The 111,711-nt window shown below is 70.0% G+C and carries 102 protein-coding genes, 1 tRNA gene, 12 pseudogenes and 1 riboswitch (1 of these 116 only partly in view); of the genes and pseudogenes, 68 read left to right on the forward strand and 47 right to left on the reverse strand.

Translation table 11 applies throughout. From position 1 onward, the window contains the following. Positions 1–125 precede the first annotated feature (125 nt). Positions 126–555, reverse strand: a pseudogene (gene tpg, locus ACTWQI_RS17975) (telomere-protecting terminal protein Tpg); the annotation flags it as partial. A 4-nt stretch (positions 556–559) separates the two neighbouring features. Next, positions 560–1,520 (reverse strand): annotated as a pseudogene (locus ACTWQI_RS17980) (telomere-associated protein Tap); the annotation flags it as partial. A 464-nt stretch (positions 1,521–1,984) separates the two neighbouring features. Between ACTWQI_RS17980 and ACTWQI_RS17985 the strand changes: the two are divergent. Genes ACTWQI_RS17985 through ACTWQI_RS18005 form a run of 5 tightly spaced genes read left to right on the forward strand, consistent with a single transcriptional unit; the run spans position 1,985 to position 6,756 of the window. After that, positions 1,985–2,821: an ABC transporter ATP-binding protein gene (locus tag ACTWQI_RS17985; protein ID WP_443271617.1), complete on the forward strand. Its 837-nt coding sequence runs from the start codon at positions 1,985–1,987 to the stop codon at positions 2,819–2,821. Continuing rightward, the gene (locus ACTWQI_RS17990) at positions 2,818–3,537 is read left to right on the forward strand and encodes an ABC transporter ATP-binding protein (RefSeq protein WP_443271620.1); all 720 of its coding nucleotides are present in this window, start codon (positions 2,818–2,820) and stop codon (positions 3,535–3,537) included. The genes ACTWQI_RS17985 and ACTWQI_RS17990 overlap by 4 nt, the downstream gene beginning before the upstream one ends. After that, positions 3,537–4,412, forward strand: a complete 876-nt coding sequence (locus ACTWQI_RS17995; protein ID WP_443271622.1) for a branched-chain amino acid ABC transporter permease — start codon at positions 3,537–3,539, stop codon at positions 4,410–4,412. The genes ACTWQI_RS17990 and ACTWQI_RS17995 overlap by 1 nt, the downstream gene beginning before the upstream one ends. A gap of 5 nt (positions 4,413–4,417) precedes the next feature. Further along, complete coding sequence (locus ACTWQI_RS18000; protein WP_443271624.1) at positions 4,418–5,479, forward strand: branched-chain amino acid ABC transporter permease; 1,062 nt, start codon at positions 4,418–4,420, stop codon at positions 5,477–5,479. Next, positions 5,476–6,756 (forward strand): ABC transporter substrate-binding protein, encoded by a 1,281-nt coding sequence (locus ACTWQI_RS18005; protein WP_443271625.1) that lies wholly within the window; start codon positions 5,476–5,478, stop codon positions 6,754–6,756. The genes ACTWQI_RS18000 and ACTWQI_RS18005 overlap by 4 nt, the downstream gene beginning before the upstream one ends. A gap of 299 nt (positions 6,757–7,055) precedes the next feature. Here the strand turns inward: ACTWQI_RS18005 and ACTWQI_RS18010 are convergent, their stop codons facing one another. Together ACTWQI_RS18010 and ACTWQI_RS18015 are read right to left on the reverse strand one after the other, a co-directional pair. Further along, complete coding sequence (locus ACTWQI_RS18010) at positions 7,056–7,184, reverse strand: hypothetical protein (protein ID WP_443271920.1); 129 nt, start codon at positions 7,182–7,184, stop codon at positions 7,056–7,058. A 412-nt stretch (positions 7,185–7,596) separates the two neighbouring features. Then, positions 7,597–7,656, reverse strand: a pseudogene (locus ACTWQI_RS18015) (hypothetical protein); the annotation flags it as partial. Positions 7,657–7,960: 304 nt separating this feature from the next. On the opposite strand from ACTWQI_RS18015, the gene ACTWQI_RS18020 reads away from it, so the two are divergent. Beyond that, positions 7,961–8,167: a cold-shock protein gene (locus ACTWQI_RS18020; RefSeq protein ID WP_443271628.1), complete on the forward strand. Its 207-nt coding sequence runs from the start codon at positions 7,961–7,963 to the stop codon at positions 8,165–8,167. Between the two features lie 627 nt (positions 8,168–8,794). Here ACTWQI_RS18020 and tpg (ACTWQI_RS18025) read toward each other — a convergent pair. Then, entirely contained in the window at positions 8,795–9,376 is a 582-nt protein-coding gene (gene tpg / locus ACTWQI_RS18025) for a telomere-protecting terminal protein Tpg (protein ID WP_443271905.1), read from the reverse strand. A 305-nt stretch (positions 9,377–9,681) separates the two neighbouring features. Between tpg (ACTWQI_RS18025) and ACTWQI_RS18030 the strand changes: the two genes are divergently transcribed. Further along, positions 9,682–10,911, forward strand: coding sequence for a glycoside hydrolase family 88 protein (locus ACTWQI_RS18030; protein ID WP_443271630.1), 1,230 nt, complete (start codon positions 9,682–9,684; stop codon positions 10,909–10,911). Positions 10,912–11,247: 336 nt separating this feature from the next. Here ACTWQI_RS18030 and ACTWQI_RS18035 read toward each other — a convergent pair whose 3' ends face one another. Continuing rightward, positions 11,248–12,159, reverse strand: coding sequence for a glutaminase (locus tag ACTWQI_RS18035; protein WP_443271906.1), 912 nt, complete (start codon positions 12,157–12,159; stop codon positions 11,248–11,250). Between the two features lie 61 nt (positions 12,160–12,220). Here ACTWQI_RS18035 and ACTWQI_RS18040 point away from each other — a divergent pair. Continuing rightward, positions 12,221–12,607: pseudogene (locus tag ACTWQI_RS18040) on the forward strand (transposase); the annotation flags it as partial. 98 nt (positions 12,608–12,705) lie between these two features. After that, positions 12,706–12,975, forward strand: a pseudogene (locus tag ACTWQI_RS18045) (PH domain-containing protein); the annotation flags it as partial. 240 nt (positions 12,976–13,215) lie between these two features. Here ACTWQI_RS18045 and ACTWQI_RS18050 read toward each other — a convergent pair. Next, positions 13,216–13,290 (reverse strand) — tRNA-Trp (locus ACTWQI_RS18050). A 275-nt stretch (positions 13,291–13,565) separates the two neighbouring features. Between ACTWQI_RS18050 and ACTWQI_RS18055 the strand changes: the two genes are divergently transcribed. Together ACTWQI_RS18055 and ACTWQI_RS18060 are read left to right on the forward strand one after the other, a co-directional pair. Next, entirely contained in the window at positions 13,566–13,931 is a 366-nt protein-coding gene (locus tag ACTWQI_RS18055; RefSeq protein ID WP_443271631.1) for a hypothetical protein, read from the forward strand. Next, positions 13,928–14,602 carry a nucleotidyl transferase AbiEii/AbiGii toxin family protein gene (locus tag ACTWQI_RS18060; RefSeq protein WP_443271632.1) on the forward strand — a complete coding sequence of 225 codons (675 nt, stop codon included), beginning with the start codon at positions 13,928–13,930 and terminating at the stop codon, positions 14,600–14,602. The genes ACTWQI_RS18055 and ACTWQI_RS18060 overlap by 4 nt, the downstream gene beginning before the upstream one ends. 964 nt (positions 14,603–15,566) lie before the next feature. On the opposite strand, the gene ACTWQI_RS18065 is transcribed toward ACTWQI_RS18060, so the two are convergent. Continuing rightward, positions 15,567–15,788: a hypothetical protein gene (locus tag ACTWQI_RS18065; RefSeq protein ID WP_443271633.1), complete on the reverse strand. Its 222-nt coding sequence runs from the start codon at positions 15,786–15,788 to the stop codon at positions 15,567–15,569. 57 nt (positions 15,789–15,845) lie between these two features. On the opposite strand from ACTWQI_RS18065, the pseudogene ACTWQI_RS18070 reads away from it, so the two are divergent. The 3 genes and pseudogenes from ACTWQI_RS18070 to ACTWQI_RS18080 all read left to right on the forward strand — a co-directional run. Next, positions 15,846–16,475 (forward strand): annotated as a pseudogene (locus ACTWQI_RS18070) (transposase); the annotation flags it as partial. A 191-nt stretch (positions 16,476–16,666) separates the two neighbouring features. After that, a pseudogene (locus tag ACTWQI_RS18075) lies at positions 16,667–16,994 on the forward strand (transposase); the annotation flags it as partial. Positions 16,995–17,048: 54 nt separating this feature from the next. Next, entirely contained in the window at positions 17,049–17,486 is a 438-nt protein-coding gene (locus ACTWQI_RS18080; protein ID WP_443271907.1) for a VOC family protein, read from the forward strand. A 736-nt stretch (positions 17,487–18,222) separates the two neighbouring features. Here ACTWQI_RS18080 and ACTWQI_RS18085 read toward each other — a convergent pair. The 5 genes and pseudogenes from ACTWQI_RS18085 to ACTWQI_RS18105 all read right to left on the reverse strand — a co-directional run bounded on the left by ACTWQI_RS18085 (position 18,223) and on the right by ACTWQI_RS18105 (position 22,055). Then, the gene (locus ACTWQI_RS18085; RefSeq protein WP_443271634.1) at positions 18,223–18,768 is read right to left on the reverse strand and encodes a hypothetical protein; all 546 of its coding nucleotides are present in this window, start codon (positions 18,766–18,768) and stop codon (positions 18,223–18,225) included. After that, positions 18,765–19,166, reverse strand: a complete 402-nt coding sequence (locus ACTWQI_RS18090; RefSeq protein WP_443271635.1) for a DUF1761 domain-containing protein — start codon at positions 19,164–19,166, stop codon at positions 18,765–18,767. The genes ACTWQI_RS18085 and ACTWQI_RS18090 overlap by 4 nt, the downstream gene beginning before the upstream one ends. 61 nt (positions 19,167–19,227) lie before the next feature. After that, positions 19,228–20,316: pseudogene (locus tag ACTWQI_RS18095) on the reverse strand (IS256 family transposase); the annotation flags it as partial. A gap of 24 nt (positions 20,317–20,340) precedes the next feature. Further along, entirely contained in the window at positions 20,341–21,237 is an 897-nt protein-coding gene (locus ACTWQI_RS18100; protein WP_443271636.1) for an arginase family protein, read from the reverse strand. Positions 21,238–21,806: 569 nt separating this feature from the next. Next, entirely contained in the window at positions 21,807–22,055 is a 249-nt protein-coding gene (locus ACTWQI_RS18105) for a hypothetical protein (RefSeq protein WP_443271909.1), read from the reverse strand. Positions 22,056–22,545: 490 nt separating this feature from the next. Between ACTWQI_RS18105 and ACTWQI_RS18110 the strand changes: the two genes are divergently transcribed. Genes ACTWQI_RS18110 through ACTWQI_RS18125 form a run of 4 tightly spaced genes read left to right on the forward strand, consistent with a single transcriptional unit; the run spans position 22,546 to position 23,927 of the window. Beyond that, on the forward strand, positions 22,546–22,725 hold the full coding sequence (locus ACTWQI_RS18110) for a hypothetical protein (protein ID WP_443271637.1): 180 nt from the start codon (positions 22,546–22,548) through the stop codon (positions 22,723–22,725). 8 nt (positions 22,726–22,733) lie between these two features. Beyond that, a complete protein-coding gene (locus tag ACTWQI_RS18115) occupies positions 22,734–23,006 on the forward strand; it encodes a transposase (protein WP_443271639.1) in 273 nt (90 codons plus the stop codon). Then, positions 22,961–23,671 carry a transposase gene (locus ACTWQI_RS18120; protein ID WP_443271640.1) on the forward strand — a complete coding sequence of 237 codons (711 nt, stop codon included), beginning with the start codon at positions 22,961–22,963 and terminating at the stop codon, positions 23,669–23,671. The genes ACTWQI_RS18115 and ACTWQI_RS18120 overlap by 46 nt, the downstream gene beginning before the upstream one ends. Before the next feature lie 37 nt (positions 23,672–23,708). Then, a complete protein-coding gene (locus ACTWQI_RS18125) occupies positions 23,709–23,927 on the forward strand; it encodes a hypothetical protein (RefSeq protein WP_443271642.1) in 219 nt (72 codons plus the stop codon). Positions 23,928–24,111: 184 nt separating this feature from the next. On the opposite strand, the gene ACTWQI_RS18130 is transcribed toward ACTWQI_RS18125, so the two are convergent. Further along, the gene (locus tag ACTWQI_RS18130) at positions 24,112–24,642 is read right to left on the reverse strand and encodes a TerD family protein (protein ID WP_443271643.1); all 531 of its coding nucleotides are present in this window, start codon (positions 24,640–24,642) and stop codon (positions 24,112–24,114) included. Between the two features lie 406 nt (positions 24,643–25,048). Next, positions 25,049–25,918, reverse strand: a complete 870-nt coding sequence (locus ACTWQI_RS18135; RefSeq protein WP_443271645.1) for a hypothetical protein — start codon at positions 25,916–25,918, stop codon at positions 25,049–25,051. 370 nt (positions 25,919–26,288) lie between these two features. Between ACTWQI_RS18135 and ACTWQI_RS18140 the strand changes: the two genes are divergently transcribed. Then, a complete protein-coding gene (locus tag ACTWQI_RS18140; protein WP_443271646.1) occupies positions 26,289–27,395 on the forward strand; it encodes a baeRF2 domain-containing protein in 1,107 nt (368 codons plus the stop codon). 187 nt (positions 27,396–27,582) lie between these two features. Continuing rightward, positions 27,583–29,163, forward strand: a complete 1,581-nt coding sequence (locus tag ACTWQI_RS18145; protein WP_443271647.1) for a substrate-binding domain-containing protein — start codon at positions 27,583–27,585, stop codon at positions 29,161–29,163. 55 nt (positions 29,164–29,218) lie between these two features. Here the strand turns inward: ACTWQI_RS18145 and ACTWQI_RS18150 are convergent, their stop codons facing one another. Beyond that, a complete protein-coding gene (locus ACTWQI_RS18150) occupies positions 29,219–30,109 on the reverse strand; it encodes an ATP-dependent DNA ligase (protein WP_443271649.1) in 891 nt (296 codons plus the stop codon). Positions 30,110–30,290: 181 nt separating this feature from the next. Here ACTWQI_RS18150 and ACTWQI_RS18155 point away from each other — a divergent pair, with 181 nt between their 5' ends. Further along, on the forward strand, positions 30,291–31,706 hold the full coding sequence (locus tag ACTWQI_RS18155; protein WP_443271651.1) for an RtcB family protein: 1,416 nt from the start codon (positions 30,291–30,293) through the stop codon (positions 31,704–31,706). A gap of 26 nt (positions 31,707–31,732) precedes the next feature. On the opposite strand, the gene ACTWQI_RS18160 is transcribed toward ACTWQI_RS18155, so the two are convergent. Then, positions 31,733–32,167, reverse strand: coding sequence for an archease (locus ACTWQI_RS18160; RefSeq protein WP_443271653.1), 435 nt, complete (start codon positions 32,165–32,167; stop codon positions 31,733–31,735). A 259-nt stretch (positions 32,168–32,426) separates the two neighbouring features. Between ACTWQI_RS18160 and ACTWQI_RS18165 the strand changes: the two genes are divergently transcribed. Further along, on the forward strand, positions 32,427–34,196 hold the full coding sequence (locus ACTWQI_RS18165; RefSeq protein ID WP_443271655.1) for a CocE/NonD family hydrolase: 1,770 nt from the start codon (positions 32,427–32,429) through the stop codon (positions 34,194–34,196). Between the two features lie 132 nt (positions 34,197–34,328). Here ACTWQI_RS18165 and ACTWQI_RS18170 read toward each other — a convergent pair whose 3' ends face one another. Continuing rightward, positions 34,329–35,711, reverse strand: coding sequence for a UDP-N-acetylmuramoyl-tripeptide--D-alanyl-D-alanine ligase (locus tag ACTWQI_RS18170; protein ID WP_443271657.1), 1,383 nt, complete (start codon positions 35,709–35,711; stop codon positions 34,329–34,331). Between the two features lie 340 nt (positions 35,712–36,051). Here ACTWQI_RS18170 and ACTWQI_RS18175 point away from each other — a divergent pair, with 340 nt between their 5' ends. After that, entirely contained in the window at positions 36,052–37,254 is a 1,203-nt protein-coding gene (locus tag ACTWQI_RS18175; protein ID WP_443271659.1) for an RNA-guided endonuclease InsQ/TnpB family protein, read from the forward strand. Between the two features lie 59 nt (positions 37,255–37,313). On the opposite strand, the gene ACTWQI_RS18180 is transcribed toward ACTWQI_RS18175, so the two are convergent. Then, positions 37,314–37,769, reverse strand: coding sequence for a GNAT family N-acetyltransferase (locus ACTWQI_RS18180; RefSeq protein ID WP_443271661.1), 456 nt, complete (start codon positions 37,767–37,769; stop codon positions 37,314–37,316). Between the two features lie 357 nt (positions 37,770–38,126). Here ACTWQI_RS18180 and ACTWQI_RS18185 point away from each other — a divergent pair, with 357 nt between their 5' ends. The 4 genes and pseudogenes from ACTWQI_RS18185 to ACTWQI_RS18200 all read left to right on the forward strand — a co-directional run bounded on the left by ACTWQI_RS18185 (position 38,127) and on the right by ACTWQI_RS18200 (position 43,752). After that, positions 38,127–40,349 carry a family 2 encapsulin nanocompartment cargo protein terpene cyclase gene (locus ACTWQI_RS18185; RefSeq protein ID WP_443271663.1) on the forward strand — a complete coding sequence of 741 codons (2,223 nt, stop codon included), beginning with the start codon at positions 38,127–38,129 and terminating at the stop codon, positions 40,347–40,349. 180 nt (positions 40,350–40,529) lie between these two features. Beyond that, a pseudogene (locus tag ACTWQI_RS18190) lies at positions 40,530–40,664 on the forward strand (DUF7019 family protein); the annotation flags it as partial. A gap of 37 nt (positions 40,665–40,701) precedes the next feature. Then, positions 40,702–41,048 (forward strand): annotated as a pseudogene (locus ACTWQI_RS18195) (MerR family DNA-binding protein); the annotation flags it as partial. A gap of 262 nt (positions 41,049–41,310) precedes the next feature. Next, entirely contained in the window at positions 41,311–43,752 is a 2,442-nt protein-coding gene (locus ACTWQI_RS18200; RefSeq protein WP_443271665.1) for a SpoIIE family protein phosphatase, read from the forward strand. A 1,443-nt stretch (positions 43,753–45,195) separates the two neighbouring features. Here ACTWQI_RS18200 and ACTWQI_RS18205 read toward each other — a convergent pair. From ACTWQI_RS18205 to ACTWQI_RS18215, 3 genes and pseudogenes are all read right to left on the reverse strand, one after another. Then, complete coding sequence (locus ACTWQI_RS18205) at positions 45,196–45,561, reverse strand: hypothetical protein (RefSeq protein ID WP_443271666.1); 366 nt, start codon at positions 45,559–45,561, stop codon at positions 45,196–45,198. 172 nt (positions 45,562–45,733) lie between these two features. Beyond that, a pseudogene (locus tag ACTWQI_RS18210) lies at positions 45,734–46,439 on the reverse strand (IS5 family transposase); the annotation flags it as partial. Between the two features lie 225 nt (positions 46,440–46,664). Continuing rightward, positions 46,665–47,360, reverse strand: a complete 696-nt coding sequence (locus tag ACTWQI_RS18215) for a protein-L-isoaspartate(D-aspartate) O-methyltransferase (RefSeq protein WP_443271667.1) — start codon at positions 47,358–47,360, stop codon at positions 46,665–46,667. Positions 47,361–47,714: 354 nt separating this feature from the next. Between ACTWQI_RS18215 and ACTWQI_RS18220 the strand changes: the two genes are divergently transcribed. Both ACTWQI_RS18220 and ACTWQI_RS18225 read left to right on the forward strand, forming a co-directional pair. Continuing rightward, positions 47,715–48,284, forward strand: a complete 570-nt coding sequence (locus ACTWQI_RS18220) for a snapalysin family zinc-dependent metalloprotease (protein WP_443271668.1) — start codon at positions 47,715–47,717, stop codon at positions 48,282–48,284. 413 nt (positions 48,285–48,697) lie between these two features. Further along, a complete protein-coding gene (locus tag ACTWQI_RS18225; protein WP_443271670.1) occupies positions 48,698–48,913 on the forward strand; it encodes a hypothetical protein in 216 nt (71 codons plus the stop codon). 84 nt (positions 48,914–48,997) lie between these two features. On the opposite strand, the gene ACTWQI_RS18230 is transcribed toward ACTWQI_RS18225, so the two are convergent. Both ACTWQI_RS18230 and ACTWQI_RS18235 read right to left on the reverse strand, forming a co-directional pair. Continuing rightward, positions 48,998–49,558: a PP2C family protein-serine/threonine phosphatase gene (locus ACTWQI_RS18230; protein ID WP_443271671.1), complete on the reverse strand. Its 561-nt coding sequence runs from the start codon at positions 49,556–49,558 to the stop codon at positions 48,998–49,000. Continuing rightward, on the reverse strand, positions 49,558–50,748 hold the full coding sequence (locus ACTWQI_RS18235) for a PAS domain-containing protein (RefSeq protein ID WP_443271673.1): 1,191 nt from the start codon (positions 50,746–50,748) through the stop codon (positions 49,558–49,560). Before ACTWQI_RS18235 ends, ACTWQI_RS18230 begins: the two co-directional genes overlap by 1 nt. Before the next feature lie 329 nt (positions 50,749–51,077). On the opposite strand from ACTWQI_RS18235, the gene ACTWQI_RS18240 reads away from it, so the two are divergent. The 3 genes from ACTWQI_RS18240 (at position 51,078) to ACTWQI_RS18250 (ending at position 53,543) form a co-directional block, all read left to right on the forward strand. After that, a complete protein-coding gene (locus ACTWQI_RS18240) occupies positions 51,078–52,178 on the forward strand; it encodes a lytic murein transglycosylase (protein WP_443271675.1) in 1,101 nt (366 codons plus the stop codon). Between the two features lie 121 nt (positions 52,179–52,299). Further along, the gene (locus tag ACTWQI_RS18245) at positions 52,300–52,566 is read left to right on the forward strand and encodes a hypothetical protein (protein ID WP_443271676.1); all 267 of its coding nucleotides are present in this window, start codon (positions 52,300–52,302) and stop codon (positions 52,564–52,566) included. Between the two features lie 164 nt (positions 52,567–52,730). Further along, the gene (locus ACTWQI_RS18250; RefSeq protein WP_443271678.1) at positions 52,731–53,543 is read left to right on the forward strand and encodes an SAM-dependent methyltransferase; all 813 of its coding nucleotides are present in this window, start codon (positions 52,731–52,733) and stop codon (positions 53,541–53,543) included. Between the two features lie 69 nt (positions 53,544–53,612). Here the strand turns inward: ACTWQI_RS18250 and ACTWQI_RS18255 are convergent, their stop codons facing one another. Then, the gene (locus tag ACTWQI_RS18255; RefSeq protein ID WP_443271680.1) at positions 53,613–54,197 is read right to left on the reverse strand and encodes a TIGR03086 family metal-binding protein; all 585 of its coding nucleotides are present in this window, start codon (positions 54,195–54,197) and stop codon (positions 53,613–53,615) included. Positions 54,198–54,343: 146 nt separating this feature from the next. After that, positions 54,344–54,997: a TetR family transcriptional regulator gene (locus ACTWQI_RS18260; RefSeq protein WP_443271681.1), complete on the reverse strand. Its 654-nt coding sequence runs from the start codon at positions 54,995–54,997 to the stop codon at positions 54,344–54,346. A gap of 129 nt (positions 54,998–55,126) precedes the next feature. On the opposite strand from ACTWQI_RS18260, the gene ACTWQI_RS18265 reads away from it, so the two are divergent. Then, on the forward strand, positions 55,127–55,810 hold the full coding sequence (locus ACTWQI_RS18265) for a DUF5701 family protein (RefSeq protein ID WP_443271683.1): 684 nt from the start codon (positions 55,127–55,129) through the stop codon (positions 55,808–55,810). Positions 55,811–55,926: 116 nt separating this feature from the next. On the opposite strand, the gene ACTWQI_RS18270 is transcribed toward ACTWQI_RS18265, so the two are convergent. After that, positions 55,927–56,901, reverse strand: a complete 975-nt coding sequence (locus ACTWQI_RS18270) for an acetylxylan esterase (protein ID WP_443271685.1) — start codon at positions 56,899–56,901, stop codon at positions 55,927–55,929. A 289-nt stretch (positions 56,902–57,190) separates the two neighbouring features. On the opposite strand from ACTWQI_RS18270, the gene ACTWQI_RS18275 reads away from it, so the two are divergent. From ACTWQI_RS18275 to ACTWQI_RS18285, 3 genes are read left to right on the forward strand one after another with little or no spacing between them, the layout of a single operon-like run. After that, entirely contained in the window at positions 57,191–57,943 is a 753-nt protein-coding gene (locus ACTWQI_RS18275; protein ID WP_443271687.1) for a (Fe-S)-binding protein, read from the forward strand. Further along, complete coding sequence (locus tag ACTWQI_RS18280) at positions 57,940–59,415, forward strand: lactate utilization protein B (RefSeq protein ID WP_443271689.1); 1,476 nt, start codon at positions 57,940–57,942, stop codon at positions 59,413–59,415. The genes ACTWQI_RS18275 and ACTWQI_RS18280 overlap by 4 nt, the downstream gene beginning before the upstream one ends. After that, positions 59,412–60,065: a LutC/YkgG family protein gene (locus ACTWQI_RS18285; protein WP_443271691.1), complete on the forward strand. Its 654-nt coding sequence runs from the start codon at positions 59,412–59,414 to the stop codon at positions 60,063–60,065. The genes ACTWQI_RS18280 and ACTWQI_RS18285 overlap by 4 nt, the downstream gene beginning before the upstream one ends. 366 nt (positions 60,066–60,431) lie before the next feature. Here ACTWQI_RS18285 and ACTWQI_RS18290 read toward each other — a convergent pair whose 3' ends face one another. Beyond that, the gene (locus tag ACTWQI_RS18290) at positions 60,432–60,749 is read right to left on the reverse strand and encodes a hypothetical protein (RefSeq protein WP_443271693.1); all 318 of its coding nucleotides are present in this window, start codon (positions 60,747–60,749) and stop codon (positions 60,432–60,434) included. Positions 60,750–61,017: 268 nt separating this feature from the next. Here ACTWQI_RS18290 and ACTWQI_RS18295 point away from each other — a divergent pair, with 268 nt between their 5' ends. The 3 genes from ACTWQI_RS18295 to ACTWQI_RS18305 all read left to right on the forward strand — a co-directional run bounded on the left by ACTWQI_RS18295 (position 61,018) and on the right by ACTWQI_RS18305 (position 64,457). Further along, positions 61,018–61,215: a hypothetical protein gene (locus tag ACTWQI_RS18295; protein WP_443271695.1), complete on the forward strand. Its 198-nt coding sequence runs from the start codon at positions 61,018–61,020 to the stop codon at positions 61,213–61,215. A 192-nt stretch (positions 61,216–61,407) separates the two neighbouring features. Next, the gene (locus ACTWQI_RS18300) at positions 61,408–62,244 is read left to right on the forward strand and encodes an inositol monophosphatase family protein (protein WP_443271697.1); all 837 of its coding nucleotides are present in this window, start codon (positions 61,408–61,410) and stop codon (positions 62,242–62,244) included. A 176-nt stretch (positions 62,245–62,420) separates the two neighbouring features. Beyond that, on the forward strand, positions 62,421–64,457 hold the full coding sequence (locus tag ACTWQI_RS18305; protein ID WP_443271699.1) for an AMP-dependent synthetase/ligase: 2,037 nt from the start codon (positions 62,421–62,423) through the stop codon (positions 64,455–64,457). Between the two features lie 77 nt (positions 64,458–64,534). On the opposite strand, the gene ACTWQI_RS18310 is transcribed toward ACTWQI_RS18305, so the two are convergent. Both ACTWQI_RS18310 and ACTWQI_RS18315 read right to left on the reverse strand, forming a co-directional pair. Continuing rightward, complete coding sequence (locus tag ACTWQI_RS18310) at positions 64,535–65,833, reverse strand: pyridoxal phosphate-dependent aminotransferase (protein WP_443271701.1); 1,299 nt, start codon at positions 65,831–65,833, stop codon at positions 64,535–64,537. 66 nt (positions 65,834–65,899) lie between these two features. After that, complete coding sequence (locus ACTWQI_RS18315; RefSeq protein ID WP_443271702.1) at positions 65,900–66,799, reverse strand: lytic polysaccharide monooxygenase auxiliary activity family 9 protein; 900 nt, start codon at positions 66,797–66,799, stop codon at positions 65,900–65,902. Positions 66,800–67,201: 402 nt separating this feature from the next. Here ACTWQI_RS18315 and ACTWQI_RS18320 point away from each other — a divergent pair, with 402 nt between their 5' ends. Beyond that, on the forward strand, positions 67,202–67,459 hold the full coding sequence (locus ACTWQI_RS18320; RefSeq protein ID WP_443271704.1) for a hypothetical protein: 258 nt from the start codon (positions 67,202–67,204) through the stop codon (positions 67,457–67,459). A 315-nt stretch (positions 67,460–67,774) separates the two neighbouring features. Next, positions 67,775–69,106 (forward strand): alginate lyase family protein, encoded by a 1,332-nt coding sequence (locus tag ACTWQI_RS18325; protein ID WP_443271910.1) that lies wholly within the window; start codon positions 67,775–67,777, stop codon positions 69,104–69,106. A gap of 49 nt (positions 69,107–69,155) precedes the next feature. Here ACTWQI_RS18325 and ACTWQI_RS18330 read toward each other — a convergent pair whose 3' ends face one another. Next, the gene (locus tag ACTWQI_RS18330) at positions 69,156–70,124 is read right to left on the reverse strand and encodes a M23 family metallopeptidase (protein WP_443271705.1); all 969 of its coding nucleotides are present in this window, start codon (positions 70,122–70,124) and stop codon (positions 69,156–69,158) included. 288 nt (positions 70,125–70,412) lie between these two features. Here ACTWQI_RS18330 and ACTWQI_RS18335 point away from each other — a divergent pair, with 288 nt between their 5' ends. Further along, positions 70,413–70,910, forward strand: a complete 498-nt coding sequence (locus ACTWQI_RS18335; protein ID WP_443271707.1) for a cupin domain-containing protein — start codon at positions 70,413–70,415, stop codon at positions 70,908–70,910. A gap of 135 nt (positions 70,911–71,045) precedes the next feature. On the opposite strand, the gene ACTWQI_RS18340 is transcribed toward ACTWQI_RS18335, so the two are convergent. Further along, on the reverse strand, positions 71,046–72,179 hold the full coding sequence (locus ACTWQI_RS18340; RefSeq protein WP_443271709.1) for a transglycosylase family protein: 1,134 nt from the start codon (positions 72,177–72,179) through the stop codon (positions 71,046–71,048). Between the two features lie 3 nt (positions 72,180–72,182). After that, positions 72,183–72,360, reverse strand: a riboswitch (cyclic di-AMP (ydaO/yuaA leader). A 491-nt stretch (positions 72,361–72,851) separates the two neighbouring features. On the opposite strand from ACTWQI_RS18340, the gene ACTWQI_RS18345 reads away from it, so the two are divergent. After that, the gene (locus ACTWQI_RS18345; RefSeq protein WP_443271711.1) at positions 72,852–73,892 is read left to right on the forward strand and encodes a permease; all 1,041 of its coding nucleotides are present in this window, start codon (positions 72,852–72,854) and stop codon (positions 73,890–73,892) included. After that, on the forward strand, positions 73,889–74,638 hold the full coding sequence (locus ACTWQI_RS18350) for a TIGR03943 family putative permease subunit (RefSeq protein ID WP_443271714.1): 750 nt from the start codon (positions 73,889–73,891) through the stop codon (positions 74,636–74,638). The genes ACTWQI_RS18345 and ACTWQI_RS18350 overlap by 4 nt, the downstream gene beginning before the upstream one ends. Before the next feature lie 21 nt (positions 74,639–74,659). Here the strand turns inward: ACTWQI_RS18350 and ACTWQI_RS18355 are convergent, their stop codons facing one another. After that, positions 74,660–75,886 (reverse strand): acyl-CoA dehydrogenase family protein, encoded by a 1,227-nt coding sequence (locus ACTWQI_RS18355; RefSeq protein WP_443271716.1) that lies wholly within the window; start codon positions 75,884–75,886, stop codon positions 74,660–74,662. A gap of 146 nt (positions 75,887–76,032) precedes the next feature. Here ACTWQI_RS18355 and ACTWQI_RS18360 point away from each other — a divergent pair, with 146 nt between their 5' ends. Then, positions 76,033–76,677 (forward strand): TetR family transcriptional regulator, encoded by a 645-nt coding sequence (locus tag ACTWQI_RS18360; RefSeq protein WP_443271718.1) that lies wholly within the window; start codon positions 76,033–76,035, stop codon positions 76,675–76,677. 88 nt (positions 76,678–76,765) lie between these two features. On the opposite strand, the gene def is transcribed toward ACTWQI_RS18360, so the two are convergent. Beyond that, a complete protein-coding gene (gene def, locus ACTWQI_RS18365) occupies positions 76,766–77,335 on the reverse strand; it encodes a peptide deformylase (protein WP_443271720.1) in 570 nt (189 codons plus the stop codon). A 186-nt stretch (positions 77,336–77,521) separates the two neighbouring features. Between def and ACTWQI_RS18370 the strand changes: the two genes are divergently transcribed. The 6 genes from ACTWQI_RS18370 (at position 77,522) to ACTWQI_RS18395 (ending at position 82,866) form a co-directional block, all read left to right on the forward strand. After that, on the forward strand, positions 77,522–78,760 hold the full coding sequence (locus ACTWQI_RS18370; RefSeq protein ID WP_443271721.1) for a MurT ligase domain-containing protein: 1,239 nt from the start codon (positions 77,522–77,524) through the stop codon (positions 78,758–78,760). Between the two features lie 32 nt (positions 78,761–78,792). Further along, positions 78,793–79,521 (forward strand): type 1 glutamine amidotransferase, encoded by a 729-nt coding sequence (locus ACTWQI_RS18375; protein WP_443271723.1) that lies wholly within the window; start codon positions 78,793–78,795, stop codon positions 79,519–79,521. A gap of 130 nt (positions 79,522–79,651) precedes the next feature. After that, complete coding sequence (locus ACTWQI_RS18380) at positions 79,652–80,677, forward strand: 6-phosphofructokinase (protein ID WP_443271725.1); 1,026 nt, start codon at positions 79,652–79,654, stop codon at positions 80,675–80,677. Positions 80,678–80,783: 106 nt separating this feature from the next. Further along, the gene (locus ACTWQI_RS18385) at positions 80,784–81,734 is read left to right on the forward strand and encodes a cytochrome c oxidase assembly protein (RefSeq protein WP_443271726.1); all 951 of its coding nucleotides are present in this window, start codon (positions 80,784–80,786) and stop codon (positions 81,732–81,734) included. 97 nt (positions 81,735–81,831) lie between these two features. Next, positions 81,832–81,990 carry a hypothetical protein gene (locus tag ACTWQI_RS18390; RefSeq protein WP_443271728.1) on the forward strand — a complete coding sequence of 53 codons (159 nt, stop codon included), beginning with the start codon at positions 81,832–81,834 and terminating at the stop codon, positions 81,988–81,990. Positions 81,991–82,161: 171 nt separating this feature from the next. Next, positions 82,162–82,866 (forward strand): lysophospholipid acyltransferase family protein, encoded by a 705-nt coding sequence (locus ACTWQI_RS18395; protein WP_443271730.1) that lies wholly within the window; start codon positions 82,162–82,164, stop codon positions 82,864–82,866. Positions 82,867–82,964: 98 nt separating this feature from the next. Here the strand turns inward: ACTWQI_RS18395 and ACTWQI_RS18400 are convergent, their stop codons facing one another. From ACTWQI_RS18400 to ACTWQI_RS18435, 8 genes are all read right to left on the reverse strand, one after another. Next, entirely contained in the window at positions 82,965–84,599 is a 1,635-nt protein-coding gene (locus ACTWQI_RS18400) for an alpha/beta hydrolase (protein WP_443271732.1), read from the reverse strand. Between the two features lie 116 nt (positions 84,600–84,715). Next, a complete protein-coding gene (locus ACTWQI_RS18405; protein ID WP_443271734.1) occupies positions 84,716–85,489 on the reverse strand; it encodes an urease accessory protein UreD in 774 nt (257 codons plus the stop codon). Further along, entirely contained in the window at positions 85,486–86,181 is a 696-nt protein-coding gene (gene ureG / locus ACTWQI_RS18410) for an urease accessory protein UreG (protein ID WP_443271736.1), read from the reverse strand. Before ureG ends, ACTWQI_RS18405 begins: the two co-directional genes overlap by 4 nt. 79 nt (positions 86,182–86,260) lie before the next feature. Further along, positions 86,261–86,920 (reverse strand): urease accessory protein UreF, encoded by a 660-nt coding sequence (locus ACTWQI_RS18415; RefSeq protein ID WP_443271912.1) that lies wholly within the window; start codon positions 86,918–86,920, stop codon positions 86,261–86,263. 443 nt (positions 86,921–87,363) lie between these two features. Beyond that, complete coding sequence (locus ACTWQI_RS18420) at positions 87,364–89,085, reverse strand: urease subunit alpha (RefSeq protein WP_443271738.1); 1,722 nt, start codon at positions 89,083–89,085, stop codon at positions 87,364–87,366. After that, on the reverse strand, positions 89,078–89,428 hold the full coding sequence (locus ACTWQI_RS18425) for an urease subunit beta (protein WP_443271740.1): 351 nt from the start codon (positions 89,426–89,428) through the stop codon (positions 89,078–89,080). The genes ACTWQI_RS18420 and ACTWQI_RS18425 overlap by 8 nt, the downstream gene beginning before the upstream one ends. A 16-nt stretch (positions 89,429–89,444) precedes the next feature. Next, positions 89,445–89,747, reverse strand: coding sequence for an urease subunit gamma (locus ACTWQI_RS18430; RefSeq protein WP_443271742.1), 303 nt, complete (start codon positions 89,745–89,747; stop codon positions 89,445–89,447). A 354-nt stretch (positions 89,748–90,101) separates the two neighbouring features. Further along, on the reverse strand, positions 90,102–90,425 hold the full coding sequence (locus tag ACTWQI_RS18435; protein WP_443271744.1) for a type II toxin-antitoxin system Phd/YefM family antitoxin: 324 nt from the start codon (positions 90,423–90,425) through the stop codon (positions 90,102–90,104). A gap of 81 nt (positions 90,426–90,506) precedes the next feature. Here ACTWQI_RS18435 and ACTWQI_RS18440 point away from each other — a divergent pair, with 81 nt between their 5' ends. From ACTWQI_RS18440 to ACTWQI_RS18455, 4 genes and pseudogenes are all read left to right on the forward strand, one after another. Then, complete coding sequence (locus ACTWQI_RS18440) at positions 90,507–91,142, forward strand: ATP-dependent Clp protease proteolytic subunit (RefSeq protein ID WP_443271745.1); 636 nt, start codon at positions 90,507–90,509, stop codon at positions 91,140–91,142. A gap of 6 nt (positions 91,143–91,148) precedes the next feature. Further along, positions 91,149–91,457 carry a hypothetical protein gene (locus ACTWQI_RS18445; protein WP_443271747.1) on the forward strand — a complete coding sequence of 103 codons (309 nt, stop codon included), beginning with the start codon at positions 91,149–91,151 and terminating at the stop codon, positions 91,455–91,457. Between the two features lie 512 nt (positions 91,458–91,969). Further along, positions 91,970–92,089: pseudogene (locus ACTWQI_RS18450) on the forward strand (NlpC/P60 family protein); the annotation flags it as partial. A 135-nt stretch (positions 92,090–92,224) separates the two neighbouring features. Further along, positions 92,225–92,722: a C40 family peptidase gene (locus tag ACTWQI_RS18455; RefSeq protein WP_443271914.1), complete on the forward strand. Its 498-nt coding sequence runs from the start codon at positions 92,225–92,227 to the stop codon at positions 92,720–92,722. Between the two features lie 105 nt (positions 92,723–92,827). On the opposite strand, the gene ACTWQI_RS18460 is transcribed toward ACTWQI_RS18455, so the two are convergent. After that, entirely contained in the window at positions 92,828–93,250 is a 423-nt protein-coding gene (locus tag ACTWQI_RS18460; protein WP_443271749.1) for an ATP-binding protein, read from the reverse strand. Between the two features lie 292 nt (positions 93,251–93,542). Continuing rightward, positions 93,543–94,757, reverse strand: a complete 1,215-nt coding sequence (locus tag ACTWQI_RS18465) for an 8-amino-7-oxononanoate synthase (protein WP_443271751.1) — start codon at positions 94,755–94,757, stop codon at positions 93,543–93,545. Between the two features lie 146 nt (positions 94,758–94,903). Between ACTWQI_RS18465 and bioB the strand changes: the two genes are divergently transcribed. The 4 genes from bioB (at position 94,904) to ACTWQI_RS18485 (ending at position 99,005) form a co-directional block, all read left to right on the forward strand. Then, positions 94,904–96,109, forward strand: coding sequence for a biotin synthase BioB (gene bioB / locus ACTWQI_RS18470; protein WP_443271753.1), 1,206 nt, complete (start codon positions 94,904–94,906; stop codon positions 96,107–96,109). Then, the gene (locus ACTWQI_RS18475) at positions 96,102–97,406 is read left to right on the forward strand and encodes an adenosylmethionine--8-amino-7-oxononanoate transaminase (protein WP_443271755.1); all 1,305 of its coding nucleotides are present in this window, start codon (positions 96,102–96,104) and stop codon (positions 97,404–97,406) included. Before bioB ends, ACTWQI_RS18475 begins: the two co-directional genes overlap by 8 nt. A gap of 56 nt (positions 97,407–97,462) precedes the next feature. Beyond that, positions 97,463–98,200 (forward strand): dethiobiotin synthase, encoded by a 738-nt coding sequence (gene bioD / locus ACTWQI_RS18480; protein WP_443271757.1) that lies wholly within the window; start codon positions 97,463–97,465, stop codon positions 98,198–98,200. A gap of 130 nt (positions 98,201–98,330) precedes the next feature. After that, on the forward strand, positions 98,331–99,005 hold the full coding sequence (locus ACTWQI_RS18485; protein ID WP_443271759.1) for a class I SAM-dependent methyltransferase: 675 nt from the start codon (positions 98,331–98,333) through the stop codon (positions 99,003–99,005). A 36-nt stretch (positions 99,006–99,041) separates the two neighbouring features. Here the strand turns inward: ACTWQI_RS18485 and ACTWQI_RS18490 are convergent, their stop codons facing one another. Together ACTWQI_RS18490 and ACTWQI_RS18495 are read right to left on the reverse strand one after the other, a co-directional pair. After that, positions 99,042–99,413 carry a fic family toxin-antitoxin system, toxin component gene (locus ACTWQI_RS18490; protein WP_443271761.1) on the reverse strand — a complete coding sequence of 124 codons (372 nt, stop codon included), beginning with the start codon at positions 99,411–99,413 and terminating at the stop codon, positions 99,042–99,044. After that, positions 99,410–99,634: an antitoxin gene (locus ACTWQI_RS18495; protein WP_443271763.1), complete on the reverse strand. Its 225-nt coding sequence runs from the start codon at positions 99,632–99,634 to the stop codon at positions 99,410–99,412. Before ACTWQI_RS18495 ends, ACTWQI_RS18490 begins: the two co-directional genes overlap by 4 nt. Positions 99,635–99,815: 181 nt before the next feature. Here ACTWQI_RS18495 and ACTWQI_RS18500 point away from each other — a divergent pair, with 181 nt between their 5' ends. The 6 genes from ACTWQI_RS18500 to abc-f all read left to right on the forward strand — a co-directional run bounded on the left by ACTWQI_RS18500 (position 99,816) and on the right by abc-f (position 107,996). After that, positions 99,816–100,643, forward strand: a complete 828-nt coding sequence (locus ACTWQI_RS18500; protein ID WP_443271765.1) for an ABC transporter ATP-binding protein — start codon at positions 99,816–99,818, stop codon at positions 100,641–100,643. 6 nt (positions 100,644–100,649) lie between these two features. Next, positions 100,650–103,220 carry an ABC transporter permease gene (locus ACTWQI_RS18505; protein ID WP_443271766.1) on the forward strand — a complete coding sequence of 857 codons (2,571 nt, stop codon included), beginning with the start codon at positions 100,650–100,652 and terminating at the stop codon, positions 103,218–103,220. Positions 103,221–103,332: 112 nt separating this feature from the next. Next, complete coding sequence (locus ACTWQI_RS18510) at positions 103,333–103,767, forward strand: GNAT family N-acetyltransferase (RefSeq protein WP_443271768.1); 435 nt, start codon at positions 103,333–103,335, stop codon at positions 103,765–103,767. 191 nt (positions 103,768–103,958) lie between these two features. Continuing rightward, positions 103,959–105,314: a hemolysin family protein gene (locus ACTWQI_RS18515; RefSeq protein ID WP_443271770.1), complete on the forward strand. Its 1,356-nt coding sequence runs from the start codon at positions 103,959–103,961 to the stop codon at positions 105,312–105,314. Beyond that, entirely contained in the window at positions 105,311–106,333 is a 1,023-nt protein-coding gene (locus ACTWQI_RS18520; protein ID WP_443271772.1) for a hemolysin family protein, read from the forward strand. The genes ACTWQI_RS18515 and ACTWQI_RS18520 overlap by 4 nt, the downstream gene beginning before the upstream one ends. 34 nt (positions 106,334–106,367) lie before the next feature. Beyond that, positions 106,368–107,996: a ribosomal protection-like ABC-F family protein gene (gene abc-f / locus ACTWQI_RS18525; protein ID WP_443271774.1), complete on the forward strand. Its 1,629-nt coding sequence runs from the start codon at positions 106,368–106,370 to the stop codon at positions 107,994–107,996. Between the two features lie 64 nt (positions 107,997–108,060). Here abc-f and ACTWQI_RS18530 read toward each other — a convergent pair whose 3' ends face one another. Beyond that, entirely contained in the window at positions 108,061–108,519 is a 459-nt protein-coding gene (locus tag ACTWQI_RS18530; RefSeq protein ID WP_443271777.1) for an ATP-binding protein, read from the reverse strand. Between the two features lie 151 nt (positions 108,520–108,670). Here ACTWQI_RS18530 and ACTWQI_RS18535 point away from each other — a divergent pair, with 151 nt between their 5' ends. The 3 genes from ACTWQI_RS18535 to purB all read left to right on the forward strand — a co-directional run. Continuing rightward, entirely contained in the window at positions 108,671–109,312 is a 642-nt protein-coding gene (locus tag ACTWQI_RS18535; RefSeq protein WP_443271779.1) for a TetR/AcrR family transcriptional regulator, read from the forward strand. A gap of 102 nt (positions 109,313–109,414) precedes the next feature. Then, positions 109,415–110,185: an SGNH/GDSL hydrolase family protein gene (locus tag ACTWQI_RS18540; protein WP_443271781.1), complete on the forward strand. Its 771-nt coding sequence runs from the start codon at positions 109,415–109,417 to the stop codon at positions 110,183–110,185. Positions 110,186–110,328: 143 nt separating this feature from the next. Further along, positions 110,329–111,711, forward strand: the 5' portion of a protein-coding gene (purB, locus tag ACTWQI_RS18545) for an adenylosuccinate lyase (protein ID WP_443271783.1). The gene runs 51 nt beyond the window's last position; the window shows 1,383 of its 1,434 coding nt (coding positions 1–1,383); the start codon lies at positions 110,329–110,331; its stop codon lies off the right edge, out of view.

Here is a 111,711-nt window from a genome sequence, read left to right on the forward strand (position 1 = left end):
TCCCGTGTTCTTCGGCAAGTACGGCTCAAGCCGGGCCCACTCCCGATCCGACAGATCACCTCGCCCCACGCTGGCCGGAACGACACCAGCGCAGTTCGGTCACGCGACCCGTCGGACACGCCCTAGTCGCTGGCGCCCTGCTGCTGGGCCTGGAACAGGCGGCTGGCGTACTCCGGCGGCAGGTGAACGGTGAGCCTGCGCAGCCGGGGATCATCGGTCGTACCGATCGGCGCGGTGTAGCCGAACCGGGCCCGCGTTTCGATGGTGATGCCGGTGGTGGCGGCGGCCTGCCGGCAGCGTTGCCGTACCCGCGGCTGCCAGCGGCGACGGACTTCGGCCTCGATGCGGTCCGTGATGGGCTTGGGCGGGTTTTTGCGCGCGCCAGTGAGGTAGCGCTCGACCGAGCGCTGGGTCACGCCGAGCAGGTCGGCCACGGCCTTGGTGGTTATCAGCTTCTGGAGCAGGAATCCCACGCGCTTCTGGGTCGACTTGGGTGGCTCGCCGGGTGAAGAGCTCTTCGTCGGCGCGTTCGAGGGCGTCGTGGATGTCGGTCACGAGTTCACTCGCCTTCGTCCAGGACGGCGTCGCCGCCCTTGATGTGGCGTGCGGGGTTGTAGCCCTGCTCCATCAGGTCGACCGCCCAGGCCATCTCCTGGGCACCCTCGAGCTTGGCCAGGCCCGGGGTGGCGCCGAGGCGGAACGTGCCCGGGAGGGCCTTGCCCTCGTCGGTGAGCGGCAGGAAGTCCAGTGGGCTTGGGCCGGGCGACGGGTAGACGACGCAGTCGGACAGCACCGCCAGCGGATACAGACCCGTGGCCTTCGCGGTGTTGAGCATTTTGCGGTGCATGTTCACCCGGGCCTTGGAGATGACGGCGGCCCGGATGTCCGGCCGCCAGGTGGGGCGCTCCAAGCGGGCCAGCGCTCCCCGTCGCGGAAGCCCCGGCCCTGTGGGCGTTCGCGGAGCTTGCCGATGCCGCCCTTGACGGTCGACTTGATTGCCGAGAGCACGCAGGCCAGGCCCGGGTCGACGGTCTTGTGGTGCTCCATCGCGGTCAGGAACGCCGGCTCGTCGACGTCCTTGCCGACCGGAACGCCGTGGCCAGGTAGGCGCCCTTGAGCCGGTCGTGCCAGGGGTCCAGGTACGCGCCGGTCTCGTGGCGCAGGTATGCCTCGGTTGGGTGGACGTCGTAGCCGAGCTCCGCGGCATAGGCCATGGTCGGGGTCGCGTACCAGGCCAGGCCGGTGGGGCGCTGGCCGGATTGCGTGAATGGCGATGGCAGCCTGGGGTCGAGCTCGATGTGGGACAGGTCGACCAGCCAGCTGCCGGGGACCTTCTTGTCGAAGGTCGGGTGGTTGACGTGGACCGGCTCGCCCAGGCCGACGACCAGGCGGGCCGCGGCTGCGAGGAAGGCGGTGTTGATGTCGATGCCCACCGCGTGGGGCAGCAGGCACTCCTCGTCCGAGAGGAGCTTCACGTCGCGGACCCACTGGTAGGCCTCTTCGTCGAGGAACCCGCCCGTGGACCTCCGGGTGCTTGCGCCGCAGCACCGGTAGCGCGGGGAAGATGCCGAGGTAGCTGATCAGGGTCGTGGAGAGGGTAGGGCCACGCTCGGCGTCAGTGTGTGAGCTGCCGGAACGATGGAATTCTCGAATCGGGTCCCGGATCGATCCGGGACCTGATTTGTACCCGTGATCCACAGCGGAACCGACACTTCCGGCTCCGTTTCCTTCGCCCGTCTGCACCAATCCATGCAGATGAGATGAGTTGAGTTCACACCGGTATGCCAGCGTGTGGGCGTTCGGCCCCACTGTGCCGTCGATCGGTCCGTTGGGGATGCCTGGTAAGCACCGAGAGAGGAACGATGTCACGGCACGGCACGCAGAACTGTGGGAGTTACCACGGCCCACGGCCGACAGTGCTGCCTGTCGGAGCACCCTCGCCCCGAGAGAAACCGTGACTCCCCCGGAGGGAGTACCTCGGCCGGTGCACGGTGATTCCGCCGCTGCGGCCGATGGTCTCATGCTGCGTGGACTGACGGTCCGCTTCGGGGGCGTCGTCGCTCTGAGCGACGTCTCCTTCCACGTTCCGCCCCAGGGGGTGACCGGCTTGATCGGCCCCAACGGCTCCGGCAAGACGACACTGTTCAACGCCGTGTGCGGATTCGTACGGCCGGACAGCGGCTCCATGCTGTGGCGGGGTGTGCCGCTGCGCCCCAAACCCCACCGCCTGACCCGAATCGGCATCGCCAGGACACTCCAGGGCGTGGGGCTCTTCCACGGTCTGACCGTACTGGAGAACGTGATAGCTGCCGCGAATCACACCGCACGGACGGGCTTCTTTCCGGCACTGTGCGCGCTGCCGCGCAGCGACCGAGAGGAGACTCGGCTACGCACCGCGGCCTTAGCTGCCCTGGATCGCGTGGGCCTGGCCGATGACGCCGACAGGTCGCCGTCTGCGCTGCCCTTCGCGCTTCGTAAACGGGTCGCGTTGGCCCGGGCCCTCGCCGCGCAGCCGCGGCTGCTGCTGCTCGACGAGCCTGCTGGAGGTCTTGACGACGACGACATCGAGGACCTGGCGGCCCTACTGCGAAGCCTGCCTCAGCAGGGAACGGCGGTGATGGTGGTCGAGCATCACATGGATTTCGTCATGGAGGTCTGCGGCACGGTGGCCGTTCTGGATTTCGGCCGCCTGATCGCCCAAGGCAGCCCCCGGGAGATCCGCTCCTCGCAAGCAGTGGCCGACGCCTACCTCGGCACCATTGCCTCCAGGGCCACGGACCACATTGACCTGCGCGGCGAATCCGGCGAGGAGGGTGAATGAGCGAGGCACTGCTGACGGTGGACAGGCTCACCGCCGGCTACGGCGATGCGCCGGTGTTGCATGGGGTCTCACTGTCACTCGCGCCCGGCACCGTTACCGCGGTGCTCGGAGCCAACGGGGCGGGCAAGACGACACTGCTGCGTACGGTCTCAGGGCTGGTGCGTGCGGAAAGCGGGCGCATCATGCTCGGGGGCGAGGACATCACCCGAATGCCGGTGGAGCGGCTGGTGCGGCACGGGCTGGTACACGTGCCGGAAGGACGTGGGCTGATCGCCGAACTGACGGTGGACGAGAACCTGCGCCTCGGCGGACTGTGGCGGCGAGGTCACGCGGAGGCACGGCGCTCCCTGGAGGAGGTCTACAACCTCTTCCCGGCACTACCTGCCCGCCGCCGCCAACCCAGCCAGCAACTCTCCGGTGGTGAGCAGCAGATGCTGGCGCTGGGCAGGGCCCTCATGGCCCGACCGCGGCTGCTGCTGCTCGACGAACCCTCCTTGGGCCTCGCCCCCAGAGTGACGGCCGACTTCATGGGCCTGTTACGCCATCTGGTCGACAGTGCCGGCTTGACGGTGCTCGTGGTGGAACAGAACGTCAAGAGCGCGTTGTCCGTCGCGGATCGAGGTGTGGTGATCTCACTGGGACGGGTGGTCGTCGCCGCGGCCGCTGACAGGCTGCGCGGTGACAACGAGCTGCGCCACCACTTTCTGGGATTCTGATGAGTCGTTTTGTCTTCCTGACCTCGGAGGGCCTTATCCGTGGTTCGGTGTACGCGGCGTTCGCGTTGGCCCTGGTGCTGATCTGGCGCGGTACCCGGGTGGTGAACTTCGCCCAGGGAGCGATGGCCGTGGCCTGTGCGTATGTGGCGTACAGCGTGGTGACGAGGAGCGGCTCGTACTGGACCGGATTCATTGCCGCGCTGGCCACGGGCCTGCTGATGGGCGCCCTCGTGGAGCGGCTCGTCATCCGTCCGGTGGAGGAGGGCCCCCACCTCAACGCCGTCATCGTGTCCCTTGGTCTGGCCATGGCCGTCCAAGGCCTGATGGGCATCGTGTACGGCAACGAGACGCGTATGCTGCCGACCCCCTTCAGCCAGAACGCCTTCGCCGTCGGCGACGTCGCCCTGGGTTCCCCTTTCGACCTGTTCGTCCTCGGCGTGGTTCTGGCACTCATGGCCGGCCTGGCCTTGTTGTTCAGCACCTCCATCGGGCTGCGTATGCGAGCCTCGGCATTCGCCCCCGAGGTCTCCAGGTTGCTGGGAGTCAACGTCAGCCGGATGCGCACTCTCGGCTGGGCGCTGGCTGCCATGGTCGGAGCGCTCGCGGCGATGCTGGCCGTCCCCACCGGCCCTGGACTGCATCCCAGCGCGATGGATCTGGTCTTTGTCTCCGCGTTCACGGGCGCCGCCGCAGGAGGGCTCGACAGCCCGCCAGGCGCCGTGTTGGGAGGGTTGAGCCTCGGCCTGGTGCTCTCATATGTGACCGGCTTCCTCGACAGCGGCCTGGCCTCGCCGACCGTCCTCGTCCTGCTCGTCGCAGTGCTGCTGGCACGCCCCGCGGGCGTCTTCTCACCGAGGCGGGCGAGACGAGTATGAGACTCTTGCGCAGCACTCTCGTGCGGCATGCGCTGATCACCGCCGGTGCCGGGCTGCTCCTCTTCGCGCTCACCTTCGCGCTCGAGCCGTTCCGCGACTACCAGCTCGCCACGGCCGCCGCCTACCTGTGCGCGGCCGCCGGACTGACCGTGCTTACGGGGCTCAGCGGCCAGATCTCGCTCGGACACAGTGCATTGATGGCGACCGGGGCCTACACGGTGGCGCTGCTGCAGAATGCCCTGCACGCGCGGGGCCTGTCCGGAGCCTGGATGCTGCCAGTATCACTCGCCGCCGGGACGGTGACAGCGCTCGTCGCAGGCGCCGTCATCGGCATGGCGGCGGCACGGCTGCGCGGGCCATACCTGGCCGGGGCCACGTTGGCGTTGGCGACCGCCGTGCCCGGCGTAGCCACCACCTTCGACGGGGTTCTCCACGGTGATGAGGGTCTGCACGTCGAGGTGGATCCAGCTCCCGGGGACCTGCCACCGTCCCTGCCGTACGAACGCTGGCAGGCGTGGCTTGCGCTAACGGCCGCACTGCTGGTGATGCTGCTGCTCGCCAATGTGGTGCGCAGCCGCTACGGCAGGCTGATGCGGGCGGTGCGCGACGACGAGATCGCGGCCCAGCTCGCGGGCATCCATGTCGCCCGCACCCAGGTGCTGGCCTTCGTGCTGAGCGCGGGCTGTGCCGGGTTCGGCGGTGGAGTCCTTGCGATCCTGTCCCTGAGCGTCTCGCCCGGCGGTTTCTCGCTTGCCCTGTCGCTCGGCCTGCTGTTGGCCGTGGTCATCGGAGGCCTGGGAAGTCTGGCGGGCGCTGCACTTGGCTCGATCGTGCTGGTCGCTGTGCCGGAGGCCTTGGACACCATCACAGGTCAGCTCGGCCTCTCCCAGGAGATGACACGGCGTCTGGAGGGCAATCTGCCGTTCGCGGTCTACGGCCTCATCCTTGCTGTTCTCATGATCGCCGCACCAAGCGGCATCCAGGGTCTCTATCGGCGGCTGGCCGTTCCGCTGCTGACTCGTATTCGCCGCTGGGGTGGTAAATCGCTCCTCTCAAGAAAGGCATGATCACCACCATGAAGAGCCACTCTTTGCGCCGCAGGAGCAGCGTCGCCCTGGCCGCGCTGCTCACCGTCACCGCCGCCGCATGCGGCGGCGGTGACGGAAAAAAGCAGGCGCCCGGGGTCACGGACACCGAGATCCTCCTGGGTTCTCACCAGCCGCTGACCGGACCGTACTCGGCCGGGTACTCCAAGATCGCGCCGGCCACCAAGGCGTACTTCGAATATGTCAACGACCAAGGCGGCGTACACGGCCGCAAGATCAACTACAAGTACATCGACGACGCCTATAACCCCGCAACCACCCAGCAGGTGGTGCGCAAGCTCGTGCTGCAGGACAAGGTCTTCGCGATCGTCAATGGACTGGGAACCCCGACCCACGGCGGCGTGCTCGAATTCTTGAAGGCCAACGAGGTTCCTGATCTGTTCGTCTCCACAGGCAGCCGGAACTTCAACCAGCCCTCGAAGTACCCCCAGACGTTCCGATACAACCCGAGCTATGTTGCCGAGGGCAAGGTCCTTGCCAGATACATCAAACAGACCCATCCAGGCAAGAAGGTCTGCCACCTGGGCCAGAACGACGACTTCGGCCGAGACAGTCTGGCGGGTGCGCGAAAAGTACTCAACTCCAAAGAGCTGGTGAAGACCCAGCAGTATGCCCCAACTGTGCCCACCGTCGGCCCACAGATCGGCGCATTCAAAGCCGCGGACTGTCAGGTCGTCATGCTTGAAACCGTTCCCCCCTTCACCCTTCGGGCACTCACCGAGGCCGCGAAGCAAAACTACAAGCCGACCTGGGTCCTCTCGTACGTCAGTGGCGACTATGCGACACTGACGAACCAGCTCGGCGACCAGAAGAAGCTGCTGGACGGAATTGTCTACGCCGCATGGCTGCCCGATGTCACCAATCGCTCCGATCCCTGGGTTCGGCTGTTCCAGCGGATCAATGCCCAGTACAACAAGGGCGCATCGTTCGACGGCATCGTGGCCTACGGCATGTCCGTGGCCTACGACACCGTCCAGGTGCTACAACGCAACGGACGTGAGCTGACCCGCGAGTCGATCACCGCGACCATGGAGAAGGGCGGCTTCCGGGGGCCGGCCTTGGGACCGTACGGCTATTCCAAGACCAATCACGCCGGCCCGTCGGCTTTCCGAATCACCAGATTGACCGATGGCGACTCTCTGTCTCCGACGTATGTCACCGACGACGGCGACGGACCCATCACTGAGTACACCGGCCAACAGGCCGTTCCGCCCTCGAGTGGCATTCCGAAGGACTGAGAGTGCGGCGCGGCAGGTCTCGGCCTGGGGTCTCGGCCTGTCCTCGTGAGGATGCGCCTGTCGCGTTCCGGTGCCGTCTGCAGGGCGGGCCGTTCGCATAGAATGGCTGGTGCCGGCGGCAGCGTCCGGGTGCCGACCAGCCCTCGCGTCCTGCAATGTGGGCGACGTTCACCGCCTGCTGCCCGGCGCGTGTCGGCGGGCGGCGGTCAGGGGCCGAGACCATCAGGTCAGCGCCGGTCGCGCGGACACTCGTCGCCAACCGCGACTCGCTTACACGAATATCAGGCGGTCGATGGCTCTCACAGGCGCCGCACGCGCAGTACGGCGGTCAGCATCGGGAGGGTGAACTCGCCGTCGGCGGTCTCCGGTCTGCTCGCAAGGAATGCGCGGATCCGGCCGAGCGCGGCCTCGCGTTCCTGTTCCGGCATGACCAGCACCCCCGCGCGCGTCGCGAGGGTCGCGACGAGAGAGTCGGCGGTGCGGCGCTGCCCATGCGGGAACTCGGCTTGCTTCGGCGAGCCAACCGGGCGGCCACGCCGGTCTTTGGAAGGTGCATGTCGGCCGTCTCGTCGCGCCAGCTGGTGGGCGTGTCACGCGGGCCGATGGCCGCGCTCCCGCTGACCCGCGCGAGCCCTGCAACCCACTCGACCCGGTCGTCCATGACATTCCACAGACCGGCCAGGATGCCGCCGGGCGCGAGGACCCTGGCGATCTCGGGTCCCGCGACGGCCATGTCGAACCAGTGCATGGCATTGCCGGCCAGCACTGCATCGACGGACGCGCGTCCGGCAGCGGTATCACCTCGGCGCTACCCGGCAGGGCACGGACAGCGGGCAGCGCGCAGCACAGCTCGCTCAGCATCGCCGGGTCGGGCTCGACCGCGATGACGTCGGCGCCCATCGCGACCAGCGTGGCGGTTAGCTTGCCGGTTCCTGCGCCGAGGTCGAGCACGCGCGGGCCCGGCGCGGGCTCAAGCGCCCAGCGCACCGCGGCCTGCGCGTAATCCGGGCGGTGCTCGGCGTATGCGGCCGCCGCTGCGCCGAACGACGAGCTGTGAAGTAGCCGTTCGTCCTGATCCACGCAGTTACCTTAACTGTGACCAAACCGCGCTGCTACCCGCCTGCGCCACACCCATCGTCGCCGAGACCCCGTGTCCTTCAGACCATCGAAGGCCAGCGTTAGGGAAGTTGGAAAAGGCTCACTGATGGCAACAGGGAAGGTCAAGTGGTTCAACCCGGATAAGGGCTTCGGCTTCATCGAGCAGGACGACGGAGGCCCGGACGTGTTCGTCCACTTCTCCGCCATCCAGACCAGCGGCTTCAAGGAGCTGTACGAGGGGAACAGGGTCCAGTACGACGTCACCCAGGGGCCCAAGGGGCCCCAAGCGGAAAACGTCATCCCGCTGGAGTAGAACGCCACCTGGCAGCAGGTCAGATGTCATTTCTCCCGGATTCTCTGTCGCCACCACGCTGCCGCATGCCATGGACTCACGGTCGCGACCCATGGGTCGGGAAGGGTTCGACGGAGGAACTCCTCATCCAGCCGGGCAGCAATCCTGCGGAGGTCTTCCCGTGCTGCCGGAGGCAGCCTGCGGAGCGCGTCGTCGAGGGTGTCCCGGGCATCCGTCGGGTCACAGCAAGGGCAGTCGGCCCAAGGCACATACAGGTATCGGCCCGGTTGGCGGAGGAAGCGCTCGTATCGGCGAAGGGCCTCCGCGACAACACCGCGCCCAAGATGCTGGGCTTCGACCTGGGTGATAGCTGCCTGGGTTCGGCGGGGAATGCCTGGAATCTGGCGGACGGGACGAGCCGACCTGTGAGCTGGCCACCGCTGAGAGCGGATGGCGCCGGGCGGCCTACGCGCCATCGGCCTTTCGGGTCTGCTTCATAGTGCACATCATGCCAGGACTCAGGCATGCCGTCAGCGGGTGGGCCAGCCCCTCGCCCGCCCGAAGAGCAAGTGGGGCTGACAACCGGGACCAAGTTCCAACTAACGCGTCCCGCTGAACTCAGCTGCGGTCGAAACAGGTGCGCAGCCGTCAGCGATAGTCAAGTTCGATGTAGTCGATGCCGGTCAGGTCGACAATGAGTCCTCGGGCGCGGCGGCCGCGGTCTTTGAAGTACATCTCCTGCAGCCCCTCGGCGACGATCGCTTCGGGCTGCCGCTCGGTGGCGCCTGCGGCGTGCGCGTCGAAGAACCGCGCGGTGTAGTCCGGGGGAAGGTGTTCCGTGATCCGTCGCAGCCGGGGGTCATGGGTCGAGCCGGGCGCGGCGGTGAAGCCGAACTGCGCCCCGGTTTCTACGGCGATGCCAGTGGCGGTGGCAGCCTGCTGGCGGGCGCGTTGTCGTACGCGGGGCTGCCAGCGGCGGCGGACCTCGCCCTCGATCCGGACGGCGATGGGCTTCGGCGGGCTCTTGCGCTCGCCGGTGAGGTAGCGCTCCCCCGAGCGCTGACTGACCCCCAGGAGTTCGGCCACGGCCCGGGGGGTCTTCAGCTGCTTGACCAGAAACCGCACCCGCGCCTGAGTGGACTTGGGGAGGGGGCGGGTGAGTACCTGCTGCTCGGCCCTGCCCGGGCGGCGGGCACGTCCCCGCGGCTCTTCAACGAGGCTGTCATAGATCGGCGCGCCAGTCGGGGCTGCGGACGCCTGCCGCGGGCACACGGCTACGTCGTCGTTGGGCTTATGTGGCGCCCCTGCACATCTGCGACGAACCGACCTCGGCGCTCGACCCGAGGGCGAGGAGGCTATGCAGCGGCCTGCCGACCGTGTCCATCGGCGGGCGCCCGCCCACTCACACCCGCGGCGCCCACCGAGGTGGTTCATCTATATGAACAACACTCATGTGGGTGTACAGCTGCTTGATCACTGTGCAAAGCTCCCCCAACTCCCCAGCAACTTACCCCCACTTCGAATGGCAGGCACCTGTGAGCGTTTCCCGGCGAACTCTGCTGGCCACTGCGGCCGGTGCCGCGGCTGCGGCGACCACGAGCATCCCCACGGCACAGGCCGCGGAGGATGGTGCCGGCCGGGCGCCGGCTCTTCCGACGCTCCGCGCGGCGGCGGACTACGCCGTGGCGAAGCTCAGCGCCGTGGCGCCGGGCGTGAGCTCCTTTCCGGTCGGGACGAAGTTCGAGAAGTGGGTCTATTCCCAGAACGGCAACTGGGTCGGCGGATTCTGGCCGGGAACGCTGTGGATGGCGTGGCTCTACAGCGATGACGAACAATTCCGCACCCTGGCGCTCGCCTCTGCGCAGAAGCTCGCGCCCCGCCAGTACGACACCAGTACGCACGACCTCGGTTTCCTGTTCTACCCATCGTGGGTCACCGCATGGCGGCTCACCGGTGACGACACATGGCGAGCCGGCGCCGTGCGGGCGGCCGACTCACTGATCCAGCGGTACAACCCGCACGGCCACTTCATCCGCGCCTGGGGCGACCTGAACAATCCGCAGAACGCGGGCCGGGTCATCATCGACACGATGATGAATCTCGACCTCCTGGCGTTCGCGAGCCAGCAGACCGGGGACGAGAAGTACCTCGATATCGCCGTCGAGCACGCCAAGACCGCGCAACGGGTCTTCCCGCGCCCGGACGGGTCGACCCCGCACGTATTCGACTTCGACCCGGCCACCGGTGCGCCGATCGGCCCGAACACTGTGCAGGGCTACAGCCCCGCCTCGTGCTGGTCACGAGGACAGGCCTGGGGCGTGTACGGGTTCACCACAATCTACCGCCGGACCGGCAACCAGCAATTCCTCGCCACCGCACGGAAGCTCGCCGACTTCGCGCTCGACGCGCTCACGCCCGACCACGTCCCCGTATGGGACTACCGCGCACCGCAGCAGCCCCACGACATCAAGGACGCCTCGGCCGGGGCGATCATGGCGTGCGGTCTGCTCGACCTGTCCAATGCGACCGGCAGGACGGAGTACCGCAAGGTGGCGCTGAGGCTGCTCACCGCGCTCTCGCAGACCTGCCTGACGACGAAGTCGACCCGCGCCGAGGCGGTCGTGGCCCGCTGCACCCGCAATCGGCCGGCGGAGGACGGGATAGAGATCTCTCTCCCCTACGCCGACTACTACCTGCTCGAAGGCATCCTGCGCGTGCTGCAGCCGCAGGACGTGGACCGGGCCATCGACCTGTCCACCGTCTGACTGGCCTTCAGGGCTACTGGGCTTCGCCCAATTTCTCTTCGATCCAAGTGTGACAAAGTGCACGACGTCGCCGGCCTCGAACAGGTAGCTTCTGGCTGCGCCAACCAAGCCCTGGCTGCCCATTCCGGCGGCGAGCGTGTCCTGGGCGATGGCCTCGAACGGATCTGTCCCTCGGGCACGACGAGGAGTAGTCGAAAGCCCCATTTGACGAGTCGATGTCATGGAATCGCCGCCACACCCGCTACCCATCAGCGAGGATCGGCTGCTCATAGTCCACGAACCGCTTACCGGGTGCCTCGGCAAGCGCCTCTAAGGGCCCCGGCGCGGGGCCCGCCGTCAGAAGACGGACCAGTCCGAGCGTGTCGTGAACGCGTCGAGGGCGGCCATCGCTCCTATCGAGTTCCCGGCGGCGTCCAGCCCGGGGCTCCAGGCGCACAGGGCGCCGCGGCCCGGGACGATGGCCAGGATGCCGCCGCCGACGCCGCTCTTGCCGGGCAGACCTACCCGGTATGCGAACTCGCCCGCGGCGTCGTAGGTCCCGCAGGTCAGCAGGACCGCGTTGACCCGCTTCGCATCGCTGCGCGACAGCAGCCGCGTCCCGTCAGCGCGCAGGCCGTGCCGGGCGAGGAAGGTGCCGACGAGGGCCAGATCGCGGCAGCTGGCCGCCATGGCGCAGTGGGCGTAGTAGTGCTCCAGGACGGTTTCCACAGGATTATGGAGATTGCCGAAGTGAGCGATGAAGTGGGCCAGTGCCGCGTTGCGGTGCCCGTGATGGGCCTCCGAGTCGGCCACGGAGTCGTCGATGGAGACCCGCGGATTGCCGGACTCGGCCCGGAGGAAGTCCAGTACGGCGCCGCGCGCATCGCCGGTGAGCGTCTGCAGGGCGTCGGTGACGACGAGGGCGCCCGCGTTGATGAACGGATTGCGCGGGATGCCGTGCTCCGTCTCGAGCTGAATGAGCGAGTTGAACGGGTTCCCGGAGGGCTCGCGGCCGACCCGCTTCCACAGCTCGCCATCGCCGTGGGCGAGCGCGAGTGCGAGCGTGAAGAGCTTGGAGACGCTCTGGACGGAGAACTGCCGCACCCACTCGCCGACGCCGTGGACCTCGCCGGCCACGGTCGCCAGCGCCATGCCGAAGGCGCCCGGGTCGGCGGAGGCCAGAGCCGGGATGTAGTCGGCGACCCGGCCACGGCCGAGCACGGGGCGGGCGGCCTCCATGGCCTCGTCGAGCAGCTGCTGGTAGTTCATGTCCACGCGGCCATTGTGACCTGCGATGCGATGACCTCCACCCTCGCGTCCCACCCGCCGCCACCGACACCCGGGACGGCTGCCGTTGCCGGACCGGACAACTCTCGCCGGGGTCGTGTACGTCGTGCGCACCACAGTGGCCTGGCGGGACGTACCGGCCCACGTCATCGGCTGTTCGGACGTGACAAGCTGGCGGCGGCTGCGGGACTGGACCGAGGCCGGCGCCTGGCCCAGACTGCACGAGGTCCTGCTCGCCGAGCTCCGCAGAGAAGGCCTGCTGGGCATAGACGTTGCCGCGATCGACGGCTCCCACGTCCCCGAGCTCCTCCCGCAGCAGTCGACGAACTGGGCTTCACCTCGTATCCGGTCGGCAGCGTTGCGTGCCAGAAGGCTGCCGCACACTGCACAAGCACTTGCAGCCTGGATGAAGGCAGGATTCCGCGCATGACCAATGCCCGCCAAGTGACCTGCCGTCCCCTCTGGAAGCGCACCCTGTGGTTCTTCGTCGGACTCGGGGCGGCCGGGGCGAGCCTGGCCGCGGTGCGCATGGCGTACTGGGGCAAGCTCCTGGACGTGTGGCTGGACGTCGGCCTGCTTCTCGCCCTGGTGGGCATCGTGTCGCTCTACGGGGTCACCGCCCAGGTGAGCGCCGACGCGTACGGCCTGCACTCCCGGACGCTGCTGCGCCGCCGGAGTGTGCCGTGGCGCGACGTCGCCGACCTGCGCGTATACCTGCAGTACGGGCGCCACCGGGAGGAGATCCGTCGTGTCAGCCTGGTGCTGCGCAACGGACGCAAGCGGCTCCTGCCCCTGCCGCATGACAGCGGCGACCCGGACTTCGACGCGAAGCTGGACGCGCTCCGCGCGCTGCACCGCCGTTACGGAGCCCCGGAGTCGAGCCACGTCCCCGTCATCTCGTACCGCACCGCCGGGCGCGGCTCGGCCGTATCGCTGGGCCTGTGCGCGCTGCTGCTCGCGTGCGCGGGCGTGGCCGCGTGGTTCGTGCCGAACACCGCGTCGGAGAAACAGGCGTGGAGGTCGGCCACCGTGCACCGGCAGGGGCGGCAGGATTCGAACCTGCGGCGTGCGGGTTTGGAGTCCGCTGCTCTGGCCAGGCTGAGCTACGCCCCTTCGGTACAAATCACCCTGGCATGGTGGCCGGTGCTGCGCCATGGAATTTCCCGAGCCAGCCCGGAGCCAGCGTCTCATCCGGCTGTAACCGCCGCGGTGCTCAACGGTCAGTCGTCCTGGTTGGCCGCTGCCGAGAAGGGGAACACCCGATCAGCGCCGTCAGCGAGCAGGAGCACGCCCGCCGCCAGCAGACATTCACGCTGATCGGAACTGTGAGCGCCGTCGATGCCGCGTCTGCGGTACCGGAGCGGGCGCGACACGCGATAATGGGCAGCATGGCACCGCAGTCCTCACACGCTTCTCCGCCGCCTGCCGCCGAAGTGCTGCGGCAACGGTACGCGGGCCGCCTGCCCTCCTCTCTCGGAGACCTCCGCGGACCCCAGCACGGTCAGGTCCAGCTGCCCCTGCATGTCGCCTGGTCCGGGCTCCGTACCTACGACCTGGACCAGCCACGCCAGCGCATGAGCCTGTACCGCACCGTCCTGGCCGAAGGACAGCGCGACGACCTCGTCACCCTGCTCAACCAGGACCTCCTGCTCGCCCAGTGGCCCGTGCTGCGCACCCTGATCAGCAGGCACATTCGCCGTGTGTGGGAGGACGCCTTCCCCACACTCGCCAGCCGGACCTCCACCGCGGCGTGAACCTCACCGAGCTCCACCGGCGGCTCCTGGCCGACATCCTCGCAATCGGCAGCCCGTACCCACTGGTCATCACCGGCGGCTACGCAGTCCAAGCCCATGGACTGGTCGACCGCCTGAGCCAGGACCTCGACGTCGCCACCGAGAACCCGACCCCCATGACGGACATCGCCCACGACCTCGAGCAGGGCCTAACCCAACGCGGCTGGCACATCACCGTGATCAGCGTCGACCCAATCTCCGCCCGCCTGATGGCCACAGACCCCACAAGCGGAGAAGAGTGCGAGGTGGACATCCTCAAAGAGAACCTCTGGTCACCGCCGGAGGAAACAGAGTACGGCCCGGTCCTCGCTCTCGACGATGTCATCGGTACCAAGGTCCGCGCCCTGGCCGACCGAGGTGCGGTCAGGGACCTGATCGACGTGCACGCCGCCGTCGACCACCGCACCACCGCCGATCTCGAACGGCTCGGCGAACGGCACGGTCGCGACGAATTCCGCCTCGAAGACCTCCGCGACCGCCTTGCCGGCGCCGAGTGGTACGACAACGAGGAATTCACCGCCCACGGACTCACCGAGACCAAGATCGCAGACCTGAGAACCTGGGCCCAGCACTGGGCAAGCGAGATCGACCAACGGCTGGGACCACCAGACGAGGACCACCACGAAATCTGACCTCCGCGCCCCCAGCTCAAACGGAAGGCCTCCAGCGGAGGCCTTCCTGATCGCTCCTCGCGCACCCGGACTGATGAAGGCTGCCATGATCGGTGATGGGGCCACCGACGGAATGCGTTGACCAGCAGCTTTGCTGCTTCGTAGCTGTGATCATCCCGTGTTGACGTCGTCGGATTCCCAGGCTGTTCGGCTGGAGTCGGGGGGCTCCGCCGCGGCCTTGGAGTAACTCGTAACGCGGGAAGACAGGGGCTGATGGTCCCTGCGTTACGAGTTACCTCGCGACCGGCGACAACACGGAGGCACGATGGCCCGGTCCGACCGGAACGCCGGCGTCCGCGGTGTGACCTGGTGTCGGTGCGAGTGGCCGGCCTGCTCCAAGATCTGGTCGCGACCTGCGATGACCGGACCGGTGCCGAAGTTCTGCTCTGACGCGTGCAAGCAGGCCTGCTGGCGGCACCGGAAGAACTCGCTGGGTCCGGGGAACTGCCCGCCTTCGACCTCTATCAAGCAGAACGCCGCGGCTGGTGGACCCGGTGGGGCGCCCGACGGGCGGAGCGGCAGGCTAGATGGCGCGCTGAGCAAGCTCGGATGCGCCGAGAAGAGAAGAAATGGGAGGCCCAAGAGGCCGCGTGGGAAGCCGAGTGGCAGGCGTTCTGGGAAGCCCGAGGCCAGAGGGCGGCCTCTGGGACCAGGAGGTCGGTTCCCGAACCCGTCGCCCGTGTCTTCGCCTCGCCGACCTGGATGACGACGACACGATCACCCCGCGCGCTGCGTGGCGACAAGCCGTGCACTGGCATCATCCCGACAAGGGCGGCCAGCCGCACCTCATGCGAGAACTGCTCGACCTCAAGGCACTTCTCGAGAACACCCGGGTCTGGCGGGGCGCATAACAACCGCTGTCCCGTCTCATCGAATCTTGAGCGGTTGCATCCAATCCTGATCGGCGACAATCCAGTTCACGGGGTCAGAGTTTGTCCATTTGCGTGTACGGGCTAACGATTCGGGCCTGGCGTGAGCCGAAGTCGACGAGCATCGCGATGCCCTCCTCGACGCCGATGACCCTGCCCAGGCCGTACTGATCGTGTGAGACCCGGTCGCCTAGGGCAAAGTGCTTGGCGATCGGAACAACGGGGGCTTCGAAGGGGCTTGTGGACAGGTGGCGCCGGGGGGCGGATTGCTTCGTCATCGTGGAGCCAGTATGCGCCTCTGGGGCCCTGACCCAGTCAGGCGAGGATGGCAACCCCGCCTCGGCACCAAGCGCCTGGAGACCTGGCTCAGCAACCGCAGCGTCCGAAACGTCGGCCAGCTCGCCGAGACAGCCGTGCAGGCCGCCGATCGCCAGCACACCAGCCTGCCCGGGGAGAAGCTGACCGCCCAGCTGGTGCACACGCTGGCGAAGGAGGTGATGGCCCTCAACCAGCAGGTCGCCGAACTCGACAAGGCCATCGAGGCCCGGTTTCGCGACCACCACACCTTCGACGTGATCACCAGCATGCCAGGCCTGGGCACCATCCTCGGCGCCGAGTTCCTGGCCGCCACCGGCGGCGACATGAGCGTCTTTGGCACCCCCGACCGCCTCGCCGGTTTCGGCGGCGTCGCACCGGTCCCGCGCGACTCCGGCAAGATCAGCGGAAACCTGCGCCGCCCCCAGCGATACAACCGCAGACTCCAGCGCGTCTTCTACACGTCCGCGCTGTTCAGCATCCAAAAGTGCGACGAGTCCCGACGGTTCTACGATCGCAAACGAGCCGAGGGGAAGCGCCACACCCAGGCCGTCCTCGCCCTCACCCGCCGCCGCGTCAACGTCCTCTGGGCACTCCTACGCGAGGGGCGGTGCTACGAGCTCACGCCGCCCGCCGCTCTCGCAACTTGACAAACGGCATTAGCCTCGCACTTTCACGAGGCGGACTGTCCGACTAGTGGTCAAGAGAGCAGAAATGCCTCTGACCAGCGAGAATGAGGATTGCTGAGGTCCTTGTTCCCGCCACCGTCGGAGGCACTTTCCAGATGAAGAAGCGTATCGGGTCCTAGCCGCGTGTCCGCGTCAAGGGCGGCGGTCGCGGAGTGGTTTCGCAAGCCGGTGCGGTACTGCTGGTCGAGACAGTCCGCAAGACCGGTCTGGATGCGGCGCTATCCGCAACTCTGGCCCCGTGGCGGAAGCCCCGGGCCATACACGATCCCGGCAAGGTCCTCCTGGACGTCGCCCTGGCGGTCGCGCTCGGCGGTGACCGCCTCGCGGATGTCGCGATGCTGCGGTGCGAGCCGGCCGTCTTCGGCCCGGTCGCCTCCGACCCGACGGTCTCCCGCCTGATCGACGTCCTTACCGCCGGGCAAACACGCTCCGGACGCCGGTGGACAGGTCACGGTCGACCTCGACGGTGCCCTGGTACTCGGCTGCGTCCTTGCCGGAAGCACCCGATCGGCCCGGCTCGGTAGCATGCAACGCATGGCCATCAAACTTGAGAACGTCGGCATCACCGTTCGCGACCTCGAAGCAACGATCTCCTTTTTCACCGACCTCGGCCTCACGGTCGTCGGCCGTGACACGGTCAGTGGTGAGTGGACCGACACCGCCGTCGGCCTTGATGGCAATCACGCCAACATTGCGATGCTCCAGACGCCAGACGGTCACGGTCGCCTTGAGCTCTTCGAGTACATCCACCCCGAAGCGATCGAGTCGAAGCCCACTCGTCCCAACGAGATTGGCATGCATCGCGTCGCCTTCTCAGTCGACGACATCGACAAAGCCCTTGAGACAGCCGCAAAGCACGGATGCCGTCCGCTTCGCGGTGTGGCGACTTATGAGGACGTCTACAAGCTCACGTACGTCCGCGGTCCCAGCGGCATCCTTGTGATGCTCGCCGAGGAGCTGAAGAAGAACTGACGGCCGATCGGGTCAATTAGCCTCGCGCTTACACAAGGCAGGCTGTCCGACTGGTGGTCAAGAAAGCAGAAAGTGCCTCTGACCAGCGAGAATGAGGATTGCTAAGGTCCTTGTTCCCGCCACCGTCGGAGGCACTTTCCAGATGAAGAAGCGTATCGGGTCCTAGCCGCGTGTCCGCGTCAAGGGCGGCGGTCGCGGAGTGGTTTCGCAAGCCGGTGCGGTACTGCTGGTCGAGACAGTCCGCAAGACCGGTCTGGATGCGGCGCTATCCGCGACTCTGGCCCCGTGGCGGAAGCCCCGGGCCAAAGGGTCCACCGACTCCGTCCACGGACCCTCACGCAAGATCGAGGTGAGGAATCGATGAGACGTGATCAAGCTTTGTTGAGACGGGACAACCGCTCACCCACCGAAGCGCGCATCAAGGACCTGTCCCGTCTCAGCCGAATTGGCCCCGTCTCAATCGGTCGGGTCCTATTCACTCACCTTCTCAAGTGAAACTGAGAGGAATAGTCAAGACCTGTGGATCGGGGTATCGCACGCCAACCCTTGGTAGGACGGGATCTATCGAGATGAAGCGAAGCGCGAATTTCCTGGCATGCTCAGGCTGCTCCTGCCGGTGGATCGACAGGAGCGAGTTCGTCCATGCTCAACCGTCGGCGATGGATCGGCGATGCTGCACGATGCGCTGGTGCGCGACTCGGTCAGCATTCAGCGCGAGGGATCCCGCCGAGTTGGATCAGCCCTCGATCAGGGCCTTCAAGGCGGTCAGGCGGTCCCGCCACTGGGCTCTCGCATCGTTTGCGACGTCTGCGTCCAGAAGATGCGTCTGCTCGACAGCCACTCGGCACTTGGCGTCCCCGTCGGCATCGATGGTGACGTTCACGCGGGTTCCGTCGGCCGCGTCGAACCGGACCGATCGCGTCGGGTTCGATGTCCGTTCGGTCAGCTCCGGCTCGGGCAGCCAGCGCCGACGTACCTCCGCCTTGGTTACGGCATCAAAGGCAGTCCGGGCAGACACCGCGAGCGTCTTGCTGGCTCCACCGCTGAAGGTGCCATCTTGGCGGGCGCCGGGTTTGCGGATGCCACGGGCCTGTTCGTACTCCACGATGACCTTCTGCGCCCACCAGTCGGACATCCCCTGACCGGTGAGCCAGTCGGCGATCTCCCGGTACGGCCGTCCGGGCGCACCCCACTCGTCGAGGAGCGCGTACCACTCCGGGTAGTCGCGCCCGGATGCGGACTTCAGCGCGTCAGACGACTTGCTACTGGACTTGTCACTCATGACCACACCCCCACGATCGCCGCGATGATCACCACGTGCAGCAGCCAGTCACCACCATGGATGGCGGCCAGGCCGACGGGCACGTCCTCACCTGCGATGGAGTTCACCCACTGGGTGAGCACGAACCCGACCCACAGCAGCACACCCAGCCCGATTGGCTCGGCGACTCCGGTCACGCCGGTCAGGTCGATCATCACCGCGATCACCACGCTGAGCACCAGCATGACGACGAAGAACACCGCGAACCGCCAGGCCTCGGGCTTCTCAGGCGGCGCGGCGCCCCGCCACGCGCCCTGCAGGCGCACCATGCTGCTCCCGAAGACGGCGTACCAGACTCCGCTGGCCACGAAGGCCGCGACCGCGGCCACCAGGACTGCGAGGTAGTTGATGTTCGGCATCTCTCCTCCTTGACATCTACAGAAGGAGACTCATCCGCAGCACGGAACTCATCGCTGTGTGTCACGCGGCTTGCTGATCACCTCCAGATTCGTCGGGGCGTTCGATGAGCTTGCCGTTCTCGAACTTTGCGCCGGCGCGGACCAGGGCGACCAGGTGGGGTGCGTTGACGGCTCGACACCGGGCTTGCGCGGACTCGATGAGCTTAAACGCCATCGCCACGCCGGCGGCGCGGGAGCCGGGGCCCTTGGTGGTCCGCTGACGGTGTCGGACGGTGGCAAAGGTCGACTCGATCGGGTTCGTAGTGCGCAGGTGGATCCAGTGCTCGGCCGGGTAGTCGTAGAAGGCGAGCAGCACGTCGAGGTCGTGGGTGATCTTGGCGACCGCCTTGGGCCACTTGGTGCCGTAGTCGTTGGCGAACGCCTGCGCGGCCTTGACCGCGTGCGCCTTGTTCTCTGCGTTGTAGATCTCCGCGAGCGCCTTCCTCGCGCCCGTCTGGGCCGACTTCGGGAGCGCGGCGAGGACGTTGCCGATCTTGTGCCACCAGCAGCGCTGCTCGCGGGTCTCGGGGAACACGCCGCGGAGTGCCTTCCAGAACCCGAGCGCGCCGTCACCGACCGCGAGCACCGGAGCCCGTATCCCGCGGCGCTTGCAGTCGCGCAGCAGGTCCGCCCACGACTCCGACGATTCGCGGAACCCGTCGGCGAGGGCGACCAGCTCCTTGGTGCCGTCGGCGCGGACCCCGATCATCACCAGCAGCCACACCTTGTCCTGCTCCAGGCGGACCTTGAGGTGGATGCCGTCGACCCACAGGTAGACGTAGTCGACGTCGGCCAGCGGCCGCCTGCCGAACGCCTTGGCGTCGTCCTTCCACTGCTCGGTCAGTCGGGTGATCGTCGAGCACGACAGGCCATGGCTCGAACCGAGGAACTGCTCCAACGCCGGCGCGAAGTCCGAGGTCGAGAGGCCGTGCAGGTAGAGCAGCGGCAACACCCCCGAGACCTGCGGGGACTTGCGTGCCCACGCGGGCAGGATCTTGGAGGCGAACCGCATCCGCTCCCCGGTGGTCTCGTCGATGCGCTTGTCGTTGATCCGTGGCTGCCGCACCGGCACCACACCCGCGGCCGTGGTGACCTCGCGCTCAGCGTGGTAACGGCTGACCGGATCCGCTCCCGGTCAGGGTTGGGTAAAGGCCGTCTGGAGGAGGCCGGCGAGGAGGGCCGCGCAGGAGCCGTCGGGGTCCAGGTCGGGGTCGTAGATGGTGAGGTTGAAGCCGACGCAGCGTTCGGACCGGACCAAGGTCCGTAGCAACGGGGCGAGTTCGTCGGGCAGGAGTCCGCCGGGGTCGGGGCTGTCGACGGCGGGCATGACGGACGGGTCCAGCACGTCCGCGTCCAGATGCACCCAGAACCCTTCGGTCACGGGCACTTCAAGGCTCTGCAGGACCGCGCCCGCCAGCTCCTCGGCGCCCCAATCCCTGATCTCTCCGACGGTCACGTTCGTGATCTTCAACTCGGTGAGCTCGGCCCGCTCTTCGTCGTAGTCCCGGATGCCCAAGACCCGTACGTCCTCGTCTCTGATGTAGGGCCGCAGCCCTTCGAGATCCGTCAGGTCCGCCTGGCCGCGGCCGGTCGCGATGGCCAACTCCTCGCCGCCCGCGGCGCCGATATGGTCGGAGTTCCCGGGGTGCCGGAAGTCCGCGGATCCGTCGATGACGGCGAGTGAGTACCGCCCGAGGCGGCGGAGGGCGAGCGAGGCGCCGAGCTGGATGGAACAGTCCCCGCCCAGGACGATCGGGAAGGCCCCTGCCTGGACGTGGTGCTCGATGCGGTCGGCGAGCTTGCGGGAGTACGTGGCGATGGCCCCGGCGTTGAACACGCCGTCGCCCTCTCTCCAGCCGCCGCGGTCGTAGCGGGGCGGCACGACGACTCCGCCCTCGTACGCCCCGAGCCGTTGCACCAGCCGCTGCTCGCGCAGCGCGCCCGCCAGCTTGTAGCACCCGGGCACGGTGCCTTCGGTGGGCGGCCGGAGGCCGAGGTTGGATGGGGCGTCAATGACGACCATGCGGCGCATCCCGCCATTCTGACCGCGGGGGATGCCCAGGGCCACAGCGGTTCGCCTCGCGGAACCGGCGCCGAGAGCCATCCGCGGAAGTGCAGCCCTCACCGACATCGTCAGGGGCTACCGGTCCTGGCTGGACACCCGGACCTGGTATCACCTCGAAACACCAACGCCGGACCCTATCGGCTGAGACAGCGCGTGCCATGCACGCACGCCGGACCGCATCAGCTGAGAAACCTCCCGTCACCGCGTCTCAGCCGATCTGGTCCACCGCAGGTCACAGCCATGGCCGCGAACAGATCCGTTGAGACGGGACAAGACCCAGCTCATTCCGTCACTGAACAGCTCTGCATTTCGTCGGTGACCCGAGTTCCTCTGGGGTACCAAGGAAGGCAGGTCCGCAGCTGGCCGGGAGACGCTCCACAACCATGGCGACGGCTTGTACGGCTGCCTCCCTGGCCCCACGGTCTGCGAACGAAGCGGTCCAAGCGCAGCTGACCCGCCTACCGCATGCATGCACGAGCCCTCGCACCTCCTCGACGGGCTCCGGAGTGCGAGGGCTCGGCACGATCCCGCCGGGCTCAGTGCTGGAAGCGGCCGGGATCAAGTCCCGGCTTCTTGACCCAGCCCATCTTCACCAGCTCGTTGCACACGGCCTGAGGCGACTGCGTCGTCCCGTACTGCTTCTTCACTTCCTTGATGCAGTCGGCATACGGGAAAGGCCCACCGGCCAACCACATCTGAAGGTGGATGTCAGAGGCGGCCTGGGCAGCCGCCCCCGTGAACAACACGCCGCTCATCGCAATGGCCGCGGCCAGGGCAAAACTCATCCGTCGCACAGCTGTCCTCCTCTCCTCACTCCGAAGCCCGGTGCTCCGGACGCGCATGAGCCTTCCCGCAGCTCATCGGAGATCAGCCGCTCAGCAAGACTCGCCACCACTCAACGAGCCGACCCGCCATAAGGAACGCCCCGTACTGAGCGTTTAGCCCTGGAATGTGGTGGTGCGCTGCGGTTTTCCCGCCCCCCTGGTGGGAGGCCCAGCAGCTCCTGAACAGGGGGCGCGGCCCTAGCTAGGTCGCGTCATTTGGATCATCGCGGGGCCGTTCCACCGGCCGCGGCACCTCGCCGCGTGGTCGGCAGAAGCAACCCTTCCGGGTGTGCGGCGGTCCTACCGGGCGTCGTGCTCAGAGGGTCAGCCTCTGTCGACTCGTACCGGTAAGCCGACTGGACAGGGCGTAGTCCATGAAGCTCGATCCCGGCCTCTGCCTGGAAGTTCCGGAGGGTTCGACGATACGGATGCTGAGACTCAGGTGCATCCAATGGCCAGGAAGCTGTTCCCCGCCACAACTGCCGCGGAAGCCTTTAGGAAAGCCTACGAGTGGGCGGGGGAACAAAAAGTCTTCCTGGTAGATGTGTCATGGGATTTCGCGCACGACGAGGACGAGCCCTACACGCTGAGCATCTATTTCACGTTCGAGCTGGATCCTGAAGACACCTGACCACGGCTATGCAGTTTCGTTTGGATCAGCCGGTGGTTGGTCCGGGTGTGCCGTTGACTGATGCGCAGTGGGCGCGGATCGAGCAGTTACTTCCAGACCGGACGCCGAAGGGTGGGCGATGGCGTGATCACCATGAGGTGATCGATGCGATTACCTGGAAGTTCCAGACTTGGTCGCAGTGGTGCACCTGCCGGAGAGGTACGGCAACTGGCGGGGCGTCTACAACCGGCTGCGGATGTGGGCCGTCGATGGCATGTGGGAGCGGGGGTTCACCGCCCTGATGGCCAAGCCGACGCCGATGAGGACTTGGACTGGGCCGTCTCGGTGGATTCCACGATCGTGCGCGCTCATCAGCACGCGGCCGGGGCCCGCAAAAGGGGCCCCGGCCGGTGAGCCGGCTGACCACGCCATCGGCCGGTCCCGCGGCGGACTGACCACAAAGATCCACCTCGCAGCCGACGGCCGCTGCCGGCCCCTGGCCTTCCATCTCACCGCCGGACAGGCCGGCGATGCGCCCACGTTCACCGGTGTGATGGCACGTCTGCGCGTTCCCCGCCGCCGTGGACGGCCCCGCGCCAGGCCGGACATGGTCCTGGCTGACAAGGCGTACTCCTCACGCGCCATCCGCGAGCACCTGTGCAAACGCGGAATCCGGGCGGTGATCCCGGTTCCGGCAGATCAGCAGGGTCACCGGCTGCGAGACGGCAGCCCTCGGTGGCAGGCCACCTGCCTTCGACCGCGAGGCATACAAGCAGCGCAACGCTGTCGAGCGGTGCATCAACCGCCTGAAGCAGTGGCGAGGCATCGCCACCCGCTACGAGAAGACCGCAACCATCTACCTGGCCGCACTCCGCGTCGCAGGCATCTTCCTGTGGTCCGCACGATGATCCAAACGACATCACCTAGCTGTGTATCCGGCCCGGCTCGCAGCCCCCGGGATGGCTGAACGTGCAGTGACTGAACAGCTGACACACGCTGGAACCATGAACACTCCCGCACCGGTTCCCATCCTCGTCTCCCGCGTGTTTCCCGGCGACCCGCCATTCCGCATCGTCCACATCAACGGCGTCCCCGCCGGAAAGGCCTCGGGCATCGTGGATGTGATCAGAATCGTGCAGCACGCAGGCTTCACACACGTGGATCTCGATGATCCAGCCGTCGTGAGGTGGGTCGGCGGAGACAAGTACACCTGGGCACGCTGACCCTCCAGCCTCAGCCCAGCCCCCAGACACCTCAGCGTCAGGCCTTGCGGCACAACCGCCCTACTGGAGTCCGCCGGACCCAACGGTCGGCGGACTCCTTGTTGTCACCTCACGGCGCACCGGCTCGAGTCCGGTGCCGATCCGCTCCGCACGGATGCACCAGGACAGCCGGCGCCACCGAGCATCAGGAGAATTTGTCGCCCATCATCCCGACGAACGAAACCGGGTCGGCATCGAACCCCCGGACGACCCCGCGGAACTCCCATCCCCCCGAACCGTCCCGAGTGAACTCCGCGACCGTCGCAGCGGTGCACCCGGAGACACCGGCGAAGTCGTTCTCCGCCAGCGCATGATGCCCCTCAAGAACCCGGACACCCGTATGCGCCACCTCGCCGAAAGTTCTCCGGCCCTCGCGCTGCTGAATGGCAACGCCCACGACCACACGAGCGTATGCGGGCGCCAACCGATCCAGCTCCAGCGTCATGACCTCATCGAAACCCAAACCCTGACCGGTCCGGCTGTCCCTGTTGAGAACAATCGTGCCGTCAGGCGATCGGCTGTCGAAGTGCACGAGGTATGCGGGCTTGCCGTACGGGTCGCCCGCGGCATACGTCGCAGCCACGATGTCCAGATCATGGGCCGGCTCACCAGAAGGGCTGGGATCCCACCTCAGTGCCACCTCGACTTTCCCAAACCCCTTGTTGAGACTGCTCACCAGACTTCCCCTCCTCATAACCCGGCTGATACGGGATCCGTCCGCGTTCCGGTCCAGGCAGACCACGTCCCCAACTGCCCGACGCCTCACCCTCGTTCCCATCGTGTCACGCTTGGTGTTCCGCCACGTGGGGACCTACCTGTTCCATCCAACGGACACGGCCGAATCGGCCGCGACACGGCGCGCGACGAGGCTCCGTTCGTCGCGCCGCACCCGAGTCGGCTCCCCCGCGCCGGGATGCGCGGCACAGACATGTCCTCCCGCGCGGAGCGCTCAAGCCATCCGCGTCCGGTGTGACGCACGTGCTCCGGTGTCAGCAGACGATGCCCCGCGATCGCAGCCACGCGCACTGTGTCTGTCCCGAGGTCCTGCCCTCGTGATCCCCTGGCGGTCCCCGGCTCCCGGCTCACAGCAGGCGTGCGAGGGGAAGCGCTGCGACGTCGGGGGCGGGCCGGGAGAGGTACAGGTCGGTGTGGTAGTAGCCGTCGGCTTCCCTGCCCGCCGGGTGCAGTCCGATCTCCGCCAGGGCGCGGAACGCGGCGTGCTGTTCAGCGCGGTCCGCGAAGCGGCGCTGCCGGAACGTCCGGGCCGGAAGGCGCTCGGTCACCAGACCCGCGCCGGACAGCAGCTCGGTGATCGGCTGGTAGGGCACCGTGCGCAGCACGAACGCCGCGATCCACGGCGGTGTCGCCATGCTGTCGAGGAGCCTGGTGAAGGTGTTGACGAAGACGTAGCCGACGCCTCCGGTGATGATGATGAGATCCGTACCGACCAACGCGCGACGCAGGGCCGGGCTCGGCTCGGTGAGTTCGAGGTTCTCCCCGAAGGCGTGATCGAGGAGCCCGATGTCATGGGCGTACGCCGCCGCCTGGGATGCCGCGTCGATGCCTGTCACCCGCGCGGCGTCGGGGCGGCGCCGGGCTGCGAAGAACAGCCGGTCCTCGGCCACGAGCTGCCGGGTCGGCAGGGCCGCGAGGCGGTCGGCGGTGTAGCGGACGTACAAGTCGGCCAGGGTGACATGGTGGTTGAGGAGCGCCGCGTTGATCCCGTAGGAGCAGCACAGGTCCACCACGGTCAGCGGCGTCCGTTCGGGACGCAGCCGGTGCAGGGCGTCGGCCAGGGCGCGGAAGACTGCCTGGCCGTGGTGGGGTATCTGATACTCCAGTGGCTGCAGCGTCGCGAAGTACGTCCGGGGGTCGGGGCAGTCGTAGATGTGGCCGAAGTCCGCTTTCCCCCAGTCGACGCACCTGCTGGTCCTGCTCGCTCCTGCTGCCACGGGGGGCCTCCTGTGTGCGTCGCATGGGGCTGGGCGGTCGAACGAGCATGGTCGGAGCCGGTGATGACGCTCCCACCGCGCCATGAACCAACCGTGATCTCGCGAGGGTGTGGGGGCATCCCGGAGACACCCAAAAGAGTGAGTGAGTCCCTGAGCTCCGAGTGCTCGGAAGCCTGGTCGGCGCAGGCTGGCAGAGGTCCTGGCGCAGCTGGTCGCTGCGCCGCTGGAAGCGGTGGCGGCCGGCCTGCTCTCGGATGACGTGGCCCCGACCGTCGGCCCTGGTCGTGGCGCGGCCGACGACGCCACGCCGCGCTCGTGATCGAAGCCGGACTTTGGGGGTAACCGGGGACTGAGCCGGGAGGAGGAAATCGTGAAGCTGTCCTTCCTCGCACCGCTGTACGCACAGCCGGGACCGTATGCGTGTGCCTATGTCGACACCTCTCGCGACATCGACGACCCCGACTCGGCCGTCGAGCTGCGCCGACGTCACCTGCGCGATGAGCTGGCCGCCCAGGGCGCGGATCCGGCCACGGTGGAGGCGCTGGCCGACGTGGTCGGCACCGACCGGGACGTGCCCGGACGGCACGGTCAAGCGATCTTCGCGGCACACGGGCAGCTGGCCCTGGTGGAAGAGCTGCCCGAGCCGCCGGTGCACGACAGGGCGCGGTACGTCACGGTGCCCGATGCCCTGCCGCTGGCGGCGCAGCACGCGCCGGACATTCCGTACGCGGCCGTCGTCGTGCGCCGTGCCGACCTGAGAGGTGAGACCGGCGCCCAGCAGGCGGCCTTGCGGGTCGAGCTGGAGTCCGGCAGGTGGCCGATCAGCAGCGTCGCGCCGGGCAACCGGCTGCACCGGCGGGTTCCGGCAGACGAGTGGCAGGAGGCTGCAGCCGAGCTCGTCGCAGAGCTGGAAGCCCTGGCCGACCGGGGCGGGGCCGAGGTGATCGTGGTGTGCGGGGTGGTGTGGGCCCGCGGCGTGCTCATCCACCATCTGCCGCAGCGGCTGCGTGAGCGTGTGCTCACCGTCGAGGGCGACGCACTGGCGGAGGACACCGGCCGGGCGCTGCTGGAGCGGGAACTCGGTGAGCTGTTCCGGGACCGTATGGCGACACATGACCGGGAACGGATCGGACGGTTCCTGGCTGAGCGGGCCCGGGAGGGCGGTGCGGCTGAGGGCTTGTCGGCGACCGTCGCCGCGCTGCAGCGCGGTCAGGCCGGTGTGCTGCTGCTCAATCGGCCTGCACAGTTCCCGCGTCGGCTCTGGGCCGGGCCGGAGCCTGCGCAGATCGCCCTCTCGGCTGCGGATCTGCAGTCCTTCGGTGTGAGCGCCGTCGAGGAGCAGCCGGCCGATGCGGCATTGATCCGTGCGGTCGTCGGTACGGGCGCCGAGTTGGTCGTCGTACCGCAGGACGATCTGCCGCTGGATGACGGGGTCGGAGTGCTGCTGCGTTACGCGGATCGGGCGACGCCGTCGTGAGAGGAAGACGTCAATTCCCCTGCGAGACAACGGAATACAGCAGTGTCGCGCGATCGGCCGAATGCCTGGGCGCCTCACCTCAACGTCTGGTGAACACTCGCTGACAGGTCGTCGCCACACGGGGCCGCAGCCCCCTGCGGCCTCGTACTTTGTCCACCTTAGGTTCTGCTGGGCGACGGGGGCTGTCGTGGACAACATTCCGTGGGACGTCACGCTCGCGGTACTCGGTGTCGTCGTCCCGATCATCGCCGCGTTGTACGAGTTCGTCGTCGTGGGCCGCAAACGGCTGGGCTATCGCGTGCAGATGGACACCACGGCCACCGACGCGGTCCACTCCCAGTACGCGGGCGCCCTGCAGCAGTTGCAGCAGGAGGACGGTACGCGGATGGTGGACCCATCGTTCGTTCTGCTGCGGATAGAGAACAACGGGGCGACCCATATCGACACCACCGACTACGCCGTCCTCGACGACGACAAGGTCGGCATCCGCATCCGCTTTCCCGGGCGCAGGGTGGCCGGAATGGTGGTGACGGAACTCAGCGACGATTTCCTGCGCCCCTCCTTCGGCGAGGGCTCGGGGTTGAGTGTGCGGAACGGGGTCATCGAACTCCCCAAGGTGCCGTTGAACCGCTCCGCGCACTACAAGGTCCTGGCCGCCCTCGAACGTGCCACGGAGAACACGGAGAGCCGCCTTGAGGAGTTCGAGGCCCCCGAGATCGTCGGCGGCATCAAGGGCGGTGTCGGAAACGGCGGAATACAGGAAACCAGGAGCCATACGGGGACGTCCTGGCAGGCCATCGCGCTGGTCTGCTTCCTCGTGCTGGTCATCCTCGCCCAGCTGACCGTCTCCCTCACCCGGGACGACACGGCGGCTCCCCTGGACTGTGCCACGGGGAAGCTGACCCTCACCGGGTCCACGGCCTTCGCGCCCGTCCTGCGGGAAGCGGCCCGGGCGTACGAGGACACCTGCCCGGGAGCCGGTTTCACGCTGGAGACCCGAGGCAGCTCAGAGGGTGTGCGTGGGCTGGACCAGGCCGGGCGGGAGAGCGGTTCCGGAAGCCCCGACCGGCTGGCGTTCTCCGACGGCGCCAAGGGGGACGGCTATCCGCAGCTGCTGCCGCGTCCCATCGCGTTCTCCCTCTTCACGCCCGTCGTCAACAAGGAGGCGGGGGTCCAGGACCTCTCCCTGCAGCAGATCAGGCGGCTCTCTGAGGGGCGCATCACCAACTGGAAGGAGGTGGGCGGCCACGACCAGCCGGTCCGTCTCGTCGGCCGGTACTCCAACTCCGGTACGCGGAGGGCCTTCGAGCAGCAGATCCTCGACGGCAGGCGGGAGCCCGGTGACACCTCCGACGACTGCCGGGAGCGGGCACCCGGCGCGGGGCGCGGCGTCGTGCGCTGCGCGCGGGGCTCCACCGGCGACGTGCTCGATGCCGTCGCCGCGACCCCCGGCGCCTTCGGCTACAGCGAGGTCGGGGCCGCCTCCGGCCGGCGGGACTCGTACGGATCAACGGCCACCGGGCCACCCTGGAGGGGGCCGACCACGGGGCGTACCCCTTCTGGGAGACGGAGTACGCCTATACATACGGGGAGGTCCGGGCCGACTCCATGGCGGCCAGCTTCCTGCGCTATCTCACGAACGAGGTTGGCAAGGACATCGTGCGCTCCCACGGCCACCGCCCGTGCGCCGAACTGCAGAATCCGGTGCTGTGCCGTCCCTCATGACGGGTGCGCCGCCGCGCGGGAGGGGTCTCGCGCGGCCGTGTGACGGTGCTGGAACAGCAGAGCCGTGGCGGCGCGCGCCTGGAGTTGCGGGGTGGGTTTCAGAGCTCGCCGCGCAGGCGGACGAACCGCACGACGGGGTCCCGGCCAGTCCTGACCTCGACCTCCGCCAGGAGCCGCTCGGTGACCGGGTGCACCGGACCCAGATCCGGATCCGTCCGGGCGGAGCCGAGCCGGTCGGCCGTGGCGGCGGCGACCTGCCGGGCCTGAACCGCGTCCAGCCGCGGCACGGTGACCTTGCGGCGGCCGTCGGCGAGCTCGACGACGACGGCTTGCGGACGGGTGGGCGGGCCGATCACCGCCACCACGGATGCGTCGGTGGTGTCGCTGTGCCGCACCTTCACCCACGCCCGGGCGTCCCCGGGGCGGTAGTGGGACGCCAGAGACCGGCAGACCAGGCCTTCGACTCCGGCCGCGGTCAGGCCCTCGTACCAGTCCAGCGCGACGGCACGGTCCTCGGTGGCGAGCACCCGCTGGATCAGCGGAGCCGCATGGGTCAGCGCGCCCTCGAGCAGGTCCCAGCGCTGGGACAGTGGCAGGCCGCGGACATCCCGCCCGGGCAGAGCGAGAAGGTCGAAGGCAATGTAGGCGAGCGCCACCTGGTCGGCGTCCCGAGCCGCCCGGGAGCGCAGCAACTGCTCGAACGCGAAGCGCCCCTCGACCCATGCGCAGATCTCCCCGTCGAGGACCGTGCCGTGGGGCAGGGTGGCGACGGCGCTCGCGATGGTGGGGAAGTCCCGCGCCAGGTCACGGCCACTGCGGGACTGCAGCGTCACCCGGCGCGGCAGGGAGAACGCCAGCGCACGGAACCCGTCGAGCTTCACCGTGTACTGCACCCCGCCCGGCATGCCGTCCTCGGGGGGAATCGCCGCGGCCCGCTTGGGTCGCATCACCTCCAGCGGCGGCCACATCACCACTTCCTCGTCACCCATACGTTCAGCATTCGACGCAGTCCCATCGAGAGCCGTGCGGCTCGCCCAAGGCCGTGGCACGCACCACCGGCCCGGCTGAGCCCGATGCCGTATCCCGTCGCGATCGGGGAAACAGGCATGGCGGGCCGCACTGCGGGCACTCCGGAAGCGTCTGCGCCCCAGGTCCGTGAAGGACATCGCCATGGACATCGTCGAGGAAACCCCCTACCGGTTCCGGATCGAACGCCAGGGACGCATGCGGGTCCCCGGTGTCGTGTTCGCCTCGCGCGCCCTGCTGCCCGAGGGCGGCGGCGAGGCGCTGCAGCAGGTCGTCAATGTCGCGACGCTCCCCGGGATCGTCATGGCCTCGTATGCGATGCCGGATGTCCACTGGGGCTACGGCTTCCCGATCGGCGGGGTCGCGGCGACCGATATCGAGCAGGACGGAGTCGTCTCACCGGGCGGCGTGGGTTTCGACATCTCCTGCGGCGTACGGCTGCTGGCCGCCGACCTCGACGCGGACGACCTTCCGCGGGTGCGCGAGGCGCTGATGGACGGCCTGGGACACGCCACCCCGCGGGGCATGCGACGCGGCGCGGTCTGGCACCTTTCGGGGCGGAGCCAGCTGGAGAAGGTGCTGACCGGCGGATCTCGGTACGCGGTGGAGCAGGAGCACGGCGAGGCTCGTGATCTGCGGCGGTGCGAGGACTACGGCGTGGTGTCGGACGCGGATGCGCGGCAGGTCAGCGAGCGGGCTTTGGAACGCGGTCTTGGCCAGGTGGGCAGCCTGGGCGGGGGCAATCACTTCCTGGAGGTTCAGCGGGTGGCCCAGGTGTACGACGAGACGGCCGCCGAGGCGTTCGGGCTGCGCATCGGCCAGGTCTGCGTGATGATCCACTGCGGCTCGCGCGGGCTCGGCCATCAGATCTGCACCGATCATGTCCGGGCGATGGCGTCGGACATGGCGCGCTACGGAATCGAGGTGCCCGACCGTCAGCTGGCCTGTGCGCCTGTCGACTCCCCGAAGGGCCGGGACTACCTGGGGGCGATGGCCGCGGCGGCCAATTACGGCCGCGCCAACCGGCAGCTGCTCGCCGACGCCGCGCGCCATGTCTTCGCCAAGGTCGCGGACGCGCACCTCGATCTGGTCTACGACGTGTCCCACAACCTCGCGAAGGTGGAATCCCACACCGTCGACGGCGCGACCCGCCGGCTGTGCGTGCACCGCAAGGGGGCGACGCGGGCGCTGCCGCCCGGCCACGCCGACCTGCCGCCGGACCTGCGCGCGGTCGGTCAGCCCGTGCTCATCCCGGGGACCATGGGCACGGCCTCGTACGTGCTTGCGGGGGTGCCCGGCGGACAGGCGTTCTACTCCACCTGCCACGGTGCGGGCCGGGTGCTCAGTCGGCACGCAGCCGTGAAGACCGTGCCCGGGAAGCAGCTGCGCGCCCGGCTGGAGCAGCAGGGGATCGCGGTGCGCGCCGGCACGTGGAAGGGCTTGGCGGAGGAGACTCCGGAGGCGTACAAGGACGTCGACGCCGTCGTGGAGACCAGTGAGGCCGCCGGCCTGTGCCGCAGGGTCGCGCGGCTGACTCCGCTCGGCGTGGTCAAGGGCTGAAGGCCGCTGAGGACCGGGCCGGGAGGTCAGACGTCCACGGTCACCGAGCAGGACCACCGCGCGTGGTCGGTGGCGAAGCGCAGCCCGTGCAGTGATACCGCCTTCGGCGACGCTCCGATGGGCTCGACCGCGTCCGTATCGGCGACGGCGAGCCGCAGGTCGAGACTGCCGTCGGCGGCGTCCGCCTCGATGTCGACGGGCACTTCACCGTGCACATCCAGCCGGTAGATCACTTCGTCGAGGACCGCCAGCAGCATGTCCTCGGCCGGTCCTTCCGCGACGGAGACCGTGACGAGCCGCGCGGGGCGGACCCGTGAGACGTCCGCGAAGGACTCCACGAGGCCGAGCACCGCTTCCGCGATGCACTCGTCACGCGTCGGGGCCCAGGCCTCGAGCCGGATGTCGGCGGTATGCGGGACGGCTCGATGCCCACGCGCCGACCTCGCCATGGGGACGGCCATGATTGCGAGTCTAATCACACACCGCCGCGTGCGCTTTTCGCTGCGGGCGCGATCGCCTCCTGATGGCTGGCTGCTCGTTCATCGTCGTGGCCGCCGCCGCGCTCATTCCGCCGCCGCCTGCGCGCTCCAGGTGCGAACCATTCGAGGCACTCGGCGGTGTGGTGTCTCGCCGGGGCATTCTGTCCGAAGCCTTGACACGGGTGGAGCACAGCCAGACCATACGGGCCGGTTACCTACTGGCCGGTAAGTGGAGGTCCAGGTGCGTCGCATCCGTTCCCGCAAACTCATCGCCTTCGCCACCGGCTCGCTGCTCACCGCGCCGCTCGCGCTGGCAGCGCCGTCGTCGGCCCGCGCAGGCGAGCCCGCCTATACCGTCACACCCCTGACGTTCACCGTGACGGTCGGCGCGGACAATGCCACCCGATGTCTGGTCGACGCCGACCTCTACCGGCCCGTGGGCGTCGACGCCGCCCACCGCGCGCCCGCGGTCCTCACCACCAACGGTTTCGGCGGCAGCAAGGCCGACGGCTCCACGGACGCCATCGCCAAGGCCTTCGCCTCTCGCGGCTATGTCGTCCTCGCCTACTCAGGCCTCGGGTTCGGCAAGTCCGGCTGCCGCATCTCCCTCGACGACCCCGCCATCGACGGCAAGGCGGCAAGCCGGCTCGTCAGCTACCTCGGCACGCGCGACTTCGTCACCAAGGACGGCTCGGGCGACCCCCGCGTCGGCATGATCGGCGGCTCGTACGGCGGCGCAGTCCAGCTGGCCACGGCCTCGATCGACCGCCGCGTGGACGCGCTCGTCCCCCTGATCACGTGGAACGACCTCGGCTACTCCCTGGCCACCAACAGCACCGACACCACCCGGGGCGTGAGCTCCGGGACGCCCGGCGTGTACAAGTGGCAGTGGACCAACCTCTTCTTCCAGATCGGCCAGGCCCAGGGACTGCTCAACATCGCCGTCGACCCGAGCCGTGCCAGTGCTGGCTGCGTCAACTTCGTTCCCCGCGCGTGCGACACCAAGTACCTGCTCGACAGCGGCCGTTTCCCGGCTGAGCCCACGCGGCGCGCCTTCGCCTTCGCTCGCAGTGTCTCCCCGGTGTCCTACCTCAGCCGCGTGAAGGCACCCACGCTCCTCATCCAGGGCGAGAACGACACGCTCTTCCATCTCAACGAGGCGGCGGCGACGTATGCGACGCTGCGCGCGCAGGGCACCACGGCCAAGATGATCTGGCAGTCCTGGGGACACAGCGGCGGCATGACGGACCCGGCCCCGGGCGAGCTGAACATCGGTACCGGCAATCTCGACTCGTCCTATGTGGGACGGCGCATCCTCGCCTGGTTCGACCGTTACCTGCACCGACGTACGGCCACCAGCACGGGGCCGGCGTTCGCGTACTACCGCGACTGGGCGCCCGGCTACGGCACCTCCTCCGCCTTCCCCGTCGGGACCGCACAGCGCCTGCACCTCTCCGGCGACGGCACGCTCGTCGACTCCGCCTCTCAGGTTCGGCGCGGCAGCCTCTCGTACCACAACGGGCCGACGGCCACCAGCCACTCCGAGAGCCCGCTAGCCGGCCGCCTCGGCCCGCTCGACCCCGAGCCGTACGACACGCCGGGCACGTTCGTCGCCTACAGCTCCGCTCCGCTCTCCGGGGCCGTCGACGTGGTCGGCGCTCCCAAGGTCACCCTCAAGGTCGACTCCCCGGCGGCCGAGCAGACGCAGGGCGAAACGGACGTCTCCCATCGCCTGGTCCTGTTCGCCAAGATCTACGACGTCGCCCCCGACGGCACCCAGACCCTGGTCAACCGCCTTGTCGCACCCGCGCGGGTGAAGGACGTGACCCGGCGCTTCACTGTGACGCTCCCGGCCGTGGTACACCGCTACGAACCTGGCCACCGGCTCCGCCTCGTCATCGCCGCGAGCGACGACGCCTTCTACGGCAACCGCGGCATCAAGACGGTCACCGTGACAAGTGCCCCTGGTGACTCGGGCTTTCTCGATCTGCCGGTCGTCGGCGGGCGGTGAGCGACAGCGAAAGCGGCGACTACGGCGGCCCGCCCTGGCGGGCCGCCGTGGCTCGGCTCCAGCGGACGCCTGGCAGGACGTCACCGCCTGCGGACGGGCCGGGCAGCCTCCCGGCTTCGGCGCGCAGGTGGTTCAGCAAGCGCCGAGCTGACGAGCCGTGGCCTCCAGACCGCAGGCGTTCGCGCCCTTGACGAGGACGACGTCTCCCGGGCCCAGGAGGTCCTCCAGCAGTGGGAGGACGGCAGCCCGGTCCTGGACGTGCTCGGCCTGGGCGCCGCCGGCGCGAGCTGCGACGGCCATCGCTCGCGCGTCCTCCCCGCCGATGGTGATCAGGTACTGCACACCGCACGCCGCCGCTTGCCGTCCGATGTCCTCGTGCGCCTGTGCCGACTCGTGACCGAGTTCGCGCATCTCCCCCAGAACCGCGACGATTCTGCGGCCACGTGCGAGGGTGCCCAAGGCGTGGAAAGCGGCCCGCATCGAGTCAGGGCTGGCGTTGTAGGCGTCGTTGACGACCGTGACTCCGTCGGGGCGCTCGGTGACCTGCATGCGTCCGCTGGAGAGCGGCTGCGCCTCGGTGAGGGCGGCGGCGACGGTGTCCAGGTCGGCACCGGCGGCGAGGGCCAGCGCGGCGGCCGCTGCGGCGTTGGCGACGTGGTGCTCGCCGTACAGCTGCAGCCGTACGGGGGCCGTGGCCTGAGGAGTGGTCAGCGTGAAGCGGCTGCGCCCCGCCTCGTCGAGCTGTACGTCGCTGATGCGCAGGTGCGCGTCCGGGGCCCGGCCGAACTGCAGGACGCGGGCCCGCGTGCGGGTGGCCATGCCGCGTACGAGGGGGTCGTCGCCGCCCAGGACCGCGATGCCGCCGTCGGCTGCGTCCGGGAGAGCTTCGATAATCTCGGCCTTGGCGTCCGCGATGGCCTGACGGCTGCCGAACTCGCCGACGTGGGCGGTGCCCACGCACAGCACCCCGCTGATCCGTGGCCGGGCCACGGCACAGAGCTGCTCGATGTGCCCTCGGCCCCGGGCCCCCATCTCGAGCACCAGGTAGCGGGTGTCGGCATCCGCACGGCATACGGTGACCGGCAGGCCGATCTCGTTGTTGAAGGACTTCTCCGTCGCCACCGTGGGCGCGATGCGCCGCAGGATCTGCAGCAGCAGGTCCTTGGTGGTGGTCTTCCCCGCCGAGCCGGTGATGCCGATCACGGTCGTGTCGGTCAGCCGGTCCGCGACGGTCCGTGCGACATCGCTCATGGCGACCAGGACATCGGGCACCACCACTGCTGGGACGCCGACCTGCCGGTCGGCGAGCACGGCGACCGCCCCGGCCCGTACGGCGTGGGCGGCGTAGTCGTGCCCGTCGGTGTGCTCGCCCTTCAGGCAGGCGAACAGCCCGCCAGGCTGCACGGTGCGGGAGTCGAACGCCAGCGGCGCCGTCACCTGGGCAGCAGGGTCCAGGGCATCGGCCAGCCGGCCGCCGGTAAGGGCGGCCAGCTCGGCAAGGGACAGGGGCAGCACGGGAGCGATGTCTCCTCGGTCGTCGGTACGCCGTCAAGGCGACGCTATCGACGGGCGTGCCCGGTTCGGCCGGTGACGCGCGAGCGAATACCCCCAGACTGTTGCACAGGGGCACTGTCCAGGGCCGCCCCACTCACCGAAGACCTCCGAGGATGCCCCGGCCTTCAGGCCGGGGTGGGGGTACCTCCCGCTTGCGGGGGCGAATCAGACTACTGCGGAACAGGACGGGCGTGGACGAATCGCCGTCAAGGCGATGCGTCGTCCACCCGCCACGCCGGTAAGGCAGCCCACATCGCGCTGCAGCTCTCAACTGTCGTACCTCCCAGGTAAGTTGGCGATCATGACGACACCGCAGATAGCCGAGGAGGCCGGGCATGCTCGGTACACCTATCGGCTTCGCGTGTCGGCAGGCGCGCACGCTGCTCTGATGGGCGAGTGGGCGCGGTGCCGGTGGGTCTGGAACGAGTGCGTTGCCAGGTCGAAGAAGGCCCACCGCGAGGGTGAGAAGTGCGGCCCGGCCCGGTTGGACAGGATGCTGACCCAGGCCCGCGCGATAATCCCGTGGCTGCGTGACGGCAGCTCGGTTCCTCAGCAGCAGATCATCCGGGACTTCGGCACGTCCCGCGCCAAGGCGCTGAGGGACATCAAGGATCGGCTGCCGATGCGGCAGCGGGCCGGGATGCCGAAGTGGAAGAAGAAGGATAAGGCCGATCCGACGCTGAACTACACCCGGCGCGGCTTCCGCCTCAAAGGCGGCACGCTGCATCTCGCTGGCAGCATCGTGCTGACCGTGGTGTGGTCGCGGGAACTGCCTGCTGAGCCGTCCAGCGTGCGCGTGTACCGGGACAACTTGGGCCACTGGTACGCCTCGTTCGTCGTGCCTGCCCAGGTCGAGCCCCTGACCGCGACCGGCCGGATGATCGGGATCGACTGGGGAGTGAAAGAGACCGCAACCACCACCAGCACCACCCACGACCTTGCCCACCCGGAGCACGGGAAGAAGGCCGCACAGCGGCTCGCGCACTACCAGCGGATGATGGCCCGCCGGAAACGCCCGAAAGGCAAGCCGCAGTCGAAGGGCTACCGTCGTGCTCAGCGTCAGGTGGCCAAGCTGCACAAGAAGGTCGCCCGGCAGCGCCAGGACACCGCCCGCAGGTGGGCCAAGAAGGTCGTCCGGGACCACGATGCTGTGGCGGTGGAGGACTTCCGCCCTAAGTTCCTGGCCAAGACCACCATGGCCCGCAAGGCCGCCGACGCCGCCATCGGCGCGACCAAAGCGGCCCTGATCGAGATGGGCCGCAAGCACGCACGCGCCGTGCACCTGGTACACCCCGCGCACACCACGATGGACTGCGCGCACTGCGGAGCGAGAACCAAGCACGCACTGCCGCTGGGTGAGCGCACCTACACCTGCACCGCGTGCGGAGTATCCCGCCCCAGGGACAAGAACTCCGCCCGCGTCATGCTCGTCCGGGCAGGTCTGAACCCGGCTGGTGCTGATCGCACAAGACCCGGCGGGGCGCCGCCCCGCCGGGCAGCGTGAGCCAGGAATCCTCATCAACCCTGAAGGCTGGAACCCTCCGCCTTCAGCCGGAGGAGCAGTCAATTCTCGAGGTCGACCGCCATCAGCGGAAGCTCTCTACCTGGGATGGATCCGGACGGCACGACTCCGATACGAGTCGCTCCCATCGCGCCGTAGAACCGCTCGGCATGGGGATCGGCGTCGATGGTCAGCCGCGTGAACCCCGAACGTCGCGCCGCGGTGAGAGCGTGCTCGAACAGCAGACGGCCGATGCCTTGACCGATGGCAGGCGAATCCACGAACAGCATGCCCATCGCTCCCACGGGTGGCTGCCCCTCGACCGTGACGAATCCAACGATGTGGCCATCGCGCTCTGCCACCGTGGCCCGGCGAGCTTCGATCTCAGAAGGCCGTAGGGTCAGCTCTTCCCGGCACTCGGCAAGGAAGACCGTGTCATAACCCCAATGGGCTTTCGAGCGCAGCGCCAACTCACTCAGAATTCCGGCTTCGTCGGCCTGCGCCGCTCGGATCAGCATCGACGTCCCACCTTCCCTTGATCCTGGTGTTGTGGATCCTGGCTCGCGTCGCCGGCCCCCGTCCACCGGGTTCCCACGTCACTGGCTGCTCGGACGCATCCGTCAGGCACCAATTGGCGTTCATATGACTGTTGTTGGCGCCGGATAGCCAGGCGTGGCCTGGGTAGTGCTGAGCCGACCAGGTGGGGTGGCATCGGTAGGGGTGGCTCATGGGGCACGTGGCCTTGAGCGGCCATGTTCCTCACTGGTGCCCATGGCTGCGGGAGCGCCGGAAGGCCACCGCCCGCCTTTGCGCCCACGCTGGCAGATCATCCGCACATGGCTCTCTACGGACGCTTTCGGGAAAGGCCGGGTTCAGTGACACAGCCTTTTGCATTGCCGGACTTCTACATGCCGTATCCGGCCCGCCTCAATCCCCATCTGGAGGAGGCGCGGGAGCACTCCAAGAAGTGGGCGCGCGATATGGGGATGCTGGAGGGGTCGGGAATCTGGGACGAGCAGGATCTCGACTCCCATGACTACGCACTGCTGTGCGCCTACACCCACCCCGACGCGTCCGGCCCGGCGCTCTCGCTGGTGACTGATTGGTACGTGTGGGTCTTCTTCTTCGACGACCACTTCCTGGAGACCTTCAAGCGATCGCAGGACCGGGAGGGCGGCAAGGAGTACCTGGACCGGCTCCCTGCCTTCATGCCGATGGACCTCACCGCCGGCACCCCGGAGCCGACGAATCCCGTCGAGGCGGGCCTGGCCGATCTATGGACCAGGACCGTGCCCACCATGTCCATGGACTGGCGGGCTCGGTTCGCCGAGAGCACCGAGAACCTGCTCAACGAATCGCTCTGGGAACTGGCCAACATCAACGCCCGCCGGATCCCCAACCCGGTCGAGTACATCGAGATGCGCCGCAAGGTCGGCGGAGCTCCGTGGTCGGCCGGTCTCGTCGAGTACGCGGCGAGGGCCGAAGTCCCGGCTGCCGTCGCCGACTCCCGGCCGCTGCGGGTGCTCCGGGACACCTTCTCCGACGGGGTCCACCTGCGCAACGACCTGTTCTCCTACCAGCGGGAGACCGAGGAGGAGGGCGAACTCGCCAATAGTGTCCTGGTCCTGGAGACCTTCCTGGGCTGCACCACTCAGGAGGCCGCGAACGCGGTGGGCGACCTGCTCACCTCGCGGCTCCAGCAGTTCGAGGACACCGCGCTCACCGAACTCGGCCCGCTCTTCGCCGAGAAGGCCCTGGACCCCAAGTCCTGCGCCGACGTCCTGGCGTACGTCAAGGGGCTCCAGGACTGGCAGTCGGGCGGCCATGAGTGGCATATGCGGTCCAGCCGCTACATGAATGGCGGCGGTTCCGCGGCGCAGTCCGCACCGTGGTTCACCCTCGTTCCGACCGGCCTGGGAACCTCTGGGGCGGGTGTCGGCCAGCTCACCGGTCGGGCCGGTGTCGGGCGGCTCCGGAAGTTCAGCCACATCCCCTATCAGCGGGTGGGGCCGTCCCAACTTCCCGACTTCGTCATGCCGTTCACCGCACGGCTCAGCCCGTACCTGGAAGGCTCCCGTCGCAATGTCGTCGCGTGGGCGCACCGGATGGGAATGCTCGAACCGCAGCCCGGTATTCCCGGCTCCCACGTCTGGGACGAGGACAGGCTCGTCGCCATCGACCTGCCTCTGTGCGCCGCGGGGATCCATCCGGATGCGTCTCCCGAGGAGCTCGATCTCACCTCGGGCTGGCTGACCTGGGGCACGTACGGGGACGACTACTTCCCCGCCGTCTTCGGCCGGACCCGGGATCTGGCGGGTGCCAAGGCGTGCAACGATCGCCTCTCCGCGTTCATGCCGGTCGACTCCTCCGCCACACCCGTACCGCCCACGAACGCGCTGGAGCGGGGCCTGGCCGACTTGTGGGCGCGAACGGCGGGCCCGATGGACGTGACCGCCCGCCGCACCTTGCGCACCGCCGTCGAGGACATGACCTCCAGCTGGCTGTGGGAACTCGCCAACCAGGCACAGAACCGCATTCCTGAACCGGTGGACTACATCGAGATGCGCCGGAAGACCTTCGGTTCCGACCTGACGATGAGTCTGTGCCGTCTCGCCCACGGACGCCGGGTTCCCCCGGAGATCTACCGGAGCGGACCGATGCGCTCCCTGGAGAACGCCGCCTCCGACTACGCGGCCCTCGTCAACGACGTCTTCTCCTACCAGAAGGAGATCGAGTTCGAGGGCGAAGTCCACAACGGAATCCTCGTCGTCCAGAACTTCTTCGACTGCGACTACCCGACCGCGCTGGCCATCATCCACGACCTGATGACCTCCCGGATGCGGCAGTTCCAGCACGTGGCCGCGAACGAGCTGCCCGTCCTGTACGACGACTTCGAACTGGGAGCGGACGCCCGCAAGGTCCTGAACGGATACGTGGAAGAGTTGCAGAACTGGCTCTCGGGAATCCTGACGTGGCACCACGGCTGTCACCGGTACGCGGAGGCCGATCTGCGCCGCCACGGCTCCGGAATGCCAGTGCCGCTCGGCGGTCCCACGGGGCTGGGAACCTCAGCCGCGCGGGCCCTGCTCACCACCTGACGGCCGTCCGGAGAACGGATACCGAGGCGCGGCCGGCTCGGCCGCGCCTCGGTACGGCCTGGCCGTGCCGATCCCGTCATCGGGCCCGCCGGGGACAGGACAGCGCATGCTCTGGCGGGAGTTGGCTTCCGCTCGTGCCGCGGCGCTATGGTCGAGGCAACCGGCCTTGTGGAGGCACGTATGCGGGACTTGGTCTACCTCTCCGAGGCCAAGATGCGGCTACTCGCCCCGCAACTGCCTGGCAAGGTGCTCAGGCGGCTCGGCTTCGAGGCCGGGCTCAACGCCGGCCTGGTGTCGCTGCGCGCGACAGTCTCCCCCGACCAGCAGCCTCGACGGTCGGGCTGTTCGGCTACGTGGCCACGGCTATCGCCACTTCCCGCCCGAGACAGTGGCCTGGCTGCACTACGTCAGCACCGCGCAGACGCTCGGATTCTCACTGGGGGAGATCGCACGGCACAGCGAGGAACTGCGCGCCGCGCCGGAGGCCGCGGAAGCATTGTCTGCGCTGTTCGAGGAGAAGATCCAGGTTATCGACGCGCGCATGGCCGAGCTCGCCGGCCTGCGGGCCAACCTGCGCGCGTCGGCACCGGATGCCCGTTGCGGGGCCGGCGGCTGAACACGAGATTGAGACTGGCAAAGTCGCGTATTCGAGTGTCGGGGATTCCCCGAAGCAGCGGAACGTACGGATACGTATCGTGACTATGCCGGGGTAGCCAGTGCACTCCGTGTACGAAGCCCAGCCGAGCAGCAGTACGCGCGACCGAGGCCGATATGGGCGGCGTGGGCTTGCCCCTGCGGGTCGTACCTTTCCGCGTCAGCATCGGTGCACGCGAAGCCGGCACCCGGCCATTACCGCGGCCGAGTGCTTGGGAGCCAGAGTATTATTTATATGAGTATTTGCCCTAAGAGTCCTTAACGGTGCTTAAAGGTTCTTTGTAGATGGGCAAGCCAGAGGTACGGAATGCGCGACATCACCTTCCGCGGCGACTCCGGCGAGCTCCCGGAGCCCGGAGGCGAGGCGGACGCACTGTTGGACGCCTGCGGCCGGGTGGCCGCCTGGAGCCCAGGAGCCCAGCGGATGCTCGGCCACCGGGCGCGGGAAGTCCTCGGGTGCAGTGCGGCCGATCTCCTGTACAACCCCGCTGACGCCGCGGACATCCTGCAGCGCCGGGACCCGGACGGAGGCTGCCGCCCGAGCCCGCTGGTGCTGCGGCAGCGCAACGGGGAGCCGCTGGAGGCCGAAGTCTGGGCCCGCCCCTTCATCTCCGTGACCGGCGAACGGCAGTGGCTGGTGCAGGCAGCCAGCACCCAGGCGGTCCGTGCATACAAGTTGGGCCGCGCACTGCTGAAGGGACTGTTCACCGACATCCCCTTCCACATCGATGTCTTCGACACACACCTGCGCTTCGTCGCCCAGAACCTCGCCCAACGACGCGCGGGAGTCTTCCGGGGAACCGAGTACACCGGGCACACCATGCGCGAGATGGCCCCGCCCGGCCTGCTCGACATGGACGCCTTCGAGGCCCGGCAACGACAAGTACTGGAGACCGGCCAGGCCCTCATCGACACGGAGGTGGTCGGCCACGTCCTCCCCGGAACTCCGCCGCGCGAGTATGTCTGGTCCGAGTCCATCCTGCCGCTCAAGGACCCGTCCGGGACAGTGATCGCGCTGGCCCACGCAGTCTCCGATGTGACCCAGCGGGCCCGCTCACGCGAGCGACTGGCGCTGGCGAACGAGGCCGCCACACGGATCGGCAGCACCCTGGACCTGTGGTGTACCGCTCGGGAACTGGCCGACTTCGCGGTGCGCCGGTTCGCCGACATCTGCTACGTCGACCTGCTGGACCCCCTCTTCCAGGGAGAGGAACCGGGGAGCGGCCCGGCGCCGCATCCCCCGCTGTTGCGCCGGGCCGCGTGGAACGGTGTGCCGGAGGACGGGGAGCCGAAGAGTAGTGGGGCGGTGGCGGTGGGTGACCTGGACACCCCGGCGATGGCACCCGACTCCCCGTTCGTCAAGGCTCTGGCGAAGGGCGAATCCGTACTGCTGACAGGCGAAGAACTGCTCGCCTGCTCCGCCGCCGTCGATCCTCGACAGGGCGCGCCGTCCGCTGGGCCGCAGATCCACTCCTGGCTCCTCGTCCCCATGGTCGCGCACGGCATCCCACTGGGCATGGCGGTGTTCTTGCGCTCCCGCAATCCCCTCCGGTTCGAGGCCGCCGATGTGCGGTCGGCCGAGGAGTTCGTGACCCGCACGGCGATATGCGTCGACAACGCGAGCCGCTACAACCGGGAGCGGACGACGGCGTTGACCTTGCAGCGCAGTTTGCTCCCTCAGCGGTTGCCCTCGCTGTCAGCGGTGCGGACCGCGTCCCGCTATCTGCCGGCGAGCGGGCACACAGGACTGGGGGGCGACTGGTTCGATGTCATCTCCCTGTCCGGTGGGCGCGTGGCCCTCGTGGTCGGCGACGTGGTGGGGCACGACCTGCATTCCGCCGTGACCATGGGCCGTCTGCGGACCGCCGTACGCACCCTCGCGGATCTCGATCTGGCTCCCGAGGAACTTCTCACGCACCTCGACGACCAGATGAACCGCTTCCTCGACGAGCGCGGCGACGAAGGGTACAAGGCGGTGAACGCGACATGCCTGTATGCGGTTTACGACCCCGTGTCGCGCCGCTGCGTCCTGGCACGGGCCGGCCATCCTCCGCCCGCAGTGGTGTCGGCGGAGGGCAGCGTGGACTTCGTCGACCTGCCCGGCGGCCCGCCCCTGGGCCTGGGTGGTGTCGTCTTCGAGGCGAGAGAGATCAAACTGGGGGACGGAGACCTTTTGGTGCTCTACACCGACGGCCTGGTGGAGTCGCGCGAGCAGGGCCTCGACATCGGGCTGCGCCGTATGCGCGAGATGCTCTCCCGTACGCCCCCTTCAGCCACGCCGGACGAAGTGTGCGACGCACTGGTCCGCCGCCTGTTGCCGCCGCACCCTCAGGACGATGTGGCCGTCCTGGTGGCCCGTATGAACGGCCTGGCCCGGGACCGGCACGTCACCTGGCGCATCGAGGCGGAAGACGAACTGGTCGGGTGGGCGAGAGACCTGACACTGCAGCAAATGGCGCGGTGGGGGCTGGAAGAGGAGTCGTTCACCACCGAGCTGATCGTCAGCGAGCTGGTGACCAACGCGATCCGCTACGGAGAGGAACCGATCACTCTGCGGTTGATTCGTGATCGCAACCTGATCTGCGAGGTGTCGGACGGGAGCAGTACCTCTCCTCACGTGAGGCGGGCGCAGGACACGGACGAAGGCGGACGTGGCCTGTACCTCATCACCCAGCTGGCGCAGAGCTGGGGGACCCGCTACGGCGAACGGGGCAAGACCATCTGGGCCGAGCAGCCGCTGCCCGGCTGATGCCCAGCAACCGGAGCCGGCTGCCGGTAGCCGGTATGTCCGCCACAACGGCCGTTCGGAATGACTAACCTCGCGCTTTTCATGAACGGGTCCGTCCGAAGTTTGATCAAAAAGGTGCGGAGTGCCTCTGACGATGGGACTTGTCCAGGGTCCTGGTCGTCGTCAAGAAAGCCCCACTCCTCAGGTGAAGATGCGTATCGGGTCGTATCCGTGTCCGTGTCGAGGGCGGCGGGCGTGGGGTGGGTCCCAGGCCGGAGGCGTGCCGGGTGCCGCGGCGGGCGAGCTTATGTAATCAACTGCCGCGTATTCCTCGACGCGTGAAGCTTTGCAGTCACCGTGTGATCGCCGGAAGCGTGGTGGCGCCAGGTGCCGTCGGCTTCGGCGGAGGTGCCCGTCAGTACCCCAGCCACCTCAGTGGCACCATTCATTTGCCATTGCCTAAACCGCAGTCCCTGCTCCGCTCCTTCCCGCCCCCCTCGCGGCATTGGCGCCACGTTCTGCCTTGCAGACAATCGCTTTGGCCGCTTTTTCAGAAAGCTACCGACGCCAGTCACGTTCGCTTTCATATGAAAAGCGTACTCATCGAGGAGGCGCATCGTGGTGCGGGATTCGAATAACCCTTCAGCGGCAAGCCAGATTTGGCCGAAAACTGGGGCAAGGGCGGCAATGCCGGGTGTGCAGAAGCGCGCTGGTCTGGGAATGCGGATCGGCGTAGGGGTGGCAGCGCTGGTTGGCGGACTGCTCCCACCGATGGTGGTCGCTGACAGCGCTGCTGCGCAGACGACGCAGCAGGAGGAGTTCACGGACCCTGGCCAACACACCTTCACGGTTCCCGGCGACCCCGATGAGAACCCCCTGGTACTTCTGACCATCCGCCTCTGGGGCGCCGGGGCCGGCGGGGGCGGTGGCGCCGGTGGAGGCGGCGGCGGAGGAGGCGGAGGCGGAGGAGGCGGCAGCGCCGTTACAACGGTGGGCGGCGGAGGAGGGGGCGGAGGCGGCGGCGGGGGCGGCGGCGCCGGCGGCGGTGGCGGCGGCTCCGGCGGCTTCGTGGAATGTACCGATGTGCCGGCTCGCCCCGGCACAAGATTGACCGTCGTGGTGGGGGCAGGAGGGGATGCCGGCAGCAACGGGACCGGCGGGGGCGGGGGCGCCGGCGGCGCCGGCGGCGGGATCTCCTCCCCCGGAGCTAGCGGCAGTTCCGGCACCGGAGGCAGCCAAGGCGGCCTCGGTGACGATGGTGGGGACAGCGAGGTGCGCCTCGCCTTGGTTGACTTGGCCTCTGCCCAAGGCGGCAGCGCCGGTTCCGGGTCCGCGACCGGCGGGGCAGGTGGCAGGGGCGGCAGCGGCGGCCGTTCCGGCCTAATCGGCGGCGGCGCCGGCGGTGCTGGCGGCGGTGGCGGTGCTGGCGGTACCGGCGGTGCCGGCGGTGCCGGTGGCCGGGAATCAGTCGTCTGTGTGGGCCTCCTCACCGGCACAATTGGTGGCGACAACGGTAGCGCCGGTGGCGGAGGCGGCTCCGGTACGACCGGAAATGCGGGGGCAAGCCAACAGAGCGGTACGGGCGGGTCCGGCGGGGGCGGTGGCGCCGGCGGCAGTGGTGGCTCCGGCGGGGGCGGTGGCGCCGCCATCATCGTCGACGGCGACGCCTTCGGCGCCGGCGGCAGTGGTGGCGACGGCGGCTCCGGCGGCTCCGGCGGCAGTGGTGGCGCCGGCGGCCCGGGCGGGCTTTTCGGCGGTGCCGGCCCCGGCTCTGCCGGGTCTGCTGGTGGTTCCGGGGGAAGCGGCGAGGACGGTAACGCCGGCGACCACGGGGCCGTCATCATCGACGTGGAGCCAATCGTCGAACCGTGAAAACCGGGATGTCCGCAGAACTCACCGCCACCAGGTCACCAGCAGAACACATCGTGAAAAGACAGCCGGTTCGCTGGTGTTGAACCGTTTCGGGTTCGGTCGGAGTCCCGATCGAACCCGAAACGGTTAACAGCCGCCAACAGAATGAGTTGATCTGTCGGAGGGTGATGAGGCAACAGGCGAGGCGGAGAAATGCTTCGTGGATGTCGGCTCGTCTCTCCCAGCGGATGCGGAGGCGTTTGAAGCCGTGGAGCCAGGCGAAGGTGCGCTCGACCACCCATCCGTAGGTGCCGTGCCGGGTGCCGCGTCGGCCGATGGCGGGCACGATCCGTCGTTCGCGCAGGCGATCTCGGTAGATGTCGTGGTCGTAGCCGCGGTCGGCGAAGACCGAGTCCGGTTTGCGGCGGGGGTGCCCGACGCGCCCCCGTACCGGCGGGATGGCATCGAGCAAGGGAAGGAGCTGGGTGACGTCGTTGCGGTTGGCTCCGGTGAGGATCACCGCGAGCGGAGTGCCGCGGCCGTCGGTGATCAGGTGGTGTTTGGAGCCGACCCGGGCCCGGTCGACCGGCGACGGGCCCGTGTGGATCCCCCTTTAGAGCCCTGACCTGGCTGGAGTCGATGACACAGCCGGACCAGTCGAGCTTCGCTGCCGCGTTCAGCTCCGCCAGGAGTACCTCGTGCAGCCGCTGCCACACCCCGGCCTCGTTCCAGTCGCGCAGCCGCCGCCAGCACGTCATGCCCGAGCCGAAGCCCGGCTCCTTGGGCAGGAACTCCCACTGGATCCTGGTGTACAGCACGTACAGGATCCCGCACAGCACCTTCCGGTCCGGCAGCGGGTTTGCGGCCCGGGTACCGGAATCTCCACGGTGAAGCCCCCACGAGCCGGACAACGCTCAACCCGGCCGTCAGACAGGGCCACCAGCACCAACCAGCGTCATTCTGTTAGGCGTTGTGAAGGCCGGAGCATCCTCCGGAGATCCCGGTGAACTCGGCGCTCCGGCATGGGCGCCCCGCAGTTCTCATGGGTACGCCGTCCGGGCGCCCCGCACGGAGGGGTGCCCTCAGGTGTCAGTGGCTTCGTCCGTGGGGGGATAGCCGTGGTCGCCGAAGAGGCGGACGAAGCGGGCCGACACGACGCTCCTGCGGTGTACGAGGCCGTGGACTCGCCGCTCGTACAGTTCGACCTGCTCCTGCCCGCCCGGCCCGATGGGCTGGACGATGCGCCCGCCGACCCGGAGTTGCTCGACGAGCGGCGGCGGCACCTCCGGGAAGGCCGCGGAGACCACGACGGCGTCGTACGGAGCGCGGGCGGGCACGCCGTGGGTCCCGTCACCGACGACGATCTCGACATTCTCCAGGCCGTGCTTGGCGAGGCCGCGGCGGGCCTCCTCCACCATGTCGGGCCAGCGCTCGATGCTGACGACGTAGGCGGTCAGGTGCGCCAGCAACGCGGTCTGGAAGCCGTAGCCGGTGCCCACTTCCAGGACACGCTCGGTCCCGGTGAGCTCGAGAGCGTTGATCATCATCGCGATGAGCGAAGGCTGCGTGGTCACCTGACCGTGAGCGATGGGGATGGGCACGTCCGTATACGCGGATGCCAGGCGGGCACGGGGGACGAAGTCGGCCCGCGGGGTGCGGCGGATGGCTTCCGCCACGCGGTCATCCGTCACACCTGCGGCGCGGGCCGCCCACACCAGGTCCTCGGGCGAAGAACCGCCGGGGTGGTCTCTCATCACCTGCACTTCCGTCCAAGTCATGGGAACGCGGTAACGGCGCCTCGCATCAGCGGATGCCCTGCCCGCCTGATCGCCGGCCGCACCCGCCACAGGACCACGCACGGGCTCCTCACGGCATGTCACCGTCGGCGATTCCCTGCATGGTGATCCGCCCTTACCTGTTCCACTGTCACTCCGGTACACCGGCTGCGCAGCACGGGTGACCCGGACGAATTCCCTCTCGGGATGGCACCACTCGCCGCGCCGGCGTCATTCGGCGGCCAGGGGACAGCCGTTAGCCGGATGGGTGCGGTGATCGGGTTGGAGTCGGCTTGCGTGGGGAGCGTATTGTCATGCTCACACCATGCTTCTCGACCCCCACAAGGGAGGCTGATCGTGCTAGTCCGCAAAATCGTACGCGCGATACTCGCGGCACTGTTGACGACGCTCGTCCTGTCGGGCGGCCAGGCGTCGGCCGCCACCGCTCCTGCCGCCGCGACGGAACGTACCGCGGCCCCGACCATTCTGACCTACGACGACGGAGCGGCCGCCGAGTTCACCGACGCCGTGAAGCAAGGGGTGACAGTCTGGAACGACAGCGTCGCCAATGTCGAGCTGAGGCCGGTCGAACAGGGGCAGAAGGCGAACGTCCGGATCATCGCGGACAACGGCTGGCCCCGTGCCGCCGTGACGAGCCTCGGCAACGGCACGGTCTACATGGGCCGCCAGGCCACCGACCAGGGGCACAACGCGGTACGCATCGCCGCGCACGAACTCGGCCACATCCTGGGCCTGCCCGACAGGAAGCCCGGGCCCTGCTCGAGCCTGATGTCCGGCTCCTCCGCCGGCACCTCATGCACCAACCCCTACCCCAACGCCGCTGAAAAGGCGGAGGTCGAGCGCAACTTCAGCAGCCGCCTCGCCGAACTGGCCGGCGTGGAACGCCGTCTGGTGTTCCAGGACTGATGGGCGAGACGGATCCATCAGGGCGACGTTCTGACAACCGAGTGAGATCTCCTCGCACTCCGGTCGACCGCCGCCGGTGAGTTCCGACGTGAAGGCCTGCTCCCCCAGCGCCGACGGTGACCGCCACAGCGAGTCCGCCGACGTCACCCCGCCGGTGCGCGGGAGCAGGCCCCCGCCGCCGGTCCGGCCCCGGGGCTTGACGAGCGGGCCGCATGAGCCCCATCCACTCCCCGGCGCGACCGCCCCCAACACAGCGCCCCGATACTCCCGCCGACACCTCGCCGATGGATGCACCGATCGGGATCCGGACCCTTGCCGACGCCATGCCGCCAGGTACCAGGCCTTCGTTTGCATATCTATACGTGTCTTGTCATAATATTCCTACCGTAACGACAGCCAAGGAGCACCACCGCATGGCCCACGGAGCCCACCCCGACGCTCCCACCCCGGCCCCCCGCGCGAACATCGTCCTGGCCCGCGACTGCCACGAGTGCCGCGGCTGGGGCACCGTGATCACCGTCCAAGGCCGGCACGAGCTGTGCCCGTACTGCCAGGCCCCGCTCGGCAGGAACACCCTCGAGACCGGTATGGGCGCCGCCCGCCTCGGCGACACCCGGCCGCTCCTTTGAACGCTGACGCGCGCTGATCCGTCTGTCAGCTGCCGGCAACGTACTCGGTGCGTGCGCCGCGGCTCGCCCGTGCACACCCCTGGATCAAGGGTGAGGCCTGACCGTGTGCCGCGGTCGGACTCTGGCCGCGACGACCGCGACATCGTCCTCCGCCGCCTGGGTGCCCAGCCTGCGCAGCACGTCGTCGACCAACTTCTCGAGATCGGTTCTCACCGGGAGCCGCAGGTGGGCCAGGCGTGCCAGTGATGCGTCGATGTCCTCGCCGCGCCGTTCCACCAGGCCGTCGGTGTAGAGCAGCAGCACCTGGTCGGGCAACAGCTCGCGGGTGACCCGCTCGTAGCCGCCGAAGCCGGTGCCCAACGGCGGGCCGGTGGGCACGGGAAGGACGTCGACCAGACCGTCCCGGTCGATCAGCGCGGGTGGCAGGTGCCCTGCGCTGGAGTAGGAGCAGATGCCGCGGGCGGGGTCGGCCAGCGCGAGCAGGCAGGTCGCGGGCCGGCTGGACTCGCTCTGGGCGATGGTGTCGTCCAGCTGACGCAGAATGCGGTGAGGCGGCAGATCGGTTGCGGCGACGTAATGCAGCATCGAGCGGTAGTTGCTCATGTCGACCGCGGCTTCCACCCCGTGTCCCATGACGTCGCCCATCACCAACAGGCTGCGCCCGTAGTGCAGCCGTACGGTCTCGTACCGTCGCCGCCGACCAGTGCGCTGCTGCCGGAGGGGAGATACCGGCAGGCCACGTCGATGTTGGGGTGAGGCATACCGGGTTCGGCGAGCAGCGCGCGCTGCAACTCGAGGGCGATGTCTTCCGACCGGCTGTACCGGCGGGCGTTGTCGATGCCGATGGCGGCACGCTGGGCCACGCCCTGAATCGTCCGCGCGTCGTCGTCGGTGAATCCGCGGCGGTCGCCCGCACGTGCCAGCATCGCGGCACCGAGGAGGTGGGACCGGGCGACCAGCGGCACCACGAGCGTCGAGTGGATGCGCGCACCACGGTCCGCCTCGATGCGCCCGGTGCCCGGCATCGCAGCGATCGCTTCCGCTTCGGAGAGCTCGTTCCGCAGGACGGGCTGGGCGGTGTGCAGGCAGACGGAGACGGGGGAACCCTCTGGGTACTCCACGTCCGCGCCCTGCGCGCCGGCATCGTGCAGGTGCAAGCCGAGCGCGGGTTCGCAGGCCCGTCCGGCGCGGCGCAGTCGCAGCGGTCCTGGCGTCTTCAGTCGGGCGCCCACCGGGATGTCGGCGGGGAAGACTTCGACGGTGGCCAGGTCGGCCAGCGAGGGTACGAGGAAGTCGGCCAGCTCGGCGCAGGTGACGTCCGGGTCCAGGGTGGTACCGATCCGGGCGGTGGCTTCTTCGAGGAGGACGAGACCGGCACGGGCGCGTTCCAGGTCCCGCTGCCGCTGGTGTGCGGTGGTCACGTCGAGCAGGATCCCGACCAGGCCGATCATCTCGCCGTGCGCCTCGAGCCGATGGAAGGTGCCGTACCACCAGTGACGTCCCTGTCGGGAGCCTGCCGGACGAACAGCGGCGGTAGCTTCGCGGGGCTCCCCGTCGTGCAGCACCTGGCGCAGGACGCCCGCATGGCTGCCCAGGTCTGCGACCGGATCTGTGACGGACCGGCCCAGCAGGTCCGCGGCCGCCATGCCGGTCATCTCGGCGAAGGCGGCGTTGACGTAGCGGTACCGCAGGTGCGGGTCGACGATCGCGATCCCCGCCGCGCTGCCGCCCAGTGCATGCTGCAGGGTGTCGCTGACACCGTCCGCCGAGAGGGGTCCGGCAGCGTGCGTCGGAGCGTTCGGGTCGCGACGGCGGCCGGGTGTGTCCTGGCCCACCCGCCTACCTCCTTTGGGCGCGGTGGAATCCGCCTTGTTCCCATCATCGCCGACCGGCAACGCGGCCGCGGCATTCCGCCCCCTTAGCTCTGGCCACTCTCCGTTACTACGGTGCCGCGGTGCGGCATCACGATCGCGCCCTTGGACCACGATGCGGCACGGCGCGGGTCCGGCAGCGACCAGCCTCCGCCGTGCGCGTGGGTGTTTTCGTGACCGAAAAGTGATCCCCTCCGCGCGACGGACAGCACCTTTCTCCGCGTAAAGCAGTGACAGACTCTGCGCCCTTGGGGACGGTGTGGAGAAGACCACAAAGGGGAGGTGTCTCGCGCATGGCGAGACGGGTCAATCAGCGGATGCGCAGGGGCGTTACGGGGACCGCGGTCGCGGCAGTGGCCATGGCGGCATTGACCGCCTCGCAAGCCCCGGGGGTGTTGTCGCGGGCATCCGATCGCGCCGAGCAGGACATCCCGGCGACGGGACCGAGCATTTCCGGTGACACCTCCTACTACACGGACCTCCCTCCGCTGGGGAAGCGGGGCCGGCCTGGTACGCCCTCGGATCGCGCGCCGTCCGTACGGGTCACGACGGGTGCGGGAGCCATCCCCTCCACTGTCCTTGCCGCTTACCGAAAGGCGGAGGAGGAGCTGGGCAGGAGCAACCCGGGCTGCAACCTGTCCTGGGAGCTGCTCGCCGCGATAGGCCAGGTGGAATCCGGCCAGGCGCGCGGAGGGCGGGTGGACGCCGACGGTACGACACTGGCGCCCATCCTCGGACCGCAGTTGAACGGGAACGGATTCGCGTCGATATCCGACACCGACAACGGCGCCTACGACGACGACACCGCCTACGACCGGGCGGTGGGACCCATGCAGTTCATCCCCTCGACGTGGGCCACGTGGGGCGCCGACGGCAACGGCGACGGCGAGGAGGACCCGCACAACATCTACGACGCGGCCCTCGCCGCGGGCCGCTACCTGTGCGCCGGCGGTCGCGATCTCTCCGACCCGTACGACCTCGACCGCGCCATCCTCGGTTACAACCACTCCGAGCAGTACCTGCGCACCGTCAAGGCCTGGTTCGCCTACTTCCGGGACGGCCACGTCGAGGTGCCCGACCACACCTCCTCCGGCTCTCGCGAGCCGCGCTCCTCCCGCCCCACCGCCCGGCCCAAGCCGTCCTCGTCGGCGGAACCGGAGCGATCGAGCCGCCCCACCCCGTCGGCCGGCACCTCGCCGTCGGCCCGGCCCTCACCGAGCCACAGTCGACCGAACGAGGAACCTGAGGCCGACGAACCGGATTCCGTCATCCCCGACACCGACGACGTGCTGCCCGGGATCCCCAAGCCGTCCCTTCCCGGGACCGGCCGGGGCGGGCCGCTCGGTGGTGACACCGCCGACCAGTCGGAGAACGGCGATCTGCTGACGCCCTGACAGACCGGGGCGGTGACCCTGGCGGGCCACCGCCACCCCGGCGCAGGTCCGCGACGCTCATGCGGCGGGGATTCGACGGTTCGTCAGTCGGCCGGTGTCCCGAGGAGGCTACGCTCTGCTTGTGGCGCGTAACGAAGTGGAACGGCTGGCCCGGATACGGATGCAGGTGACAGGCGAGTCTTTGGAGCAGGCTCTGGCCGCCCTGCGGGGCCGGAAGCCTGCCCCCTCCGACGCCGACGAGCCCGCCGACTCCGGCCACATCGGCGGCTCGGGCCCCGACGAGCGCATCGGCGCAGCGGCCCGCACCACGCAGCTGGACCACACCGCGGGCGATGACCCGGCGGACCCGGGAGCGAACGGGGGCCGCATCCTACGGATCGTCAGGTAGCACGCTTCCCGTCAACCGCCCGCGCCGGGGGCCGAATGCCGCATACGTTCAACGCCGGTCGCGGACCTGAGGACTTCGCCGCCGTCGAGCGGGATGGTCCGGCATGATGGGCGACTGCACGTGGCGCGGTATCGACCGGCCGGGCACGGACAGGAGGGGAAGACGTGAGCGGGAGTGGTGCGCACGGGGAGTCGGCGGGGACCAGCAGGGGGGTCGCACACAACGCCCGGGTCTGGAACTACTGGCTGGGCGGCAAGAACAACTACCTCGTGGACCGCGAGGTCGGCGACCGCGTGACCTCGATGTACCCCGCAATCGGCCAAGTGGCCCGCGCCGACCGGGAGTTCCTGGGCCGTGCCGTACGGTTTCTGGCCGGTGAGGCGGGGATCCGGCAGTTCCTGGACATCGGTACGGGTCTGCCGACCGTGGACAACACCCATGAAGTCGCGCAGCGGGTCGCGCCGGAATCGCGGATCGTCTATGTCGACAACGATCCCATCGTGTTGGCGCATGCCCGCGCTCTGCTCACCAGCTCGCCCGAGGGCGTCACCGACTACGTCGACGCGGACGCACACGACCCCCACACCATCCTCCGCGCCGCCGCGCGGACGCTCGACTTCGAGCAGCCCGTGGCGATCATGATGCTGGGCATCCTGAACTTCATCGTCGACACCGGCCAGGCCGGGGCGATCGTACGGCAGCTGCTGGACGCGGTTCCTTCCGGCAGCTTCCTGGCCGTGACCCACCCGACTCTGGAGCTCGGTGGCGAGGGGAACGCCGCCGCCATGCGCTTCTGGAACGATCACGCGACACCCCCGATCGTTGCCCGCACCAGGGACGAGTTCGCTCAGTTCTTCGACACGCTGGACCTCCTCGAACCGGGCATCGTCTCGTGCTCGCGGTGGCGGATCGATGCCAAGCCCGGAGAGGAGCCCGCCGAGGTCGCGCAGTTCGGCGCGGTGGGGCGAAAGCCGTGACACCGGTGGTGCCCGGGCATCGGCCCGGGCTCCCGGCGCGGTCCACCCCATGTGCGGCGCAGCGGCGGGTCAGCCCGCCTTCCAGTCGGGCCGACGGCCGCTGAGACCGACGGCGCGGTCCAGCAGTGGGGCATCCGGCGCGACCTCGACGACGGGCCCGAACGTGCCCTGCCGGTCCGCGGGGTCCGTCGACTGGGACAGCAGCGCGATTGAGACCTCGAGGCTCGCGCTGTCGCAGGTGAACTCCTGCCCGGTGGCGCGAGCGAGATCCCAGCCGTGCAGAATGATTTCGTTCAGCGCGATCCGGCCGGCATCAGCGGCCGGCAGAGTGACGTCACCGGCCTGGGTCATCCCCTCCCACGCCTCGGGGCTGCGCCACGCCGCGACCAGTTCCTCCAGCTGGCGGGGGATGCGGCTGCGCCAGTCGGAGGCCAGCGGAGGGGCAGGCTGGCTCGGATCGGTCTGTGTCGTCGGCCCCAAGGTCTTCGTGGCGGCGTCGCGGAAGGCCGCCGTCAGGCCGTCCAGATGCTGCAGGATGTCCCGTACCGCGTAGGACTCGCAGGGTGTCGGCGCCGAGAGCTGATCGTCACCCACGCCGTCCACGAGCAGCGCCACCTGCCGGGCCGGCCCCTCAAGATCCACCATGACCGTCATTCCGTACCTCCCTCTCGCCGCGCAGTCTCACCACAAGGGTCACCCTGCACGCCCGGTCCGGCACCCGCCCCTGCGAGCACCTCCACTCATGCAGACCCGGGCAGCGGGCGGAACTCATCGCTCACGGAGCGAGGAATGGGCAGCTCTTACGGTGCGTCTGCCGCGCCTCGTACGGCGTAGTCGCTGAGGGCCGGCTCCAGCAGGTCGAAGACGCGGCGCGCCGAGTGCGTGACGGTCTCGGCGATCCGCTGGTCGTCCTGGCCGTCGAGGGCGAGCTGCAGCAGCTGGCGGAACAGCACGCGGTGGGCACCGGCGAGTTGCGCCGCCACCGCACGGGGCGTCACATCGTCCGGAGCGGCGCCGGTTTCGGCCGCCAGGACGGCGGCGAGGGCGTCCTCACGCTGCTCGTGGAGGTCGCGCAGCCGACCGACGAGCGTGGGGCTCTCGACGATCATCCGGGCGAACTCGATTCCGGAGAAGCCGATGACCGGATCGTGCTGCTCCACCGCCGTGAGGAAGGCCTGGCGCAGCGCGGCCAACGCCGACTGACCTACGGCACGGTGCGAGACGGTGCGGGCCAGGCCGGCCACGAACTCCGCGTGCCGGTCGAGGGCGAGGTCTTCCTTGCGGGGGAAGTAGTTCGTGACCGTCTTCTTGGCGACCCTGGCCGCGGCCGCGATCTCGGCGACGGTCGTCTGCTCGAAGCCCCGCTCGATGAACAGTCGCGTCGCCTCGTCCGAGATCAACTGTCGGGTCTCCTGCTTCTTCAACTCCCGCAGGCCGACTGTGTCCGCGCTCATGTTCACCCTCCTCGAGACACCACGAATCTTACCTTCGACATAATATTCCCTTGACCAACTTCATACACCGGAGGTAAAGCTAGGCGCGTAGTAAGTTTTCTCGACCTTCCGAGCCAGGGGGATACGCAGATGCCCGCCCACTCTCAGCCTCAGCAGCAGCCACGGACGACGTTCGACGCGGTTGCCGAGTTCGACCGCCAGGTGCAGAACCTCCTGGACCGGGACTACGCGGCACTGGCGGACCTCAGTCCGGACTCGTTCGCCCGATCCCTCTCGCCGCTCCGCGACGTGGCCGTCGCCCACAGCGCATCCGCACAGCCGCCGGAAGCGGGGCACGCACCGTTCCTGCTGGTCATCACCAGGGCGCTGGTGCCGATCGAGCGCACGATGCCGCTCACGACCCTGCACGGCAAGACCAAACCCGGCTTCGTCGACCGCTCCTTCGAGCCCGGCGCCCTCGAACGGTTCGTCCCCGCCGAGCCGGTCCAGCTTCCGGACGAGCGTGCCTACCTACTGTTCGACGTCGACCGCGGCGAAGAGTTCTGCGGCGCGGTCCCGCGGGAGGCGATGGCGGCCATCGCGGAGCGGCAGCGGACCGTGCTCACCATCGAGGAGGGCATCGCCTTCGTGACCCACTGTCCGGCGGCGCTGGCCAAGAACAAGTGCTTCTCCCTGGGCGGCTCCCGGTGCGGCGACCGCCGGGTCCCCGCGATCTGGATCAGCCAGAACGCCCCGAAGCTCGGCTGGTGCTGGGAGGGGAACCCGCACACTTGGCTCGGCATGGCATCCGCGGGAAGTCGCGGTGCGGCATAAGGCGGTATGAGAACGACATCGTCGGGCTCCACCCCTCGAAGGGTGGAGCCCGACGTCTTCTCACGGCTACCCGTGCCCCTGGACCAGGTGATCCACGCGGAGTCTCCGCACCCGCGTCAGCGCCTCGCCAACCGTTCGGGCAGCCAACGCAGTTGTGCCTCCTCCTGGCACGACCCGCCGCCTTCATGCCCGTTGAATGCGTAGACCTCGATGTGCTTCTCCTCGCCCGCGTAGGCGTTGAAGGCGGCGAACACCGTCGAAGGCGGGCAGGTCTGGTCCTCCAAGGCAGTGGAGAAGAGCGCAGGCGCCCGGCCCCTCGCAGCGAAGTGGACTCCGTCGAAGTAGGAGAGCGTACGGAAGACCTGCCCCTGACGGCCGCGGTGCGTCTTGAGAAAACTGCCGATCTCCCGGTACGGGTGACTGTCCGTGAGCGTCGCCCCGCGTTCGAAGTGACAGAGGAAGGGCACATCGGGGGCGATCGCGGCCAGGTCCGGCACGAGCGCGCCCACCGCCAGGGTGATGCCCCCGCCCTGGCTGGCTCCCACGGCCGCCGTACGGGTCGCGTCCGCGAGCGGGTGGGAGCGTGCCGCCTCGACCGCCCGTACGGCGTCCGTGAAGACCCGGCGGTAGTAGTAGGCGCGCGGGTCCTCGATCCCCCGGGTCATGAATCCGGGGTAGGCCGGCCCGCCGCCGACCGGATCGTCGGTGTCACCGCCTCCCCAGCCACTGCCCTGGCCCCGGGTGTCCATCACGAAGTGGGCGAAGCCAGCGGACGGCCAGAGGAGATGGGTGTGCGGCAGACCCCGGCCGCCGCCGTAGCCGAGGTACTCGACGACGAGCGGCAGCGGTTCGCGGGCGCCCGCCGGGTGGAGGAACCAGCCCTTGATGGGGTGGCCGCCGAAGCCGGCGAAGGTGACGTCGTACACCTCCACTGCCGTGAGCGGGGTACGGACGGGCTCGAACCGTGCGTTCAGCTCGTGGCCGCGGGCCTCGATGAGCGTCTTCTCCCAGAACGTGTCGAAGTCGTCCGGCTCGCAGAGCCGGGGCCGATAGCCGCGCAGCGCATCGAGCGGAAGGTCGAACAGGGCCATGGACAGGTCTCCTCGCACCGTGAGACGACGGGTGTCGCCACGCGCCCTCGGGCTCGTGTGCGGACACACTGAAGCAGCGGGACGAAACCGAGAGCCCGGGGGCTCCCGGACGCCGTCGCTCCTGCATGCCTACCCCGACGACGCGGTCGCCGCGCCCCGGCCTGCCCGGCCCTCGCATGCTGCTGCGGAATGCCCAGGTGCTGCGGCACCATGAGCCCATGGTCGATCATCTGGCATGCGATCGGGGGGCGGCGCGTACGAGCCGCCGCAGGGCCCGGAGGGAGCAGCCGTGCGGGTAGCGCTCTTCGTCACCTGTGTCAACGACATGCTCTATCCGCGCACGGGACAGGCCGTCGTCATGCTGCTGGAGCGGCTCGGGGTGGAGGTGGACTTCCCGGCCGCCCAGACCTGCTGCGGGCAGCCGCAGTTCAACACCGGCTACCGGCGCGAGGCCGAGCCGCTGCTGCGCCGCTACGCCGCCGCCTTCCGCGACCACGACTACGTCGTGACCCCGTCCGGTTCGTGTGCGGCGATGGTGCGCGACAACTACCCGCGGATCGGCGCCAAGGCGGCCGCCGAGGGGCGGGGCGGCTCGCTCGCCGAGGCGGGCGCCGATGTCGTGCCGAAGACCTACGAGCTGACCGAGTTTCTGGTGGACGTGCTGCGGGTGACGGACGTCGGGGCGTACTACCCGCACACCGTCACCTATCACCCCACCTGCCACGGGCTGCGGATGCTGGGCCTGGGAAGCCGTCCGCGCCGGCTGCTGGAGCACGTCAAGGGTCTCGAACTGCGCGAGCTGCCGGACGCCGAGGAATGCTGCGGCTTCGGCGGCACCTTCGCCGTGAAGAACGCCGCCGTGTCGGCCGCAATGGGCGCGGACAAGGCGCGCAACATCGCCGCCACCGGGGCCGAGGCCGTCTGCACGGTCGACAACTCCTGCCGACTGCACATCGGCGGTACGCTCGCCCGGCTGGGCTCCCCGGTGCGCCCCGTCCATATCGCCGAGATCCTCGCGAGCACGGAGGGGGACGTGCTGTGAGCAGTACCTACCTGGGCATGCCCGCCTTCCCGCAGGCCGCGGCGCGGTCCACGCAGGACACCCGGCTGCGGGCCAACCTGCGCCACGCCACCCACACCATCCGCACCAAGCGGGCCAGGGCCGTCGCCGAACTCGAGGACTGGGCGCGGCTGCGCGCCGCCGGGGCCGCGATCAAGAACCGTACGCTGCGCCACCTCGACCACTACCTGGAGCAGGCGGAGGCGGCGGTGACCGCGGCCGGGGGCCAGGTGCACTGGGCTGCCGACGCGGCCGAGGCCAACCGGATCGTCACGGAACTCGTACGGGACACCGGCCAGACGGAGGTCGTCAAGGTCAAGTCCATGGCCACCCAGGAGATCGGCCTCAACGAGGCCCTCGCCGAGGCCGGGATCACGGCCTGTGAGACCGATCTCGCCGAGCTCATCGTGCAGCTGGGCGACGATCTGCCGTCGCACATCCTGGTGCCCGCGATCCACCGCAACCGCTCCGAGATCCGCGACATCTTCCGCGACAAGATGTCGGACTGGGGGCGGCCGGCGCCCGAGGGCCTCACCGATGCACCCGCCGAGCTGGCCGAGGCCGCCCGGCTGCACCTGCGCGAGAAGTTCCTCCGGGCGAAAGTCGGGGTCTCCGGAGCGAACTTCATCGTGGCCGAGACCGGCACCCTGGTCGTCGTGGAGTCCGAGGGAAACGGCCGGATGTGCCTCACCCTCCCGGAGACCCTGATCTCGGTCGTCGGCATCGAGAAGGTGGTGCCCACCTGGCAGGATCTCGAGGTCTTTCTGCAGCTGCTCCCCCGCTCCTCCACGGCGGAGCGGATGAACCCGTACACCTCGATGTGGACGGGGACCGCGGACGGCGACGGTCCGCGGGCTTTTCACCTCGTCCTGCTCGACAACGGCCGCACCGACACGCTCGCCGACACGGTGGGCCGGCAGGCGCTGCGGTGCATCCGCTGCTCGGCGTGCCTGAATGTGTGCCCGGTGTACGAGCGGGCGGGCGGGCATGCGTATGGGTCCCCGTATCCGGGCCCGATCGGTGCCATCCTGACGCCCCAACTGCGAGGGACGGCGAGCGAGGTGGACGCCTCGCTGCCGTACGCCTCGTCGCTGTGCGGTGCCTGCTACGAGGTGTGCCCGGTCGCCATCGACATCCCGGAGGTGCTGGTGCACCTGCGGGAACGAGTCGTGGAGGGCGGCGAGGTGACCCGGCGCGGCGCCAAGGTCACCATCAAGCCGGCGAAGGGGCACGCGGCCGAGCGAGCGGCGATGCGAGCCGCCCGCTGGACGCTCGACCACCCCGGCGCCCTGAGTGCGGGGCATCGCATCATGTCCCGGACCCGCCGGGTTCATCCGAAGCGGTTGCCGGTCCCCGGACGGGCCTGGACGGATACGCGGGACCTGCCGGAGGTGCCCGCCGAGTCGTTCCGGCACTGGTGGCGGCGAACCCGCGGCGAGGGGCGGCGAACATGAGCAGCAGGGAGCACGTACTGGGACGCGTGCGCCGGGCGCTGGTCGACGTGCCGGACGGGGAACGGCCGGAGGATGTGCCCGTCCCCCGCGACTATCTGCGGATCCACGGCGAGCGGACCCCCGCTGTGACCGTGGACCTGCTCGCCGAGAACCTGGCCGACTACCGCGCCCTCGTGCACCGGTGTTCCGGCAGCGAGCTGCCGGGGCTCATCACCCGGCTGCTCGGCACCCGTACGGCCCATACGGCCGTGGTGCCCGAAGGACTGCCGGAGGACTGGCTCGCCGGGGCGGTGGCGGCGGGCGTCGAACTCGTACCGGACGCAGCGGAGTCGACCGCCGGAGAACTCGACGCGGTGGACAGCGTCGTGACGGGCTGCGCGGTCGCCATCGCCGAGACGGGCACCGTGGTGCTCGACGCCGGTCTCGGTCAGGGCCGCCGCAGGATCACGCTCGTGCCCGACCACCACATCTGTGTTGTGAGGGTCCCGGAGCAGGTCGTGGACTCGGTGGCAGAGGCATTGGAGCGACTCGACCCCGCCCGGCCGCTGACCTGGATCAGCGGGCCGTCGGCGACGAGTGACATCGAACTGGACCGGGTCGAGGGCGTGCATGGCCCGCGCGTGCTCGAGGTGATCCTCCTCGAGGACTGAACGTCGCAACGGCCCCGCCCGTATGCCTCATGGACGCACGGGGCGCAGGACTCTGGCGCGGCGCCGGCCGCGGTGGCCGGGCGCCCCACGGGAGGCGTGGACGAGCAGTTCCCTGCGGGCCGCTGCCGCTTAAGTTCCGCAACCTCTTTCGCAATATCACCGGTGATCGGCGCCGAATTGCTCCCATCCACCCTGTTCAGGGTGGTGGACACCACATACGTGGCCAGGCTGTTCAGCTGCGACGGCACCAGATCGCCCTCGTCCATCACGCGTGGCCAGTGCGCAGCAAAAATCTGATAAGTTCTGCGGCCCAGCAGATACGCGTCTGCGGCGGCGAGCCAATCGGTCACAAACCGCCCCGTGTCCTCATCCCCCCACGAAGAGGACCAGCCAGCCGCCTTGCTCAAACCCGCCGCTGGGATCCTCGTTGGGGCCCAGAGGCCGCATCCCCCCATCCAGTGACAGGAACGTGGTCAGCGTGACGTTCGTCATGACCTCTCTTCCCCGCCCAAACGGTCCGAGTCCCTTCACCACCTCGGACTCCGCGGCCACAGGAAGCTCGTCGCGCGTCGGCACGCGGCTTCCGCCCGCCGTGACCGGCAACGCCGCCGAGTCGCGGCCGCGCCGTTGGGCGCGGGTGCTGCCGCCATCTCCGGAAGGAAGCCGTCCGGTGATGTGGCCCACACTGGTGCAGCTTTTCCTGCCGTCGCCGGTACTTCGGGCCTCCCTATCCGTATCGCGTTACGGAGAGCACAGTTCAGGCCAAAGGTTGCTGCCTGCCCCTGTCGCCGGAACCCGTAGCGCCGCCGTTCGTCTCCCCTAGGGGAACAACGACAGGAGAGGCTGTGAAGATCGACCCGGCAGAGATGCGCAATCAGTGTCCGCAGTGCGGCGGCCAGATGCAGCAGAGCCCCCGCGGCGGCTGGCTGTGCGGTAACTGCGGAGCGCAGCGATGACCGACTGCGGCACCCAGGGCTACTCCACCACCACCTGCCCGACCTGCGGTGCGCAGATCGAGGGGCTCGACAACCGCTACGCCTGCGCTCTCTGCGGCTGGATCAGCCCGCCCGACGACCGGCGTCCCGGACATTCCGGCGAGGAGCAGTCCCAGGGCACCGCGGGTCCGATGAGGACCGATCAGGTCCGGTGAGTCCCCGTCCGGCCGGTGCGGCCTCCACCAGCCGGTGGCGAACAATCAGACAGCTCCACTGTCCGCCCGCACCCCTCGTCCCGGGACGACAGCGGGCCCGACGGGATCTCTCGGGTACCACCGGCGGCTCGCGCCGGGGAGCCCATCAAGCCTCGGTGACGAGGGCGAGTCGTGGTCCGATTGGATAGGCGCATGCTCAGTTCTGGGATTGAGGCCGCAGTCGACGAGGCCATCCGGGCCGTGGCCGCCGAGGAGGCGCTCTCCCGCTTCAGGAGGTTGTCGCCGGCCGAGGTGGCGGAGAAGACCGGCCCCCGGGATCTCGTCACGGTCGCGGACCGGGCGATCGAGGAGCGGCTCACCACGGCACTGACCGCCATGCTGCCCGGCTCTCTCGTCATCGGCGAGGAGGCGGTCCACGCCGATCGGCGGCGGCTGGACGGACTCGGGGGCGACGCGCCCGTATGGATCGTCGACCCGATCGACGGCACCGCCAACTTCGTTCGCGGCCAAGCGGAGTTCGCGACGTTGGTGTCCCTCGCCCGGCACGGCACGCTGCTCGCCTCGTGGACCTACCTCCCCGTGCCCGGCCTGATGGCCGTCGCACGACGCGGCGAAGGGGCGGTCCTGAACGGAGAGCCGATGCGGACCGCGGCCGGGCAACCGGACGACGAGGTGCTGCTCATGGCGAGCGCTAGACCCGCCTCGCTCAGCGAAGAGCAGCACGAGCGGTTCTACGGGATCGGCCCCGCACAGGGGGTGAAGGCCTGTGCGAGCGGCTCGGCCGGCTGCGACTACCTCGACGTGGCCCGGGGTGATATCGACGCCGTCTCCTATGTCTTCGACAATCCCTGGGACCACTCTGCGGGGATTCTGCTGGTGGCCGAGGCCGGTGGGACGGTGCTGGACGCGCGCGGCGAGCCGTTCCGCATGGCGGGCGGCGCGCTGCCGTTCACCGCCGCGCGGGACGCGGCGACGGCCCGGCGGATCGTCGGGCTGCTGGCCGCTCCGCTCCGGGCGGAGCCGGTGTGAGGCTCCCGCTCAGGCGACCCGGGGCGGGTCGCGCCTCCGGGCTCCGCGGGCGAACCATGTGTCCGGCGCGAAGCCGACTGAGCGTCCGGGATGGAAAGCCGCTGCTGAACGACCGGAAACCGTTGCCAATTCGGTCAATTGCTTGAGCAGCTCGGTCTCTTCCGTCGTATTTATCGATGTTGCTTGTCCTCGTACCTTCCCGTAGGTCACCGCGCCCGACTGCGTGCCGGTGGCCGAGTGAAGAGGAGCCGATCGTGTCCGTACAGGAAGCACAGGCGCAGCCCGTGCTGGTGGAGCCGAGAAAGATCGTCGTGGACGGGAAGGTCCGGGAGGTCGCCGTGCCCCCGCTCGTACCTCCGCCCACCCACGGCAGCCTTGCGGATATCCCCTTCGACAACGCCGACCAGGCGCCGGATGATGCGGTGCTGAGCCGCAAGCAGCCGGACGGCACATGGCAGGACGTGACGGCGGCGGAGTTCGCCGCGGAGGTGCTGGCCACGGCCAAGGGACTGATCGCACACGGCCTGCGCCCGGGAGACTGTCTCGCGATCATGGCTCCTACGCGGTACGAATGGACGCTTCTCGACTTCGCCGCCTGGGCCGCCGGCCTGATCACCGTGCCCATCTACCCCACCTCCTCGGCCGAGCAGACCCGTTGGATCATCCAGGACACGGGAGCCGTCGGCTGTGCCGTCGAAGGCGTCGACGAGGCGCTGCTGATCGATGCGGCACTCGATCAGCTCCCGCACGTCGCCCATCTGTGGCAGTTCGACGCCGGGGCGATCGACGAGCTCAAGGAGACCGGCCGCGGTGTCCCCGACAGCGAGGTGCACGTTCGTCGCTCCGGGCTCTCTCCCGACTCCGTCGCCACCATCATCTACACCTCCGGCACCACGGGCCGGCCCAAGGGCTGCGTCCTCACGCACGGCAACTTCCTCGCCGAGGTGGACAACGCGATCGAGCTGCTGCACCCCTGCTTCAAGTCGGTCTCCAAGGAGCCCGCCGCCACACTCCTCTTCCTGCCGCTCTCGCACGTCTTCGGGCGGATGGTCGCCATCGGCTGCCTGCGCGCCCGGGTACGACTCGGGCACGCCCCGAGCATCAAGACCGAACCTCTCCTCACCGACCTCGCCGCCTTCCAGCCGACCTTCGTCCTCGTCGTCCCCTACGTCCTGGAGAAGATCTACAACACGGCTCGGGCGATGGCCGAGACGATGGGCCGGGCGGCCTCGTTCGACCGTGCGGCGAAGATCGCGCAGCGCTGGGGCGAGGCCCACGAATCCGAGGAGCACGGCACCGGCCCGGGGCCGGGGATGGCTCTGCGGACCGCCCGCGCGGTGTACGACCCCGTTGTCTACCGCAGGATCCGCGCCGCCCTCGGCGGCAAGGTCAAGTACGCCATCTGCGGCGGTTCTCCGCTCGGCCACCGCCTCGCCGCCTTCTACGCGGGCGCCGGCATCGAGATCTTCGAGGGCTACGGTCTGACGGAATCCACTGCCGCGGCGACCGTCACCCCACCGCTCAAGCCCCGCCTGGGAACCGTCGGCTGGCCGCTGCCCGGCACGGGCATCCGGATCGCCGACGACGGGGAGATCCTGGTCCGCGGCGGCCAGGTCTTCACCGGCTACTGGGATGCCGTGCTCGGTGCCGCCGTGCCCTTCACGGTGGGCCCGCCTCCCTCCTGGCCCTCGTTCGACGAGGGTTCGCCCCCGTCTCGGGGCGACGAGGAGAGGTGGTTCGCCACGGGCGACATCGGCGCGCTCGATCAGGACGGCTACCTCACCATCACCGGCCGCAAGCGGGAGATCATCATCACGGCGAGCGGCAAGAATGTCGCACCTGCGCCGTTGGAGGACCGGCTGCGCGCGCACTCGCTCATCGGTCAGTGCATCGTGATCGGCGACAACCGGCCGTTCGTGACGGCTCTGGTGACGCTCGATCCCGACGGCCTCAAGCACTGGAAGACGATCCATCGCAAGGAGAGCGCGACGAGGGCCGAGCTGGCCTTCGACCCCGACCTGTGCGCCGAGGTGCAGCAGGCGGTGGCGGACGCCAACGAGCTGGTGTCGCGGGCCGAGTCGATCCGCCGCTTCAGCATCCTGCCGGTGGACTTCACCGAGGCGAACGGACATCTCACGCCGTCGATGAAGATCAAGCGGGAGGCCGTCGCCCGGGACTTCGCGAAAGAGATCGAGGCGCTGTACGAGCCGTAGTCACCGGGGGCCGACGCCAGGTCCCCCCGCGCGCCCGGGGGCCCGTAGTTCCCCCGGGTGCGCGCCCCCGCGGGCCGTCAGGCCGGGCCCGGCACCGGGGTGAGCGCTGCCGGAGGCGCGGGCGACAGGGCGGCCCGCGCCGGGTGGCGGGACACGGCCGAGGGCCCTCCCTCCAGGCAGAAGCGGAGGGCGGTGAGCAGCCGCTCGACGTCCTCCTGCGGACGGACCACCAGCCGCAGGAACTGGCTGCTGCTGCCGAGCTTGTTGCCGCATTCGCGGACGAAGAGGTTGTGCTCGGCGAGCAGCCGGTCGCGCAGCGCGGCGCCGTCGACGCCGTCGGGCAACTTCACCAGGAGGAAGTTGCCTTGGGAGAGAAAGACCACGAGCCCGGGCAGGCCTGCGAGCGCGATCGACATGTTGGCGCGGTCGCGAGCGAGCAGGGCCAAACTCTGCCGGTACTGCATCCCGTAATCCCTGAGCATGAACACCACGGTCTCGGCGAAGGAGTTGAGGTTCCACTTGGGCAGCGCCTTGCGCACCGTGGCGGCGAGGGCCGGGTTGGCGACGAGGTAGCCGAATCTGATGCCGTGCAGACCGAAGTTCTTCCCGAGGCTCTTCAGAACGACGACATTGGGCCGGATCGCCGCTTCATCTGCGATCGACGGGTTGCGCTCGGCGTCGACGAAGTCGATGAAGGACTCGTCGACCACCACGAGATCCAGATCGGCCAGCTCCTCGAGGAGCCACAGCACCTGATGGCGCCGGAGGTAGCCCCCGTCGGGGTTGTTGGGGTTGCAGATGACGGCCACTTTGGAGCCTCGCCGCCGGATGAACCGGACGTAGTCCTGGGGGTCGAGGGCGAAGTCCTGCTCTTCGCGCAGCGGGAACATGTCGACCCGCTTGCCGGTCTCCAGGGGCTGATCGGTCCAGCGGCCGAAGGTCGGGATGGGAACGGCCAGGCTCTCGCGCACCAGCAGATGGTCGATCCAGGTGATCAGCTCGGTGGATCCGTTTCCCATCGCGACGGTCTGCGGATTGAGTCCGAGCACGGCGCACAGCTCGGCCGTGACCGTATCGGCGTCGCTGGGGTAGTACTTCAGGATCGTCTCCAGGGAGCCCTGCAGCCGCCCGAACATGTCCGGAGTGGGGAAGTACGGATTGCACGGGATGCAGAAGTCGAGTCGGTCGGCGGACGACGCGGCCCGGGGGTACGCCTCACCCTGTGCATACGCTTCGACGCGGCCGTAGGTCTCGACGCGGCCGTACGTCTCGGGCCGGCCGGCCCCCTGGGTGCCCGGCGCGACGCGGTTGAGCATGGCCCAGGACGGGCTGTGCGCGGCACTGCGCAGAACGCCGGTTTCGAGGGGTTGGGACACGGCGGAGGTCTCCTTACGGTCGATTGCGCCGCGGGGTGTGCCCGACGGCGGCGAGAAACGCGACGGTCAGGGAAGCCGCCGCCGACGGAGTAGGGCGAAGGCCCCCGCCGCGGCGAGGGCGAGAAGTGCCGCGGCGCCTGCGAGCACGGGCACGACGTCACCGTGCGATCCGGCGGCCGCCGTCCTCGGCTCATTGGGGGACGCTCCGGGTGACGGCCGGTTGTTCGTGGGCCGGTCCGCACCTGCGGTGGCCTCACCGCGCGGACTCCCCCTGTCGTCGGCGCCACTGACGGCCGTACCGCCGCCACGAGCCGCCCCGCCGTCGCCGCTGGTGAGATCGAGGTCGGAGCAGGAGTAATAGGTGTCCGGTGTGTCGGAGTTCCGCCAGATGGTGTAGAGCACATGGCGACCGGTCCGCCCGGCCGGAAGCCTCCCGCGGATCTGGTACGAACCGTCTTCGAGCGCCGGGTCGGTGACCGAGACCAGTGGCTTCGGCTCGAGGTCGTCCCAGCTCAGGGGCGCGGCAGGATCGTAGCGCCGCTTCGTGAGATACAGGCTGAAGGTCCCCTGGTGCGAGATGGTCGACCGGTAGGTCAGAGTGAAGTCGGTGCCGGCCTTCATCCTGGTCGCGGGCCAGTCGGCGCGAGCGAGGTCCAGCCCCTTGTAGGCATCGATCCCGGCGCTGCACAACTGGCCGTCGGGGATGACTCTGCGGTCCCGGCCGCGGACGTCGGGCCGTCGCAGGTTGTCCCAGTCGTCGAACGCATGCCCACCGCCCGCGGCGACCGCCGCGGCACAGGCCGCCGACGCCGTGCGCCGTCCCCCCTCCGGGCCACAGGCGGCGACGCGGCTGATCGGATCCGTCGGCGCCCCGTGCGCCTGAGCCGGCCCCGCGGCCACCGCGGTGAGCAGGAGCGGGGCGACACCGACGAAGGCAGCCGCGACGGCGGTGCGATGGACGGTCATCCGGCAGACCTCCTTGGCGGGTCGGGCGGTGGGCCCGCCTGCCGTGTAGTACGGCCCTGCCCGTCCGGGTGTTCAGCCGGCGGTGGCACCGAGTGCAGTCAGGGCAGCCGACCGCCGCACGCCGCACGCCGCCCCGCGCTTGCGTCGGGGAGCTCACGTTGGCGCAGAAAAATGCCTCGGCCAGGACGGGGGGACCTGGCCGAGGCCGACTGAGGTGCGGGGCGCATGGGATGGATGCCGACTCCATGGCGGCGCTACCGCTAGTTGAAGACTACAGCACTTCTCTCGGCAGTCTCCCGGCAGCGAGCAAGCTCGTCGACCGCGGTGGCCACGGTGGGCCGATCCGGTGACCTTCGGCCGCGCCCCTGCGACGGGCGAGCGCGCCGACGCGAGGATCGTCCGATGAACCCCTCATCCGGGCGCCGGCCGCCCCATCTCGACCCGGGAGAGGCGACCAAGGGCCAGGGACAGGAAGCGAAACGGGCCGCGAGCGAGTGGCGGGACCTGCGCGCCAAGGCCCGCAGGGTGGTCGCCGGTTACGCCCGCGACGCGGAGGATCTGGTCCTCCTGCTGGAGGCCCTCGAACTGGATCCGGGCACCGACGCCCGACCGTACCGCGCGGGCCGCAGCAGCAGACGCGACGTCGACGACGATCCGTGAGCCCCTATCACGCTGATCTCATGCGGCGCGAACGGCGCCAGTGACACACGCATGGTCGCCCCACGCCTGTGTGCGGTGGTCGCACCGGGGGCGCTCCCCGTTACGACACCCGCCTTGCACCGGGCAGAGACTGACAGGGGATCAGCGGCCTGGGCCTTGACGGCGGTGCCGCGGGGGCTTACGTTCCCCACGCATCACCGGTGTTCACATGCGAGCCCCAGGTTCACATACGAGAACACTCGGCCGGCCACCGCTCGATCGGAGTGCCTCGTGGACGACGCACGACCTGAAGTACGCCGCACCGCCCGCAGGAACATGGGCCGCGTCGCCCTCGTACTCGCCGCCCTCGTCGCGGCCGTCACCGTGCCGATGGGGCATGCGGTCGGCCGCACCGAAGCGGAACGGATTCCCGCAGTGCCGCGGACCGTCGTGCTCGAAGGCAAGGAACTCCTCAGGGCGCGGGCGAAAGTACGGGCCGGCGACAAGGACGCCATACGAGCGCTGGATGCACTCACCGCACGGGCCGACGCATGGCTGGACCAGGGACCGTGGACGGTCACCGACAAGGAACAGGTGCCGCCGAGCGGGGACAGACACGACTACTTCAGCCAGGCCCCGTACTGGTGGCCCACCCAGCCGAAGACAGAGGCCAATCCCTACGGTTGTCCGTACGTTCAGCGGGACGGCGAGCGAAACCCCGATGTGGACCGGATGACCGACCACCCCGAGCGCGCCAAGGTCTTCGCATCGGCCTACGAGCTCTCCCTCGCGTGGTACTACACCGGCGAGCGCTCCTACGCCGAACACGCGGCACGCATCCTGCGCACCTGGTTCGTGGACCCGACGACCCGGATGAACCCCCGCCTTGTCCATGCCCAGTTCATCCCGTGTAAGTACGACGGCCGCGCCATCGGCATCATCGACTTCTCACAGGGCTTCACCAGCCTCGTCGACGCCGCCGCGATCCTGGACACCGGCGCCCCCGGCTGGTCGCACCGGGACAGCAGCGAATTCCGCACCTGGAACGTCCAGTTCCTCGACTGGCTGCTGAACAGCGCGTTCGGCAAAGAGGAAGCCGCGGCCAAGAACAACCACGGCACCTTCCACGCCATGCAGGTGGCCGCACTGGCCGCCGCGGTCGGCCGCGAGGACCTCGCCCGTAGCACGGTTGTCGACGCCCGTACGCGACTGGTGAACGCGCAGATCGCCCGCGACGGCCGCCAGCCCGGCGAGCTCTCCCGCACGCGCAGCTGGCACTACTCCACGTTCAATCTCGTCGCGTTCACCCGTCTCGCGGCGATCGGCGAGCGCGTCGGGGTCGACCTGTGGCGCTACACCGGCCCGGGCGGTGGCAGCATCCTCGGGGCAGTCCGCTATCTGCTGCCCGCCGCCACCGGAGCCCAGCCGTGGCCGCATCCCGAACTCGACTTCCGCGCCTACGCCGCCTCTGACATCGTCCACGCGGCGGCCGACGCGGGTGACCGCGAGGCGCGGGCCGCGCTGAGGAAGCTGCAGACCCCGCCGGGGGGTGACCTGTGGCTCCTGCGCCCGGCGGCGGAACAGCTCGACAGTATCCGGGACGGGTCGGGCCCGCCCGCACCTGCCGGGAGGGAACCCACCGGGCACGACTCCGGGTCAGCGGCCTGACGGGGCCGCGCAACGCCGACGTCATGAACAAGCTCTGCCGAGCGGGGGTTCAGATGCCGACGCCGTTGTCTCGCAGGTAGCCAAGGGGATTGATGTCGGAGCCGTAGTCCGGGCCGGTCCGCACCTCGAAATGGAGGTGCGGGCCCGTGGTGTTGCCGGTCGACCCGGACCGGCCGATCCGCTGGCCTCCGCCCACCGGCTGGCCGGGACGGACAGTGAGCGCCGACAGGTGCGCGTACTGGCTGTACTTGCCGTCGGAGTGGCGTATGACGACCTGGTAGCCGTATGCCCCGCCCCAGCCCGCCGAGACGACCCGGCCGCCGGCGACGGCCCGCACGGATGTGCCGGTGGGGACCGAGAAGTCGACGCCCGTGTGGTAGCCGCTGGACCAGCTGCTGCCGGACGCACGGTAGGGCGTGCTCGGGCCGACACCGCTGACGGGTGCGGTGAACTCCGCGGCGTGGGGAGCCGGTTGGGCCACTCGCTGCGGCTTCGTACGGGGCTTGTGTGCCGTCCTAGGCGCCCTCGTCTCCTTCGGCGACGTGGCGGCACCCGGCTTGCCGGGCGGCTTGGTCCTCGGCCCGAGCGCGAGTCTTTGACCAGGGAGGATCAGATCCGGATCGCCGCCGATAACCTCGCGATTGTCCTCGTACAGCCGCTCCCAGCCGCCGTCGACATCGCGTACCCGTGCGATGGTGAACAGGGTGTCGCCGCTGACCACGGTGTAGGACTCGGGCTTCGCGCGCTCCTGGCGTTCGGTGGCGGGCCGTTCGGTGCCCGTGGCCGGAGTATCGGCCCTTGCCGCACCGGCGGACGCGGCCCGGGGGCCCACTCCTTCGCGCGTCAGCGCCACCCCGCCTGACCCGACGGCCTCGTCCCAGGTGTCGGCGGGTGCCGCGGTCGCCCCGGAGACGCCCACGAGGGGCAGGGCCATGCCCGCGCCGCCGGCGGTGACGGTGAGGGAGGCCTGAGATATGCGGTTCGGCTGATGGCGGCGGTGGCGGCCACGTGCGGACATAGCGCGCTTCCTCTCCTGCGGGCGCACGAAAGGCTAGGACGGGTATTCCCGGCGCCACAAGAGTGCCTCGGTATTTCGAAGATCCTCGTTCCGGAAGCCTCCTGAAAAGCCGTCAGCTTCTATCAAGACCATCGTCTCGCGGGACGCGGTTTCCCCTAGGAAAGGATGCGAGGAAACTGCCCGCGCTTGCGAAACTGGCCGGAACACGGCAGTCCGCGCGCAATGCATGAAGCGGAATACCGAATACTGTGAAGTCCATCACACACGAGCGTGGCGCGGAGGCAGTGCATGCGTGATCCCATCCCTTCGGCCGGCGAACTGGTCCTCATGTACGGCCTGGAACCGCTGCCCCTGGAGGGCGGTCTCTTCCGCCGCACCTGGGCGGGACCGGAGTCGGCGGACGGGATCCCCTCCGGCTCGGCGATCCTCCTCCTGCTGTCGGTCGAGGACGGCCACTTCTCCGCCATGCACCGGCTGCCGCGCGACGAGGTCTGGCACTTCTACCTGGGCGATCCCGTCGAGCTGTTGCTGCTGGAGCCCGGCGGGGACTCCCGGGTGGAGGTGCTCGGGCAGGACGTCCGCGCCGGACAGCACGTGCAGTTCGTCGTGCCGGGCCGCACATGGATGGGTGCCCGGGTACGCCCCGGCGGCGATCGCGCGCTCCTCGGCTGCACGATGGCCCCCGGTTTCACCCCGGCCGACTACGAGGGCGGGGACGAGGCCGAACTGACCGCGCGCTATCCCCTGCACGCCGGACTCATCCGCGCCCTGTGCCGCGCCTCATGACCACGGGTCCTCAGCCGCGCCCTCGGAACGCGGACGCGCGGGTGACGACAACGACTGAGGCGCCCGCCCCCGTCGCCAGGTTCGGACGCCTCAGTCGTGAGGAGAGGGGGCAGATGCCCTCCCGATGTCGCGGGCTCAGATCGTGACGCCGTGCTCGCGAAGGTAGGCGAGCGGGTCGATGTCCGAGCCGTAGTCCGGGCTGGTGCGCACCTCGAAGTGCAGGTGCGGACCCGTGCTGTTGCCCGTCGAGCCGGACAGACCGACCCGGTCACCGCCGGAGACCTTCTGCCCCGGGGAGACGGACAGCGAGGACAGGTGGGCGTACTGGCTGTACTTGCCGTCCACGTGGCGGATGACCACCTGGTTGCCGTACGAGCCGCCCCAGCCCGCGGAGACGACCTCGCCCGCACCGATGGACTTCACCATGCTGCCGGTGGGGGCGGAGAAGTCGACACCCGTGTGGTAGCCGCTGGCCCAGCTGCCGCCGGAAGCGCGGTACGGGGTGCTCGGCGAGGCGTCGACCGGCGCGGTGAAGCCGGAGGCGTTCTGCTTCGGCGCCTCCTGCCGCGGCTTCTCCGGCTTGGGAGCGGCGGGCTTGGGGGCCGGCGGCTTCGGCGTGGCCTCGGCCTTCCCGTCGCCGATGGAGAGCTTCTGACCCGGGAAGATCAGGTTCGGGTTGTCGCCGACGACCTCTCGGTTCTCCTCGTAGACCGTCTGCCAGCCGCCCGAGACCTGCTCAGCGGTGGCGATCTTGTAGAGGGAGTCGCCGGGGACGACGGTGTACGACTCGGGCTTCGCCCCACCCTTGTCAGCGGCGGGCTTGGACTCGGCCTTCTTCTCGGCCGGGGCGGACGCCTTCTTCCCCTGGGGGGAGACCTCGGGCGCGGGTCCGCCCTTGGTCAGGCCGGCCTTGCCCGAGCACACCGGCCAGGCGCCGGGGCCCTGGACCGCGAGCACCTTCTCGGCGATGGCGATCTGCTGCTCCTTGGACGCCAGGTCGGCCCGGGGCGCGTATTCGGTGCCGCCGAACTCGTTCCAGGTGTCCTGGGTGAACTGCAGTCCACCGTAGAAGCCGTTGCCGGTGTTGATGCTCCAGTTGCCGGTGCTCTCGCACTCCGCAACCTTGTCCCAGGTGTCGACGGAGGCGGCATTCGCGTGGCTGACGCCTATGAAGGGGAGCGCGATACCGGCGCCGCCCGCGGCGGCGGCTGTATAGGCTCGGGAAACTCGACTTGGCTTGTAACGGCGGTGACGACCGCGTGCAGACATAGGGATCTTCCTCTCCTACGCCTGCGAGGTGAGCTGTCGGGTTCGGGCTGGAGTTGCCCGGCCGCGCCCTGACCAGCGCCTTGCGCTGCGGCACGTCTTCACCCCAAGCCGCGCCTCACAAATTCGCGAGGTACGGCACTTACCTGGTTCCCCCGCTCCTGCCGTGGTGCGTTGTGGTTCTCCTTCGGCCGGCGGCAGGACTCGGCGCTCCGGCAGAAGGCCGCCCACCCTTTCGATGGGCAGGCAGCGCAAAACTAGACGCATCAATTTCTTCGCGACAAGTAGCGGGTATTCCGCGGATTGCTTTATCGGAGATCCATTTGGCGTGGTGTCACGCTGCGCTGCCGCCCCTTGCCCGAGAGCGATAGGCATTACTACGGAACGACTCCTCACCATCGGCGAGCTGTAACCGAGTTGGGGGATGTGCCCCTTTCGTGCACCCAGCAGCGCATGAACACAGGATTGTTCTGTGAGATGGCTCACCTGGGGCCGATTGTCCGATTTAGCAGAGGTGTTCACGTTTGCTGTATTGAAGCTATTAGCAGCCTCTTTGGTGCTCATGGATGTATCCGGCGAATCGGATGAATAACCCTTATCGCCGCCCGGCGTACCGAGGCGAAAGCCGCTGCCCACTATCGTGAGAGCCCCCGGTCGCGAACCTTCGGAGTCGGTGTGGAGAGAGCGGACGAGCTGATCGACGCTTCGCTGGTGACCTCACCGGCACCCCGAGCACCCCTAGCCCGGAGAAGATCCCTCGACCAGTCCGCGTGGACCCTCGCGGCTACCACGGCGCTCCTCCTCGGTGCCGCATTCGCCGTGGCCAAGGGGGTCGGCGGCCTCAACGCGCCCGCCTTACAGGCGTGGCGGACCATCTGCGTCGCGATCGTGGTCCAGGCCCTGCCGTTCCTGCTGCTGGGTACGGCGCTCTCGGGAGCCATCAACGCGTTCGTTCCCGCCCATGTCTTCAGCAGGGTCCTCCCCCGGAAGCCCGCGCTCGCCGTTCCCGTGGCGGGCGCCGCCGGCGTCGTCCTGCCCGGCTGCGAGTGCGCGTCGGTGCCGGTGGCGGGGAGCCTGATCCGCCGCGGGGTCGCCCCCGCCGCCGCGCTCACCTTCCTCCTGTCCGCTCCAGCGGTGAATCCGGTCGTCCTCACCGCGACGGCCGTCGCCTTCCCCGGTCGGCCCGAGATGGTGGTGGCGCGGTTTCTCGCCTCGCTGATCACGGCCGTGGTCATGGGGTGGCTGTGGATCCGGCTGGGCCGTGCGGAGTGGCTGCGGCTACCGGTCCGCACCGGCGGGCACCGGCCGGGGCACAGCCGGTGGGAGGAGTTCCGGCTCGGCTTCCAGCACGACTTCCTGCACGCGGGCGGCTTCCTGGTCCTGGGGGCGATGGCCGCGGCAACCTTCAATGTCGCCGTGCCGCACTCGGTGCTGGACACCTTCTCCGGGTCGGCGTGGCTGTCCGTCGCCTTCCTCGCGGCGCTGGCCGTGGTGCTCGCCGTCTGCTCGGAGGCGGATGCCTTCGTCGCCGCCTCGCTGACCGGCTTCTCCCCCACGGCCAGGCTGACGTTCATGGTGGTGGGGCCGATGGTCGACCTCAAACTCATCGCCCTGCAGTCGGGCACCTTCGGGCGGGCGTTCGCCGCCCGGTTCTCAACGGCGACGACGCTGGTCGCCGTCGCCTGCAGCGCACTCGTCGGGTGGTGGATCCTGTGAGGCGGAATGTCCAGGTTCTGCTGCTTCTGCTCTCCGGCGCGGGCGTCCTGCAAATCTCGCTCCTCAGCGAGGTGTACCTGCGGTACGTGAAGGAGGGCCTGCGGCCGCTGCTGATCGTCTCAGGGGTGCTGCTGGTCGCCCTGGGAATGGTCGGCGCCGCGCGGGACGGCTTCCCCTTCACCAAGCGCTCGGCGGAGTCCGACGGCAGCTACGGGGACCATGGGCACGGTCACGATCACAGCAGTGGGCCGCGGATCGCCTGGCTGCTGTTCTTCCCGGCGATCACTCTGCTGTTCTTCACCCCGCCCGCGCTCGGCTCCTACACCGCCGCACGCGAGTCCGACCGGACGACCGGGACGCAGGCGCGGTTCGCTCCGCTGCCCGACACCTCCCCGGTCGCCCTACGGCTCTCGGACTTCCGGGCCCGCGCACGGCAGGACCGGGGCCGGAGCCTGGAGGGCCGTACGGTGCGGCTCACCGGCTTCGTCACACCCGGCAACGACCGAACCTGGTACCTGACCCGGCTCATCCTGAGCTGCTGTGCGGCCGATTCGCAGTCGATCAAGGTCGCGATGCACGGCACCGCTCCCCCGCCGGCCGACTCCTGGGTCACGGTGACCGGCACCTGGCGGCCAGTGGGGACCATGGGCACGCCTTCCGCGGCGGCGGCACTCGACGTCGAGACGGTCCGGCGCGTCCCCGAGCCAGCGAACCCGTACGCGGACTCCAGACCGCCCGCGGGCTGACGGCGGGCGACCGCTGCCGGATCAGCGAATGGACATGCCCGAGAGGGTGCGCGCGATGACCAGACGCTGAATCTCGCTGGTCCCTTCGAAAATGGTGTAAATGGCGGCATCCCGGTGCATACGCTCCACCGGGTATTCGCGAGTGAAGCCGTTGCCGCCGAGGATCTGCATGGCCTGGGCCGTAACGGACTTGGCCACCTCGCCGGCGTAGAGCTTGGACATCGACCCCTCGGCGCTGGTGAAGGGCTTGCCCGCGGTGGCCATCCAGGACGCGCGCCAGACCAGCAGCCGGGCCGCGTCGATCTGGGTGCGCATGTCGGCGAGCTGGAAGGCGACGCCCTGGTTGTCGATGATCGGCCGGCCGAACTGGACGCGGGTCTTGGCGTAGTCGAGGGCGACCTCGAAGGCGGCGCGGGCGATCCCGACGGCCTGGGCGCCGACGGCCGGCCGGGATGCCTCGAAGGTGGCCATGGCGGCGTTCCGAACACGCTCGCCGCCCGTCTTCGCGCGCTCCCGGGCCCGGGCGAGGCGCTCGTCGAGCTTCTCCTTACCCCCGAGCAGGCAGTGACCGGGGATGCGGACGTCCTCGAGGACGACTTCGGCGGTGTGGGAGGCGCGGATGCCGTGCTTCTTGAACTTCTGGCCCTGGGAGAGTCCGGGGGTGTTCGGAGGCACGATGAAGGAGGCGTGGCCCTTGGAACCCAGCTCTGGGTCGACCACGGCGACGACGACATGGACGTTCGCGATGCCGCCATTGGTGGCCCAGGTCTTGGTGCCGTTCAGCACCCACTCGTCCTTGGCCTCGTCGTAGACCGCCCGGGTGCGCATCGCGGAGACGTCCGAACCGGCGTCGGGCTCGGAGGAGCAGAAGGCCGCCACCTTGACGTCGTTCGCGTCGCCGTACATCTGCGGGATCCAGGTGCCGACCTGCTCCTCGGTGCCATTGGCCAGAACGCCGACCGCCGCGAGGCCGGTGCCGACGATGGACAGGCCGATGCCCGCGTCGCCCCAGAAGAGCTCCTCCATGGTCACGGGGATGCCGAGGCCGGTCGGGTCGAAGTACTGCTGCGCGTAGAAGTCGAGGGAGTACAGGCCGATCTTGGCAGCTTCCTGGATGACCGGCCACGGCGTCTCTTCGCGTTCGTCCCACTCGGCGGCCGCCGGTCGCATAACATCCGCGGCAAAGCCGTGGATCCACTCCCGGACGGTCTGCTGATCCTCGTTGAGCTCGAGCGTGAACTCGGCCATGTCCCCTCCACCTGCCTGTTACTTGCGGTAACCACAGTCTGTTACCAGCTAGTAGAAAGTGTCAACTCCTCGTCGCCATCCGATCTTCTCGGCTCCCAGGTGTTACGTTGCGCGCAGGCACCACTGCACACGGGCGGGGAGAGACCATGGAGACCAGTCAGCGGGACGATCAGCAGCGTGCCGCAGAACGGCGCCGTAAGGAACTGCTGGAGGCCGCGGACCGGGTCGTGCTGCGCGAGGGCCCCGGCGCGTCCATGAACGCCATCGCCGCCGAGGCCGGCATCACCAAGCCGATCCTCTACCGGCACTTCGGCGACAAGGGCGGGCTCTACCGGGCGCTGGCAGCGCGCCACACCGACGCTCTGCTCGCCGGGCTGCGGGCCGCGCTCGACGCCCCCGCCGACCGCCGTGACCGCGTCGAGAACACGCTCGACACCTATCTCTCCGCCATCGAGGCGCGGCCGCAGGTCTACCGCTTCCTCATGCACCCCTCCGACGAGGCACAGCCCGGCGAGCAGGGATTCGACGTGGGCCGTCACTCCGCACCGCTGCTCCGCCGGATGGGCGAGGAACTCGCCCAGGTCATCGCCGAGCGGGTGGACCTCGGACCGGGTGGCGACGAGCTGGCCCGGGCCTGGGGGCACGGCATCGTGGGCATGATGCACGCGGCCGGTGACTGGTGGCTCCGGGAACGGCCCTGCTCCCGCGACCAGTTGGTGCGCAGCCTCGCGGACCTGCTCTGGGGGCGGCTGGCCGCGGCGGGCGACCGCCTGGGCGGACCGGCCTTCTGACGGCACGGCTCCGGCCTTGGAGGTACGGCACGGCTGAGGTACGGCACGCGCACCGCGGCCGCCCGTGCGCTCGCCCTGCCCAACCGGCTTACAGGTGCCCGGCCGCAGAAGCCCCGGCCGACGCGAACCACGGGGCGCGCCGGGCGGCACGCAGCGCCCGGCGCCGCCGCAGTCCCGTCAAGCGGTCGGTGAAGATCCCCCCGGCCAGGTGATCCGTCTCGTGCTGCAGGCAGCGCGCGAAGAACCCGGTGCCCTCGATCCGCACCGGCTCCCCGGTGCGGTCGACACCCTCGACGACCGCGCGGTCGAAGCGGGGCGTCCCGGCCTCGATCCCGGGCAGCGACAGACAGCCCTCCGGCCCGGTCACCGTCACGCCGTCGGCCTCGACGAGCCGTGGGTTGACCACGTGCCCGAGGTGGCGGCGGTCCTCGTCGTCCGGGCAGTCGTAGACGAACACCCGCAAGGGGAGACCGATCTGGTGCGCAGCGAGACCGACACCGCACGCCGCGTACATCGTGGCGTACATGTCCTCGATCAGCCGGGCCAGCGCCGTGTCGAAGGCGGTGACGTCACGGCCGGGCGCGTGCAGCACCGGGTCACCGAGTATCCGCATCGGCCGCACGCGTCCGGAACTGCCGGGAATCGCACCATGTCGCACGGGCCCAGCGTACGGTCCGCCCGGTCACCGGCGTCCGCGGGCGGGTGGCGGTTCGGGGCCCGCCGGTGGATCTCGATAGGCTGAGCCCCTACCGCAGCCTCCCGGCTGGCAAACCGGCACGGAGGGGGCGTGCCACCCGAGTCCGGGGGCGGGCGTCGGCGCCGGATGCAAGGAGGAGCAAGGACGATGGCAGGCAACACGGAGCCGCTGTCGCCGCGGGCCAAGCTGGCCGTGACGGCGGGGAAGGCCGCAGCAGCGGTGTCGCGGGCCGCAGGCCGCGGCAGCGGATCGGTGATCGGTGGCCGAGTGGCGTTGAAACTCGACCCCGACCTGCTGGCGCGGTTGGCGTCACATCTCGACGTGGTGCTGGTGTCGGCGACCAACGGCAAGACCACCACGACCCGGCTGATCGCGGAGGCACTGCGGGCCAGTGGCCCGGTGGTCTCCAACGCTCTCGGCGCCAACATGCCCGCCGGCATCACCTCGGCGCTCTCCGGGGGCTCCGACGCCAAGTTCGGTGTCATCGAGGTCGACGAGAAGTACCTCGCCGGGGTCGCCCGGGACGTCACTCCGAAGGCCATCGCCCTGCTGAACCTCTCCCGCGACCAGCTCGACCGCGCCGCGGAGACCCGGATGCTCGCCGAGCGGTGGCGTGAGGGCCTCTCCGGTGCGAAAGCGACCGTGATCGCCAACTGCGACGACCCGCTGATCGTCTGGGCCGCCTCCTCCTCCCCCAATGTGATCTGGGTCGCGGCCGGGCAGGAGTGGAAGGACGACGCGTGGTCCTGCCCATCCTGCGGCGGTGTGCTGCAGCGCCCGGGCGACGACTGGGTCTGTGGTGACTGCGGTTTCCGCCGCCCGGTCCCCAGCTGGGCCCTCAACGGCGACTACGTTCTCGACCCACACGGTTCCGCCTGGCCGATCCGCCTCCAGTTGCCGGGCCGGGCGAACAAGGCGAACGCCACCACGTCCGCCGCCGTGGCCGCGCACTTCGGTGTCCCGCCGCAGGTGGCGCTGGAGCGGATGTACAAGGTGCAGGCCGTCGCCGGGCGGTACGACGTCGTCGGCTTCCAGGGCCGCGAGCTGCGGCTGCTGCTGGCCAAGAACCCGGCCGGCTGGCTGGAGACGTTCTCCCTGATCGACCCGCCGCCCACACCGGTGATCCTCTCGGTCAACGCCCGCAGCGCGGACGGCACCGACACCTCATGGCTGTGGGACGTCGACTACACCCGGCTGACCGGCCACCCGATCGTCGTCATCGGCGACCGCAGGCTGGACCTGGCCGTACGGCTCGAGGTCGCGGGCCAGGACTTCCAGGTCTGCGAGAGCGTCGACGAGGCCGTCCGGCTGGCGCCGCCCGGCCGGATCGAGGCCATCGCCAACTACACCGCCTTCCAGGACCTGCGCCGCCGCGTCGGCAACTGATCCGCACCCCGACCACGTAGAGGATGGTGAGCATGAGCGACAACAGCCTGCGGCTGGTGTGGGTCTACCCGGACCTGCTGAGCACCTACGGTGACCAGGGCAACGCCCTGGTCGTCGAGCGGCGGGCCCGGCAGCGGGGCCTGGAGGTGTCCCGCCTGGACGTGCGCTCCGACCAGCCGCTTCCCACCTCCGGCGACATCTACCTGATCGGTGGCGGCGAGGACCGGCCGCAGCGGCTGGCGGCCGAGCGGCTGCGCCGCGACGGCGGGCTGAACCGGGCGGTCGCCAACGGCGCGATCGTCTTCTCGGTCTGCGCCGGGTACCAGATCCTGGGGCACGAGTTCATCAACGACCTCGGCGAGCGGGAGCCCGGCCTGGGGCTGCTCGATGTGGTCAGCACCCGCGGAGAGGGCGCCCGGTGCGTCGGCGACGTGCTGGCGGACATCGACGCCGAGCTGAACCTGCCGCCGCTGACGGGGTTCGAGAACCACCAGGGCATCACGCACCTGGGTCCGACGGCGCGCCCCTTCGCCCGGGTCCGGTTCGGCCAGGGCAACGGCACCGGCGACGGCTTCGAGGGCGCGTACCACGACACCGTCTTCGGCACCTACATGCACGGCCCGGTGCTCGCCCGCAATCCGCAGATCGCCGACCTGCTGCTGAAACTGGCACTGGATGTGAACGCGCTGCCGCCGGTCGACGACCGCTGGTACGAGGCGCTGCGCCAGGAGCGGATCGCCGCCGCCACCCAGGTCGCCTGACCGAGCGGCCGCCCTGCGTGCCCGTCCCCGCCGCCCCGCGCTTGCGGGGCGGCGGGCCCTTGTAGAGTGAGCGCGTCCCACCGGACGACGGGGTCCGGCGCCGGCCCACGTTCCAGAGGTAGTACGAGCAATGCGCATTGGTGTGCTCACGTCCGGCGGCGACTGCCCCGGGCTGAACGCCGTCATCCGGTCCGTCGTGCATCGCGCCGCAGCAGACCACGGCGACGACGTCATCGGCTTCCACGACGGCTGGAAAGGCCTTCTGGAGTGTGACTACCGGAAGTTGGACCTGGACGCGGTGGGCGGCATCCTGGCCCGCGGTGGCACCATCCTCGGCTCGTCGCGGGTGCAGCCCGCGCATCTGCGGGACGGCGTGGAGCGGGCCAAGGGTCACGTCGCCGACCTCGGCCTGGATGCGATCATTCCGATCGGCGGCGAGGGCACGCTCAAGGCGGCCCGGCTGCTGTCGGACGCGGGCCTGCCGATCGTCGGCGTCCCGAAGACCATCGACAACGACATCGCCTCGACCGATGTGACCTTCGGCTTCGACACGGCCGTGGGCGTCGCGACCGAGGCCCTGGACCGGCTCAAGACGACCGCCGAATCCCACCAGCGCGTGCTGATCGTCGAGGTCATGGGGCGGCACACCGGCTGGATCGCCCTGCACTCGGGTATGGCGGCGGGCGCGCACGCGATCGTCGTGCCCGAGCGGCCGTTCGACATCGGCGAGTTGACGGAGCTGGTCGGCCGACGCTTCTCGGCGGGCAAGAAGTTCGCGATCGTGGTCGTCGCGGAGGGCGCCAAACCGCGTGCGGGCTCCATGGAGTTCGACGAGGGCGGCAAGGACATCTACGGGCACGAGCGGTTCGCCGGTGTCGCCCGGCAACTCTCGGTCGAGCTGGAGCAGCGCCTGGGCAAGGAGGCGCGACCGGTGATCCTTGGTCATGTGCAGCGCGGCGGCACCCCGACGGCGTACGACCGGGTGCTCGCCACCCGCTTCGGCTGGCACGCGGTGGAGGCCGCGCACCGTGGCGACTTCGGGATGATGACGGCGCTGCGCGGGACAGAGATCACGCTGGTGCCGCTGGCCCAGGCCGTCGAAACGCTCAAGACGGTGCCGGTCGAGCGGTACATCGAGGCCGAGACCGTGCTGTGAGCCGGCCCCGGGCCACGGTCCCCGCGTCACTGCCCCCGGTCGGAGCCCCGGCCGGGGGCAGTTCTACCCTGGTGCGGACCAGCTGGTGCGAAACGGGAGCGAGCGGATGGATCACAGCGGCCACGGCATGAGGACGGACCTGCCGCCGTTCACGCTCGGGCGAGGTCTGGAGTTCACCGGGGAGCCGTTCTTCCTGGTCGGCTGTGTGCTCGCGCTGGGTCTGTACGGGTGGGGCGTGGTGCGGCTGCGGCGGCGCGGCGACGCCTGGCCCCTCGGCCGTACGGTGGCGTTCGCGGTCGGCGTGCTCACCGTGGCCCTGGTCATGTGCACCGGGCTGAACGACTACGGCATGGTCCTGTTCAGCGTCCACATGGTGCAGCACATGGTGATCAGCATGCTGTCGCCGATCCTGCTGCTGCTGGGTGCACCGGTGACGCTGACGCTCAGGGCGCTGCCCGCGGCGGGGCGCGGCCGGAAGGGGCCCCGGGAGCTGCTCGTGGCGCTGCTGCACAGCCGCTATCTGCGGATCGTCACGCATCCGGTGTTCACGATCCCGCTCTTCATCGCGAGCCTGTACGCCCTCTACTTCACTCCGCTCTTCGACGGCCTCATGGGCAGCGCGGCCGGCCACACCGCAATGATGGTGCACTTCCTCGCGGTGGGTCTGGTGTTCTTCTGGCCGATCATGGGCGTGGATCCCGGGCCGCACCGGCCGGGCTATGTGATGCGGATGCTGGAGCTGTTCTCGGGCATGCCGTTCCACGCCTTCTTCGGGATCGCGCTGATGATGGCGACGTCCCCGATGATCGGCACGTACGCGAGCCCGCCAGCGTCGCTGGGGGTCGACGCGCTGGACGATCAGCAGTGGGCGGGCGGCATCGCGTGGGCGTTCAGCGAGATCCCGTCGGTGGTCGTGCTCGTGGCGCTGGTCTTCCAGTGGTACCGGTCCGAGCAGCGGCAGGCGCGGCGTACGGACCGGGCCGCCGAGCGCGACGGGGACAAGGAGCTCGCCGCGTACAACGCTTATCTCGCCTCGCTGCAGGCGCGCGGACAATAGCCCAGTGGCGGTGTGCCCCGCCGGCGAGGGACGATGGTCCCCTGGGTCGGCCCGGCCCGCCGACAGGCGACCCGGGCCTCCGGGAGGAGGATGCGGCATGCCCGGATCTGCGAAGGCCATGGCGATCCTGACGGTCGGCGGACTGGTTCTGGTGACCGCGTACACCGTGGCCCTGGGGAGCAGCGGCTGGCTCTGGTTCGGGTGGGTGGTGCTCGGCCTGATCACCGCCGGCGTGCTGGCCACCCGGAACGTCTGACCGGGTTACGTTCGGTTCCGCCCGAGCTGACCTGACTCGGGCGCTCACCGTCGGTACCCGACCGGCGTGCGGGCACTCCCCCACCGGCGGCGGTACGTCTGATCCACTCGCATGATCCGCCTCGTCGGACTAATGTGCGTCGCCACGGGACGAGGGGGAAGCGGGGTGGTCATGTTCTATTACGTGCTCAAGTACGTGCTCCTGGGGCCTTTGCTGCGGCTACTATTCAGGCCGCGCATCGAAGGCCTGGAGAACGTGCCGGACGACGGTGCGGCGATCGTCGCGGGCAACCACCTCTCGTTCTCGGACCACTTTCTGATGCCCGCCATCCTGCCCCGCCGCATCACCTTCCTCGCCAAGGCCGAGTACTTCACCGGACCCGGGCTCAAGGGCCGGCTCACGGCGGCGTTCTTCCGCAGCGCCGGCCAGATCCCCGTGGACCGCTCCGGCCGGACCGCGGCCCATTCCGCGATCACGGAAGGCCTGAAGGTGCTGAGCAAGCGCGAACTGCTGGGCATCTACCCCGAGGGCACCCGGTCGCACGACGGACGGCTCTACAAGGGGCGGGTCGGCGTAGCGGCAATGGCCCTCAAGGCAGGGGTTCCGGTGGTTCCGTGCGCCATGGTCGGCACCTTCGAGATCCAGCCGCCCGGGCGCGTGCTGCCGCGCATCGGTCGGGTAACGATCCGCTTCGGCCGGCCGATGGACTTCTCCCGCTACGCGGGCATGTCCGACGAGCGCACGGCGCTCCGGGCGGTCACCGACGAGATCATGTACGAGATCCTGCAGCTGTCGGGGCAGGAGTACGTCGACCGGTACGCGACCGACGTCAAGGCCGAGCTGGCGGCCCAGCGCAAGGCACGGCGGCCCGGCTGAGGGCGCTGCGCCGACGGCCGGTCGGCTGAGCCGAGGGAAGCAGCGAGGGGACGGCCGCGGATCCGGCCGTCCCCTCACCCGTGTGTCCGTCCTGCCGGTCAGTGCCTGACGGGCGGCAGGTCGTCGGCGTGCTTCGTGGCCGCCGACGCCGAGGCGGGCTTGGGCGTGGCGTGCGGGCTGCAGGTCACATCCCGCGCATCCACGGTGCCCTTGAGCAGATACGTGTCCACCCGGTCGTTGATGCACGCGTTGACCAGGCCGGTCACTCCGTGCGAACCGGCGTCCTTCTCCGTGATCAGGCGCGAGCCCGTCAGCCGCTTGTGCAGCTCCACGGCCCCCTCGTACGGGGTGGCGGCATCACGCGTGGCCTGCACGATGAGCACCGGCGGCAGACTCTTGCCGGTCCCCACCTCGAGCGGGGTGTACTGCGGACCGCTCCAGGTGGCGCACGGCAGGTTCAGCCACGCGTTGGACCAGGTGAGGAACGGATAGTCGCGGTGCAGCCGGGTGTTGTCCCGGTCCCACTTCGCCCAGCTGGTCGGCCACTTGGCGTCCGCGCACTCGACGGCGGTGTAGACGGCGGTGCCGTTCTCCGCGGCGATGTTGCCCGCGGTGTCGGACAGGTCCGGTCCCGCGGCGTCGACGAGCGCCTGCTCGTCACCGGCGCGGTACTTGCTCCACACGCTCGCGACCTGGGTCCACGCCTGGTCGTAGTACGGGGCGCTCTGGAAGAAGCCGAGCAGTTCGGCCGGGCCCACGACCCCGCCGATCGGCTTCTTCTTGGCCGTCGCCCGCAGCTTCTCCCACGCCTTCTGCACCTTCTGCGGGGTGTTGCCGATGTGGTAGGCGGCGTCGTTCTTCGCGACCCACGCCTTCCAGTCGTCCCACCGCATCTCGAAGGCGACGTCCTGATCCAGGTTGGCCTGGTACCAGATCTTCTCCCGGGACGGGTTGACCACGCTGTCCACGATCATCCGGCGCACGTGGCCCGGGAAGAGCGTGGCGTACACGCCGCCGATGTACGTCCCGTACGAGACGCCGAGGAAGTTGAGCTTCTTCTCACCGAGCGCAGCACGGATGACGTCCAGGTCGCGCGCGACGTTCGGCGTGGTCATGTGCGGCAGCATGGCGTCGCTGCGGTCCTGGCAGCCGTCGGCATACTCCTTGGCCAACTTGCGCTGGGCGCGCTTGTCGGCCTCGTCGTCGGGCACCGGGTCGAGCTTGGGCGCCTTGACGAACTCCTGCGGGTCCATGCAGGAGATGGGCGCGGAGCGGCCGACGCCGCGCGGGTCGAAGCCCACGAAGTCGTACGCCTTGGAGGTCTTGGTCCACAGCGGGTTCTTGGTGGTGACCCGGAGCGGGAACCGCATGCCGGAACCACCTGGTCCGCCCGGGTTGTAGAGGAGCGCGCCCTGACGCTCCCCGGCCGCTCCGGTGTGGCCCACACGGTCGACGGCGATCTTGATGCTGCGGCCGTTCGGTTTGGTGTAGTCGACGGGAACGCTGACCCAGCCGCACTGAATGGGTTTGGGCAGCTCCCAGTCGGCGGGGCAGTCCTTCCAGTCGATGCCCTTCTTGGCGGCCCGGGCGGCGGCGATCTTCACCCCGCGCGCCTCGGCCTTGCCGCGGTCCTGTCCCCCTTCCGCACCGGATGCCGGCACGATGACCGCTCCTGCTATGAGCGTTCCCGCTATCAGAGTGCCGGCCGTGCCGAGCACTGCTGCGCGTCTCACGATGGTTTTCCCCCTGCCGGGTACGCCGCTTGATCATGGCGGCGGTGATCATAAGAAATTGCAGAGGGATCCTTTCGTCTCCGGAGGGAGGAGCGAAAGAACATCCGGAGGTTTCTTTACCAAGACGTCAACTTCGCGGCCGTATCCAGGAGCCGGCGCAGCCGCAGTGCGTCCGGGGCGACGGCGGTGGACAGGGCGGCGGGGCCCGCGAGCGGAGTGAGGATCGCCTCGCCCTCGGCCGGGTCCTCGCCGAGGACACGTACGGCGGCAGGGTGCTCCCCGAAAGCCGGGGCGGCGACGAGGAGTTGGCCGACCGCCCGGTGGCCGGCGAGGACGGCCGGACCGTCCCAGCCAGGGGCACCGGGGCCGTAGGACGTTTCCTGGTCGAGGAGCAGCGCGTCGCCGGTCCGTACGGTGAGGCGGGTGGTGAGCCGTCCGGGATCCTCGCCGCAGCGGCCGAGGACCTGTTCCTCGCGCAGCACGAGCCGGGCGGTCGGGGCGAGCTGGACCCGGGTCGTCAGGCGCAGATCGCTGCCCTGCGCGGAGATCACCGGCTCCGGGAGCCAGCGGAGTTCGGCCCCCTCTCCCACGGTCAGGCGCACGTCGTAGGTGGCGGGGCCGGGGTCCCGGCCGGGGAGGGCGACGGTCGCGGCGGCCGTGGTCACCTGGAGCGCCGCGCCGGGTTCGACGATCGCATCGATCCGGAGCCGGTCCCCGCCCAGCGGTGCGCTCATGGCGCCGATCACGCAGACGCACGCGTGGCGCCCGTGCGCGCGAATACGGCGCAGGGCGAGCGGGCCGTCGCCGTCGAGGACCGGCAGGACGGTGCCGCCGCGTCCGTCGGGCGCCGCGGTGATCCGGGCGGCGGCCCGTACGGCGGTGGTGCTCACGGCAGGTCCGCGGTCCACGCGGCGAGTCGCTCCCGCACCCAGTCCACCACCGGCTTGACGCCGTCCTCCCTGGTGAGGGAGGTGAAGGCGACGGGGAGCTCACGGCGCTGTGCCCCGGCGTCGCGGGCCATCCGGTCGAGGTCGGCGCCGACGTACGGGGCGAGGTCCGTCTTGTTGACCACGAGCAGGTCGGCGGTTGTGACACCGGGGCCGCCCTTGCGGGGGATGTCGTCGCCGCCGGCCACGTCGATCACGAAGATCTGGGCGTCGACGAGCCCTTTGGAGAAGGTGGCCGTGAGATTGTCGCCGCCGGACTCCACGAGGACCAGGTCCAGGGGGCCGACGGCCTCTTCGAGGTCCTCGACGGCTTCCAGGTTGGCGGAGATGTCGTCGCGGATCGCGGTGTGCGGGCAGGCGCCGGTCTCGACGGCGGTGATGCGCTCGGGGGGCAGGACGGCGTTGCGGAGCAGGAACTCGGCGTCCTCTCGGGTGTAGATGTCGTTGGTGACGACGGCGATGGAGAGCTGGTCGCGCAGGGCCCGGCACAGGGCGGCGACGGTCGCCGTCTTGCCGGAGCCCACGGGACCACCGAGTCCGATGCGCAGGGCGCGGCGACTGCCGTCGGGCCGCCGGGCGGGTGGGGCGCTGTAGGTGTGCCGCGGGGGAAAGGTCTGGGGGTGGTCGAGGTGCATGTCGGCTCCGTGGGTCTCGTGGGGGTACGGCGGGTTCGGGGCCGGGGGGTCGGGTCCGAGGGCCGTGTTCGGACGGTGTCTATGAGGCGAACAGGCGTACCGGCCAGGCGGCGTGCTGCTCGGCGGCGATGTCGAGCAGCGGCGCCGAGGCCGCGGGCAGGACGTGCAGGCCGTCGAGGACCGCACGCCCGGCGGCGTCGGCGGCGTGCTCAGCGACCCGGTCGAGTTCCGGGGCGAGCCGGGCGAGCACGGCCGTGGCCTGGAAGGGGTCGAGCCCGAGGAGCCGGACGGCGGCCGTGGCCGGGCCGGTGACGGACTCGTACGCGGCGGTGTGGGCGGCGTCGAGCGGGGTCAGCCCGGCGGCCCGGGCGGCCAGTCCCAGCACCACGGGCTGGTGTGCGCCACGGGGGCGGGCGGCGGCGAGCGCGTCGAGCTCCGAGGACGGCCAGGCCGCACGTGCCGCACGCATCATCTGCCGGCCGAGCCGGCGGGCGGCGGCGCGGAGGGCGGGCGCGGGGGTGCGGGCGTCGGCGGCCTCGTCGAGCCGTACCGGGTCGACCCCGGCGGCGGCCGCGGCGGCGATGGCGGCCGTGGCGAGTCCTGCGGTGTGCAGCCTTCCCCGGCAGAAGCCCTCCAGTGTGGCGGCGTCCCGGATCCTGCCCGCAGCCACGGCCGCTTCGGCTCCGCCGGAGTGCGCGTGCCCTCCGGCGGGGAACCGCCCGTCGGCCAGCACCAGCAGCGCGGCACGGCCCGCAGGGCGACTCGCGTCGCGCTGCGTCTCGGCGGGCGGGGAAGGGTCCCCGCTGTCTCCGGCCTCCCGGGGCACCACCCGCCCGTGCACCGGCGCGCCGGGTACCGCATGCTCTTCGTCCGGCTCCGCAGAGGACACAGCCCGCTCGCGCGGAAACGCCGTCGGCGGCGGAGGGGGTCCGGCGCTGGAGCCCGTAGGGAGCCCGGGTAGTGCAGGGTCCGGCGCGCCGGCGACGCCGGGCTCGGCCTCCTCGGGCGCGCCGGGGCACGGCCCCGGCCGCCCATGCTCCGAGCCGGGACCCGTGGCGGAGTCCGGCCCGCGGTGGGCAGGGTCCGGGCACGCGCCGGGGACAGTCCGGGGCAGCCCCGGGGACCTGTCCGGTCGGTAGGGGTCGGCTGTGGTGCTCATACGGTGATCCGGGGCATCGGGCGTCAGAAGAGGAAGTACCGCTGGGCCATGGGCAGTTCTGCCGCCGGAGCGGGGTCGACCGGCTCACCGTCGATGGTGACGGTGAACGTGTCCCGGTCGACCGTGACGTGCGGGCGGGCGTCGTTCTCCCGCATGTCGGCCTTGCCCACGGCCCGGGTGCTGCGGATGGCGACGAACCGCTTGCCCAGGCCCAGCCGCTCCGGCAGGTCGTCCTCGATCGCTGCCGGGGCGACGAAGTTCAGCGAGTTCGCGGCAGGGGCGCGGCCGGTCCCGCCGAACATGGGGCGTGGCATCACCGGCTGCGGCGTGGGGATGGACGCGTTCGCATCGCCCATCTGGGCGTAGGCGATCTGCCCGCCTTTGATGACGAGTTGCGGCTTGACGCCGAAGAAGGCCGGATCCCACAGCACGAGGTCGGCCAGCTTCCCGGTCTCCACCGAGCCGATCTCGTGATCGAGGCCCTGTGCGACAGCCGGGTTGATGGTGTACTTCGCGACGTAGCGGCGGGCCCGGTGGTTGTCGGCGCGGCCGTCGCCCGGAAGGGCGCCGCGGCGCCGCTTCATCACATGGGCCGTCTGCCAAGTGCGCAGGACGACTTCGCCGACCCGGCCCATCGCCTGGGAGTCCGAGGAGATGATGGAGATGGCGCCGAGGTCGTGCAGGACGTCCTCGGCGGCGATCGTGCTGGGCCGGATGCGGGACTCGGCGAAGGCGAGGTCCTCGGGCACGGCCGGGTTGAGATGGTGACAGACCATCAGCATGTCGAGGTGTTCCTCGACGGTGTTGACGGTGTGGGGGCGGGTGGGATTGGTCGAGCTGGGCAGCACGTTGGGCTCGGCGACCACCGTGATGATGTCCGGCGCGTGACCGCCGCCCGCTCCTTCCGTGTGGTACGCGTGGATCGAGCGGCCGGCGATGGCGGCGAGCGTGTCGCCGACGAAGCCCGCCTCGTTGAGCGTGTCGGTGTGGATCGCCAGCTGGACGCCGGTCGCCTCGCACACGCTCAGGCACGCGTCGATGACGGCCGGAGTCGCCCCCCAGTCCTCGTGAATCTTGAAGCCCAGCGCCCCGCCGCGCAGTTGGCTGTTCATCGCTTCAGGGGACGTCGTATTGCCCTTGCCGAGCAGCCCGATGTTGAGCGGATACGCCTCCATCGCCTCGAACATCCGGGCAATGTGCCACGGACCGGGCGTGATGGTGGTGGCCTTGCTGCCCTCCGCGGGGCCGGTGCCACCGCCGACGAGTGTGGTGATTCCCGAGGCGAGAGCCTCGTCGGCGATCTGCGGGCAGATGAAGTGAACGTGCGCGTCGATCGCACCCGCGGTGAGGATCTTGCCGTTTCCGGCGATGACTTCGGTCTCGGGGCCGATGACGAGGTCGGGGTGGACGCCGTCCATGGTGTCCGGGTTCCCCGCCTTGCCGATTCCGGTGATACGGCCGTCGCGGATGCCGATGTCCGCCTTGACGACTCCCCAGTGGTCGAGGACGACGGCACCGGTGATGACGGTGTCGGGGGTGCCGTCGGCCCGCGTCGCCCGGGCCTGGCCCATGGACTCGCGGATCACCTTGCCGCCCCCGAACACGGCTTCGTCGCCGGCGGCCCCGGGCCCGCCGGCGAGGTCCTGATCGATCTCGATGAGAAGGTCGGTGTCGGCGAGCCGGATCCGGTCGCCGACGGTGGGGCCGAACAGGTCGGCGTAAGCGGCACGGGACAGTTCAGGCACCTTCGGCTCCGTTCTCCCCCGGGGCCACGGCCGGGGCGTCGAGCGGACCTCCGGTCCGGCCGCGCAGGCCGGGGACGATCCGGCGGCCACGGATCGGCACCAGCTCGACCTCGACGGGAATCCCGGGTTCGTAGCGGACGGCGGTGCCCGCGGCGATGTTCAGCCGCAGCCCGCGGGCGGCGGAGCGGTCGAAGTCGAGGCCGGGGTTGGCCTCGGCGAAGTGGTAGTGCGAGCCGACCTGGACGGGCCGGTCCGCGGCGTTGAGGACGGTCATACGGGTCACGGGGGCGCCGGCGTTGATCGGCACCGGCCCCTCTCCGTACAGCACTTCTCCGGGAATCATGGGCGCACTCCCCCGCTCAGGCGATCGGCTCGTGGACCGTGACGAGCTTGGTGCCGTCCGGGAAGGTCGCCTCGACCTGCACGTCGTGGATCATCTCCGGGACCCCCTCCATGACGTCGTCCCGGGTGAGGACCTTGCGGCCCGACGACATCAGCTCGGCGACGGTGCGGCCGTCGCGGGCGCCTTCCAGGATGTGAGCGGTGATGAGCGCGATCGCCTCCGGGTGGTTCAGCCGCACCCCGCGGGCCTTACGCTTCTCGGCCACGTCGGCGGCGACGTGGATGAGCAGTCTCTCCTGCTCGTGCGGGGTCAGTTGCACGCCTTCCACCTCACTGTCGTCGGCACCCCGCTCGCGCGGCGGAGGCGTCCTTCCGTGACGGGCTGCGCCGCCGACGCGGCGCGGACGTAGGTGTGGGACACACCGTGATCGTCGCGGTACTCCGTACCGACCTGCGGCTCCGGTCGTTTCGCGCCCTGCCCGCGAGGCTAGATCGGGCGCGTTTCCGTCGCGTTAACTCCTACGATGTCCGCTGATCGACACCCCCACCGCGCGAGGCTCCTGTCGAAGAGCTCCTGCCGGGCGAAGAAGCCCTGAATCCGATGGGGGTCGTGCCGCAGTGCCGGCTGGCGCGACCGCGTACCCCGACCCTCCGAGCTCGACGCGGCTGCCGCCTTACTCGCCCGTCCGCGGGCGGCTCCCCGTACGGCCCGGCCGCCCGCCGTCGGCCTCCGGCGCGGGGTGCTCCGCAGCGATGCCGAAGCGGCGCCGTTCGCCCGCAGCGGACGCTCCGGGGCGCACCACCGAGACGGTGCTGATCACCCGCTCCTCGCCCACCTCCTCCGCCTGCTCCAGGCTCTGCAGGTCAGCGGCGGAAACCAGCGCCACAAGCGGCTTCCCGTGGCGCGTCACGACAACCCGCTCACCGCCGTAGACGACGCGGTTGATCAGGTCCGCCAGCTCTGCGCGGGCTTGCGTCACCGGAATCTCGTAGGCCATGCTCCCCATCATAACGGGACGTACATCCTGTACATTTTTTACAGGAGCCTGCCGCATGGATCGCACACGAGAGGCGCAGCGATGGACCGACCGACCGCCCGCCATGTCCTGCCGGAATTCACCGAGCGCACGAGCTCCGGGGTCCGGACCATGGACCCGTACTCCAAGCTCCTCGAGGAGCGCATCGTCTTCCTGGGCACCCCGATCGACGACACGTCGGCCAACGACGTAATGGCGCAGCTCATGCACCTCGAGCACGCCGCCCCGGACCGGGACGTCTCGCTCTACATCAACTCCCCCGGCGGCTCGATGACGGCGATGTCGGCGATCTACGACACGATGCAGTTCATCAGCTGCGACGTCGAAACCGTGTGCCTGGGTCAGGCCGCCTCGTCGGCCGCGGTGTTGTTCGCCGCCGGTGCGCCCGGAAAGCGGCTGATGCTGCCGGGCTCCCGAGTACTGATCCACCAGCCGTCGGTCGCGGAGCCCATTCAGGGCCAGACCGCCGATCTGGAGATTCAGGCCAAGGAGATGGCGCGCATGCGGGCGCTGTTGGAGGAGATGCTCGTCCGGCACACCGGGCAGCCGCCCGAGCGGATCGCCGCCGATGTCGAACGCGACACGATCCTCCCTGCCGAGGAGGCCGTGGCCTACGGACTCGCGGACCGGATCGTGCACAGCCGTAAGCAGCTGAGCACGCTCTTCGGTGCGGGGTGAGCGGCCGTGCTGCCACCCGAGCTCCCGCCCCTGCCGGCCCTCACGCGGGCCGAGAGCGATCTGGTGGATCGCTACCTGGAGGTGCTCGACCTGCTGGGGCGGATCAATCCGGCTCGCGCGGCCGACACGTACGGGGGCCTGCGGGCGGCCCAGGCGTTGGTCGGGAAGGCATCGGCGCTGAGGGATGCGCTGGCGGTCATGCACGAGCGCGGCGAGAGTCGGCTGCACGCCGGGACGCTGGCGCGAGCACTGCGGGTGCTGGACGGCGAGCGGCGCGCGGAGCGGGTCACTCTGCCACCGGAGTCGCAGAGGTGATGACCCGTCATGCGGAGCGGCCGGCCGTGCCGCCGAATGGGTTCCGCCAATCGATGTACCGTCAAGTCGACAAAGCTTGATGATCGACTTGCGGTCACCGGCATCATCGGCCGCCCCCGCCGAGACCTTCGCCGCTGGTACGAGGCCTGCACGGGCTCGCGCATATCCACCCAAGAACCCGCTAATCAACCAAATGTCCCATACGTGACGAATATCACATGCGGCTGTTTCGACTCGGAATCGATGCCTTATGTGCGTGACGATCCGTGAAACGACAAGCCCCCGCTACACGGCGGGGCGGTCCGAGCGGACGCCGAATCCTGCCGCCGCGCGGATGTCCGGTCGACAGGAGTGGATCGGCAGGAGTGGAGGGCCCAAGCAGTTCGGGGCCGGCCGGCCGTCAGCGGACGCCGGTCGCCCCTCGGGGTGAAGCCGTTGCCACGGCCGGGCATTCTTCGCCTGCCCGAACCCGACAGGTCACCCTTCACAGGCGGCTGACGAAGGGTTGCGCAATGACCGCGCACGCACATGTCCCGTCTCTTCTCTGCCGGGCCGGTGCCGCCTCGGCACTCACCCTGGCCGCCGTCGGTGGGACGCTGCTGGCGCCCAGCGCCGTCTCGGAGGCGCACGCCCGGCCGCGACCCGCGCCCCAGGCGTCGGTCGGCGCCCCGGAACATCTCGGACGCGGGTCACCTCCCTGGGCGCAGGCCCCGATGCCCGGCTCTCAGCCGCTGCCGTGGTCGCCGGCCGCGGTGGGGACACCTGGCATGAGACCTGACGCCACGTACAGCCACGTGGGACCGAAGCCGCCCGGCGCCGGAAAACCCAAGCCCAAGAGGGCCAAGGGCAAACGGTCCGGCGCCAGGAGGCCCGCGGCGCACCGGTCCAGGGCACACCACACCAGACCGAAAGGACGCCCCGGCGTCACCGCACTTCGGGTGGCCGCCGCGAAGCGAGGCGCTCCCTACGTGCACGGCGCGGAAGGACCGCACCGCTTCGACTGCTCCGGCCTCACGCAGTACGCATTCCGACATGCCGGGAAGAAGCTGCCCCGCACGGCGGCGGCCCAGTACATCAGGACCCGCCGTGTCCCGGCCTCCCAGCGCCGCCCGGGCGATCTGGTCTTCTTCGTCTCGGGACGCGGCGCCTACCACGTGGGCATCTACGCCGGGAAGGGCAGGCTGTGGCACTCCCCCAAGTCAGGAGCTGTGGTGCGGCGCGACAAGATCTGGTCGAGGAGCGTCCGGTACGGACGGGTCGGATGAGCCCCCGCTGCGCAGGGCCGCAGGGGCACTGACGACGCGACCGCCCACGGCTGCCGGTGGTCGGGTGATGGCGTGAGCGCCCGTACCCGGGAGCCTGAGAGGTGGTCAGGCCACTGACCACGGCAGGGAGATCCAGACGGTCTTGCCGCCCTCGGCGGTCGGCGTGACGGACAGCTTGCCCCCGGACTCCGCGGTGAGCCATCGAATGATGACCATCCCTCGGCCGTTGTCCTGCTGCACCGCGGCGGGCAGCCGCCTGGGCCAGCGCGGGTGGCTGTCGGTGACTCCGACGCGCAGCCGCTCGTCGCGGTCCAGTTGTATGTCCACCCTGAACGTCGGCGACTGACCGAAGGTGTGCAGGACCGCGTTGGTGGCGAGCTCGGAGACGATGAGGCTTACGGTGTCGGCGGCTTCGGCGCCCTCCGGCAACCCCCACTCGGCGAGAACGTCCGTGACGTACCTGCGCGCTGCGGTGACCGACGCCGGGTCGCTCGGCAGGGTGACGGATGCTTCCTGGTGGTCTGCCATGGCGACGCTGTCCCTTTCCCACCGAGGCCGGGCTCCCGATCGGTAACGCGCTGAGGAGATGAGGTCGGGCCCCGACATCGGGCGGCTTCTTCGGCCAGAGTGCCACTGATGCTGCCGGTGCCGCGCGCCAACCACCACCACGCGCAGATATCTGTCGCCCGATGCGGTGAACTCTGCCACGTACCACCGTCTTTGGCCAGCACAATGGGGCGTCGGGAGCTCGGTACGGGCGCGCGCCGGGCAGCCGGCGGAACGCGTCGCGAGGCGGCCCGGGTGTGGTGGCGGAGGCCGGTCAGACCGGCGGTGCCGTCGCAATCAACGTTCGGAGGGCGCCGTCCACTTGACGCGCTGTCAAGTCAGCCCGTGCGGTCAGGCGCAGCCTTGAGATGCCGTCGGGCACCGACGGCGGGCGGAAGCACCCCACCACCAGGCCGGCCGAGCGGCAGTCGGCGGCCCAGCGCACCGCCGCCTCCGGGGACGGAGCCCGTACGGAGACCACGGCCGCATCCGGCCTGACCGCCGAGAGCCCTGCCGCCGACAGCTCGCGGTGGAGCGTGGCCGCGACCGTCCGGGCTCGAACCGCGCGCTCGGGCTCGCGGGCCAGCAGCCGCAGACTCGCGAGGGCCCCGCCCACTGCGGCGGGAGCGAGCCCGGTGTCGAAGATGAAGGTCCTGGCCGTGTTCACCAGGTGGTCGATCACCTGGGACGGGCCGAGGACCGCACCTCCCTGGCTGCCGAGGGACTTCGACAGCGTGACGGTGGCCACCATGTCCGGGGCACCCGCGAGACCCGCCGCGTGCAGCGCACCGCGCCCGCCGTCGCCGAGGACGCCCAGCCCGTGCGCATCGTCCACCAGCAAGGCGGCGCCGTGCGCGCGGCAGGCGGCAGCCAGGTCCGGCAGCGGCGCGGCGTCCCCGTCCACGGAGAAGACGGAGTCGGTGACCACGAGCGCTCGCCCGCCGAACCCGTCGAGGCACTTGGCCACCGCGTCGGGATCGGCGTGCGGGACGACCGCGGTCCCGGCGCGCGAGAGACGGCAACCGTCGATCAGGGAGGCGTGGTTGCCCGCGTCGGAGACGATGAGCGAGCCGCGGTCGGTGAGCGCGGTGACGGCCGCGAGGTTGGCGGCGTACCCGGAGGACAGCACCAGCGCTGCCTCGAAGCCGCAGAAGGCCGCGAGCTCCGACTCGAGCTCGGCGTGCAGTTCCGTGCTGCCCGTGACCAGGCGGGAGCCGGTCGCCCCCGCGCCCCAGCGCCTCGCAGCGGCAGCGGCGGCGGCGGTGACCTCCGGGTGCCGGGACAGGCCGAGGTAGTCATTGCTCGCCAGATCCAGGAGGGTCGACTCCGCCGGGCGCGGGCGCAGGGTCCGGACGAGGCCGGAACGGCGGCGGGCCTGCGCCTGCTCGTCGATCCAGTCGAAGGGGGTCCTCCTCGGGGCGTCTCCTCCGGACTCCGCCCGGGTGGGGGTACCCCCCACGCCGGAGGCAGGGGAAGGGTCGTGAGGCATGGGCCGTCCCTCGCGTCTGTCGGGTCTGCCCAAACCGTAGTGGCGGGATGCCACGGTCAGGGTGTGGCAATACACACACCTCGATCCGGCTCTGTTGTGCGGTCTCTCCTTGGCCGCGGCCGGTGCCGTAGGCGAGGATCTGCGCCATGGACCTGCTGAAGACGCTGGTGGACAAGGGGCTGCGCCGTGAGCTGCCCACTCGGGACGAGGCTCTCGCCGTGCTGGCGACGTCGGACGACGACCTGCTCGATGTGGTGGCGGCCGCCGGCCGGGTGCGCCGCCAGTGGTTCGGGCGACGGGTGAAACTCAACTACCTGGTCAACCTGAAGTCCGGGCTGTGCCCCGAGGACTGCTCGTACTGTTCCCAGCGGCTCGGCTCGAAAGCCGAGATCCTCAAGTACACCTGGCTGAAGCCGGACGAGGCCGCCGCGGCCGCCGGCGCGGGCGTTGCCGGTGGCGCCAAGCGCGTCTGCCTGGTGGCCAGCGGGCGCGGCCCCACCGATCGGGATGTGGACCGGGTGTCGAAGACGATCGAGGCGATCAAGGAGCAGACCGAGGGCATCGAGGTGTGCGCCTGTCTCGGGCTGCTCTCCGACGGGCAGGCCGAACGGCTTCGCGCGGCGGGCGCGGACGCGTACAACCACAACCTCAATACCTCAGAAGCGACATACGGCGACATCTGCACCACGCACGACTACGCGGACCGAGTCTCGACCGTCCATCAGGCGCAGGCCGCCGGGCTGTCCGCCTGCTCCGGGCTGATCGCCGGCATGGGCGAGTCCGATGAGGACCTGGTGGACGTGGTCTTCGCGCTGCGCGAGCTCGACCCGGACTCGGTGCCGGTCAACTTCCTCATCCCCTTCGAGGGGACGCCACTGGGGAAGGAGTGGAACCTCACTCCGCAGCGGGCCTTGCGCATCCTGGCGATGGTGCGGTTCGTCTGCCCCGATGTGGAGGTACGCCTGGCGGCCGGCCGCGAGGTGCACCTGCGCTCGCTCCAGCCGCTCGCCCTGCACCTGGCCAACTCGATCTTCCTCGGCGACTACCTCACCAGTGAGGGGCAGGCGGGCAAGGCCGACCTCGACATGATCGCCGACGCGGGCTTCGAGGTGGAGGGCACCGGTACGACGACCCTGCCGAAGCACCGGGCGGACGCCCTGGCGGCGGCCGGAGCGGGGTGCGGCTCGCACACCTCGGACGGCGGAGGCGGTTGCGGACCCTGCGGCGGCGGGACGACGGACGCCCCGGCCGGCGGCGCCGATGCGAGGCAGGCCGCTCCCTCCGAGGCCCGCACGGACCTCGTCGCGGTACGCCGCCGCGGAGCGGGCACGGAGCTCGCGCCCAATGCCTGACCCACTGACCACCGCCGAGCTGCTGGCTCTGGACCGGCAGCACGTCTGGCATCCGTACGGTCCGATGCCAGGACGGCAGCAGCCACTGCTCGTCGAGTCCGCCGCCGGCGTCCGGCTGCGGCTCGCGGAGCCGGTGGAGGGGCAGGCGGAACTCGTCGACGGCATGTCGTCGTGGTGGTCGGCGATCCACGGCTACAACCACCCGGTGCTCAACGAGGCCGCACGCTCGCAGCTGGGACGGATGAGTCATGTGATGTTCGGCGGGCTGACCCACGAGCCCGCCGTGCGGCTGGCCGCCCGGCTCGTCGAGATCACGCCCGAGCCGCTGCGCCATGTCTTCCTGGCCGACTCCGGTTCGGTATCGGTCGAGGTCGCGGTCAAGATGTGTCTGCAGTACTGGCGGTCGATCGGGCGGCCGGGCAAGCAGCGGCTGCTGACCTGGCGCGGCGGCTATCACGGCGACACCTGGCAGCCGATGTCGGTGTGCGATCCGGACGGCGGGATGCACCACCTGTGGTCGGGAGTGCTGCCCCAGCAGATCTTCGCGGACGCGCCACCGGACGACGTCGACACGGAAGCCGTCCCCGCCTACTCCGCGCATCTGCGGGAGCTCGTCGCCCGTCACGCCGATGAGCTGGCAGCCGTGGTCGTTGAACCGGTGGTTCAGGGCGCCGGCGGCATGCGGTTCCACGACCCGGCATACCTGAAGGTCCTGCGGGACGCCTGCGACGAGCACGGCGTCCTGCTGGTGTTCGACGAGATCGCCACCGGCTTCGGGCGCACGGGGGCGCTGTTCGCGGCCGAGCACGCCGGGGTCTCTCCCGATGTGATGTGCCTCGGCAAGGCGCTGACCGGTGGTTATCTGACGATGGCGGCGACGCTGTGCACATCGCGCGTCGCGGCGGGCATCAGCTCCGGCGACGTACCGGTCCTGGCGCACGGCCCCACCTTCATGGGCAACCCGCTGGCTGCGGCCATCGCAGACGCCTCGATCGAGCTGTTGCTGTCGTACGACTGGCAGCAGGAGGTGAAGCGGATCGAGGCCGGGCTGCGGGACGGGCTGGCCGACCTGGCGGGGAAGCCGGGCGTCCGAGACGTACGGGTGCTGGGCGCGATCGGCGTGGTCCAGCTCGACCACGCGGTGGACATGGCGTCGGCGACCCGTGCGGCGGTGCGGGAAGGCGTGTGGCTGCGGCCGTTCCGCGATCTCGTCTACACCATGCCGCCGTACATCACGGGCGACGACGATGTGGCCCGGATCTGCGCCGCGATGTGCGCGGCGGCTGCCGCCGGGTGAGCCGGCCTCCGGGAGTGCGGCGCCCGGAGCGAACGAGGGAAAGGGACGAATCGGCTATGACGGTTCTCGTCGTCACGGGGACGGGGACGGAGGTCGGGAAGACGGTCGCGACCGCCGCGGTGGCGGCCCTCGCGCTGCAGACCGGTCGCTCGGTGGCCGTGCTCAAACCCGCGCAGACGGGTGTCGGCGCGGGCGAGGCGGGTGACGCGGCCGCGGTCGCGCAGCTCGCCGGGCCGCTGACCGCCGCCGAGCTCGCCCGCTTTCCGGAGCCGCTGGCCCCGGCGACGGCCGCCCGCAGGGCAGGGCTCCCGCCGGTGCGGCCGCGGGACGTGGCCGAGGCGGCGGAGAAGCTGGCGGCCGGACACGACCTGGTCCTGGTCGAGGGCGCGGGCGGACTGCTCGTACGGTTCGACGACCAGGGAGGCACCCTGGCGGACGCGGCGCATCTCCTGGGTGCCTCGGTACTGGTGGTCGCCCCGGCCGGGCTCGGGACGCTCAACGCGACTGCTTTGACGGCGGAGGCGCTGCGGGCCCGGCACTTGGAGTGCGCGGGTGTGGTGGTCGGCAGCTGGCCCGCGGTGCCGCCGCTGGCCGCCCGCTGCAACCTCAGCGACCTGCCGGAGTCGGCGGGCGCGCCCCTGGTGGGGGTGATCCCGCAGGGTGCGGGGACCCTGGACCCGGCGGACTTCCGGCGGGAAGCGAACAGTTGGCTGGCCCCGAAGCTGGGCGGCACATGGGACGCCGAGGGCTTCGTGGCGAGGGCGACCCAGGCCGCGGCCCCTTCGACTTCCTAGATCGACGCACCGGGCTGGTGCACCGACCGCAGGCCCATCTCGCCGCACCACCGCTCACAGGGCGGTGCGAGCGGCGCCCGAAGGGGGACAATCCCGGTAGCCACGCCCTCCGTAGGAGAAGGGGTCCGCCATGCCGCTGCGCAACGCCAAGGTTCCGCGGGACGCTGTGCATCACCCGCTGTTCGCCCGCTTCTACGCCAGGATCAGCGTGCTGGCGGAGGAGAAGGCCGGAGTCGGAGCGCACCGGCAGGAGTTGCTCGCCGGACTCACCGGCCGCGTCATCGAGATCGGTGCCGGGAACGGCCTGAACTTCTCGCACTACCCGCCGCAGGTCTCCGAGGTGGTGGCGATCGAACCGGAGCGGACCCTGCGGCAGCTGGCCCTGCGGGCCGCCCGCCACGCCGAGGTGCCGGTGGACGTCGTGCCCGCCGCGGCGGAGGCGCTGCCGGTGAAGGGCGAGGCCTTCGACGCGGCGGTGGCATCGCTGGTGCTGTGCAGCGTGCGGGATCTGCCCCGTGCTCTCGGGGAGATCCGCCGGGTGCTGCGCCCCGGTGGCGAACTGCGCTTCTACGAGCACGGCGTGGCGGAGGGCCGGGCGATGGCGGTGGCTCAGCGGGCCCTGGACCGTACGGTGTGGCCGCTGATGTTCGGCGGCTGCCACACCGGCCGGGACATCCTGGCCGCGCTGCGGGAGGCGGGGTTCGAGGTCGTCACGGTGCGGCGGCTGCGCGTACCCGAGAGCGGCGTGCAGCTGCCGACGTCGGCACATGTGCTCGGGGTCGCTCGGCGGCCGCTGACGGACTGACCGGACGCCGGGGCCCACCGCTGTCAGGCCCGTGGCCTACCGGCTCCACGTGCGCAGTTCGTCGGCGATGGCCTGGACGTCGGCGGTGCCGTCCTTGACCAGCCGAGCGAGGTCGCGGACCTGCTCGGGGGATGTGGTGACCTTCAGACCGCTGGCGACGAGATAAGCGTAGGCGACCGCGGAGGCGAACATCGCGTTGGACCGCTCCAGGGCGGGTACGTGGAGCAGCAGTTGCAGGAGGGCGGCCGCGCGGTCGTGCGGCTCGGCGTAGACAGGCACACCGAATATCTCCGCCTCGTGGCGGCTGACCGCGGCGACGAGTGCCCCCCAGTCGGTGACCTGCGGATCCCCGGGCGTGTTGTGTTCGGCGATCATGAGAAGCCAGGCGAGGTCGATGCGCAGGGTCAACGGGACGTGCGCCCCTCGCGGAACTCCTCGGCGAACACGTCCTCGTACTGCTTCATGAAGTCGGCCGCCGCCTCGACGAACGTCTGGCCGACCTCGCCGGCGTCCTTGCGGACGAGCTCTTCGATGTACCGGTTCATGCTCACGCCCCGCTGGTGGGCGCGCTGCCGCGCCGTTTCGGCGGTGGCCGCGTCCACACGGACGTTCAACTGTGTCTTCGCCACGCCACAACGCTAGCGCCAACCCGCTAGCGAAGCAAGGCGCCGGGGACACCCCCTCCGGGACGGCGTCCTCCGTCGGTACGAGCCGGGCTGCCGGGACGGTACCGCAGGAGGATGCCCGCACCTCCGCACGGACTTACGCTCGATCGCGTACGGACGGCGGACCCGGTGCGGGGAGGCGACCTTGTCCACACCTGCGGCTCAGCAGGCCTTCGGCGCGGCGGAGGGTGCGGACATCGCCGCCCGCGCCTCGTCCCTCAGCAAGGCGTACGGGTCCGGGGAGACCGCCGTGCTCGCCCTGGATGCGGTGGACGTGGCGATCGCCCGCGGCCGGTTCACCGCCGTCATGGGCCCCTCGGGGTCGGGGAAGTCCACCCTGATGCACTGTCTGGCAGGCCTGGACTCGGTCTCCTCCGGCCAGGTGTGGCTCGGCGAGACGGAGATCACCCGGCTGAGCGAACGGGAACTGACGCGGCTGCGACGCGACCACGTCGGCTTCGTGTTCCAGTCGTTCAACTTGCTGCCCACGCTCAACGCGGCGGAGAACATCACGCTGCCCATGGACATCGCGGGCCGCAAGCCGGACGCCGCGTGGCTGGACCGCGTGATCGACACGCTCCGCCTGCGGGATCGTCTGGGGCACCGGCCGGCGCAGCTGTCGGGCGGCCAGCAGCAGCGCGTGGCCTGTGCCCGCGCGCTGGCCTCCCGCCCGGAACTGATCTTCGCGGACGAACCGACCGGGAACCTGGACTCACGCTCGGGCCTGGAGCTCCTGGAGTTCCTGCGGGAGGCGGTCGACCAGCTGGGCCAGACGGTGGTGATGGTGACGCACGACCCCGGCGCAGCGGCCCATGCGGACCTGGTCCTGTTCCTCGCCGACGGGCGGATCGTCGACGAGATGCCGCGCCCCACGGCCGAGGCCGTACTGGAACGCATGCGGGTGTTCTCCGGAGCGAGCGGCGACATCCCCGGCTCAGGCTCAGGCTCCGGCCGCGCCGCACGGAAGAACTGAGCTCCGGTGCTCCGGGCGACGCTGCGCAGCTTCTTCGCTCACAAGGGCCGGCTGCTGCTGTCCGCGCTGGCCGTATTGCTGTCGGTGGCGTTCGTCGCCGGGAGCCTGATCTTCTCGGACACGGTGAACCGCACCTTCGACCGGCTGTTCGCCTCCACGTCGGCCGATGTGACGCTGTCTCCGAAGACCGAGTTCGACGAGAGCGGGGGCCCGTCCTCGGGCCTGGTACCGACCCTGCCCGCAGCGCTGCGCGAGCGTGCCGCCTCGGTGGCCGGTGCGGCCGACGCACATGTCGACGTCAAGGTGGAGAACATCACCCTGGTCGACGAGCGGAACGAGCCGGTGGGTCCCACGTCGGGGGCGCCGACCATCGCCACCAACTGGTCCGTCACCGACCGCACCCCGGTGAAGCTCACCAGCGGGCACGAGCCGCACGGCGCGGGCGAGGCGCTGATCGACGCCGATACGGCCCGCCGCGAGGACATCGGGATCGACGACACCCTGCGCGTGGTGGCCGGGCCCGGCACGTTCCCGGTCCGGGTGGTGGGCGTGATGACCTTCACCACGACCAACCCCGGCGCGGCGCTGGTCGCCCTGGACACGCCGACCGCACAGACGAAGCTGCTGGGCAGGGCGGGGACGGCGACCGCGATCTCGGTGGACGCCGCGCCCGGCACCGAGGACACCGTGCTGAAGCGGCGCGTCGCGGCTGCCTTCGGCCCGGGATACGAGGTGACGACGCGCGATGAGCAGGCGGAATCGGAGGCCGCCGGGCTGGGCGGCTTCCTCGATGTGATCAAGTACGTGATGCTCGGCTTCGCCGGGATCGCAGTGCTCGTCGGCGTGTTCCTGATCGTCAACACCTTCTCGATGCTGATCGCTCAGCGCACCCGCGAGCTCGGGTTGCTGCGGGCGCTGGGCGCCGACCGCCGCCAGGTGCGCCGTTCGGTGCTCGTCGAGGCGCTGCTGCTCGGTCTGGTGGGCTCGACGCTCGGGCTCGTGGCCGGGGTCGGGCTCGCGGCCGGGCTGATCTCGCTGATGAGCCTGCTGGGAATGAATCTCGACGCGGCGGAGATGGTGGTGCGCTGGGTGACACCCGTGTCGGCGTACGCCGTCGGCGTGGGCGTAACGTTCGTCGCCGCCTTCCTGCCGGCCCGGCGGGCGGCGCAGGTCTCTCCCATGGCGGCGCTGACCGACGCGGAGGTGGCCGGCGTGGGACGGCCGCTGCGGGTCCGCGCGATCGCGGGCGCGGTGCTCGCCGCGGCAGGGGCCGCTGCGCTGGCGGGGTGTGCGACCGCCGCGGAGACGGCGTCCGCGTCGTCCCTGCTGCTGTTGGGGATCGTGCTCACGCTGGTCGCCACCGTGGTCGCGGGTCCGCTGCTGGTGCGTCCGGTGATCCGCGTGCTGGGCGGCGCGTTCCCCCGGCTGTTCGGGCCGGTGGGCCGGATGAGTCAGCGCAACGCGCTGCGCAACCCGCGCCGCACCGGGGCGACAGCGGCGGCTCTGATGGTCGGACTCGCCCTGGTCACCGGCATGTCGGTCGCCGGAGCGTCGATGACCAGGTCCTTCGACGAGCAGATCGACCGCCAACTCGGCTCGGACTTCGTCGTGCAGAACCGCAACTTCCAGCCGTTCCCCCAGGAGATCACCGAGCGGGTGCGGACCGTCGACGGGGTCGGCACCCTCGTACGGCAGCGGTTCGCCCCCATGCGTCTGGAGCTCCCGGGCGGGAAGACCCTCCGCACCACGGGGGCGGCCTTCGACCCCCAGCTCGACCGGGTGGTGAACATGGACTACGCCGCGGGGAACACGGCTTCCGCGCTCGCGGACGGCCGCATAGGGCTGGAGAAGAAATACGCGGACGGGCACGGCATCCGGATGGGCAGCACCCTCGAAGCCACCTTCGCGAACGGGCGGAAGGCCGAACTGACCGTGGGCGCGCTGACCAAGCAGGAGTCGGGCGACGGCCTCGGCACCCGGGGAGGATTCTTCCTCGGGATGGCGACCTTGCAGCGACATCTGCCCGACGGCCAGGACGCGGCCGTCTACGCCAACGCGGCCGAGGGCACGGACGCGCCGCGGCTGCGCGAGCGGCTGGAGGGCGCACTGGACGCCTTTCCGCAGGTCCAGGTGCGCGACCAGGCCGACTACAAGGAGCTGGTCCGCGGACAGATCGCCGTACTGCTCTACCTGGTGTACGCCCTGCTGGGCCTGGCGATCGTCATCGCCGTCCTCGGCGTCGTCAACACCTTGGCCCTGTCGGTCGTCGAGCGCACCCGGGAGATCGGGCTGCTGCGCGCCATCGGACTCTCCCGGATCCAGCTGCGCCGCATGATCCGCCTCGAGTCCGTGGTGATCGCCGTGTTCGGCGCGGTGCTGGGCCTCGGACTGGGGCTGGTGTGGGGCGTGGCGGTCCAGCAAGTGCTGGCCCTGGAGGGGATGAAGGCGCTCGCCGTTCCCTGGCCGACGATCGTGGCGGTGGTCGTCGGATCGGTCGTCGTGGGACTCGCCGCGGCGTTGCTGCCCGCACTGCGCGCAGCGCGGATGAACGTCCTGGCCGCGATCGCCCATGAGTGAGGCCGGTGTTCACGCCCTGCCGACGCGGCACCGACTCGGATCGAGCGGTTGAGGGGCGACCCCATCGTGGGGCGCGGAATGCCGTCGCGGTCCCCGTCGGCCGCATGGTGGGATGGCGGGCATGGACGATCTCCGCATACGGGCCGCGACGCCCTCGGACCTCGGCTCCGTACTCGCGCTCTGGGAGAAGGCGGCCGAGGGCACCAGCATCAGCGACGACCCGGATGGTGTGGCCCGGCTGATCGCCCGTGACCCCGGTGCCCTGCTGCTCGCCGAGCGTCAGGGTGCACTCGCGGGGACGGTGATCGCCGGGTTCGACGGGTGGCGCTGCCACCTCTACCGGCTCGCCATGCATCCGGACCACCGGCGCCGGGGCGTGGCGAGCGCGCTGCTGGAAGCGGCGGAGGACCGGTTCGCCGCGCTGGGCGGCCGCCGCGGCGATGCGATGGTGCTGGACCGCAATGACCTCGCCCATCACGCCTGGAGTGCCGCCGGTTACCTCCGCCAACCGGAGTGGAGCCGCTGGATCAAGCCGCTGGAGCGCTGAGAGCGCCTGGGGCGGTACGCCAACCCACCGCTCGCCTTTGCCGATCTTTTACCATGGTGGTCCATCCGTGCCCGACGGCACCGGCCCGAAAGGTGTGAGCGTCCGCCCATGGGCGAGCCTCCCAGTAGTCCCCCTCGAACACATCGCGCATTCGCCACCTCCTTGCCGGATCATGGGATGGAGGTGGACCGATGACCGAAGTGCTTCTGCTGGCGCTCGCTGTGCTTCTGACGCTGGCCTGCGGCGTCTTCGTGGCGGCCGAGTTCTCGCTGACCACCGTTGAGCGCAGCGTGCTGGAGCGGGCCGTCAGCGACGGCGAGCGTGGCGCGGACAGTGCGCTGAAGGCCGTTCGGACGCTCACCTTCCAGCTGTCCGGGGCGCAGTTGGGCATCACCGTCACCGGCCTGGTGATCGGCATGCTCGCCGAGCCGTCGCTCGGCAGACTGCTGACAGGTCCGCTGGAGGCCATCGGGCTCTCCGCCTCGACGGCGTCGTCCGCCGCCCTGCTGCTGGGCACCGCGATCTCCACGGTCGTGCTGATGGTCGTCGGCGAGCTGGTGCCCAAGAACTGGGCCATCTCCCGGCCCCTGTCCGTCGCCCGCCGCGTCGCGGGCCCGCAGCGGGCGTTCAGCACGAGCTTCCGTCCGCTCATCGGGCACCTCAACAACGCGGCCAACCGGATGGTGCGGCGCTTCGGCATGGAGCCCACCGAGGAGCTGGCCTCCGCCCGCGGACCGCAGGAGCTGATGGCCCTGGCCCGGCACTCCGCCAGAGAGGGCGCGCTGGAGGCCGACACCGCCGAGCTCTTCGTCCGCACCCTGAGTCTGGCGGCGCTCACCGCGGAGAACGTGATGACCCCACGCGTGCAGGTCATGGCCCTGGACGAGGAGACCACCGTCGAGGACGTCACGAACGCCACGCGCGCCACCGGCCTCTCCCGCTTCCCGGTCTACCGCGGGAACCTCGACTCGGTCATCGGAACGGCCCACGTCAAGGACGTCCTCGCGATACCGGCCGACCAGCGGGCCTGGCGCCCGGTCTCGGAGATCCTGCGCGAGCCGCTGCTCGTCCCCGAGTCGCTGACCGTGGACCGGCTGCTGGACCGGCTGTCCGCCAAACGCAGCATGGCCGTGGTCATCGACGAGTACGGCGGCACGGCCGGCGTGGTCACGCTGGAGGACATCGTCGAGGAGGTCGTGGGCGAGGTCCGCGACGAGCACGATCCGCTGGAGGTCCCCGACCTGGCACCGGCGGGCACCGACGAGGACGGCCGTGCGGTGTACGACGCCGACGGCGCGGCGCGCACGGACCAACTGCAGGCCATCGGTCTGCGCGCGCCCGAAGGACCGTACGAGACCCTGGCCGGCCTGGTCGCCACCGAGCTCGGCAGGATCCCGGCGGAGGGCGACGGCGTGGAGGTGGCGGGCTGGCGGATCCAGGTGGTCGACGCCGCGGGCCGTCGCGCGGCGCGCGTACGGCTGCACGCACCCCTGCACGGCGGCCCCGACGAGGGCGACGGCCCAGCGGTCGAGGAGGGGAACCGATGACCGCGGTCCTGCAGCTATTCATCGGCTTCCTGACCCTGGTCGCCAACGCGTTCTTCGTGGGCGCGGAGTTCTCGTTGATCTCGGTCCGCCGCAGTCAGCTCGAACCGCTGGCCGAGGCGGGCGACCGCCGCGCCCGCAGCGCCATGTGGGGTCTGCAGAACGTCTCGGCGGTGATGGCCGCGGCGCAGTTGGGTATCACGCTGTGCACGCTGGTCCTCGGTGTGGTCGCGGAACCGGCGATCGCGCACCTGGTGGAGCCGCTCTTCCACACCGTGGGGCTGCCTGACGGCCTGCTCCACCCGGTGTCCTTCGTCATCGCGCTCGCGGCGGCGACGTATCTGCACATGCTCTTCGGCGAGATGGTGCCGAAGAACGTCGCACTGGCCGAGCCGGTCCGCTCGGCGCTGCTGCTGGGGCCGCCGATGGTGGCCCTGACCCGGGCACTGCGCCCGGTGATCTTCGGGGTCAACGCCTTCGCGAACGCGCTGCTGAAGCTGTTGCGCGTCGAGTCGAAGGGCGAGGTTCCGGCGACGCTCTCGGACGACGAGCTGGCGCTCGTGGTGGCGAGCTCCAGTGCGGCCGGGCTGCTGGACGAGCAGGCGACCGAGCGGCTGCACGACGCCCTGGAGCTGGGCCGCCGCCCGGTGGGCGACATCGTGCTCCCGGTCGAGCGCGTCGTCTCGGCGCGGCTCGGGGTGACCCCGGAAGGGCTGGAACGGCTGTCCGCCGCGTCCGGCTTCTCGCGCTTCCCCGTCGTGGACGAGGACAAGCGGATCCTCGGCTATCTGCACGTCAAGGACGCCCTGGAAGCGCAGGCGCGGGACCGGCCCGTCCAGCGCGCGGCGCTGCGCCCGATCGCCCGGGTCAAGGCCGCCACACCGATGGACGACGTGCTCGCGGCGATGCGCGGCACCCGAACGCATCTCGCCGCGGTGATCGGCGACGACGAGCGGCTGGCCGGGCTGGTGACCATGGAGGACGTGCTGCGGGAGCTGGTCGGCCGGACCCTCTCCGGCTGAGCCCCGGTGCCGACGGTACGGAAAGGAACCGCCGATGACGTCCCAGCTGGTGGTGGACGAGGTGTCGGTGGGCTACCCCGCCCGTCCCGTGCTGGAACGGGTCTCGCTGCGCGTCTCACCCGGTGAGCACGTGGGCGTCATCGGCGACAACGGCTCGGGGAAGTCCACCCTGCTGCAGCTGCTCGCGGGCCGTCAGCTCCCCGATGAGGGCCGGGTGACGGTGACGGCGGACGGCGGCACCGGCTATCTGCCGCAGAGCCTGGAGCTTCCGCCGCGGGCGACCGTCCAGCAGGCGATCGACGACGCCCTCGCCGATCTTCGCGATCTGGAGCGGCGCATGCACGAGGCCGAGGCCGCTCTCGGCTCGGCGGACGCCCAGGGCGTGGCGGCGTACGGGGACCTGGTCGCGGCGTACGAAGCGCGCGACGGCTATCGCGCGGAGACGCGACTGGAGACGGCCCTGCACGCGCTGGGCCTGCCGTACCTGGACCGCGAGCGACTACTGGGCACCCTGTCGGGCGGTGAGCAGTCCCGGCTCGCGCTGGCGTGCGTCCTCGCGTCGTCGCCGGAGCTGCTCCTGCTCGACGAGCCGACCAACCATCTGGACGACCAGGCGGTCGGCTGGCTGGAGGAGCGGCTGCGGGCGCACCGGGGCACGGTCGTCGCTGTCACCCACGACCGGGAGTTCCTCGAGCGGGTGGCCGATGCCGTAGTCGAGGTGGACGGTGCCCGGCACGCACTGGCCCGGTACGGCGGCGGCTGGAACGGCTTCCTGGAGCAGAAGGCCGCCGAACGGCACCGCTGGGAGCAGCGTTACCGGGAGTGGCGGGACGAGGTCGAGCGGCAGGAGGAGCTGGCCTCCGCGGGGGCGGCGCGCCTCGCCGGAGGCTGGCGCATGAGCGACCGCCCGGCGTGGACGAAGCACCAGCGTTCGGTGGAGGGTCAGCTGTCCGCGCGGGTGCGCAACGCGCGGGAGCGGCTCAAGCGGCTGCGTGCCGAGCCGGTGCCGCGCCCGCCGGACCCGCTGCACTTCGCGGTGGCCATCAGGGGTGGTCCGGATCCCGCGGAGGCGGACGCGGCCGAGCCGGCGGCGGAGCTGGTGGGGGTGGCCGTCGGCGACCGGCTACGGGTCGATCGTCTGGTCCTCGCCCTCGGTGAGCGCCTGCTGGTGATGGGGCCGAACGGCGCGGGGAAGACGACGCTGCTGCGGGTGCTGTCCGGGGAGCTGGTGCCCGACCGGGGCCGGATCCGGCTGCCGGAGCGGATCGGCCGACTGCCACAGGAGGTGCCCGCCACCGCCTCCCGGCGGCCGCTGCTGGCCGCCTTCGCCGAAGGGCTGCCGGGCGAGCCGGAGGACCACGCGGAGGCACTGGCGGCCCTGGGACTCTTCCGCGAGGAGGACTTCGAGGTGCCGGTGAACGGCCTGTCGGTGGGACAGCGGCGCCGCCTGACGCTGGCGCGGCTGCTCACCCGGCCGGCGGAGATGCTGCTGCTCGACGAGCCGACGAATCATCTGTCGCTGGGGCTGGTGGAGGAGCTGGAGCAGGCGCTCGCGAGGTACGCCGGCACGCTTGTGGTCGTGTCGCACGACCGGCGGTTGCGGGCCCGCTTCACCGGGAATCGGCGGGTCATGGCGGAGGGCCGGCTCCTGCCCGTCGTCTAGACGGCCCCCGCCCGTCGTCCAGGTGTGCGCGGCGGGATGGGCGGATGCCCCTCCGGCGGAGGTGTCACCCCAGGTCGAACCAGACCGCCTTGCCCAAGGGCGTGTGGTCCACGCCCCAGTCGCTGGACATCAGGTGGACGAGTTCGAGGCCGCGTCCGTGCTCGTCGTCCAGCGCGGCGGTGCGCCTGCAGGGGTGCTGCCGACTGCCGTCCTCCACTCGGCACCGCAGCAACGTGCGGCTCTCGACGGTCAGGTGAAACGGCCCTTCGGCGTGCAGCAGGGCGTTGCCGACCAGTTCGCTGACCAGCAGCTCGGCGGTGTGCGTGAGGTGGTCGAGGGCCCAGTCGGCCAGTACGGCCCGGACCACGGTGCGGGCCCGGCGGCAGGCTTCGGGGTCGCTCGGCAGTATCCAGGGGCCCGCGATGCGGTGGATGTCCTGGTGGGGGACGCCCGCGAGAACGGGCCCCTCGCCTATGTGCGGGCGGGTGGGCGCCCGCGGCCCGGGTGTGTGCGCGTGGTGCATGGGGGTCTCCACTGCGGCCATGGCCGGGCGCCGAAGTACCGGCCTGGCGGTGACCGCTTTTCCTGTGGTCCCTTGTCGGGAATATGGATCACTCACGGTCTACTACCGCGTTAACCATAATTTGGCTTTACCGGTAAGTAAAGTGCTCTTCATGATCGGTCGCCCGAGGGACGAGAAGATGCTGGATGCCGCAAGCGCGGTGTTCGCCGATGCCGGGTTCCACAAGGCCACGATGGAGGAGATCGCAGCACGCGCGAAGACGACGAAGCCGACGCTCTACGCGCATTTCGGCAGTAAGGAAGAGCTCTATCGCCGCTGCGGCGAGCGGGCCGCCGAGTCGCTGGGGGGACAGCTGTTCCAGGCCTATGCGGCAGCCGCGGACAAGTCGATGGAACAGCAGGTCCGGGCGGGCATGGTGACCCTCTTCGACTATGCCGCCGCACATGCCGCAAGCTTCCGGCTGCTCTTCGCCGCCGATCCCGTCGGAACGGTGGCGGCCGCCCGCGAGCGGCTCGTCGCCGCGGCCACCGCCGAGATCACGTTGCTCATCCGGGACTTCACCGTGCGCCACGGCCAGGAGCGCTGGGGCGTCAGCGCCGAGCTGTGCGCTTCCCTGATCGTCGGCCTGACGGTGGAAGGCGCCCGCTACGCACTGAGCAGCGGATCCCTGGACGCGACGTCGGCCGGGCAATTCGCGACCATGTTCACCGTGGCCGCGCTCCGGCACATCGATCCCGCGATCGCCGCGGAGCTGGACGGCAGACAGCTCCCACCGGCGCCCGAAGGCGCATAGGGCCGGAACTGACACGCCCGATACTCCGCGGCTGTGACCTCCCCCTCACACTGCGGAAGCCGCGATCCCGGGGTACGTACCGAGCGGTATGCTCCTGCGGCCATGCAGATGAATGCCACGTACACCAGCCTTGTCGCGGTCGGCGACTCCTTCACCGAGGGCATGTCCGACGCCCTGCCCGACGGTACGTACCGCGGCTGGGCCGATCTCCTCGCGGCTCGGCTCGCGGCCCGCGCGCCCGGCTTCCGGTACGCCAACCTCGCGGTGCGCGGGAAGCTGATCGGGCAGATCGTCGAGGAGCAGGTGGACACCGCGGCGGCCATGCGCGCGGACGTGGTGACCCTGGTCGGCGGGCTCAACGACACCCTGCGCCCCACCTGCGACCTCGAGGCGGTCTGCGCCCTGCTGGAGGAGGCGGCCGACAAGCTCGCCCCCAGCTGTCAGCAGCTCGTGCTGATGCGCAGCCCGGCGCGGCGCGGTCCGGGCGCCGGCCGCTTCCAGGCGCGCATCGAGCGGCTCTTCGAGTGCATCGACGAGCTGGCGGCACGGCACGGCGCGGTGGTCGTGGATCTGTACTCCGCGGAGGCGCTCGGCGACCCCCGGCTGTGGGCCGACGACCGGCTGCACCTGGCCGCCGAGGGGCACCGGCGGGTGGCCGAGGCCGTGTGGCAGGCCCTGGGCCATGAGCCGGAGGAGGACTGGACGGCTCCGCTGCCACCCTCCGCACCTCCCGCCTGGTACCTCCGCCGGGCCGGGGACCTGCGGTTCGCCCGCGAGCACCTGGTGCCGTGGATCGGCCGGCGGCTGACGGGGCGTTCCTCGGGGGACGGCCGACCGCCGAAGCGGCCGGAGCTGCTTCCGTACGAGGTGTGACCGGGAAGTCGAGCCGCCGGGTGCGCCGTCGATGGGGGCCGGTGCCCGAGCGCGGCCCCTGGCCGGCATCGCAGCGGTGGCCAGGCTATGGCGCCTGCATGCGAGCGAAGCTCACCAGGGGTCGGACAGTAGACTCTGGCCACGTGACCTCCAAGCCCCGCATCCCGAACGTCCTGGCCGGCCGCTACGCCTCCCCCGAGCTCGCCGTCCTGTGGTCCCCCGAGCACAAGGTGACGCTGGAGCGGCGGCTGTGGCTGGCCGTGCTCCGTGCGCAGAAGGACCTCGGGATCGAGGTGCCCGAGCAGGCGCTGGCCGACTACGAGCGGGTGGTCGAGCAGGTGGACCTGGCGTCGATCTCCGAACGCGAGAAGGTCACCCGGCACGATGTGAAGGCCCGTATCGAGGAGTTCAACGCGCTCGCCGGGCACGAGCACGTCCACAAGGGCATGACCTCCCGCGATCTGACCGAGAACGTCGAGCAGCTGCAGATCCGGCTGTCCCTGGAGCTGGTCCGGGACCGTACGGTCGCCGTGCTGGCCCGGCTCGGCAAGCTTGCGGCGGAGTACGGCGAGCTGGTGATGGCGGGGCGCTCGCACAATGTCGCGGCCCAGGCCACCACGCTCGGGAAGCGGTTCGCCACGGCCGCGGACGAGTTGCTGGTGGCCTTCGCACGGCTGGAGGACCTGCTGGCCCGCTACCCGCTGCGCGGCATCAAGGGCCCGGTCGGAACCGCCCAGGACATGCTCGACCTGCTCGGTGGCGACGCTGCGAAGCTGGCGGAGCTGGAGCAGCGGATCGCGGCGCACCTCGGCTTCGCGCACGCCCTCACCTCGGTCGGGCAGGTCTATCCGCGCTCGCTCGACTACGACGTGGTGAGCGCACTCGTCCAGCTCGCCGCGGCCCCGTCGTCGCTGGCCAAGACCATCCGGCTGATGGCCGGGCACGAGCTGGTCACCGAAGGTTTCAAGCCGGGCCAGGTCGGCTCCTCCGCTATGCCGCACAAGATGAACACCCGCTCCTGCGAGCGGGTCAACGGACTCGCCGTGATCCTGCGCGGCTACGCGTCGATGACCGGCGAGCTGGCCGGCGACCAGTGGAACGAAGGCGATGTGTCGTGCTCGGTGGTGCGCCGCGTGGCGCTGCCGGATGCCTTCTTCGCCTTCGACGGGCTGCTGGAGACCTTCTTGACCGTGCTCGACGAGTTCGGCGCCTTCCCCGCGGTCGTGGCCCGCGAGCTGGATCGCTACCTGCCCTTCCTGGCGACGACGAAAGTCCTGATGGGGGCGGTGCGTGCGGGAGTCGGCCGGGAGGTCGCCCACGAGGTGATCAAGGAGCACGCGGTCGCGTCGGCCCTGGCCATGCGCGAGAAGGGCGTGGAGCGCAACGAGCTGCTGGACCGGCTTTCGGAGGACGAGCGCATCCCGCTGGACCGGGCCGGGCTCGACGCCCTGATGGCCGACCGGCTGTCCTTCACCGGCGCCGCCGCGGACCAGGTCGCCACCGTGGTCCGGCGCATCGAGAAGATC

The sequence above is a fragment of the Streptomyces sp. KR80 genome (genome assembly GCF_052245555.1).
In the GTDB taxonomy this organism is placed as follows: Bacteria; Actinomycetota; Actinomycetes; order Streptomycetales; family Streptomycetaceae; genus Streptomyces.

Coding starts and splice junctions, on each gene's coding strand:
- ACTWQI_RS17990 (WP_443271620.1), top strand. CDS start 2,818: ATGAGCGAGGCACTGCTGACGGTGGACAGGCTCACCGCCGGCTACGGC.
- ACTWQI_RS17995 (WP_443271622.1), top strand. CDS start 3,537: ATGAGTCGTTTTGTCTTCCTGACCTCGGAGGGCCTTATCCGTGGTTCG.
- ACTWQI_RS18005 (WP_443271625.1), top strand. CDS start 5,476: ATGATCACCACCATGAAGAGCCACTCTTTGCGCCGCAGGAGCAGCGTC.
- ACTWQI_RS18010 (WP_443271920.1), bottom strand. CDS start 7,184: ATGCCGGAACAGGAACGCGAGGCCGCGCTCGGCCGGATCCGCGCATTC.
- ACTWQI_RS18020 (WP_443271628.1), top strand. CDS start 7,961: ATGGCAACAGGGAAGGTCAAGTGGTTCAACCCGGATAAGGGCTTCGGC.
- ACTWQI_RS18035 (WP_443271906.1), bottom strand. CDS start 12,159: ATGAACTACCAGCAGCTGCTCGACGAGGCCATGGAGGCCGCCCGCCCC.
- ACTWQI_RS18055 (WP_443271631.1), top strand. CDS start 13,566: ATGGCACCGCAGTCCTCACACGCTTCTCCGCCGCCTGCCGCCGAAGTG.
- ACTWQI_RS18065 (WP_443271633.1), bottom strand. CDS start 15,788: ATGACGAAGCAATCCGCCCCCCGGCGCCACCTGTCCACAAGCCCCTTC.
- ACTWQI_RS18080 (WP_443271907.1), top strand. CDS start 17,049: ATGGCCATCAAACTTGAGAACGTCGGCATCACCGTTCGCGACCTCGAA.
- ACTWQI_RS18085 (WP_443271634.1), bottom strand. CDS start 18,768: ATGAGTGACAAGTCCAGTAGCAAGTCGTCTGACGCGCTGAAGTCCGCA.
- ACTWQI_RS18090 (WP_443271635.1), bottom strand. CDS start 19,166: ATGCCGAACATCAACTACCTCGCAGTCCTGGTGGCCGCGGTCGCGGCC.
- ACTWQI_RS18100 (WP_443271636.1), bottom strand. CDS start 21,237: ATGCGCCGCATGGTCGTCATTGACGCCCCATCCAACCTCGGCCTCCGG.
- ACTWQI_RS18105 (WP_443271909.1), bottom strand. CDS start 22,055: ATGAGTTTTGCCCTGGCCGCGGCCATTGCGATGAGCGGCGTGTTGTTC.
- ACTWQI_RS18110 (WP_443271637.1), top strand. CDS start 22,546: ATGGCCAGGAAGCTGTTCCCCGCCACAACTGCCGCGGAAGCCTTTAGG.
- ACTWQI_RS18115 (WP_443271639.1), top strand. CDS start 22,734: ATGCAGTTTCGTTTGGATCAGCCGGTGGTTGGTCCGGGTGTGCCGTTG.
- ACTWQI_RS18120 (WP_443271640.1), top strand. CDS start 22,961: ATGTGGGCCGTCGATGGCATGTGGGAGCGGGGGTTCACCGCCCTGATG.
- ACTWQI_RS18125 (WP_443271642.1), top strand. CDS start 23,709: ATGAACACTCCCGCACCGGTTCCCATCCTCGTCTCCCGCGTGTTTCCC.
- ACTWQI_RS18150 (WP_443271649.1), bottom strand. CDS start 30,109: ATGGGTGACGAGGAAGTGGTGATGTGGCCGCCGCTGGAGGTGATGCGA.
- ACTWQI_RS18155 (WP_443271651.1), top strand. CDS start 30,291: ATGGACATCGTCGAGGAAACCCCCTACCGGTTCCGGATCGAACGCCAG.
- ACTWQI_RS18160 (WP_443271653.1), bottom strand. CDS start 32,167: ATGGCCGTCCCCATGGCGAGGTCGGCGCGTGGGCATCGAGCCGTCCCG.
- ACTWQI_RS18175 (WP_443271659.1), top strand. CDS start 36,052: ATGACGACACCGCAGATAGCCGAGGAGGCCGGGCATGCTCGGTACACC.
- ACTWQI_RS18180 (WP_443271661.1), bottom strand. CDS start 37,769: ATGCTGATCCGAGCGGCGCAGGCCGACGAAGCCGGAATTCTGAGTGAG.
- ACTWQI_RS18200 (WP_443271665.1), top strand. CDS start 41,311: ATGCGCGACATCACCTTCCGCGGCGACTCCGGCGAGCTCCCGGAGCCC.
- ACTWQI_RS18215 (WP_443271667.1), bottom strand. CDS start 47,360: ATGACTTGGACGGAAGTGCAGGTGATGAGAGACCACCCCGGCGGTTCT.
- ACTWQI_RS18225 (WP_443271670.1), top strand. CDS start 48,698: ATGGCCCACGGAGCCCACCCCGACGCTCCCACCCCGGCCCCCCGCGCG.
- ACTWQI_RS18230 (WP_443271671.1), bottom strand. CDS start 49,558: ATGGGCGACGTCATGGGACACGGGGTGGAAGCCGCGGTCGACATGAGC.
- ACTWQI_RS18240 (WP_443271675.1), top strand. CDS start 51,078: ATGGCGAGACGGGTCAATCAGCGGATGCGCAGGGGCGTTACGGGGACC.
- ACTWQI_RS18255 (WP_443271680.1), bottom strand. CDS start 54,197: ATGACGGTCATGGTGGATCTTGAGGGGCCGGCCCGGCAGGTGGCGCTG.
- ACTWQI_RS18260 (WP_443271681.1), bottom strand. CDS start 54,997: ATGAGCGCGGACACAGTCGGCCTGCGGGAGTTGAAGAAGCAGGAGACC.
- ACTWQI_RS18265 (WP_443271683.1), top strand. CDS start 55,127: ATGCCCGCCCACTCTCAGCCTCAGCAGCAGCCACGGACGACGTTCGAC.
- ACTWQI_RS18270 (WP_443271685.1), bottom strand. CDS start 56,901: ATGGCCCTGTTCGACCTTCCGCTCGATGCGCTGCGCGGCTATCGGCCC.
- ACTWQI_RS18285 (WP_443271691.1), top strand. CDS start 59,412: ATGAGCAGCAGGGAGCACGTACTGGGACGCGTGCGCCGGGCGCTGGTC.
- ACTWQI_RS18295 (WP_443271695.1), top strand. CDS start 61,018: ATGACCGACTGCGGCACCCAGGGCTACTCCACCACCACCTGCCCGACC.
- ACTWQI_RS18300 (WP_443271697.1), top strand. CDS start 61,408: ATGCTCAGTTCTGGGATTGAGGCCGCAGTCGACGAGGCCATCCGGGCC.
- ACTWQI_RS18305 (WP_443271699.1), top strand. CDS start 62,421: ATGTTGCTTGTCCTCGTACCTTCCCGTAGGTCACCGCGCCCGACTGCG.
- ACTWQI_RS18315 (WP_443271702.1), bottom strand. CDS start 66,799: ATGACCGTCCATCGCACCGCCGTCGCGGCTGCCTTCGTCGGTGTCGCC.
- ACTWQI_RS18320 (WP_443271704.1), top strand. CDS start 67,202: ATGAACCCCTCATCCGGGCGCCGGCCGCCCCATCTCGACCCGGGAGAG.
- ACTWQI_RS18325 (WP_443271910.1), top strand. CDS start 67,775: ATGGGCCGCGTCGCCCTCGTACTCGCCGCCCTCGTCGCGGCCGTCACC.
- ACTWQI_RS18330 (WP_443271705.1), bottom strand. CDS start 70,124: ATGTCCGCACGTGGCCGCCACCGCCGCCATCAGCCGAACCGCATATCT.
- ACTWQI_RS18335 (WP_443271707.1), top strand. CDS start 70,413: ATGCGTGATCCCATCCCTTCGGCCGGCGAACTGGTCCTCATGTACGGC.
- ACTWQI_RS18340 (WP_443271709.1), bottom strand. CDS start 72,179: ATGTCTGCACGCGGTCGTCACCGCCGTTACAAGCCAAGTCGAGTTTCC.
- ACTWQI_RS18355 (WP_443271716.1), bottom strand. CDS start 75,886: ATGGCCGAGTTCACGCTCGAGCTCAACGAGGATCAGCAGACCGTCCGG.
- ACTWQI_RS18360 (WP_443271718.1), top strand. CDS start 76,033: ATGGAGACCAGTCAGCGGGACGATCAGCAGCGTGCCGCAGAACGGCGC.
- ACTWQI_RS18370 (WP_443271721.1), top strand. CDS start 77,522: ATGGCAGGCAACACGGAGCCGCTGTCGCCGCGGGCCAAGCTGGCCGTG.
- ACTWQI_RS18375 (WP_443271723.1), top strand. CDS start 78,793: ATGAGCGACAACAGCCTGCGGCTGGTGTGGGTCTACCCGGACCTGCTG.
- ACTWQI_RS18380 (WP_443271725.1), top strand. CDS start 79,652: ATGCGCATTGGTGTGCTCACGTCCGGCGGCGACTGCCCCGGGCTGAAC.
- ACTWQI_RS18385 (WP_443271726.1), top strand. CDS start 80,784: ATGGATCACAGCGGCCACGGCATGAGGACGGACCTGCCGCCGTTCACG.
- ACTWQI_RS18390 (WP_443271728.1), top strand. CDS start 81,832: ATGCCCGGATCTGCGAAGGCCATGGCGATCCTGACGGTCGGCGGACTG.
- ACTWQI_RS18395 (WP_443271730.1), top strand. CDS start 82,162: ATGTTCTATTACGTGCTCAAGTACGTGCTCCTGGGGCCTTTGCTGCGG.
- ureG (WP_443271736.1), bottom strand. CDS start 86,181: ATGCACCTCGACCACCCCCAGACCTTTCCCCCGCGGCACACCTACAGC.
- ACTWQI_RS18425 (WP_443271740.1), bottom strand. CDS start 89,428: ATGATTCCCGGAGAAGTGCTGTACGGAGAGGGGCCGGTGCCGATCAAC.
- ACTWQI_RS18435 (WP_443271744.1), bottom strand. CDS start 90,425: ATGGCCTACGAGATTCCGGTGACGCAAGCCCGCGCAGAGCTGGCGGAC.
- ACTWQI_RS18440 (WP_443271745.1), top strand. CDS start 90,507: ATGGACCGACCGACCGCCCGCCATGTCCTGCCGGAATTCACCGAGCGC.
- ACTWQI_RS18455 (WP_443271914.1), top strand. CDS start 92,225: ATGAGACCTGACGCCACGTACAGCCACGTGGGACCGAAGCCGCCCGGC.
- ACTWQI_RS18460 (WP_443271749.1), bottom strand. CDS start 93,250: ATGGCAGACCACCAGGAAGCATCCGTCACCCTGCCGAGCGACCCGGCG.
- ACTWQI_RS18465 (WP_443271751.1), bottom strand. CDS start 94,757: ATGCCTCACGACCCTTCCCCTGCCTCCGGCGTGGGGGGTACCCCCACC.
- bioB (WP_443271753.1), top strand. CDS start 94,904: ATGGACCTGCTGAAGACGCTGGTGGACAAGGGGCTGCGCCGTGAGCTG.
- ACTWQI_RS18475 (WP_443271755.1), top strand. CDS start 96,102: ATGCCTGACCCACTGACCACCGCCGAGCTGCTGGCTCTGGACCGGCAG.
- bioD (WP_443271757.1), top strand. CDS start 97,463: ATGACGGTTCTCGTCGTCACGGGGACGGGGACGGAGGTCGGGAAGACG.
- ACTWQI_RS18485 (WP_443271759.1), top strand. CDS start 98,331: ATGCCGCTGCGCAACGCCAAGGTTCCGCGGGACGCTGTGCATCACCCG.
- ACTWQI_RS18510 (WP_443271768.1), top strand. CDS start 103,333: ATGGCGGGCATGGACGATCTCCGCATACGGGCCGCGACGCCCTCGGAC.
- ACTWQI_RS18515 (WP_443271770.1), top strand. CDS start 103,959: ATGACCGAAGTGCTTCTGCTGGCGCTCGCTGTGCTTCTGACGCTGGCC.
- ACTWQI_RS18520 (WP_443271772.1), top strand. CDS start 105,311: ATGACCGCGGTCCTGCAGCTATTCATCGGCTTCCTGACCCTGGTCGCC.
- abc-f (WP_443271774.1), top strand. CDS start 106,368: ATGACGTCCCAGCTGGTGGTGGACGAGGTGTCGGTGGGCTACCCCGCC.
- ACTWQI_RS18530 (WP_443271777.1), bottom strand. CDS start 108,519: ATGCACCACGCGCACACACCCGGGCCGCGGGCGCCCACCCGCCCGCAC.
- ACTWQI_RS18535 (WP_443271779.1), top strand. CDS start 108,671: ATGATCGGTCGCCCGAGGGACGAGAAGATGCTGGATGCCGCAAGCGCG.
- ACTWQI_RS18540 (WP_443271781.1), top strand. CDS start 109,415: ATGCAGATGAATGCCACGTACACCAGCCTTGTCGCGGTCGGCGACTCC.